Below are 115,343 nucleotides of genomic sequence, written 5' to 3' on the forward strand. Positions count from 1 at the left end.
CGCCCTACATCGCCGGCCTGCTGGACAGCATCGCCGGACCGGTCGTGCTGGTCGCCCACTCCATGGGCGGAACGGTCATCACCAACGCCGCCGCCGGGAAGGCGAACGTCAAGGCCCTGGTGTACGTCGCCGCGTTCGTGCCCGACGTGGGTGAGACGCAGGGCGAACTCATCGGGAAGTTCCCGGGGAGCGAGGTCCTCCCGGTGAGCGTACCGGTGCCGTACACCAAGGCCGACGGCACGAGGGGGACCGAGTTCTACCTGGGCAAGGACGGTCAGGCGGCCTTCGCCGCGGACCTCTCCAAGGCCGACTTCCGGATCCTCCAGGCCACCCAACGGCCGTTCGACGCCGACTCGTTCACCTACCCGACGACGGCCGCGGCCTGGCGGACGATCCCGGTCTGGGGCCTGGTCGCCGGCCGGGACAAGGCGATCCCGCCGGCGTGTGAGCGCTGGATGTACGCCCGCGCCAACGCCCGCAAGGTCGTCGAAGCGCCGACCTCCTCGCACGTCGTGATGCTCAGCCACCCCGGCGTTGTGGCCGACCTCATCCACGACGCCGCCAGGTCGGTCGGCTGACACGGCCACGGCCCGGGTCCGTCCCCTCATCGGCGGCCCCGGGCCTCCGGGGGTCCGTTCGGCCCACCGTCCCGGGGGCGTTCCCGAGAGCCGCTCGGCAAGTGCGCGCGCCGGCCTGCGGTCGACCTTGCCGTTCTTCCCCCGTGAGGGGCTGCGCGAAATGACGGTGGAGCGCTGACGGCGGCGTAGCCCGCCAGGTGGACGAGGCCGGGCAGTCCTCATGCCCACACCCCGGCAGCTGCGGGGAACAGCGCGCTCGCCCCCGGAACGGCCGCGTCGGCCGACTCGGCGGGCGCGGCCCACTGCGATGAGTCATAGTGTCGATACGCAGTGAAGTCATGCCGTCATGGCTTGATGTCCACGAAGGAGGAAGATCATGGCCGGCAGGGCCAGCATCGTTTTCGCCCACGGACTCTGGGCCGACGGGTCGTGCTTCAACAAGCTCATCCCCGCGCTCCAGGCCGAGGGCCACCAGGTGTCCGCTTCGCAGCACGGACTCGACTCCCTCGAGGGCGACGTCGCATGCGTGACCCGCTCCATCGATCACGTCCCCGGTCCGGTCGTGCTCGTCGGCCACTCCTACGGCGGCACCCTGATCACCAAGGCCGGCACCCACGACCGGGTGGGTGCCCTGGTCTACATCGCCGCGCTCGCCCCCAGCGAGGAGGAGACCTCGCAGGACCAGCAGGACAAGTTCGCCCGCACACCCGTCTTCGATCACATCGACGTCGCCGACGGCCGCATCTGGCTGCTGGAGTCGGGCATCGGCGACTTCTGCGGCGATCTGCCGGAAGCCGAGCAGAAGCTCGTCCTCGCGACGGGTGCCGTGCCGGTCCCCGACCTGTTCGACCAGCAGGTCCCCGGCACCGCTTGGCGCACGAAGCCGAGTTGGTACATCGTCGCGAACAACGACCGCACCGTGAACCCGGAGCTGGAGCGGGCCGCCGCCGAGCGCATGGGCGCCAAGACCTACGCCGTCGACAGCAGCCACGTGCCGATGCTCTCGCACCCCGACTTCGTCCTCGACGTCATCCGCGACGCCGCGAAGACCCTTGAGGCGTAGCGCCCTCGCCGAAGCGGTGTGAGGTTCCCGCGCCGCGAGTGCCGCTCTCTCACCCACGGTTTCGTTCCCGGGCGGCGGCGACGGCGGGGACCGTCCAGGACGGGTGGGTGTTGACCTCGGTCACGGTGGCTCCGGCCAGCCGCTTGTAGCGGGTCGCGATCCTCTCGGCCTCCCCGGCGGGCAGCGCCCCGCTGTTCTCCTCGGCCAGCGCGATGGTCTTCTCCGGTCCCAGGTCCCGGTTGGCCAGCACGATCGCGTTGACAGTCGGCCGGCGCATCCGGTCGTAGCGGCGGAGCGCGGCCTCGGCGTCGTCGTCCCGGGCGAGGCACCAGGCCAGCACCCGGCTGTCGACGACGGACTGCGAGCCGCCGTTCATGCCCATGGGGAACATCGGGTGTGCGGCGTCGCCGAGGAGGGTGACCCGCCCGAAGCTCCAGCGCGGCAGCGGGTCGCGGTCGGTCATCGGGTACTCGAAGACCGCCGAGGAGCGTTCGGCGAGCGCGGCGAGGTCGATCCACGGCAGGTTCCACGACGCCAGCCCGGCGCGGGCCTCGTCCGCGCCGACGCGGCGGCCGGGGCCGCCGGGAGGCGGGGCGGCCGGCCCGTGCCGGACCTCCAGCACCCAGTTCACCAGGGCGTCGGCGCCCGCGGTCGCGGGGTCCTCGATGGGGTAGGCGACGAACTTCGCGCCGGGGGTTCCTCCGGCCACCACGATCGACCGGCCGTCGAGGACGTGCGGGTGCGGTGCGACTCCACGCCACATGTGGACGCCGTTCCCGCGTGGGGAGCTCTCGTGCGGGTACAGGCGCCTGCGGACCACGGAGTCGATGCCGTCCGCGCCGACCAGCACCTCGGCGTCGTCGGCCACGGGCAGACCGCTCGACCGGTCCAGGAAGTGGGCGCGCACGCCGTCCGCGCTCTGCTCGAAGCGCTGGAACAGCAGGCCGGTACGGACCGAGTCCGGTCCCAGCCGCTCGCGCACCGCCGCCAGCAGCAGCAACTGCAGCCGGCCGCGGTGCACGGAGTACTGCGGCCACCGGTACCCGGCCGCGCGGCCCAGCGGTTCCTCCCAGACGGTCCGGCCCGCCCGGTCGCGGTAGCTGAGCCGGTGCGCGGGCAGGGCGACGGAGGCCAGTTCGCCCCCCAGGCCGAGTTCGGAGAGTTCCCGCACGGCGTGCGGCAGCAGGTTGATGCCGACGCCGACCGCCTCGACCTTCCGCGCCGCCTCGTACACCCGTGGCGCGAAGCCGGCGGCGTGCAGGCTCAGGGCGCAGGTCAGCCCGGCGATGCCGCCGCCGACGACGGTCACTCTCATCTGTCTGTCCTCGCCCTTTCGTCGGGCCGCGGGTCCGGCTGGCACCCTGTCACCAGGCTCGGCGCCCCGGCCGCGCGCGTCCAATACGCAGTGGTGATGGCAGCCGTCACGATCGCTGATCGCACAAGGCGCGTACCGGCGCCCGGAAAGTCGGATGCGGTCGCAATATGATTTCTCAGCTGGGCAGTTGGTAGTTTGTCGGCCATGGAGCTCCGTACCCTTGAGTACTTCGTCGCGGTAGCGGAGGAGCGGTCGTTCACGAAGGCGGCGGCCCGCTGCCATGTCGTGCAGCCCGCGATCAGCCAGCAGATCCAGGCCCTGGAGAGGGAACTGGGGGAGCCCCTGTTCGAACGGCTGCCCCGGCAGGTGGTCCTCACGTCCGGCGGCGCCGCCCTGCTGCCGCACGCCCGCGCCTGCCTGGCGGCGGCCGCGTCGGCCGTCCTGGAGTTCGCGGACCGGTCCGGTCTGCTCGGCGGCTCGTTCGCGCTGGGGACCGTCGGCGGCCTGGAAGGGACCGTCGTTCCCCGGCTGCTGGGGGAGTACCACCGCCGGTATCCGCGGGTCGCGGTGAGCCTCGCCGGGGCGTCCAGCCCCTCGCTGCTGACGAAGGTTCGCGACGGGGAGATCGACGCGGCTGTGGTCGCGGGGCCACCGGACGGCGAACCCGCCGCCGTCGCCTCGCGCGTGCTGCTGGAGGACCGGATCGTCGCGGTCCTCCCGGCCGGAAGCCGGTCCGCGAACCGTCCGATGACCCTCGACGAGGCGGTCCGGAGTCCGGTCATCAGCTACGGTCCCGACAGCGGGGTGCACGCGTTCATCCGCCGGGCCTTCGCCGCGCAGGGGCTTCGGCTGGACATCGCCTACGCGACGAACGACGTCGCCCTCCAACTCGCCCTGGTCGCCGAGCGGATCGGTGTCGCCCTGACCTCCCGCGCGAGTCCGGCCCTCGCGGCCGACCGGCGTTTCACCGTCGTGCCGCTGGAGCCCGCCATCCGCCTGCGGAAGGTGTTCGTCTGGCGGGCGGGCACCCGGCCGGGTGCGCCGCTGCGGGCCTTCCTCGACCTGTGGACGGAGCTGTCCGACCGCCCGTCACGCGACGGCGGTCCGGCGGTTCACGCGGAGCGGACCGTCTCCCGGTAGCGGCGGGGGGACAGGCCGGTGGTGCGTTTGAACGCATTGCTGAAGGCGCTCTCGGAGCCGTATCCGAGAGAGGTGGCGATGGCCGCCAGCGGTGTGTCCGCGCGGCGCAGTGCGTGCTCGGCCCGGTGCATCCGCCAGCGGCGCAGGTAGGCCAGCGGTGGGACACCCGCCACGTCCTTGAAGCGCTTGGCGAAGCTGGTGCGGGACATCGCCGCGGCCCGGGCCAGTTCGGCGAGGGTCCAGGGGCGGGCGGGGTCACTGTGCATCAGGCGCAGGGCGGGCGCGATGCGCTCGTCGGCGAGGGCGCGCATCCGGCCCGGCGGGCAGGGGCCGGCGTCCGCATCGCTGAGGAAGGCGCGCAGGACCTGGAGAAGGAGCAAGGGGGCGAAGTGGCCGGCGGCGAAGGACGCGCCGGGGCGGTCGGAGGACAGCTCGCGCAAGGTCTGTTCCATGAGCCAGCAGGCGGTGGCGGCGTCGGCCGTTGCGGCGCCGACGTGCAGCACGGGTGGAAGCGCGCCGAGCAGCAGGTCCTTCGCGGCCGTGTCGAGTTCCAGCTCGCCGCCGATGGTGACGGTGTCCCGGCCGCTCTCCCCGGCGTGGAGGAAGGGCGCGGTCGAGGCCCTGAGCAGGGGAAGCGCGTCAATCGCGGGCACCGCCGGGTCGCTCGCGAGAGCATACGCGCGGTCGCCGGCCAGGACGGCCAGTTCGCCGGCTTCGAGACGGACGGGTTGACCGGCGCCCTGCACCGTCAGCCAGACGGCGCCCCGCAGCACGGCCTGGATCCTGAGTCGGCCCGGCGCCGGGAAGGCCAGGGACCAGGTGCCGGCGGCCGTGAGGCCGCGCGACAGGGCGCAGCGGACGTCGGTGAGTTCGAGGGTCTCGCTGACGGGATCGCCCGGGGCGGCGCCGAAAGCGGGTGCGGACGGTGGTGCATCCATGTGCGGGACTCTCGCGCAAGTTGCGCGGACGGGCAAGCATTCACACGACGCTGTCGACTGGTCACGATGAGTGGCGGGTCGTGTGCGCACCGGACGCCGTGCGGCCCGTGCCCGGCCGCCGCCCGGTGGCCGGCCGACGAGTTCCAGGAGGTAGTTCCCATGGGCGGATTCCAGGACCGCGACAAGTTCCACCCGGACGAGGTGGTCCTCTCGGCGGCCGAGCGGCGCGTCATCGCCGAGCTCCTGACGGACGGTGGCCAGGCCGAGCCGGGCGAGTCCACCGACGAGGGCTGACGCAGCCTCGAGCCAGCAGGCCCAGGGGTGCCGGTCCGCGACCGGCCGTAGGCCGGCCGTCGCGGACCGCGCCCCGCTCAGCAGACGGGATGCCCGTGACCACCACCACCCACACCGCGCCTCCCCAGTGCGGGGAACGCGGCCTCACCCCGCAACAGGCGTTCACGAGGGCCGCGTCCGCGATCGCCGCCCTGGGGCTGGAGGCCGATCTGGCGCCGGTCCTCGACGGCAGCCCCGGGACGTGGCGATGCGTCCTGCGGCGCGGCGGCGAACCGCTGCGCACCGGGCTCGGGCTGGGCAAGGGCAGCCGGGCCGAGGCCCGTGCCGGGGCGCTGTTCGAGGCTCTGGAACACCAGCTCAGCGGGGTGGACGGACTCGCCGCCTCCGAGATTCGGTTGGCCTCCGCCCACCGCGTCGCCGGCGGCCCGCTCGGGCGGGACGTCGCCGCCGCACTGCTCGCCCAGGGGCCGGACCGGCCGCTGGGGTGCCTGCCCTACCGCTCGGTCGACGGCGGCCCGGACATCGACGTCCCGCTCTTCCTCTCCATGCCCGAGTACCTGCGACCGGCGGGGGAGGACCTGCGCCGCCAGGCCGGCGACACCTACGACTACCGGTCGGTGGGCCGCTACTCGGTCAACAACGGCTGGGCCGCCGGCGCCGATCCGGTCGAGGCCGCGGTGCACGCGATCAACGAACTGATCGAGCGGGACGCGCTGTCCATGCTGCTGATCGGCAGCTTCCTGCGCCAGCCCGCGCGCCGGCTCGTCGTGGTCGAGCCGGAGACGCTGCCCCCGGGCCCGGCCGCGCTCCTCGGTTTCGCCACCGCCCGCACCGGCCGCCCGGTGCACCTGATCGACATGACCACCGACCTGGGGGTGCCCGCGTACACGGCCTACCAGAGCGCACCCCCGGGGCAGCCCGCGCGGATCTGCGGCTGGGGGGCGTCGCTGTCCCGCGAGTACGCGATCTCCCGCGCGGTGAGCGAACTCGTCCAGCTGCACAGCACCGTGGGTCTGCGCGAGCAGTACGCGCACTTCCTTCCCGAGCAGCGCGACGACACCGGACCCTATCCGGCGCTGCACGCCTGCTACCTGTCCGACTTCACCGCTGCCCTGGCCACCGCCGAGGTCCGGCCGTTCGAGCCAACGGCGGTGCCCGACACCCCGGCAGGACACCTCGACCAGCTTCTCGCGTTGCTGGCGGACCACGGCTTCTCCGTCTACCAGCGCAATCACCACGTCACACCGGACCTCGCCGTGGTCAACGTGCTGGTGCCCGGCCTGGAGCGGTTCATGCTGGTCACCGACGGGCAGGTCGTGGTGCCCGGCGAGCGCGGACTCGCGGCGGCCCGCGGTGAGTGAGCTGCTCTGGCGCCCGCTCGCCGAGGGTGACGCCGCGCGGGTGGCCGGGCTGCTGGCGGCCTGCGAGCAGGCCGACCGCACCGACGACCGGCGCGACGCGCGGGACCTGCTCGACGACTGGGCGGCTCCGGGCATCGACCTGGCCGCCGGCACCGCGTCGGCCTGGGCCGGACCGGAGCCGGTGGCGTACGCGGTCACCCGGACGCGTGAACACGCGGACCCCGTCCACGAGATGACCCTGGACCTCGCGGTGCACCCCGCCCACCGGATGGCCGCCACCATGACGGACCTGCTCTCCCGGTGCCACCGCGCCGCGGTTCGCCGACACCGGGAGAGCTTCGGAAGCACCCCGCTGGAACTCCACGTCCGGACGCACGGCCACCGGCGCTGGCTCGCCGAGGCGCTCGACACCGCGGGCTACCGGCGGGTGCGGACCTACCGGGGCATGCGGCTCGACCTGGCGGAGCACGGGCCGGCGGCCGGGCCGGTGCGGCCGCCGGGGACCGTGCTGGTGCCGTTCGAGGACCACTACGACGCGCTGCTGCTGGCGGCCCGCAACGAGATCTTCGCCCACAACCCGGGCAGCGTCCCGATGACGCCCGAGGCATGGCGCCATTCCGTGACCGGAAGCCCGTACTTCCGTCCCGAGTCCTCCTTCCTGCTGCTCTCCGCCGACGGCCGGGAACTCCTCTGCTACCTGCTGTCCACCGAACTTGCCGAAGCGGGGCGGGAACGCGAGCTGTACCTCGCCAACGCCGGGACCCGCCCCGACCTGCACGGGCGGGGCCTGTACCGGGCCGTGTTCACCCACACGCTCGCCCGGGCGAAGGAGCGCGGCTACCGGTGGGCCGTCATGGACGTCGACTCCACCAACGCCATGGCGACCGGCGGCTTCTACGAACGCCTCGGCGCCCGCACCTTCCGCACCTGGACCGGACACGCGCTGGACCTCACCGGCGGCACCGACCGCGGGGGTGCCGCCTTCCGGCCCGACACCGGTCCGCCGCCCTGACCGGGCCGCGGGCCGGGCCCGGTGCCGGAGGTGAAGGCCTCATCCGTCGCAGGAGTCCCACCGGCGTTGCGATCGCCACCGTGCACCGCCCCCGTCGGGTGGGCCTACTGCCGCCAGGCCGCGACGAGGTTCTGGACCGGGTCGCCGCCCTCGCGGGCGAGGTGGAGGGCGCGGGCGCCGACCCACAGGACGGTGGGGCCGAGGTGGTCGGGGTACTGGCGGAGCATCGCGTGGAAGTAGGCGGTCGGGGTGTCGTGGGCGGCGAGGGTGGCCTCGGCGGTGTCGAGGTAGCGGCGGGTCTCGGCGATGAGGCGCTGGGCGTCGTCGTCGAGGTGCTTGTTCTGGTGGCTCGCGACGATGTGGCGCGGTCGTAGTGCGGCGACGGTGTCGATGGCCTTGCGCCAGGGGGCGAGGTCGCCGTCGGGGGACTCGGCGAGGTACATGTGCACGCCGTTGTAGAGGACGTCGCCGGCCACCACCAGGTCGAGGTCCGGTACGTGCAGGACGGCGCTGTCGGCGCTGTCCGCGTGGCCCACCTCGATGAGGTGGAGGTCGTGTCCTTCGAGGGTGAGGCGGTTGCCGGGCGCGGTGACGGCGGTGACGGGGGCGGGCGGGATCCGGCCGGGCCAGATCGCGTCCCAGAGCACCTCGCGGGCGTGGACGTTGGTGTGCATCTGGGGGATGGCGCCGGTGGTGGTGACCACCTGGGCGCCGAAGCGTTCGGCGAGCAGGCCGGCGGTGAACCAGTGGTCGCCGTGTCCGTGGGTGGCGACGATGTGGGTGAGGTGCTTCCCGCTCGCCTCGACCCAGTCGCCGACGTCCTGGGCCTGCTCGCGGGTCAGCGGCGGGTCGACGAGCACGGCGTCGTGCCGGCCGTGGACGAGGGTGACCGCGAGGGGCTGGAAGGCACGGGGCCGTCCGTCGGGCAGCGGCCCGGGGCCGTGCATCGGCAGCGGGTCGGCGACGTACACGTCGTAGCCGAGGTCGGTGGCGGTGGTGGAGGACATGGCTTCTCCCGTCAACGAGGGCGATGGGGCGGGGTTCACGTGCGGTCGAGGAAGTGGGTGACGTCGGTGGCGAACTCCTCGTGGTGCTGGAAGAGGAAGCCGTGTGCCGCGTCCGGGTAGATCCTGATCCGGGCATCCGGGAAGAGTCCGGCCAGCAGGTGGGAGTAGCGCGGGAGGATCATCGGGTCGCTGTCGCCGTTGGCGACGAACACGGGCGCCTGGATGGCGGTGACCCGCTCCAGGAGCGCGAGGCCCGGGGTGCCCCACGCGGTGACGGCGTCGTACTGGGCCTGGCGGGTCTGCCAGGTGGTGGGCGTGTCCAGCTCGGCCCGGGAGAACATCCGCCCCAAGGCCTTCTCGCCGGCGGACCGGCTCTCGGGCGATCGGGTGTAGAAGACGTCGAGCACTTTCGCGGGATCGATCTCGGGGGTGCCGACGGCATCGATGACCCAGGGCGCCCAGCCGTGCATGCCGGGCGCGCCCTGGGGCGCGGCCGAGGCGAGCACGAGGCGCCGGACCGCTGAGGGTCGGATCAGCGCGATCTCCTGGGCCACGAAGGAGCCCAGGGAGAAGCCGAGGAGGTCGACCCGGGTCAGCTCCAGGGCGTCGAGGAAGGCGAGGGCGTCCACGGCCATCTGCGCGACGGTGCCCGGCGTGGTGCCGGTGCTGCCACCGACGCCGGCGTTGTCGAAGGCGATGACGCGCCGGCCCCGGGCCAGGGCGTCGACCAGCGCCGGGTCCCAGTTGTCGAGGTTGCCCCGGAAGCGCATGAGCAGGACCAACGGCACCCCGCCCTCGCTGACCTCGCGGTAGGCGTACCGGATGCCGTTGGCGGCGGACAGCGTCGTGACAGGGGCGTGTGCGTAGGACTGGGTCATAAGGGTGTCCGGCTGCGACAAATCCCCTACGAGCTACCTCGCGGGCCTCCACCCTCGCGGCGCGATGATCTGGATCAAGGACCTCACCAGCGCCATCCATTGATCACAACCAAATACGCGCCCTAGTCGGACAGGCGTCCGAGCAAGGCGCCGTGGCCGGATTGGAGGATGTGTGCGGCCTCCAGCGGGATCCAGAAGCACTCGAAGCGGGTGGGCTCCTGCTCGCCGTCGTGGTCCTCCCGGCTCGTCCACCGCTCCGGGGTGGGCTCGGTGAGCTCCAGGTGGAAGATGTGGCGGTGCTGGATCTCGAACCGGTACGGGCTGATGTCGTACTCGGTCTCGCCGAGCTTGCGCACGATCGTGAAGTCCGTGAGCCCGGTCTCCTCCCGGGCCTCCCGTAGGGCGGCGGCCTCCGGGGTCTCGCCCGGCCGGATGCTGCCGGCCGGGACCTGGATGCCGACCTCCTCGTAGGTGTAGTCGGTGTGCCGGAACACCAGCAGCCGCCCGTCGCGCACGATGTAGACGAGCACCTTCTCTTTGGTGACCTTCTCGGGCATCGGAAAACCTTAGGGAGTAGTGGGCGGTGACACGAGTACTACGTGCGGTGCCCGGCTGGTCAAGCGGGCTGATCAGCAGGTGAAGTCAGGGATGTGCCTCGGGTGCCGGGACCGGCCGGCTGTGGTGGCGATCAAGCGGATCACTGTCGGGCGACCTGGAGTCGAAGGGGGATCTTTCGATCGCTTCCCGGGCTAGATCCAGACCGGTCTCAAGCCGGTCCTTTATGGGCCTGGGGAGGATGGCGGAGCCCAGGCCGCAGGTGGCGAGGATTCGATTGAGTGTGGTGGCCCGGTCGGGGGCGAGACGGTTGACGAGGCCCTCGTGGGCGAGGAGGTCGCGCAGTGCGTAGCCGTCGCCGGATTCACTCGTTCGGCTGGTCAGCTGATTGAGTAGATGCTGGGCTGCCGGTGAGTCGGGGCCTGTGGCATCGAGTGCGGTCAGGGCGAGGCGGGTGGAGAACACGGCCAGGCCCTGGTCCGGTTCGTAGGTGAGGCATTGAGCTACGGCGACTTCGGCGGCTTCCTGGTTTCCGGGGCGGCACAGCGCGGTGAGTACCGAGGTGACGGCGTCTTCCCAGGGCGCGCCCGGTTCGGTGCCGTCCAGGAGCGCGAGGGCGCCGGGCAGGTTGCCGGTGGTAGCGGCGGCGAGGACGGCGGTCTGGCGGCCGTCAAGGATGCGCCGGCCGATGCCCTGGTGCTCTTCGATGTGGCGCAGGGCGTCTGTCCAGCGGCCGGCGGAGGTGAGGGCGCGGGTGCCGTCGGCGATGACGACGCGCCACAGCCACGTGCGGACCTCGCCGCGCTGCTGGTCGGTCTCGGTGAGGCGTGCGGGGACGGTGATGCCGTCGAGGACGGTGCCGGTGGCGGTGATGACGGCGCTGTAGAGGTCGAGGAGGAGCTGGTGGCCGCGCTGGTGGCGGCCGGCGCGGATGTGGAGGCGCGCGAGGTTGACGATCGGCTCCAGGCCGCGGATGGCGCTCATCGCGGGGAGCGGTCCACGGGCGAGGTAGAGGGCGGCGTGGCGGTGGCAGAGTTCGCGGGCGTAGTCGGGCAGGTCGAGGTCGGAGGCGAGGAGGGCGGCCTGGTTGAAGGCGGTGGATGCGAGGCCCGGGTCGGCCTGCCGGGAGGCCGTGTCGGCCAGCTCGCAGAGCCGGCCGACACGGGCGTTCAGGGGCAGGCACGCGGGCCGGTGGCGTGCGACCAGCGGGAAGCGCCGGGCGACGGGACCGGTCGGGTGCACGGGGGCTACTCCCAGGTGACGGTGATCGGGTGGTGCGGGCGGGCCAGGACGAAGCGGCCGGCGGTCGGGTCCGCGGGGGCGGGGGAGTCGGGGAGTTCGATACGCGGGGTGCGGTCGCGGAAGCCGGCGTTCCAGGTGCGGATCTGCCCGGTGACGAGGTCGGCCAGGGTGGCGCCCGCCGGGCCGTGCCCGATCACGCCGGTCTCGTAGGTCTTGCGGCCGTCGGCGGCGGGCGTGCCCGGGCGCAGGGTGAGGTAGGCGAGGGAGCCGGCGTCCACGGTGGCCATGGCGCCCCAGCCGAACATCGGGTTCACGCCGCGTTCGCGGGCGTTGCCGGTGACGCTCATCCGCATGATCGAGTTCGGGAGGGTGAGGGCCAGCCACAGGTCCTGGTACTCGTAGGTGGTGCCGGCCGGGATCGTCACGCCGGTCCACGTCTCGTGGCGCTCGCTGTCGAGGACGCCGGCCAGGAGTTCGGCGTCGACGGCGGCGTGCTGGTCCTTGTGGACCTGGAGGGTGACGTCGCCCTCGCGGGTGAGGGTGACGGTGCGGCGGGCGTCGTCCATGCTGCCGCGCAGCGGCATGAAGACGGCGAGCCGGTCGTCGACCGACACCCAGCCGCCCTCGCCGCGCTCGAAGGCGATGGTCCGGGAGGCGGTGCCACGCAGGCGCATCGGGAGGACGATCCGGCCGGTGGGTTTGACCTGCTGGAGCCAGGCCGTGGGCATCTCGCTGGTGCTCACCGTGGCGATCACGCGGTCGTACGGGCCGCCGTCCGGGTGCCCGAGCGCGCCGTCGCGGAGGACGACGTCGACGTTGGTGATGCCGGCCTCGGCCAGGTGCTTGCGGGCGCCGTCGACGAGGTCTTCGTCGACGTCCACGGTCACCACGTGCCCGCCGGGTCCGACGATGTGGCCCAGGTAGGCGGCGTTGACGCCGGTTCCGGCCCCGGCTTCGAAGACCTTCTCACCGGGCCGCGCGCCGAGCTGTTCGAGCATCAGGGCGACGATCGCGGGCTGGGACGCGGCGCTGATCCGGGTGCCGGAGCCGTCGGCCTTGGTGTAGGTGGGGTTGTCCGCGTAGGCGGCGTCCAGCGGGAAGCCGGGCAGAAACGACTCGCGGGGCACCGCGCGGAAGGCGGCCTCGACCGCCCCGGTGCGGATGGCTCCTTGGTCGAGCAGACGGGTGGCGAGCCCGCTGCGGAGTTGTTCGGCCGATCCGGCTTCGTTGCTGAGAGTAGTCATGTCGGTGACCCTAGTGGTTGTGCGGATGGTGGAATCCGAGGGCTTGGAGCCCGCGGTGGAGTGGAAGACGGCGTCCAACGCCCGGGCGGCCAAAGCGGATTGGTGTTCGACCGGCAGGCTGGCGCGGTTGGCGTGGAAGACGATGTGGTGGGTGAGGACAGCGCGCAGGCCGCGGGTGAGAACGCCGTCGCGGGCGAGGCGGGCGAGGTCCTGGCCGGTCTGCTGGAAGGCGTGGACCCAGGTGGCGTGGTGGGCGAGCGGGGCGGTCTCGCGGGTGAGTGCCCAGGTGTCGAGGCGCATCAGGTGCTGCATGGAGGCGGTCAGGGCGGTAGCCCGCTCGGAGGTCACGGGCGCGGGGGCATCGCGTAGCTGGGCGAACCGGGCCCAGACGTCGCCCTGCTCGTCGCGGCGCCGGCGATGCTGCGCGAGCAGGCCGCCGGCCTCAACCGGGCGGCACTGATACGCACGTTCGTCCGCCTGCGGCCCGGTGACGGCCTCTCGACGCCGCTGGCCGCGACCCGGGCGTCACTGCGACGCCTGGCCCGACGCCACCAGGCGCTGGACGAGGAGATCACCGAACTCGACGCCGGGATCGGCCCACTGGTGAGGCGGGCCGCCCCGGCGCTGCTGGAACCGTCCGGCGCCGAATCCCGCGGCTCGCTCCGCGCGAACCGGTGAGAAGACCGCTCATGCGGGCTGGCCAGCCCGTCCGACCGACGACGAGCATCAACCTCGGATGTGTCCCCACCCGTGAGCAGTTCAACGAGAGAACCCGATAGCCGTCACGGTAGGCACCGTTGCGGTACTAGTGTCTCCGTACCTTGATTCTCGACTCTTCGAACGAATTCAAGAGCCCGGCCATTCACACGGAGGACACCTTGACGGCAAGCGCACCCACTTGGAGTTCGGACGCTGTGCTGCGGCGGCTGCGCGGCACGGGCGAGGGGCTGACCGGCTCGGCCGGTCCCGGCGCAGCCGCCGACCGCGCGATGGGGCGGGCCCTGACCGGCTTCCTGGACCGGATCGCCGGGCGTGGCTCGGGGCCGGCCGTGGACGGAATCGTCGCGCTGCCGTTCCTGGTGCACGGGACACACTCCGGAGACCCGGCGCCGGCCGAGCCCGCGGCGGTGGCGCACGTGCTGTGGTGGGTCACGGCACGCTACCTGGACGACCTGTCCGACGCCGGGCCCCGGCCGTCCGCCGCAGCCGACACGGACAGTACGGACCAGGATCTGCTCGCCGTGATCGGCATCGCCTGCCACCTGGCGACCGAGGCGCTCGACGAGGCGTGCCGCGACGACCCGGAGCGGGCGCTGCGGCTGCGCCAGGAGCTGTCGCGCACCTGGCACCGGGCGATAGCCGGGCAGCTCGCGGACCTCACGGCGACCGCGGCGACGGCGACGGCCGAGGAGGTCATGGCCGGCTACCTGGGGAAGACCGGTGCCCCGTACGCCATGGCCGCAGCGATGGGCGCGGTGCTGGCCGGGTGCGATGAGGCGCGCGTGGACGCGTGGCGTGACCTCGGCGCGCGTTTCGGCGTGCTGCGGCAATTGGTCAACGACCAGCGGGACATCTCCTCGGGACGATACGAGGACCTTCGCAACGGGACGGCCACCTTCATGGTGGTGCAGTATCTGCAGTCGCTGTCCGAGCCGGAGCGCGCGGTGGCGGAGAAGCTGCTGGCCGGGTGCGCGGACTCCGCGGCGGCCCGGGAGGAGTTCGCGGCGCAGCTGACCGAGCCGAGCCGGCTGCGGGCGTTCGCAGCGGTTGCCAGGCCGCTGGTCGACGGGCTGCACGCGAGTATCGACGAGGCCGGCGGGGTGGGCGAGTACGTCGCGGGGCTGCACGGGCTGGTCGATCAGACGGTGAACCTGTACCCGGAGTTCCTGCTGGGCGTCCGGGACTGAGAGCCGGGACCGGGGCGGTCCTCAAACTCGTTCCGGACGGTGGAGACGTTCACGGGTCTGCGGAGGCGGCAGTTCGAGGGCCTGGTGCGGGTGGTGCGGGGCCGTGGCCGACCATGCCGTCGGGGATGCCGACGAGGCTGCTTCACCGCGCCGTGGGTGGATCGCCGCGGGCCGGGAACGGAGTTCACTCCGCTCCCGCGCCGGTGATCGTGATCAGCCGTGGTGGTCCGCCCGCTCCTTCCGGTGGCGGGGGAGCCGGGTGGACTCCACCGGCCGTCCGCCGGCGAGGTGCTCGGTGACGATGCGGTGCGCGGCGGCCGGGTCGACCTTCCCGTACCAGACGTCGTCGGGCTGCACACTGACGACGGGGGCCTGGTTGCAGGGGAACTGGCACCCCGTCTGGGTCACGAGCACGTCGTCGTCGCCGAGGCCCTGCTCGGTCAGCCCCTGTACCAGGGCGCGCAGTCCCTCCTCCGCGCCCATGGCCGCGCAACGCGGGCCGCGGCACACCAGGACCTGGTGCCGGTGGCCGGGGACGTCCTCCCAGGCCGTGGACGTGAGGCCGGGTTCCCCGCCGGTGACGGCCTTCGTCACCCCGGCCACCGTGGCGACCGCGTCCGGCGAGTCGGCGAGGCGGGTCGCGACGAGGAGTTCGGGGCGGTGGCCCGCGCGCTCGCGCCACCAGTGCGCGGCGATCCGCCGCAGCCAGGAATGGGCCGGGCCGGAGGCCGCGAGTCGGACGCCGATCACGACCACGGTCCCGGTGCCCGCGTCGGCCAGCCTGGTCAGCTCGGCCGACAGCGAGGGGTCCGCCTGCTGCAGGAACGCGATCGAGGCCCGGTGCGAGGCCGCCGCCCGGAGGAGTTCGTCACGGCGGACGGCTTCCGCGACCGACATGCCGACCAGGAGCACGGCACTGCGGCGGGCGAGGGCTTCCGGGACCGGGGAGGTCATGGCGTTGTCCTTTCGTGGAGCAGTCCGTTCCACCGGATGTGCGGTCGGTCGTGCTGGGGGTGCCGTTCCACGGTGGCGTCGACGCCGTAGACGTGCGCGATCATGGGCGAGGTGAGCACGTCGGAGCCGGGCCCGTGGGCGACCAGTCGGCCGTCGAGCAGGACGGCGACCTCGTCGCAGTAGGCAGCGGCGAGTTCGAGGTCGTGCAGCGCCGCCACCGTGGTGATGCCCAGCCCGCGCACGGTGCCGAGGAAGCCGAGTTGGTGGCGCAGGTCGAGGTGGTTGGTGGGCTCGTCGAGCAGCAGCACTCCCGGCTCCTGCACCAGCGCCCGCGCGAGCTGGACCCGTTGGCGCTCGCCGCCCGACAGCGTCGGCCAGGACCGGTCGAGCAGGTGGCCGACATCGGCCGCCGCGACGGCACCGGCGAACACCGCCCGCTCGTGGGCGTCGTCGGCGGCGTCCGCCGGGACGGGCCAGCGGCCGCGGTGCGGGGTGCGTCCGAGGTCGATGACCTGACGGGCCGACAGCGACAGCCGGGTGTCCGCCTGCTGCTCCATGAAGGCCACCTGGCGTGCTCGTCGGCGGGCCGTGAGCGCGTGGAGATCCTCACCGTCCAGGAGTACCCGTCCCGCGCTCGGCCGGGTCAGCCCGGCGACCGCGCGCAGCAGGGTGGTCTTCCCGGCGCCGTTGGGTCCGAGCAGGCCGGTGACCCGGCCGGGGGCGAACGCGAGCGAGACTTCGTCCAGCAGCGTGGCTCTGCCGATGCGCACACGAAGGCCCTCCGCACGCAGCCCGGCGGGCGTCGCCGTCACTGCCCGCTCCCGTCGGCCCGCCCCTGGCGCCACAGCAGCCAGGCGAAGAAGGGCGCTCCGAGCCCGGCCGTGATGACGCCGACGGGGATCTCCCGGTCGGGGAGGAGCGAGCGCGCCACGATGTCGCCGCCCACCAGGAGGGACGCGCCCACCAGCGCCGACACGGGCAGCAGGAGGGCGTGGCGCGGGCCGCAGACGAGCCGGACCACGTGCGGTACGACCAGGCCGAGGAACCCGATGACGCCGGTGTTGGCGACCAGGCACGCGGTCACCAGCGCCGCGGTGGCGACGAGGACCCAGCGGGTGCGCTCGACGTGGACGCCGAGGGAGCGGGCGGCGGTCTCGCCGAAGGCGAAGGCGTCCAGGTCGCGGGCCGATGAGGCCAGGACCGTGACACCGGCCAGCGCGACCGCCGTCAGGAAGACGGCGGTGGGCCACCGCACGCCGGCGACCGAGCCCAGCGTCCACTCCATGACACCGCGCGCCGCGTCGCGGTCCCCGAGGACCAGCACGACGAACGAGGTGTAGGCCCCGCACATCTGTCCCACGGCGATGCCCGCGAGCACGGTCCGGGTGGTCGGCAGCGACCGGGTGCGCGCGCCGGCCAGGGCCAGGACGACGACGGCGGCGATCAGGGCACCGGCGAAGGCCGCCGTCGCCACCGCGCCCGTGCCCAGGGCGCCGGACACGCCGACGCCGAGCACGATCACGGTGACCGCGCCGGCCGCGGCTCCGTCCGAGATCCCGAGCAGGAAGGGATCGGCCAGGTCGTTCCCGGTCAGCGTCTGCAGCACCGCACCGCAGACCGCGAGGCCGGCGCCGGTGGCGGCCGCTCCCAGGACCCGCGGCAGCCGGAGCTGCCAGACGATCTGGTCGTCGAGCAGCGTCACGTGCGGGTCGCCCAGCCCGAGACGGCGCGCCACGACATCGATCACCGTCCGGACCGGCTCGTGGTGCGAGCCCACGGCCAGACCGAGGAGCACCGTGGTCAGCAGCAGGGCCGCACCGACGGCCAGGGCCGCCGCCGCGCGGCCCGGACCAGCGGGCCGCACGGCGGGGCGGGTTGCGGTGGTCATGAACCCGGGCGCAGCTTGCCCAGCCCCTCGGACACCCGGGCGGCGCCGTCGGCGAGCCGCACGCCGGGCGTCGACTCCGAGAACGGCACCACCACGAAAGCCTTGCGCTGCACGGCGGTGAGCCTGCTCAGCACCGGGTCGTTCTCCAGGTAGTCGATCTTGGACTGGGCCGTGTCCCAGTCGGCGTCCGCGAGCACGACGGCGTCCGGGTCCGCGGCGACGACCTTCTCCCAGCTCACGTTCTGCCAGGAACCGGGCAGGTCCGCGAAGACGTTGCGGGCGCCGACGGCGTCGAGCACCAGCTGGGGCCCGCCGTGGCCGGCGCCGATGTACGGCGCCTTGGTGTCCGAGTCGAACCACAGGACCTTCAGGCCTTTGCCGGCGGCTGTCGCCGTGAACCGGGCCAGCTGCTGCTCCTGCTGCCGCTGGATCGCGGTGGCCCGCTCCGTGACACCGAAGACCTCGGCGACGTCGTTCAGTTCGCCCCACATCGCCTGCCAGGTCGTCGGCGGCACCTGGCTCCTGTCCGAGCAGCCGAACGGGGACAGGTACGACGGGATCCCCTGGCCGCGCAGTTCCTCCCGGCTTCCCGCGACCTTGTCGGTGAACGCGCTGGAGTAGGAGGCGTACAGGAAGCCGGGACGGGCCGCGAGGAGCTTCTCCTTCGTCGGGTACTCCTTGGAGAGCACCGGAACGGAGTCGTAGGCCGCCTTCCACTTCTCCGGGACGGAATCGTCGAGATAGGCGGTACCGGCCATGCGGGACTGCAGGCCGAGGGCCAGGGCGACCTCGGTGGCACCCTGGTTGAGCGTCACCAGCCGGTCGGGCGGCGCGCCGACGGTCACGGTGGTCCCGCAGTTGTCCACACGGACGGGCTCGGCACTTCCGGTCGTCGCGCTGGACGCGACGGGCGCGGGGGCGCCCGCGCAGGCGCCGAGTACGCCGGCGAACAGGACGGCCGCGACCGCCCGGCCGGCACGGACCGGACCTGCGGGGCGTGCGGAACGCATGGATCGGAACGGACGCGGAAGACCGCTGGGCACGTGTTCTCCAAAACCCTCGTGGAACATGTCGCGCCGTGGCCGGTCTCCTGGCTCCCGCATCGACACACCGAGGCCGACCTTCCCGGGCGGCTCATCCAGCCCGCCCAGTGGCCCTGACCGCTGGGGAAGCCGGTCAGCGAGGGCCGCGGCACTCCGCGGCAACAGTGGCGAGGGCCGCACCGGACTCAGACCGGTTTCCCGAACACCACGGCGATTGCAAGGTATCAGGCACGGTCGGGTCGGTGCCGCCCGGCACCTGGGACGGTCGTTTGGACAGTTCGGGCTCGGATAGCCCGGGCACGCGACTGATGCGCGAACTCCCGGGGACGTACGCCGTGCCGAAGACTCACCTTTCGCCGTTCCACGACCGCCACAGATCCGAGTACGGTCCGCCCGCGCCGACCAGCTCGTCGTGGGTGCCCAGTTCGACGATGCGGCCGGACTCCATGACGGCGATGCGATCGGCGTCGTGTGCGGTCTGCAGCCGGTGGGCGATGGCGATGACGGTGCGGCCCGACCGGACGGCGGCCACTGCCCGCTCCGCCTGCCGGGCCGTCGTCGGGTCGAGCAGTGACGTGGCCTCGTCCAGGATCAGGGTGTGCGGGTCCGCCAGATGCACCCTGGCCAGGGTGAGCTGCTGCGCCTGGGCGGCCTCCAGTTCGACTCCGCCCGAGCCCAGCGGGGTGTCCAGGCCCTCCGGCAGTTCGGCCACCCAGTCCGCTTCCACGGACCGCAGGGCCGCGAGGACGGCCTCGTCGTCGGCTTCGGGGGCGGCCATGGTCATGTTGTCGCGGAGGGTGCCCATGAACACGTGGTGCTGTTGCGTGATGAGGACGATGCGGTTGCCCAGTTCGCCCGCCGCGGCCTGGTCGGCGACGGGCACGCCGCCGACCAGGACGTGGCCGGCGTCAGGGACGTCCGCACCGGACAGCAGCTTGCCGAGGGTGGACTTGCCGGCTCCCGACCGGCCGACCACCGCCAGCCGTTCACCGGGACGGACCAGCAGGTCCACGTCCTTGAGGATCTCGTGCCCGGGGACGTAGGAATACCCCACGCCCTTGACCTCGATGAGGTCGTCCACAGGGGCCGACACGGGAGCGTCAGCTGTGTGCGACACCAGCCCGACACCCTTGATGCGGGCGAACGAGGCGCCGCTGCGCTGCAGTTGTTCGACCCAGACGAGCATCTGGTTGAGCGGGTCGACCAGCTGCCACATGTACAGGCTGCCCGCCACCACGACTCCCAGGGAGATCGTGCCGTTGAGGTAGCCGAACCCGCCCACGAGCAGGATGAGCGCCATGGGCAGCGTGTGCGCGAACTCGGTGACCGGGAACAGCACCGTCCGCAGGGAGAGGGTGCGCATGCCGGCGCGGTAGGTGGTGTCGATGGCCTCGTCGAGGGTGCTGTTCCGCAGTTCGCCCAGCCCGTAGGCCTCGACGGTACGGGCGCCGTGGGCGGTGGAGTTGAGGATCTCGGAGACATCGCCGGCGGCCGCTCCCTCGGCGAGGTAGGCGTCGCGGGAGCGCGCGAGGTACCAGCGGCTCACCCCCCACACGAGCGGCAGTCCCACGACCGAGCAGAGACCGAGCAGCGGGTCGAGGAGGAAGACCGCGGCGAAGATGAACACGACCTGGATGCCGGAGATGAACATGTCCGGAGCCGCATTGCGCAGCGTGGCCGCGACGGTCGAGACGTCCAGGGTGGTACGGGTGACCAGATCACCGGTGCTCACCTCGTCCGCGACACGCCCCGGCAGCGAGAGGGTGTGGTCGACGACCTCCTCGCGGAGCCTGGCGAGCGCGCGCTCGCCGAAGCGATGGGAGAGACCTCGCGCGTAGCGCGACAACACCAATCGGGCCGCCGAGAAGCCCAGAACCGCCGCGGCCAGTCCGTCGACCGCGGAGACGGACAGGTCACCGGACTCGGCCCTGGTCACGATGCGGCCGAGGAGCCAGGGACCGGCCGCGCCGGCGAGCGCGGCGAGGCACGTCAGCAGCAGCATCGCGCAGACGGCGCCCGCGTCGTCCCTCATCAGCTGCCAGCCGGCCCGGCGAACCGTCCTGGCATCGGCGATCGGCAGGCGGGGCGTCCTGTCGGACCTGCTCATCGGGACTGTCCTTCCAGGGGCTGTGCCACGGCGGCTTCGCCGGGGATCCCGGCGCTGCCGCGGAACACCAGTGCCGCGTATCCCGGCTGGTCGGCGAGGAGCTCTCCGTGCGTACCGGTCGCCTGCACCTTTCCGTTCACGAGGTAGGCGACTTCGTCGGCCTGGCCGAGCACGAGCGGCGAAGTGCTGACGACGAGGGTGGTCCGCCCGTGCCGGTGCGCTGCCACCCGGGCGGCGACGGTTGCCTCCGTGTGCGCGTCCAGGGCCGACGTCGGTTCCACGAGCAGGAGCACGGCCGGATCCGCGAGCAGGGCCCGCGTCAGCTGCAGCCGCTGGCGCTGTCCTCCCGAGACGTTGCGGGCCTGGTTCTCCAGGCGGGTGTCGAGCCCGTCGGGGAGCGCGTCGATGATGTCCTCCGCCGCGGCGGCGTGCAGCGCCCGCCGGATGTCCTCGTCACAGCGGCCGGTGCTGCCGGTGCTGCCGGAGACGACGGAACGCAGGGGGCCCGGGAACATGTAGGCCTCGTTGTCCGTGAGCAGGATGTGCCGCCTGAGCGCCGTGCGGTCCCAGTCGGACAGCTTGAGGTCCCCCCAGGAGGCCTCGGAGTCCGTGTAGCCGGCCAGCCGGTCCACCACGGCGCGCGGCTCGTCGGGACGGGCACCGACCAGAGCCGTCACCTTCCCCGGGGCCACCACCAGGCCCGATACGGGGTCGCGCAGCAGGCCGGGAGCGGCTGGGGGGTCGAGCCGGGTCCGGTGCTCCTCGGGGGCCGGCGCGAGCGCCAGGATGTCGACCACCCTCCGTGCGGAGACGAGCCCGCGCGGCAGGTCGTCCGCCCCTTCGATCAAGGACGAGACGGGTACCAGCAGCGCGGCAACATAGCCGTAGACCGCCACCAGCTCACCTACGGTGATGGCCCCGCTGGCCGCCATCCGCGCGCTGATCCACGTCACCACGGCGAGGAAGACCATGGGCAGGCACGCGGTGAGTGCCTGGACCCAGCTGGTGATGGCAGCGACGCGGTATCCGAGGGGGACCAGAGCCCGGGAGCGTTCCCGGTACCGCCCGGCGAACAGGGGCTTGCCGCCGATCCCGTTGAGGACGCTCAGGCCGGCCACCATGTCGCCGGCGAGAGAGGTCAGAGCACCCTGGTCCTCCCGGTAGCGGCTTTCGGCGCCGTGCAGCTTTCCCAGCAAGGGGCCGACGGTCAGGGCCAGGGCCGGGACGCCGAGAAGGACCACCACGGCGATGACGGCCGAGATCCGGACCAGCAGGACGGCGGTTGCGGCATACGCGATGACCGCGCCCACGCCGGGTCCGGTGATGGTCAGAGTCTGGGCGATCCTGCCGATGTCGCCGACCTGGAGGTGTGTGAGCTCACCCGCGGACACCTGGCGGGGCAGCGCCGACCCCAGCCGGGTGACGTGGCGCGTGACGACCTGGACCGTCCGGTAGGCCGCGTCCACACGGATGCGCGTCATGGTGCGGTGCCGCAGGATGCCGAGGATCGCCGTCCCGGCCCCGGTGACGACCACGGCGCCGATCCAGAGGAGCAGCATCCCGGTGTCCCGCGCCTTGAGCCCCTCGTCGATCGTCTTCGACAACAGGTACGGCGGAAGCATGAGCGCACACATCCACGTACTGCCCCAGAGGGCACCGAGCAGTACCCGCCTGTACTGACTCGTCGTCAGCCACCACAGGAACCGCAGCGGGCTCCGGTGATCCGGCAGGCCCGGGGACTCGTAAGGAACCCGGCGCGCGCCTTCGGGCAGGTCTGATCCAGGTATCAACTCGGCCGTCCTTGCGTGGGATCGAGGGTCGTCGGCGAATGATCCGGCTGTGGCACCGCATGCGCCGTACTCAAGAAAATGCCATACGGCCGAACGGCCGGACGGCGTGAGGTCGCCATGCGCCAACGAAGGTGACGGGCCTTTGCCCCGATAGACGGACATCCCGGACACCGGATCTCGTGGGTCCGGAGGAAGAGGTGGCACCCGTGGTGCACAGGCACTGCTCGGAGGAGTTCCGGGCGGACGCGGTACGGCGGGCAACGCCGTCGTCCCAAAGCCCGACACCCAGGCCGCGCTCACCGCGCCCACCGGGCTCCGGTCGCTCGACCTGATGTACGAGGCGGGGCTGCCGGCCGATGTGTGGCGGATCGCGGTCGGCCGGGGCGGGTCGATCGGCGGCGCGCCGATGGACAGCGCCGACTGCATGAGCCGAAGGCAGGGGCTCGGCCGCCACGAGATCACCGACCGCTGGCGGGAGTGGTGATCGGGGCGCGGCGGCTCGGGGTGGCCGGCCGGTAGCGCAGCACGGAGACCCTTCCGGGGGCGGCTCCGCGGGTGGCCGCGACATCGGTCGTGGTACCCGGAAGCGCGTGCCGCCACGATCGGGTGCGGTCGCAGCCCGCTGCTTCGTGGTCGGAGTGTCGCGGCCGGACGGGGGGCGTGGGTCAGTACGTTGAGGCCTCGGGTCCTGCGGCCGGGTCACCGACGTGCACAGCCGTGAGGAGCCCGACCGGTGCGTGGCCGGCCGTTCGGTTCACCGAGCCGGTGAAGGACCGTCCGAGCACCGTTCCTTCATGACGTGACGTCACCGACAGGGCCGGGCGGCGCCCCGGCCCTCGTACGAGGAGAATCCGTGATCTCGAAGACCAAGCGAGCCGTCTGTTCCATGGCCGTGGCGCTCGCCGCGGCCGCCACGTTCACCGTCGGCCTGCCGGGCGGCGAGGCCTTCGCCATCGACCACGTCGAGTGTGACGGGGGCCGCAACGACTTCCTGAAGATCTGGTCGCACCTCGACGGCCGCGACAGCGTCGACTGCTACGCGAACGGGGGGAGGACCGACTTCGGCGGGTGGTGGGTCGACCGGATCTCCACCGGCAACAACGACCTGACCTACTTCGACGTGAACGGTGACTCGGTGAGGATCCCGCGCTGGACCGACATCACCTTCCCGAACAACCCGCCGAGGGTCGCCGCCATCCGGATCGGGTGACACGGCGGCACCCGGTCGGCTCCCCGCGCCGGGACGGGAGTCGCGGCTCCCGCGCCCGCGCGGGAGGTGCCGACGAACGGTGCACCGCACGCGGGGCCTCCGCGGCTGCGGACGCGTGTGCGGTGCACCGAACGGCGGAGCTCGATCAGATCCCGCGCGACCACGCAGAGCGCCGCCGACGCCCGCCGCGCCCCGCCCGCCCCCGGCTCGCCGCTCCGCCGGAAGGCGCAGCCCCGCAGGCCCGCGGGCCGCGACCGCGTGACGATCGGTGGGACAGCACGACCTGTACGCCGACCGCCGCCTGCCGTGCGTCGTACGCACACGGCAGGCGGTCGCCGGGAGAAGGGCGCAGCACCCATGACCATCGACCGCCGACGCTTCCTCACCACCCTCGGCGCCGCCACGGCGACGGCCGTCGTCGGCACCCCCGCCCGCGCGCTCACCGCCTTCCCGGCACGCCCCCGCAGCTGGGCGGCGGTGGCGCCCCCCGACTGGCAGGCGCTGCGCGATCGCCTGGGCAGCCGGCTGGTGCTCCCGGCCGATCCCGGCTACGGGACCGCCCGCCTCGGGTACAACGAGCTGAACGACGGCCAGTTCCCCGCCGCCGTGGCCCAGTGCGTATCGGCCGACGACGTGCGGGCCTGCCTGGACGTGGCGCGCGGGCACGGGCTCCCGATCGCGGCCCGCGGCGGCGGCCACGGCTACCTGGGCTACAGCGTCCCCGACCGGGGCCTGGTGATCGACCTGCGAGGGATGGCCGACGTCGTGGTGCACCCCGACGGCACCGCGGAGGTCGGCGCCGGCGCCCGCCTGATCGAGGTGTACGCGGCGCTCGCCCAGGCCGGGCGGCTGCTCCCGGCCGGAAGCTGCCCCACCGTCGGGGTCGCCGGGCTGACCCTCGGCGGCGGCATCGGCGTGCTGGCCCGCAAGTACGGGCTCACCTGCGACCGGCTGGGCGCCGCCGAGGTGGTGACCGCCGACTCGTCGCTGCTCACCGCCTCGCCCGTCGAGGAGCCCGACCTGTACTGGGCGCTGCGCGGCGGAGGCGGGGGCAACTTCGGCGTGGTCACGCGGTTCAGCTTCGACACCGCCCCCGCGCCCGACCTGACCGTCTTCGTGCTCCGCTTCGCGGCCGGCTCGGTGACCGAGGTGCTCGGGGCCTGGCAGGAGTGGGTGGACGGGGCGCCGGACGAGCTGTGGGCCAGCTGCCAGATATCGGCCGGCACCCCGCCCCGCTGCCGGGTCGTCGGCTGCTACGTGGGCGGTCCGGGCGGCGCCGACCCCCTGCTCGACGAGCTGGTGGAGGCCGCCGGTACCGCTCCGACCTCGCGCACCGTCTCCCCGAGGGACTATCTCGGCGCCATGAAGTTCATGGCCGGCTGCTCGAACGACACCATCGCCCAGTGCCACCCCGTCTCGGAGGGCGGCAGGCTCCCTCGGGCCGGCTTCGTCGCGGTCTCCCGGATGCTGGGCCCGGTGCCGCTGGACCCGGCGGGGGTCACGGAACTGATGACCGGTCACACCGGGGTCGACCTGCTGCTCGACTCGCTGGGCGGCGCGATCGGCGAGCTCGCCCCCAGCGCCACCGCCTTCCCGCACCGCGAGTCGCTCGCCAGTGCCCAGGTCTACGCCGGCGCCACCCCGGCGACCGAGGACCAGGCCCGCGCCACCGTGGAAGCGATCCGGGACGGGCTGGCCGACCTCGGCGCGCTCGGCGCCTACGTCAACTACATCGACGCCACGCTGCCCCGCTGGGGCCGCGCCTACTACGGCCGGAACCTGCCCCGGCTGAAGGCCGTGGCCCGCCGCTACGACCCTGACGGCGTCTTCGCCTTCCCCCGGTCCGTGGCGGCCGCCTGAGAAGGTGCCGGGCCATCGACCGACTGCGCGCCGGGAGGTGTCTGGCGGCGGTCCCGGGTGCGGTCGGCACCTCCTGACGGCTGCTCCGACGCACCCCTCACACCGGAGCGGATGTGAGGAATGCCACACGCCGACATGGTCCCCCACGTCCGCTAGGGTCGACTCAGATCCGCCCTGAGCAGGGATTTTGCGTCGGCCACAGCGATGTGACCGGCGCGGGTCTGGCCTTTCCTGGAGATTTGCATGACCGATCTGGCATTTCGCTCCGCAGGTCAGCTCGCCGCCGCAGTCGCGGCGAAGGAGGTATCGAGCGTCGAGCTTCTCGACCACTACCTCGACCGGGTCGAGCGGCTCGATCCGAAGGTGAACGCCGTCGTCGCCCGGGACGAGGAGGGTGCGAGGGCCGCGGCACTGGCGGCGGACCGCGCGGTCTCCCGCGGCGAGCCGCTCGGCCGCCTGCACGGCGTCCCGGTGACGATCAAGGACAGTCTTGAGGTTGCGGGCATGCGGACCACCGGGGGGTCGGCCCGCTGGGGACATCATGTCTCGACGAGCGACGCCGAGGCGGTCACGCGGCTCAAGAACGCGGGAGCGATCGTGTTCGGCAAGTCCAACATGCCGCCCGACGCCCGGGACTGGCAGACCTACAACGAGGTCTACGGGACCACGAACAACCCGTGGGACCCGACCCGCGGACCGGGCGGTTCGTCCGGCGGGTCCGCCGCGGCACTCGCCGCGGGGCTGACCGGCCTGGAGCTCGGCGGCGATTCGGCAGGCTCGATACGGGTGCCCGCCCACTTCTGCGGTGTCTACGGGCTGCGCACGTCGTTCGGGATCGTGCCGAGGTACGGGAGCGTCTCGGGACATGCTCCCGGGACGCTGGCGGATTTCGACATGGCGGTACTCGGCCCGCTCGGCAGGCACGCCGATGACCTCGACCTGGGCCTCGACGTCCTCGCGGGAGCGGACCACGACCGCGCTCCGGCGTGGCGGCTGGAGCTGCCCCCCGCCAGGTCGGGCACCCTGCGGGGGTTCCGGGTCGCGGCATGGCTCGACGACCCGTTCTGCCCCGTCGACGGCGAGCTGGTCGCGATCATGAAGACGACGCTGGAGGCGGTGCGGGCCGAGGGCGCCGTCGTGGTCGAGGGCGAGGGACCGGTCGGGCTCGAAGAGACGATGGCCCTGTACCGGCCGTTGCTGATGGCGCAGAGCGGGCTGGTCGAGCCGGACGAATCGTATGCCGGGCTCGTGGAGCGCGCCGCGGCGGAAGGGACGGCGGGCGGGCTCGCGTCGGACCTGACGATCCGCTTCCGTGACTGGCACGCGCTCGACGAACGCCGGCAGCACTCCCGCCGCCGCTGGGCCGAGTTCTTCCGCGACGTCGACGTGCTCATCTGCCCGGTGAGCCCGACGGCCGCCTTCCCGCACGACCACCGACCCGACCCCGGCTGGTCGGTCCGAACCCTGCGGGTCAACGGCGCCGACCGGCCGTACCACGAGATGCTCACGTGGATGGCGCCGTCGGCGGTCAACCACCTGCCCGCGGCGGTGGCGCCGGTCGGGGCGACCCGGGACGGGCTTCCTGTCGGCATCCAGGTGATCGCTCCCTACCTGCACGACCGCACCGCGGTCCAGTTCGTGCGGTGCCTGTCGAAGGTGATCGGCGGGTTCCGGCGTCCGCCGGGGTTCTGAGTGCCGCATCGCTCGTCACCGACCGGGTCGAGCCACCTGACGGTCGCCGCGCCGACCTGTCCGGGCCTGGTGCTCGTCCTCGGCTGGCAGGCGCTCCGCGCCCAGCCGGTGACCGCTCTCGCCGCGCCGACCGGCGCCGCGCTCCTCGCACTGGTCGCCGCGGCGGGCGCGGCCGCGGTCCTGGTCCTGCGGCACGCCCGCGCCGCGAGCGGCTGATCCGGCTCTCCGACCGTCCCGGCCACAGCCACACCGCCGTTCGGCGGGCGGATCGCCGCTGGGCACGCCGCAGCCGCTCATCAGGTCGGTGACGAGCCGGACGGCGTCGTCGCCGGCGTCTGTCCTGGACCTGTGGGGCGGAGGGGACGACGGCGCGCCGGGCGGCATCTGTCGCTCCGTCGGGCCACCGCCCCGGCCGCCTCGCCGGCGCCGGACCGGCAAGCGATCGGCAACTCCCGGGCGGCCGGAGGCTTCCGGCCGGCGGGTCCGCCGACGGGTTCCGGCAGCCCAGGACCCCGGCGTTCGCCGCGCACACCGGAACTATTGCCGATCCGCCTTCCTGGTCGCCCCGCCAGCCCCCGGCTTCACTGGCACCGCACGAGGCCCGGAACCACCGGGCCCGGAGTCGCCGGGGAGGCAAGCGGCATGGCACGGCGGAGGCTGTTGTCGAAGATCGGTTTCTCGGGACTCTCCGCGCGCAGCGGTCCACTGGCCTTCGGCCTCACCAACCTGCTGCGCGCGGTCATCGTGGACGACGACCCGTCCCACCTGAACCTCACCACGGTGCTGCCGGTCCCGGACGGCACCGGGCTCGCCGCGGTGGAGCGGGCGATCGGCGTGCTGCTGGAGAGGCACGAGTCGCTGCGTACGACCTACCGGATCGCGCCGGGCATCGGCCCGGACACCGTCCAGGTGGTGGCCGGCGAGGGAGCGATCGACCTGCTGTGCGTGGAGGCCGACGGCGACCCGGCCGAGGCCGCCGTCGAGCTGGCCGGGGAGCTGCGGCGCGGGGGCTTCGACCTGGCGGCCGACCTTCCGCTGCGTCTGGCGGTGGTGCTCCGCGACGGCGCACCGTCGGCACTGGTCTGCGTGGTCTGCCACACGGCGATGGACGCCACCAGCTGGGAGATCCTGGTCGAGGAGTGGTCCGCTCTGATGGACGGCCGCGAGCTGCCGGCCCCGGCCGCGCTGCAACCCGTCGACCTGGTGGAGCTGGAGGCGCGGCCGAGCGTGCGGCGGATCACCGAGTCCGCGCTCGGCTACTGGGACGCCCGGATGCGCGCCGTGCCGCAGGCGACGTTCGCCGTGCCCGGCCTGGCCGACCCGGCGCGCAAGGACTGGCACCACACGGGCCTGCGGATCGTCTCGGGCCGCGCCGCCGAGCACCTCGACCGGATCGCCGAGCGCACCGGCGTCTCCCGTTCGGTCGTCACGCTCGCCGCGTTCGGCGCGCTGGTCGCACGGCGGGTGGACGAGCCGCGTTGCGCGATCACCTCGCTCTCCGCGAACCGGGTGGTCAGAGAGCTGCGCGGCTACTTCGGCACCCTCGCCCAGGACGCCCTGCTGCTGCTCGACGTCGAGGCCGCCGCGACCTTCGACGAACTGGTCCGGGCCTGCCGGGCCGAGGCGATGCGGGCCTACCGGGCCAGCTGGTTCGACCCCATCCGGGCCTGGGAGGTGATCAACGGCGTGGGCGCGCAGCGCGGCGTCTCCTTCGCCCGCGACCTGGTCTTCAACGACATGAGCGCGCTCGGCCCCGGCCCGGCCGGCCCGGCCGGACGGCGCTTTCCGGCGGTGCGCACCCCGGCCGAGGACAAGCCGCTCGGCCGCTCCGACGAGGCCCTCGACCTGCGCCTGGAACCGCTGGCGGCGGAACTCGTGCCGAGCCGACTGGTGCTGATCGCCCATCGGCTGGAGGGGTGCCTGGACCTCGGACTCTGGGCCGACCCGCAGGTCCTGCCCGCCGGGGAGGCGGAGGAGTTCGGCCGTTCGCTGGTGGCGCTGCTGGCCGCGGCGGCCGAAGGTGACGTGCCGCTGGAGCGGCTGCCGGAGCTGACCGGCGTCACCCCGGTGCCGCGCGGCGACGGCTGGGTGCGCAGCGACGGCTGCCGGGTCGAGCTCGCGGCGGTGCGCCGACTGGCCGCCGAGGTGCTGGGCGACCGGCTGCACCTGGTCGTCGCGGAGCCGGACGACCGGCTCGGCCACCGGCTGGTCTGCCACCTCGCCGCCCCGGTGGGTGATCCGGCGGGTGATCCGGCGGACGCGGCGGCGGGCCTCGCCGCCGTGCACCGGCGGATGCTCGACCTCCTGCCGGGCCGGCCGACCGCGATGGCGCCGCAGTGGTACGTCGCGCACGCCGCGCCCGCGCCCTGCGGCCCGGGGGTCGGGGCGTACGCCGATGCCGTCGCCTGGCGGGCGCTGCCCGTGCTGGCCGAGGGGTCGGGCCGGTGAGCAGCGTGGAGGAGGTCCCGGCCACCGCCTCCGCGGACCGGACGAGGGAGCGTGTCGCCGGCCCTGTCCCCGTGGACCGTGTGCCGGCGGACCGTGCCGCCGGGGCGGCTGCGCTCTGGAGCCGCGACTTCCGGCTCTTCTTCACCGCCCGCACCGTGGCCATGCTCGGCGACGCGATGCTGCCGGTCGCCCTGTCGGTCGGCATCCTGGACGCGGGCTACGGCCCGAGCGGGGTCGGCTACGCGCTCGGCGCCTGGACCGCCGCGCTCGCCCTGTGCATGCTCTTCGGCGGCGCGCTCGCGGACCGCCTGACCCCGCGCCGGCTGATGGTGTGGGCGGACGGCGTGCGCCTGGTGGTGCAGTCCGTGGTGGCGCTGGGCTTCCTGCTCGGCACGCCCTCGCTCTGGCAGATCGTCGCCGCGCAGGTGGTCAGCGGCGTGGCGACGGCGATGTTCCAGCCGGGCGTGGCCTCGATGGTCCCGGCGGTCGCCCCGGACGTCCAGCGGGCGAACGGGTCGCTGCGCGTCGCCGAGGCGCTGGCGGCCCTGTGCGGACCGGCCCTGGCCGGCGCCATGGTCGCCGGGCTCTCGCCCGGCTCCGTCTTCGCGGTGTACGCGGCCACCTACGGCATCAGCGGCTGGTGCCTGCTGCGGCTGCGCGTGAAGCTCGTGCCACAGGCCGCCGGGGACGGTTCGCTCCTGCGCCAACTGGCGGACGGCTGGCGGGAGTTCCGCGCCAGAACGTGGCTCTGGGCGGTGATCGCGCTGTTCACCGTCTACGGGTTCACGGTGGCCGGGGTGTCGCTGGCGCTCGGCGGCGTGCTGATCATCGAGGAGCACGGGGCGACGGCCTACGGCACCGCGATGGCGGCCTTCGGCGGTGGCTGCGCCCTGGGCGGGGTGCTGGCGATGAAGGTCCGCCCGCGGCGGCCGCTGCTGGCCGGGGCCGCGGCGCTGACCGTCTTCACGCTCTACCCGCTGGCCCCGGCGCTCGGCCTGCCGCCGTGGGCGCTGGCCACCGGGTGGGGGGTGGCCGGGGTGGGCTGCGCCTTCTGGGGCGTGGTCTGGGCGACGACCGTCCAGACGCGGGTCCCGACCGGACTGCTCAACCGGATGTATGCCTACGACGTCACCGGGTCGCTCGCCGCGATGGCCCTCGGCCGTACCTTCGCCGGGCCGCTGGCCGACCGGTTCGGCGGGCAGCAGGTGCTCGTCGGGGCCACCGTGCTGGCGCTGGCCTGCTGCGCCGCGCTGCCCGCGGTACCCGCGATCCGCGGGCTGCGCGCCGTCGCCCCCGGGGGCGACGCACCCCACAGCGACCCGTCCGCCGACCGAGCCGCCGACGCAGCGGGCGACCGAGCCACCGACCGAGCCGCCGAGGGGACCCACCGATGACCACCGGGGAGACGACCTTCCAGGGGATCGCCGTCACGGAGCTGGCCGAGCGCTTCGGCACGCCGCTCTTCGTCTACGACGGCGAGGTCCTCGAACGCACCTACCGCGACCTGCGGGCCGTCCTGCCGCCCGCCGTCGACGTGTTCTACTCGCTCAAGGCCAATCCGAACATCAGCGTCTACGCCCTGCTGCGCTCGCTCGGCGCGGGGGCCGAGGTCTCCTCGCACGCCGAACTGGTCACCGCGCTGCGCGCGGGAGCCGCGCCGCAGGACGTCATCTTCCTGGGCCCCGGCAAGGACACCGCCGAACTGGCCGCCTGCGTCGAGGCCGGGATCCACGCGGTGGTCTGCGAATCGGTGGAGGAACTGCTGCGGCTCGACGAGCTGGCCGCGTCGGCCGGCCGGGGCCGGTGCCGGGCGATGCTGCGGATCAACCCGGACTTCGCGACCAAGGGCTCCGGCCTCGCGATGGGCGGCAAGCCGCGCCAGTTCGGCATCGACCTGGAGGTGCTGCGCTCGGCCCGGGCGGTGCTCGCGGGCCTGCGGCACGTCGAGGTCACCGGCCTGCACGCCTACATGGGCACCCGCTTCCTCGACCACGCCGACGTGGTGCACAACACCCGGGAGATCCTGGCCGCCGCAGAGCGGCTCTCGGTGGAACTCGGCGTCCCCTTGAGGACGGTGGACTTCGGCGGCGGCCTCGGGGTGCCGTACTTCGAGAACGAGAAGGCCCTCGACACGGCGGCACTCGGCGTGGGGATGCACGAGGCGGTGGCCCCGTTCGCGGCCCGCCACCCCGACTGCCGGCTGATCATGGAACTCGGCCGCTACCTCACCGCCTGGGCCGGCACCTACGTCGTGCGGGCGCGCTATGTGAAGCAGTCCAGGGGGGAGTGGTTCGTGGTGGCCGACGGCGGCACCAACCACCACATGGCGGCGGTCGGCGTCGGCAGCTTCGTCAAGCGCAACTTCCCCCTCCGCCACCTGGGGCGGCCCGCCGCACCGGCCGTGCGCGCCTATTCGGTCACCGGGCCGCTGTGCACGCCGAACGACGTGGTCGCGAAGAAGGTCGAGCTGCCCGAGGTGGCCCCCGGCGACCTGCTCGGCGTCGAGCTCTCCGGCGCCTACGGGCCGACGGCCTCGCCCGGTCTGTTCCTCGGCCACGGCTATCCGGCCGAGGTGCTGGTGCACCGGGGGGAGGCCCATCTGGTCCGGGAGCGGGACACCCTGGACGACCTGCTGGGCAAGCAGCGGCTGGTCGGCCTCGTGCCCGTGAGCGCCGTGACCGCCGTGAGTGCCGTGAGTGCCGCGACCGACCTGCCGAGCCCGACCCCGACCCCGACCGCCGGAGCCGCGCGGTGACCGGTGCCCCGGCGGTCGGCATCGACGTCCTGGAGCTGGGGGAGCTCGACCGGCTCTGCGAGCGGCCGTGGTTCCTGCGGCACTGCTTCGCGGCGGAGGAGCTGGCGCGCGCGGAGCGGCTCGGACCGGGCCGGCGCCGGGAGTACCTGGCCGGCCGGTTCGCCGCCAAGGAGGCCGTGCTCAAGATGCTCGGCACGGGGCTGTTGCGCGGCATCGCGCCGCGCGAGATCGCCGTCGGCCAGGACCGGGCCGGGCGTCCGCTGCTCCACCTGCACGGCCGCGCCGCCGCCCGGGCCGCCGATCTGGGGCTCCGCGCCACCGCCGTGTCCATCGCCCACAAGCGCCGGACGGTGGCCGCCGTGGCCGTCGGCCGCCTCGACCCCCGCCCCCGGGACCCCAGCCCCCTCGACCCGCCCCCCTTCGACCCCCGCCCCACCCTCCGGAAGGAGCCCCGCATGGACCGACCGCCCGCCACCCTGCCGCGCGAGGAGCGGCCCGCCGCCCCGTCCGGGCCGGCCGGAGCCGAGGGCGACACGCCGCTCGTCGCCCGGCTGCGGCTGCGTCTGGGTCAGGAGGACGCCCACTACGGCGGCGGCCTGGTCCCCGGCGCCCGTCTGCTGGGGCTGTTCGGCGACCTCATCACCGAGATCACCGTCCGCACCGACGGTGACGAGGGCCTGCTCGCCGAATACTCGGCGGTGCGCTTCACCGCGCCCTGCCGGCCCGGCGACTACCTGGAGCTGACCGCCCGGCTGGTGCACCGCACCCGGCTGCGCCGGAAGGTCGAGTTCGAGGCGTACAAGGTCATCGCGGCCCGGCCCGACCGCTCGCCCTCGGCCGCCGAGGTGCTCGCCGAACCCCTGCTCGTGTGCACCGCCACCGCGACCGCGGTGGTTCCGCCGCCGCCCCGGCCGGCTCGGCGCGCCGGTACCGGTCAGACCGCCACCACCCGCCCGACCACCGACGACGGGAGCATCCGATGACCGCCCCCGGGACGCCGCCGGCGCCCGCCCTGCTGCACGAGATCCTCGACCGCGCCGCCGAGCTCCGGCCCGACCGGCCCGCCCTTTCCCAGGGCGAACTGACGCTGAACTACCGGGAGTTCGCGACATCAGCCCGGCGCCTGGCGGGCCGCCTGCGCGCCGCCGGGGTCGGCCGCGGCGACCGCGTGGTGGCCGCCGCGCCGTCCGGACCGGCCCTCGCCGTGCTCGTCTACGCGGCCTCCCGGCTCGGCGCCGCCTACACCCTGCTGCACGAACAGGTCCACGGCGCGCCGCTGCTCCACGTCCTGGACGACTGCGAGCCGCGGCTGCTGATCACCGAGGACGCGGCGGACCGGGCCGCCGCCGGCGAACGCGCGATCGCCGTGCTGCCCCTGTCGGAGCTCGTCGAGGCCGCCTTCCCGCCGCCCGGAAGCGGGCCGGCCGATCCGGCGGACCCGGCCGACCTGGCCGACCCGTCCGGCGAACCGCCGGCGTCCGGCGTCCTCGCGGTGGACCCGGTGAGCCTCATCTACACCTCCGGCACCACCGCCCTGCCCAAGGCCGTGGTCAGCACCCACCAGCAGGTGCTGTTCGCCGCCCGCGCCATCCAGTCGGTGCTCGGCTACCGCGCCGACGACGTCGTCTACTGCCCGCTGCCGCTCTCCTTCGACTACGGCCTCTACCAGGTCCACCTCTCGGTGCTGAGCGGCGCCCACCTCTGGCTCGGCCTGCCGAACGAGGCCGGCCCGCTGCTCCTGCGCCGCCTGGCGGCGACCGGGGCGACCGTGCTGCCCGGCGTCCCCTCGGCCACCGAGGGCCTCGCCTGGCTGCTGCGCCGCTCGGCCAACAAGCTGCCCGCCCTGCGGCTGCTCACCAACACCGGGGCGGCGCTCTCCACGGAGACCATCGCCGCCCTGCGCGCGAGCCTGCCGAACCTCAGGGTGCAGGTCATGTACGGCCTGACCGAGTGCAAGCGTGCCACCGTCATGCCGCCGGACGGCGACCTCGCCCGGCCGGGCTCCTGCGGCCTGCCGCTGCCCGGCACGGAGGTCCTCGCCGTCGACGAGGACGGCGCCGCGGTGCCGCCCGGGGAGATCGGCCAACTGGTGGTCCGCGGCCCGCACGTGATGGCCGGCTACTGGCGGCGCCCGGAGCTCGACGCCGAGCGGTTCCGGCGCCGGGACGGCCTCTTCCCCGAGCTGTGGACCGGGGACTACGGCTGGCTCGACGAGGACGGCTTCGTCTACTTCAGCGGCCGCCGGGACGATCTCTACAAGGAGAACGGCTTCCGGCTCAGCGCCACCGAGGTGGAGGCCGCCGCCCACCGGGTGCCGGGCGTCGTGTCGGCCGCCGTCCTTCCGCCGGAGGGACGCCGGCCGTCCGTGCTCGCCGTGGTCGGGCGGATCGAGGCCGCCGAGGCCCTGGAGCTGATGCGCGAGCAGATCGAGGTGTACAAGATCCCGCGCCGGTGCGTGGTGCTCGACGCGCTGCCGCTCAGCGCCAACGGCAAGGTGGACCGCCGCCGGCTGGCGGTCCTGGTCGCCGAGGTCGCCGCCTGACGGGCGGGGCCGCCGGCCCACCGCAGTGAACCCCGTCCCATCCATCGCAGTGGCACAGTGTCACAGTGCCACGGAGGAGAAACATCATGACCGACCGTCAATTCATCGTCCAGGCCCTGGAGTCCGCCCTGAGCGACGTCCTGGAGCGCGACATCGCCGGGCTCGCCGACGACGTGCGCCTCTTCGACGACCTCCACCTGGACTCCACCACCATGCTGGAGCTGCTGATGGCCCTGGAGGACACGATCGACCTGGTGGTCGACCCGGAGACGCTGGACATCGAGGACTTCGCCTCGGTGGGAACGTTCACCGACTTCGTCCTGGCCACGCGCGGCGGCATCGCGGCCACGGCCTAAAGCTGCAAGCTGGACAAGCTGGTCTAGACCTGCGTTCGCGTCGCTCGATATCTTCACCACGCGGGGGCCGAACACTGTGGGGGTGACCGGGTGTATGCCGACGGTGCGGCGTCAACCAGAGTCGGGCAGTCCGGCCGGCTCCTGCGCACGTTCCGCGAGGCCCGTGGGTGGACGCAGGAGCGGCTGGCGGACGCGTCCGGGGTCAGCGTCCGCACCATCGGCAACCTGGAGAACGAACGGGTCGGCCGGCCCCGGCAGAGTTCGGTGCTCGCCCTCTGCCGGGCGCTGCAACTGCCGCGCGCCGAGGCGGACCGGATCGTCCGCGAGCTGAGCCGCCGCCCGCGCCCCGTCGTCGTGCTCGCCGAGCGCCCGTGGACGGCGCCGTACGGCGGGGCGCCGCCGCACGACCCGGCCTGCTTCGCGCCGCCCGTCCACGGTGCCGAACTGGTCGGCCGCTACGAGGAACTGCGCCGGCTGGGCCGGGCCCTGGAACACCACCGCGTCGCCACGCTCACCGGACCGCCGGGCATCGGCAAGTCCCGGCTGGCCGCCGCGTACGCGCTGCGCGCACCGGGCCCGGTCTGGTTCGTCGACCTCGCCCAGGAGGAGAGCCGGGCCACCCTGTCCGCCCTGGCCGCCACCCTGCGCGACCCCGGCGTGCGGCCGCCCGCCCTGCTGGTGCTGGACAACGCGGACGACGCCCTCGACGCGGCCGCCCGGCTCGCGGGCGTCCTGCTGCGCCCGTCCGGCGGCGCGACCAGACTGCTCACCACCGGCCGCGAACCGCTCGGCCTCACCCCGGAAGCCGGCTGGCCGCTCGGCCCGCTCCCCGTCCCCCTGGAGCCGACCAGACGCGGCGTCCTCGCCTCCCCGGCCGGGCGCCTGTTCGTCCAGAGGGCCGCCGAGGCCGCACCGTTCTGGCAGCTCTCCGAGGCGAACTGCGCCGCCGTCGCCCGCCTCTGCACCGTTCTCGAAGGGCACCCGCTCGCCCTGGAACTCGCGGCCGGCCAGCTCAGCGCGATCTCCCTGGAGGACCTCCTCTCCCGGATGTCCCACCAGCTGGACCTGCTGGAGCGCCGGCGGGCCCCGCAGCAGGGCCACCACCAGTCGCTGCGCCAGGCGCTCCAGCGCAGCTGGATCCGGCTTCGCCCGATCGAGCAGCGGGTCTTCGCCGCCGTCTCGGTCTTCAGCGGGGACTTCTCCCTGGAGGCGGCCGAGTACCTGGTCGGCGGCGTCGAGCGCGGTGGCGGGCGCCGTGGTGGTGACGGCGGCGGGCGCGGCGGCGACCGTGCCCCGCTCCCCGGAAGTTCCCTCGACACCGCGCGGGCGCTGCGTGACCTGGTCACCCAGTCCCTGGTCAGCGTGCACCGTTACGGCGACCGGCTGCGCTACCGGCTGATCGGCCCCGTGCGGGCCTTCGCGGCCGAACGCGGCATCGAGACGGGCGACTACGCGGGCCTGCGCCGCCGGCACGCCCACTACTTCTGCGGGCTCGCCGAGCGGCACGCCCGGCTCGCCGCGGCCGGCGAGGCCGCCCGGCTGCTCCCGTGCGACGAGGACAACGTCCGCGCGGCCGCCCACTACGCCCGCACGCTCGGCGACTTCGTCCTGTGGACCAGGATCATGCGGAGCCGGCTCTGCCTGCCCGAGCGGTGGGCCGGGCCGTCAGGCGGTCCCCGGTCCGAGCCGTCGCCCGGGCCGCCGGCGGATCCGGCGCCGCTCGGCACCGCGCGCCGGGAGTGACGAGGGCGCGGGCGTCCGGCCCCGGGTCCGGTCCTTCGGCGGTTCGGCGTACCACGACCGGAGGATGTGGAGCAGCAGAGGACTTCGTGACGATGAGGCCGGATTCCGTCCCGGTCCTCGCAACCGGGGGAGGGGAGCCGGCCCACCCGCGCCGCTCGCGCCCGGGTGTCACAGATCCGCCGGGTCGGCGGTCAACACTGTCGACGGGGCGGGGCGAGGGGCTCCGCCCGATCACCCGGACACGGACGACGGAAGGTGCACCAGGATGTCGGACCACCACGCAGGACACGTGCACGGACCCGGCGGCGGCCCGTCGGCTCGGGCGGGCTGGATGACCGCGGCGCGGATGCTGCAGGACGCCGGACCGCTCGCGATCCCCGAGGGCGCCTCCGCGATGACCGTCCACATCGAGTGGGCGCCGGGCGACCCGGGCACCCCGCCGCACCGCCATTCCGGGCCCGCCTTCGGGTACGTCGTCGAGGGCGCGGTCCGCTTCGAGCTGGAGGGCGAGCCGGAGCGGGTGGTGGAGGCCGGCGGCACGTTCTGGGAGCCGGGCGGCGACGCGATCCACTACCAGGACGGCAACGCACTCGCCGACGCGCGGACCCGGTTCGTGGTGACCATGCTGTGCGCCCCGGGGAGGCCCATGCTCGAACTCGTCCCCGAGGACGAGCTCGCCCGGCGCGCCCACCTGCGGGCCCCGCGCCCCGCCGGGTGAGCGCACCGTTCCCCGGCCGCCGACCCCCGCCGGACGGCCCCGCACCGGCCGTCGGGCACCCGATCCGCACGACGGAGGACCCAGCCGCATGCCCGCCATCCTCGTTCACGGCGTTCCCGACACCCACCGGGTGTGGGACGGCGTGCGCCGCCACCTGACCCGGACCGACGTGGAGGCCTGGGACCTGCCCGGCTTCGGCGCCCCGCGCCCGGACGGTTTCCGCTCCACCAAGGAGGAGTACGTCGACTGGCTGATCGCCCGGCTGGAGCGCGTCGGTGAACCGGTCGACCTGGTCGGCCACGACTGGGGCTGCATCCTCACCGCGCGCGTCGCCTCCCTGCGGCCCGACCTCGTCCGCACCTGGGCCGGCGGCAACGGCCCGGTCGACGCGGCGTACACGTGGCATCCGCTCGCCGAGGTCTGGCAGCACCCCGCCGACGGCGACCGCTTCATGCGCGAGCTGCGGCCGGACGCCTTCGCCGCCGACCTCGCGGCCGGCTTCGAGGTGCCGGCCGACCTGGCCGGGGAGATGGTCAGCCGGGTGGACGAGGCCATGAAGGACAGCATCCTGAGGCTCTACCGCTCCGCCGTGACCGTGGGAGCCGAATGGGAGCCGGGCCTCGTCCGGGTCACCGCGCCCTGTCTGGTGTTCTGGGGCGCGCGCGATCCCGCCTGCCCGATCGCGTCCGGCGAGCGGCTCGCCGCCGCCCTGCGCGCTGACGGCGTCGTGGCGCTCGACTGCAACCACTGGCCGCCGCTCCAGCGGCCGGCCGAGCTCGCCGCGGCCGTCGAGGCGCACTGGAGGGCGGGCCCGGGCCGGGCCCGGTGACCAGGGCCCGGACCTCGAACCGCAGGGCGGGGGCGTTCGCCGGACCGCACCGGCTCCGCGTGCCCGCCCGCGCGGACCGGGCCCTCGGCGCGCCGGCCCGCCCGCGCTCGCCCTGCCGGACGCCGACCCCGGTGAGCGGCTCGGCCTGCGGGTCGCCGTCGTGGGAGACGCCGATCTGCGGGCCGGAGCACGTCACAGGTCCCCCCGTGCGCCGGGACGGATCCGCGCCTACCGGCCACGGACGGACCGCGGGCCCGACCCGGTGTTCCTGAGCGGCGGTCCGGCGAGGCTGCGGTGCGATGCCCGTTGACACCCGATCGAGTGATTGCGGGACGTGGCCGCCCTCCGTAGCGTCAGGAGGTCGTTGGTCCATCGGTGTTCAGGAGCACGCGATGGCGACCGCCCCGTTGACAGGAGGACAAGTGACTTCGCCGTCCGAGCAGATAGCCGGTGTCCGGGTCCGTGACCTGGTGCGGGATGTGGTCGCCGCCTGCGCGCCCGAGGAGGTCGTGGTGGTCGACGGCCTGCTGCGGCAGAGCGACGCCGAGGTGCTCGCCCGGCTGCGGCGGCGCCGCGGCGACCGGGATCCGCTCGGGTTCGGTCTCGCCGACATCGTGCCGCTGGTGGCCCCGGTGCTGTGGCTGACCCTGGAGCGGGCCCGCGAGAGGATCGCCCAGAACCTGGTGGAGGGCGCGTCGCGCGGCTCGTCGACGCTCTGGCGCCGGATGCTGCGCCGTCGGTCGGCCCCCGAGGTCATCCCACCGCTGTCCCGTGATCAGCAGCGGCTGGTCCACGGGATGGTGCTCGACGCGGGAGGGGAGGCCGGACTCTCCCCGGACCTCGCGCGACGGATCGCCGACGGCGTGGTGGCCGGCCTCGTCCTGGCCGACCCGGACGAGGAACCGGGCGAACCCCGCGAGGGGGCGGAGGCCGTCCCGGGCGACGCTCCGGGAGAGCGGTGACGACCACGGCCGGGCGGAGTTCGGACGGCCTCGACGAACGGGTGCTGGGCGCGGGCACGAACGCCCGCTTCGCCCTCCTGCTGGTCCTGCTCGTGGCAGCCAGCGGCTCGATGCTGCTGCCGGTCCTGACCTCCTTCCGCGCGGGCAGTTCGACCGGCTGCCTGCTGGCGGCGGGAGCCGACCTCGACCGGCTCGGCACACTGGGCTCCACGCTCCGTACGACCGGGCAGAGCCTCGCCTACCTGCCGTGCATCGCCCGCGACGATCCGCCGCTGCCGTGGTGGCAGATCCTGCTCGGACCGGCCGCCGTCCTGCTGCTCGCGACGGCCGTCGCGGCCGTGCTGCCGCGCTGGAAGCAGCGCGGCGGACGCTGCGTCGAACTGGCCCTGGTCGACCGCACCGGCGCCGTGGAAGCCAGGGTCCGGGACCTGGCCGCCGGCCGGGTCGACCAGGTGCCGGCCCTGTTCGTGGCGCCCGTCGTGTTCACCCGCAGCGGTACGGTGTTCGGCGGCAACCGCCGTCCCCGGCTGCGGCTGAACGCGGGCCTGGTCGCCTGCCGCGACACCGACCCGGACGCGTTCGACGCCATCGTGCTGCACGAGCTCGCCCACGTCGCCAACCGCGACCTGACGGTCACCGGCGCCACCGTCGCGCTGTGGCGGTCCTTCCTCACCCTCGTCCTGTGCCCGTACGTGCTGATCACGTTCTGGAAGGGTGCCCGCCTGGTGGCGCGGGGCGGCTCGCTGTTCACCGCGGACTACTCCCGGCAGGTGGTCCTGCCGATGGTGACCGTCCTCGTGATCTCCGTCGTCCGCGCGGAGGTGCTGCGCAGCCGTGAGCTGCACGCCGACCTGACGGCCCGGCGCTGGCGCGCGCCACTGGAGCACGTGTGGGCCACCATGCCCGCGCGGGACGACCTGCGCGGGGTACGGCGGCGGGTGGACGGCGCGCTGGAGCTGGTGCGGACCCACCCGCGCTGGGAGGTCCGCCGCGACGCGCTCGCCGATCCGGCGCCGCTGTTCGAGGTCAGGGCGCTGCTGATGTTCCTGATCGGCGTGATCGCCGCGCTGACGAACTATCACCTGATGTGGCACTTCGTGCCGCACATGGCGATGATGAACGGCTGGCTCTACCAGACGGTCGGGGCCGCCCCGGCGGCGGTGGTGGCGGCGTCGACCGCGCTGCTGCTGTGGCGGGCGGTGGTCCGGGCCACGGTCCTCGGCCTGCGCCCGCCCACCGGCGTGCGCAGCGGGCTCTGGCTGGGCGCGGGCCTGGTCGCCGGGTCGGTGCTGAACGGGCACACCACCGGCGGCCTGTGGCTCCCGGCCAGGTGGGGGGCGCTGGGCCTGGTGATGGCCGCCGCCGTCGGCTTCACCTGCTGGACCACCCAGTGCGCCCGGCTGGCGGCCACCGTCCGACCGGGCCGGTCGCTGCGCCTCCCGCTCGCGCTCGTCCTGGTGGCGGGCTGGCTCGTCCTGTCGGCCTGGTTCACCTGGTGGGACTACTACGGTGCGCTCTTCGTCCACGGCGTCCGGTACGACGGCGTGGCCGCCCGGCAGGCCGTCGTCCACTGGTTCCCCGGCGCCGGGACCGTCCGCCCGGACACCAGCGCCCTGATGGCACAGGTCCTCCCCGTGCTCCGCGAGGCCGTCCGGGTGCCACTGGTACCGCTCGCCGCCGTCGCGTCGTGGGCCGTCCTGCTCCCCGTGTGGGCGGCCGGGCCGCCCGCCGGCCGGGTCCCACCGTCCCTGCGCCGGGCCCTCGGCGCCGCGCTCGGCGGCGGGGCGCTCGCCGTCCTGTGCGTCGGCGCCGTCCAGGCCTGGTTGCACCACCTGGACGTGGGCGCGGACCGGCGCGGAGGCCTGTACGCCTTCAGCTACGCGATCTGGTGCCTGGCGGCGATCGTCCTCGGCGCGGCCGTCGCAGCCGCGGTCGCGGCCCGCGCACCCGCCCTCCGGCTGCCCGCGGCCCTGGTCGCCGCCGGGACCGCCACGCTGCTCGGCATCGGCGGCACAGTGCTGCTGATCTCCGCCGACGGCTGCCTCGGGCCGCTCTCGGTGCTGAACGACAGCTGCGCCTGGCGGCCCGCCTGGCGGCAGCTGCAGGGTGGCCTGACGTTCCATCTGGTCATCCACGCGGCGCTGCTGCTGGCACCGGTCACCGCCCTGCTGATCACCGCCCTCGCCGCGCTCGCCCGCAGGACGGCCGGCCGGCGGGGACCGCACCACGTCGGATCCGGCCCGGTCACCGGGCTCCCGTCCACGCGGCGGCCCCGCCTCCTGTCGGCGTTCGGCCACGGAACGTGTGCCGTGGCGCTGGCCACCGCGGCCGTCCTTCTCGTCGCCGACGCCCACGACCAACTCCGCTCCCACGCACAGGCGGTGACGCCCACCACCCAGGCCCAGTTCCAGCGGTCCATGGGCCTGCCGACGCTCCCGGTGTCGCCGGGCATGCGCTGGCGCCAGGTCCACGCCTGGTACCGGGTCGGTGGCCGGTACCTGATCGAACACGCGCTGGCGGACGGCACCGCGCTGGTGAAGGCCCTGACCGAGGCCCGGCGCGACGAGCGGATCGAGGTCACCCCCGCCCTGATGGCCAAGGTGCGCCCACTCTGCACAAGTCTGGGGAACGCCGCCGGCTGGGAGCCCTACTACTTCCAGGTCCCGGACCCGGCCGCGCAGGCGCTCTGGCACCGGTTCGGGGTGACCGCCCTGGCCGCCGGCCCGCGCTGCGCCGAGGCCGTCGACCGCTCCGACAGCGCCGCCTTCCTCACCTCCCTGGCCGACCTCCTGAAGGCCGTCCGGGCGGTGCGTGACGTCTCCGGCCGCGTCGGGCAGATCCTCGACAACCCGAAGGACCGCGTCTTCACCGGCCCGCCCCTCGCCCCGCCGCAACCCCGCCTCTGACATCGCGCATCCCGTTCACGGGCGGTGGCGCCGAGGCGGGGCCGGGCCCGGCGACGCGGGGCGCCGCCGGGCCCGGCCGGTCGGCCGGGGGCTGCTCAGCGCAGGCCGGCGAAGAGGTCGTTCTCGGGGAGCGCCGCGTCGGTGGTGTCCTGGACCCGCACGAAGGTCTCCACGCCCATCAGCTGGGTGAACTTCTCCTTGCCCATCTTCAGGAAGAAGATGTTCTCGCCCTGGCTGGCGTGCGCGGCCAGCGCGTCGAACTTCTGGCCGCCGAACCCGGTGGTGTCCACCCAGGTGGTGATCTCCTCGTCGGGGAGGCCGATCTCGGGTATCTCCGACTCCTCGGAGCCCGGCTCGTCCCACGCCGCGCCGAACTCGCGCATGACCTCCCCGAACCGCGCCATCATCGAGCGCGGGGCCGTCGTCCAGTACACCTTCGGCGAGATGCCGGCCAGCTCCAGCGCCCTCGTGGTGATGCGGTTGGCCTGGATGTGGTCGGGGTGGCCGTAGAAGCCGTTCTCGTCGTAGGTCACGACGACGTCGGGCCGGTACTGCCGCATCAGGTCGGCGAGGCGGGCGGCCGCCTCGTCCACCGGCGTCGTCCAGAACGAGCCGGGCGCGTCGTTGGCGGCCCAGCCCATCATCCCGGAGTCCCCGTAGCCGAGCATTTCGAGGTGCCCGACCTTGAGATGCTCGCAGCTGGCCTCCAGCTCCCGGCGGCGCATCGCGGCGACCGCCGCCGGGTCGTGTCCGGCCTCGCCGGGTTTGACTCCTTGCGGGCCGTCTCCGCAGGCGCCGTCGGTACAGGTGACGAGCACCGTCCGGATGCCCTCGGCCGCGTAGCGGGCGAGCACACCCCCCGTACCGGTGGCCTCGTCGTCGGGGTGGGCGTGCACGGCCATCAGGGTCAAGGGCCGGTCGGTCATGGGGCTCATCCTTCGGTCTGCCGGGTGTTCGGCCTCAGTCTGCGGCACGGGGCCGTCAGAGAGCGGTCCGCGGTGCTTCTGATCGACTGTTGGGAACGACGGAGCCGCCGCCCCCTATTCCGGGGAGCCGGGCCCGTTCGCCTCGTCCGACGCCTCCCGGGCGGTGACCTCGGCCAGCTGGTCGAACGTGCGGTTCAGCACCGACCGGCGTTCCTCCTTGTAGCGCGGCGAGGGCTCCAGGCCGTCGATGCTCCGCTCCCAGACGGCCATGAACGTCGCCTTCCACTGCGTGATCACGCGGGCCTCCGGCAGGTCGTGGGCGCCGTGGCCGGCCAGGGCGAGGGTGTACAGCAGTTCCAGGTTGCACGGCACGGCGACGCCCCAGTACTCGTCGGGTTCGAGCTCGACGGGATCGCCCGCCATCGCCTGGGAGACCTCGTCGACGAGCCGGTCGACGACCACCGACAGGTGGTCCAGGGCCGTGTCGCTCTCGAAGTTCCCGCTGCCCCACGTGCCCACAAGGTGCTCCTCAGAAGGTTGCCGCTGTCCGTCCCGGTCAGCTGTCCCGGTCATCGAAGCAGACCGCACTGACAACGCCGGGGCGAGGGGCCGGCCGGACGAAGCGCTACGGGCGGTTGTGGTGGACGATCTGGATGAGGTTGCCGCAGGTGTCGTCGAACACGGCCGTGGTGACCGGGCCCATGGCGGCCGGCTCCTGCGTGAAGACGACACCCCGCTCGCGGAGCCGGGCGGCCTCCTCGTGGACGTCCTCGACCTCGAAGGAGGTGGCCGGGATGCCGTCCTTGACCAGCGCCTCCTTGTACGGGGGGACCGCGGGGTGGCCGGAGGGCTCCAGCAGCAGCTCGGCGCCCTCGGGGTTCTCGGGCGAGACCACGGTCAGCCACCGGGCACCGCCGCCGAGCGGGATGTCGTTCTTCTTCACGAAGCCCAGCACCTCGGTGTAGAAGCGCTCGGCCTTGGTCTGGTCGTCGACGAACACGTGGGCGACGTAGATCTTCATGCTCCGGTCTCCGGTTCCTGCTTCCTGTGGCCTGAGCCAGCGCGAGACGATCTGCTCAAGCGGTCGGGTGGTGAGGTCGTGGAACTTGTAGCGGCCCTCGCGCCGCGTCGCTATCAGCCCGGCGCCCTCCAGCACGGCGAGGTGCTGGCTGACCGCCTGACGTGACAGGCCCAGCCCGTGCTTCGTGGAAAGCCGGGCACAGATCTCGAAAAGGGTCTGGCCGCTGCGCTCCGTCAGTTCGTCGAGGATCGTTCTGCGGGTCGGGTCGGACAGCGCCTTGAAAACATCGTCCGGCACACCCCCAGCATAGGCAAGTCGCCACTTGCCTATCCAGTCGGGGGAGCGCGGCCGAGACCGGGATGCCGTGGCCGGCGAAGGGCGGCGGAGATCCGCCGGGCGTTCGGCGGCCGTACAGTGTCGGGCGTCGCTCCCGGGGCGCGGGCGGCGGACGCGGGGCATCCCGTACATCGAGGGTGGGGCATGGACAGCAGCGAGTACGACGAGTACGAGGCCACGGTCAGAGTCCGGAAGGGCGCGCGTTTCGCGCGGTCGAGCAAGAGCCCGGACGGCTATCGCGCGGTGACACGGGACCCCGGCACCCATGAGGTGGGTCAGGCCGAGATCTTCTTCACGAAGGAGAGCCGGCCGGATCCGGTGGCGGCCGACCCGCAGGACTGGCCCGACCCCGACCCGTACGAGTCGGAGGCCCGAGCGCGCGAGCGCCGGGAGGAGGCGGAGTTCGTCGCCGAGGTGCTTGTCCACATCGGCCTCAGGCTGGCGGAGGTGGCCGCGCCGCACGTCAGGAGGTGGTGGCACGAACAAGCGCTTCCGGCGGTGAGGGCGACGTGGAACGACCGGGCACTCCCGTCCGTGAAGGCGAAGTGGAGCAGCGCCCGAAGTCGCCTCGGTGGAAGCCGGGGTGAGGCCGGGGAGGACCCGCAGGAGGTGGCCGTCACCGCTTCGGACGATCAGCGGACGACGATGAGCGGCGCGGAGGCGCGGAAGCGGTTCGCCGCGGCCGTGATGGCCAGGATCTACAGCGACGGGCAGCTCCGGCTCCTGCGCAACGCCCGGATCGTGGACGAGGGGGAGGGCGGTCCGGTGGAGCTGGGGGCGACGGACGATCTCACGCCCCGGCGCATCGGGGAACAGGTCGCGTTGCTGCTGGAGGCGGACCCTTCGCTGCTCGGTGAGGACACCCTGGCCGAACTCGCGAAGCTTGTCGCGCGGATTCGGGCCGACGGCGGCTACGCGCCCGCCCCGGGAGCGGTAGGGGCGCTGCCGCGCGACGGACGGAACGGCTGACGGCGCAGGCGAGGGGGCGACCGCGGTGGGCCGGGTCGTCGGACCCGTCGATCCGCAGGGGCGCCGCCTGCCGTCGGATGGGCGGCCCCGTGCCGCGTGGCCGTCGCCGGCCGCGGGCCGGGCGGAGCGCTCCGCCAGCCCCGCGGCCGCATGCCGAGGGAGGATCAGCAGGAGATGCCGGAGCCCGTCGGGACGCCGAGGATCTGCGTGAACGCCTTGTACCGGTTGATCCGGCTCTCCACCTGGCGCGGGTTCTTGCCGTCGCACTCCAGCGCGCCGTTGATCGAGCGGATCGACTGCCCGAAGCCCGCGCCGCTGATCATGGCGTCGTGCCCGGTGATCGGGCCCGGGCCGTCCTGGGTGTTCCAGTACCACAGGGCCGTCATCATGGCGACGGCCGGATCGGTCTCCACCAGCCAGGGGTTGTTCAGCAGGTCGATGCCGAGGAAGTCGCCCACCCGCTTGTAGTTGTAGTTCCAGCTCAGCTGGATCGGGCCGCGCCCGTAGTACGCCGACTGGCCGGCCGGGCAGCCGTAGGGCTGGTCGGCGTCGCAGTAGTGCGGGTAGTTCGCCTCGTTGACCTCCTTGATGTAGTACAGCCCGGCGGTCTCGTGGCTGATGTTCGCGAGGAAGGCCGCGGCCTCCTGCTTGCGCATCGTGCTGTCACCGGTGTGCGCGAACGCCGGGAAGGCGTCCATGGCGTCCACCAGGCCCTGGTACGTGTAGGCGGGATTCCGGTTCGGGAACATCACGTCGAACTGGGCCTCGCTCACCACGAAGCTGTTGGGGTACGGATTGCCGCCGGTGCCGCAGGTGTACGGCGCCCAGTAGTACGTGCTCACCGTGGGGTTGTAGCCGGGATTGTCGCGCTGGGCGACGTAGACCTGGCCGTCGGTGTACCTGACGATGTCGCGGGCCTGGTAGTTGGCGCCCTGCGACCAGCCGGGTGCGATCGCGCAATCGTCCGCCGCGGTGGGGGTGGCGGCGGATGCCGTCGCGGGCATGAAGGCCGCGGCGGCCAGGGAGCCTGTCGCGAGCAGGCCGGCCAGCAGCGCCTTCATACGGGTTCTGAGCACGAGCTTCCCTTTCGTGCACCACGGCACGCCGGACGGACCCGGTGGGGGCCGGGTCGGCCGACAGGCGCCGTGAGGAAGGATGTTGGCGCACACTGAACCGTTCCGCGTTCATCCGAGTCAAGATCCGGCAAAGTACGTTTTGCAGGCTGCAACGACCTTTGAATTCAATTGAGTTGACGATGGCTCATCGGTAGCCTCGCCGGCCCGGCCCCGATGCCGCCGGATCGGCCGGAGGACGCGGGCGGAGGAGGCGTCGGAGGAACCCGGGGCGAGCGGCGGCGGGATCCACTGCATCACCCCGCAGCAGCCCGCCGGGTGCGACGAGCCGTCCGCGCCGAGGCCCTTTACCCCCGCGGGGCCGCCGTACGCAACGGCCACTTCCTGACGATCACAGCCCTGGACCCCACCGGAGACGGCCAAGTACGGTGGGCGCGCCGCCGGAAGCCCTCCCCGGACGCCTTCGAGCCGACGTTCCCGGGTCGCCCGACCGTGCGCAGCAGCGACGACAGCAACCGACCAGCACTCGACACACGCCTGCGCCGGAGTACCCCACAGGGCTGATTCCGGTGTCATGGCGAGCTCAGGAAGGGGGACCGGCAGTGACGTCGGCGAGCACGTTCAGGACCGGCCAGGTGCACCACGCGATCGGGGAAAGGGCCGGACGGGCTCCGCACGACGTCGCCGTGGTGGCGGGGACGGTCCGGACCACCTACGCGGAACTCGACCGCCGGGCCGCCGCCGTGGCCCGCGAGCTGCGCCGCCGGGGGGCCGGGCGGGGTTCGCTGGTGGGCGTCTGCCTGGACCGCGACGAGTGGCTGATCCCCGCCCTGCTGGGGGTCTGGAAGGCCGGTGCGGCCTACGTGCCGCTGGATCCGGCCTACCCGGCGGACCGCCTGGAGTTCATCGCCACCGACGCCGGGATCTCCCACCTGGTCTCCTCGGCGGCCGTCCTCCGGCGCCGCGGCGACGTCCTCCGGGCCACCGGCGCCGACCCGCTGCTCGTCGACGCGGTGGGCCCGGACGCCGGCGAGGGCGCCGACCCCGGCACCGCCGGCGAGCCGACCGACGCCGCGTACGTGATGTACACCTCGGGCTCGACCGGCCGGCCCAAGGGCGTGGTGGTCGAGCACCGCAACGTGGCGGCCCTGCTGCGGTGGGAGTCCTCCGTGTACTCGGCCGCCGAACTGCGCGGGATGCTGGCCGCGACGTCGGTCTGCTTCGACCCGTCGGTGACCCAGCTGTTCCTCCCGCTGCTCTGCGGCGGGACGGTGATCCTGGCCGAGAACCTGCTCGCGCTGCCCGCCCTTCCCGCCCGCGACGAGGTCACGTTGGTCTACGGGACGCCGTCGGTGCTGGCCGCGCTGGTCCGTGAGCCGCTGCCACCGGGCGTGCGCACCGTCCGCGCGGGCGGCGAGCCGCTCACCCGGGCCCTGGCGGACCGGATCCACGCGAACGCCGGCGTCCGCCGGGTCGTCCAGAGCTACGGCCCGACCGAGTGCACCGTGAGCTGCGTGACGCACGAGGTGCCCGCCGAGGGGCGGGCGGAGCCGCCGATCGGGCTGCCGTACGCGCGGAGCGGGCTCTCGGTCCGCGACCGCGCCGGAAACCCGCTGGGCGACGGCGAGACCGGGGAACTCTGGGTGTCCGGTCCGCTGGTCGCCCGGGGCTATCTGGCCGGACCGGAGCTGACGGCCGAACGGTTCGTCACGGACGCCGCCGGAGTGCGGCACTACCGGACGGGCGACCTGGTGCGGCGGGTGGACGGGCTCCTCCACTTCGCCGGGCGGATCGACGACCAGGTGAAGGTCCGCGGCTTCCGGATCGAGCCGGGCGAGGTCGAGGCGGCGCTCGCGGGGCATCCGGCCGTCCGGCACGCCGTGGTGCTCGCGCCGGCCGACGAGGACGGCACCCGGCTCCTGGTGGGCTATGCGGAGTCGTCCGACCGGACGCTCACCGGCGCGCGGCTGCGGGCCTGGCTGCGGGACCGGCTGCCGGACCACCTGGTCCCCTCCCGGATCGCCGTCCTCGACCGCCTGCCCGTCGGACCGACCGGCAAGGCCGACCGCGCCGCGCTGGCCGGGGTGGAGTTCGGCCGCGCGGTCGACACCGAGTACGCCGCCCCGCGCACCGACACCGAGCGGCGGATCGCGCGGACCGTCGCCGGTGTCCTCGGCCTGGCCGAGGTCGGCGTCCACGACGACTTCGGGGCGCTCGGCGGGCATTCGCTGGCGGCCGCCCGCGTCTGCGCCGTCCTGGGCCGCGACTTCGGGACGGCCGTCCCGCTGACGGCCTTCCTCGCCGCGCCCACCGTCGCCGGACTCGCGTCGCTGCTGCGGGCCGGGGCGGAGAAGCGCCCGGGCGGCGCGCCGGAGCCCGCGCTGGTCCGTCATGCCGGGCGGGACAGCTACCCGCTGACGTCCGCGCAGCAGGGGATGTGGCTGCTGCGGCAGGTCGGTTCCGGCGAGCGCGCCACCACCATCGCCTTCCGGCTGCGCCTGCGCGGACGGCCGGGCACGGCGCGGCTGCGGGCCGCGTTGGACGCGGTGGCCGAGCGGCACGAGGTGCTGCGCAGCGTCGTGCGGGCCGCCGGCGTCGGGGTGGACGCCACCGGCCGGGCGGTCGACGAGGAACCGGTCGCGCTGGTCCGCCCGCCGGCCCCGGTGCCGTTCGAGGAGCACGATCTTCGCGGAGTGCCCGGGGCGGAGCGGGCGAGCCGGGCGGCCGAGCTGACCCGCGCGGCCGCGAGCCACGCCTTCGACCTGGCCACCGAGACACCGCTGCTCAGGGCCACGCTGCTCCGGCTCGACGAGGACGACGCGGAACTGGTCGTCGTGACCGACCATGTGGCGTTCGACGGCTGGTCGATCGGCGTCCTGATGGCGGAGCTGGTCGCCGGCCCGGGCGGCGGGCCGCAGCGCCCGGAGCATGCGGACCACGCCGACCGCCGGGCCGGCCACGGCCCGGACATCACGCCGCCGCCGGTCCAGGTCGGCGACCTCGCGCTGCACGAGCGCGCGCTGGCCGCCCGGCCCGACCGGGTGGCGCGGCTGCGGGCCTTCTGGGCCCGGGAGCTGGCGGACGCCGTCCCGCCGCAGGACGTCCTCGCCGCCGCGCCCGCGGGCCCCGGCCGGCTGGTCGGCGAACGGCTGTCCCGTCCCCTCGACGCCGGGACGGCCGCCCTGCTGCGCGAGCTCGCGGCCGACTGCGGATCCACTCCGTTCGCGGTGCTGCTGACCGCGCTCGGTCTGCTGGTCGCCGGCCTCACCGGCCGGTCCGACGTCGTGCTGGGCGCGGCCGTGGCGGACCGGGCGCACCCCGAGCTGGAGACGGTCGTCGGACCCCTGGTCGGCATCAGACCGATCAGGCTGGGACTGGCGCAGGGGGAGCCCTTCCGGAGCGCCGTCGGCCGCGCCGCCGCCACGACGGCCCGCGTGATGGACCATCCGGGCTTCACCGTGCAGGACGCCTTCGAGGTGGCCGGCATCGAACACCCCCGGGGCTCGCTGGGCACCCCGGTGGTGCTCTCGGTCCAGCCCGCCGGTCTCCCGGTCGCGGTGGAGCGGGACGGCGTCCGTCTGGAACTGCTCGGTGAGGTGACCAGCGGCGGGACGCAGGCGGCGCTGACCGTGTTCCTCAACGAGACGGTGCGGGGCCCCGATCTCCAGATCGAGTACGACGTGGACAGGTTCGGCCCGGCCGAGGCCGAGGCGTTCGCCGATCGGCTGCTCCGGATCCTGCGCGCCGCGGCGGCCGATCCGGACCTCCCGCTGTCGGCCTTCGCCCTGGTGAGCGGGGCGGAGAAGGCCGCGCTGCTCGCCGCCGGCACCGGGCTCCCGCTTCCGGCCGGCGGTCCGCGGACCGTGGTGGCGGCCGTCCTCGAACAGGCCGCCCGGCGGCCGAACGCGGTGGCCACCTCCGACGCGGCCGGCGAACTCGGCTACGCGGAACTGGCCGAACGCTCCCGGAGGGTGGCCGCGGCCCTGCTCGCGACGAGAGCGTCCGTGCCCGCGGCCGGACCGGCGGCGTTCACCGTCGGGGTCTGCCTGCCCCGCGACCGGTACCTGCCCGCGGCCCTGCTGGGCGTCCTGCGCGCCGGTGCGGCCTACGTTCCCCTGGAGCCGGACCAGCCCGTCGAACGGCTGCGCGGCCGGCTCGCCGACTCCGGGGCGAGCGTGGTCATCGCCGCCGGGGAGACCCTCGCGTTCGCCGGTGAGCTGGCCGGAGCGGTCGGCGCCGGGGTCCTCGACGTGGGCGGTCCGACCGACCCGGGACCCACGAGCCTGCCCGAGCCGGCGCCCGACGGGCTCGCCTACGTGCTGTACACCTCCGGTTCGACCGGCCTGCCCAAGGGCGTGGAGGTCACGCACGCGAACCTGGCGGCCTTCGTCGCCGCGATGCGGATCACGCCGGGCGTCCGGCCCGACGACGTGATGCTGGGTCTCACGTCACCGGCCTTCGACGTGTTCGGGTTCGAACTCTGGGTCAGCCTGGGCTGCGGGCTGCGGCTGGCGGTCCTGGACCGCGCGGCCGCGGTGGACGGGCATGCCGTCGCGCGGTTCGTCGAGCGGGCCGGGGTGACGCTGATGACCGCCACGCCGACCACGCTCCGGATGCTGGTCGCCGCCCGGTGGTCGGGACCGGGGGTGCGCGTCATCAGCGTCGGCGAGCCGCTGGACCCCGGGCTGGCGGGTGAACTCCTGGCGCGGACGGGCGAATTGTGGAACGCCTACGGGCCCACCGAGAGCACGGTCTACTCGACCATGGCGCGGGTGGAGGCTCCTGTCGGCGAGGCGGTGCCGATCGGCCGCCCGCTGGCCGGGGAGACGGCCTACGTGCTGGACGCCATGGGCCGGCTGGTGCCGCCGGGAGTGGCCGGGGAGCTGTGGATCGGCGGCGCGGGCGTCGCCCGGGGCTACCGGAACCGGCCCGACGCGACCGGGGCGGCGTTCACCGCGGATCCGTTCGCACCGGGCGCACGGCGCTACCGGACCGGTGATCTGGCCCGCTGGCGGCCATGGGGGTCCCTCCGGCCGGAGGCCGGGGGAGGAGGCACCCTCGACTTCCTGGGCCGCCGTGACCAGCAGGTGAAGCTGCGCGGCCACCGGATCGAGCTCGGCGAGATCGAGACCGCCCTGCGCGCGGAACCGGCGGTCCTGGACGCGGCCGTCGTGGTCCTCGGCGACGGCGCGGACGCCCACCTGGTCGGCTACCTCGCGGTGGGTCCCTCGGCGGCGACCGAGGACCTCCTCGACACGTCCGCGGTGGAGGAGCGCCTGCGCAGCCGCGTCCCCGACCACATGGTGCCCCGGCGGTGGGTCGTGCTCGACGCCCTGCCCCTGACGGCCTCGGGCAAGGTGGACCGGGGCGCCCTCCCGGCGCCCGGCCGAGAATCCGGCGGCGGCCGGATCGCCCCGCGCACCGAGGCCGAGCTGCTGGTGGCCGAGGTGTGGGAGGCCGTGCTCGGGGTCGCCGAGGTCGGCGCCCACGACGACTTCTTCGCGCTCGGCGGGCACTCGCTGGCGGCCACCCGGGTCACGGGCCGGCTGACGGCGGCACTGGAACTCGATCTGCCGGTGCGGCTGCTGTTCGAGCACCCGCGCCTGGCCGACTTCGCCGCCGGGCTGGAGGCTCTGCTGCTGGCCGAGCTCACCGAAGCCGGTGATCTCGCCGATCCCGCCGATCCCGCCGAAGCCGCCGAATCCGCCGACCAGGCCGGACTCGCCGCCCCGGCCGCCCACACCGCCGGCGGTGCCGCATGACCGAGGTGTCCGCCGGGCGACACGATCCCCGGCTCGCCGACGCGCTGCGCGCCCGGCTGGCCTCGGCCCGCCGCACCGCCGCCCGCGGCACCCCGGCGATACCCGCCCGGCCCGACGGGGACGCCCCGGCCCCGCTGTCGGCCGCGCAGGCACGGCTGTGGTTCCTCACCCAGCTGGATCCGGAGAGCACCGCCTACCACATCCCGGTCGCACTGCACCTGCACGGACCGCTGGACGCCGCGGCGCTGCTGGGTGCGGTGCGGGATCTCGCCGAGCGGCACCAGGTCCTCCGGAGCCTGGTCGCCGAGACCGACGGCGAGCCGCTGGCGGTGGCGGGCCCGGCGGAGGCGGTGCCGCTGGCCGAGGCCGATCTGACCGGTCCGGGCGGGCGGGAGTCGCTGGAGCGCCGCCTGCTGGAGGAACTGCGCAGGCCCTTCGACCTGGCCGTCGAACCGCCCCTGCGGGCGACGCTGCTGCGGCTCGGCCCCGATGAGCACGTCCTGGCGCTGACGGTCCATCATCTCGCCTTCGACGCCTGGTCGAGGGCCGTGGCGGTGCGGGAACTGGCGGCGCTCTACGCGGCGCGGCTCGGGCTGGCCGAGGCTCCCGCACCGCCACCGGTCCAGTACGCGGACTACGCGCACTGGCTCGCCCGGCGGCCTGAGGAAGCGGGGCGCGCGGAGGCCGACCTGGCCTGGTGGGTCCGTACGCTGTCCGGCCTGGAGCCGGTCCTGGACCTGCCCACGGACCTGCCCCGCCCGGCGGTCGCGGACCGGACCGGCGCGGAACTGCCGGTGATCCTGCCGGCCGCCCTGACCGCCAAGGTGCGCGGGCGGGCCGCCGAGGCCGGCTGCACGCCGTTCATGGTGCTGCTCGCGGTCTGGCAGGAGCTGCTGGCCCGGCTGTCGGGCGTCGACGACGTGCCGGTCGGCGTGCCCGAGGCGGGACGACGGCACCCCGACACCGAGCACACGATCGGCTTCTTCATCAACACCCTGACCATGCGCACCGACCTGTCGGGCGGGCCGAGCGGCCGCGAACTGCTGGCCCGGGTACGCGCCGTGGCGCTGGAGGCGTTCGCCCGCACCGACGTCCCGTTCGAGCGGATCGTGGACCGGCTGCGCCCGGCCCGCGACCTCTCGACCACGCCGGTCTTCCAGGTCCTCCTCAACGTGATCGACACCCCGGCGGTCGCGCCGCGCTTCCCGGGCCTGGCGGCGAGGGTCTTCGCACCGCCGGCGACGACGGCCAAGTTCGACCTGAACCTGGCGTTCACGGCCACCTCCTCGATCGGCACGTCGTCGAGCGACACCTCCTCGATCGGCACCGGCGACACCTACGAGGGGTCGCTGATCTACCGCACCGACCTCTTCGAGCGGCACACCGCGCAGCGGATCACCGAGTGGTACGCGGCCCTGCTGGACGGCGTGCTGTCCGATCTCGACCGCCCCGTGCGCGAGGTGGCGCTGGAGCCGGTGGCCGGACCGCTGCTCGCTGGGCCGCGCCGGGAGTTCGACCTCACCCGGCCGCTGCACGCCCTGGTCGAGCGCTGGGCGGCCGAACGGCCCGGCGCGACGGCGGTCGTGGGCCCGGACGGTGAACTCACCTACGGACAGCTGGACCGGCGGGCGAACCGGCTCGCGCACCGGCTGCTCGCGGCCGGGGTCGGACCTCAGGACCCGGTCGCCGTCCTCGCCGACCGCCGGACACCCCTGGTGGTCGCCCTGCTCGCCACCCTCAAGGCCGGCGCGGTCTACCTGCCGCTCGACCCGGCGTACCCGGACGACCGGCTGGCCGACATCCTGTCGACGGCGGGCGCGCGAGTCGTCCTCACGGAGCGGGAGTTCGCGCAGCGCCTCCCGGCGTCCGGTCCGGACACCGCGGGCACCGGCCCGGAGCCGCTGGTCCTCGACGACCCGTCCGCTCCCGGTCCGGCACCGGAACAGCCCCGCGGAGCACCGGGCGTGGCCGCCGATCCGGCCGCACCGGCCTACCTGATCTTCACCTCGGGCTCGACCGGCCGCCCCAAGGGCGTCACCGTCGAACACCGGCAGATCGTCCACTACCTGCACGCGGTGACGGAGCGACTGGCCGACCGCGGTGTCGCGGGGGGCTCGTTCGCCCTGGTGTCGACCCATGCGGCGGACCTCGGCCTGACCAACCTGTTCGGGGCGCTGGCCACCGGCGGCACGGTCCACCTGGTGGACCGTGAGGTGGCGACCGACCCGGAGGCGTACGGGGAGTACCTGGAGGCGCACCCGGTCGACGCGGTCAAGATGGTGCCGAGCCACCTGGAACTGCTCGCCGCCCACGGGGATCTCCGCCGCGTGCTGCCCCGCAGGCTGCTCGTCCTCGCGGGAGAGGCGTGCTCCTGGGACCTGGTGGCCCGGATCCGGACCGCGCGGCCCGAGCTGGCCGTGCAGGTGCACTACGGCCCCACCGAGACCACGGTGTCCGTGCTCGGCTGCGCCGTGGAGGAGATCCCGCCGGCCCGGCGTGCGGGGACGGTGCCGATCGGCCGGCCGCTGGCCGGCGTGGACTGCTACGTGGTCGACTCCGAGGGCCGGCCGCTGCCCGCAGGGGTGCCCGGCGAGCTGTGGATCGGCGGGCCGAGCGTGGCGCGCGGCTACTACGGCAGGCCCGACCTGACCGACGAGCGCTTCGTCCCCGATCCGGTGACCGGCACCGCGCGGTGCTACCGCTCCGGGGACCGGGTCCGGCTGACCGCGGACGGCCTGTTCGGGTTCCTCGGCCGGATCGACGACCAGGTCAAGATCCGCGGCTACCGGGTGGAGCCGGGCGAGGTGGCCGCCGCGCTGCGTGACCTGCCCGAGCTCGCCGAGGCGGTGGTGCTGCCGGTCGGCGAGGCCCACGCCCGGAGGCTCGCCGCCTGGGTGACTCCCGCGGCGCCCGCGTCCGCCGTCGACGTCGCCCGCGTGCGCACGGCCCTGCGCGGGCGGCTGCCCGACCACATGGTGCCCTCGGCGATCGTCGTGCTCCCCGCGCTGCCGCTCAACCCCAACGGCAAGGTGGACCGGTCGGCCCTGCCCGTACCCGAGCCGGCGGCGGGCCCCGGGCACGTCGCCCCGGGCACGCCGACCGAGCTGCGCGTCGCCCGGGCCTGGGCACAGGTCCTCGAACCGGGCGCGGCCGACGGCATCGGCATCGACGACGACTTCTTCGCCCTGGGCGGCGACTCCTTCCGGGCGGTGCGCGCGGTCCGGGCGATCGACCCGGCGCTCCGGGTGATCGACCTGTTCACCCGGCCGACCGTCCGCGAGCTGGCCGCGTTCCTCGACGCGGCCGGGGCGGCCGGGCCCGACGGCGAGCGCCGCCTGCTGCACCGGCTGGCGGGTCCCCCGCCCGGCCGGCTCCCGACCGTCACCGTGGTCTGCCTCCCCTACGGCGGCGGTTCCGCGGCCTCCTACGGCCCGCTCGCCACCGAACTGGCCACCGCGATCCCCGGCGCGGCCGTACTGGCCGTGGAACTGCCGGGACACGATCCGGCCCGGCCGGACGAGCCGCTGCTCCCGCTGACCGTGCTGATCGACCGGGTCGTCGCCGAACTGGCCGAGGTGGCCGCCGCGCTCCCCGGTCCGGGGGGCCGGCCAGGCCCGGTGGCGGTGTACGGCCACTGTGTCGGCTCCGCCGCCGCCACCGAACTGGCGCTGCGTCTGGAGGCCGGGGGCGTCCCGGTGACCGGCCTGCTGGTCGGCGGGAGCCTTCCCGGCGCGCGGCTGCCGGGGCGTCTGTCGACCTGGCTGCGCCGCAGGTTCCCGGCCACCCGCTGGACGTCGGACCGGGCCTACCGGGACTTCCTGCGCACCCTCGGCGGCATGGACGACGGCGAGGGCGACGGGGAAGCGGCCGAGGCGGCACGGCGGACCATGCTGCGCGCCCTGCGGCACGACGTGGACCAGGCGCAGGGCTGGTTCACCGGTGAACTGACCCGGCCGGACACCCGCCGGCTACGGGCCCCGGTGCTCTGCGTGATCGGCGAAGGCGACCGGTCCACGGAGCTCTACGAGGAGCGGTTCGCGGAGTGGGGAGCCTTCGCCGACCGGGTGGAGCTGGCCACCCTCCCCAGAGCGGGCCACTACTTCCTCAAGCACCAGGCCGGCCAGCTCGCGGCGCTGGTCGGCGAGCGGCTCGGAGCCTGGGCCGGCGGCCGGCCGCCGGAGCCGCTTGCCGAGGTCACGGTGGTCGGCCGGGGGGCGCGGCGTGACCTCAGGGACTTCTACCTCCTCGCCGCGGGCCAGACGGTCTCCCTGATCGGCAGTGCGCTGACCTCCTTCGCCCTCGGCGTCTGGGCCTACCAGCGCAGCGGGCGGGTCTTCGACTACGCGCTGATCAGCATGCTCGCCATGCTCCCGGCGATCGTCGCGGGGCCGCTGGGCGGCGCCGTGGCGGACCGGATCGACCGCCGCCGGGTCATGCTCACCTGTGACGCCGTCTCCGCGGCCGCCACGGTGTCCCTGGTGGCCGCGCTGTGGAGCGGCGGCCTGGCGCTGCGGCAGGTCGGTCTGATCGTGGGCGTCATGTCGCTGGTGACCGCGTTCCGGCGACCGGCCTACCTGGCGGCCGTCGCCCAGTTGGTCCCCAAGCCCTACCTGGTGCAGGCCAACGGGCTGGCCAATCTCGGTGCCGGCCTGGGGACGCTGATCGCCCCGCTGGCCGGCGGCGCGCTGATCGGGCTGGTCGGCCTGCCCTGGGTGGTGGCGGCGGACGTCGCGTCGTTCCTCGTCGGCCTGGCCGCGCTGCTGTGGGTGCGCCTGCCCGACCGGCTCTTCCGCCGGCAGGAGGAGTCCTTCGCCCGGACCGTCGTCGGCGGCTGGCGGTTCCTGGCCCGGCGGCGCCCGCTGCTGGTCATGATCGTGTTCTTCATGGTGGAGAACTACCTGGGCACGCTCGCGGTGACGCTGACGGTCCCGGGCCTGCTCGCCTTCAGCGGCACCACGGCGGTGGGCGTGGTCACCGCGGTCGGTGGCGCGGGGGCGGTGGCGGGCAGCCTGATCGTGGCGCTCTGGGGCGGCACCGCGCGGCGGGCGACCGGCATGACCGGGTTCGTGAGCGGCGTCGGCCTGGGCGTCGTCCTGGTCGGCCTGCGTCCGTCGGTGACGCTGGCGGCCGTGGGCGCACTCGTCTGGTGGGCGTCCATGAGCATCCTCAACGCGCACTGGCTGGCCATCATCCAGCTCAAGGTCGGCCCGGACCTCCAGGGCCGGGTGCTCGCCACCAACCAGATGCTCGCCGTCGCGATGACCCCGCTGGCCTTCCTCAGCGCCCCACCCCTCGCCGAGTACTTCGCGGGCCTGCTGAACCCGGGTGGGGTGCTGGCGGGAACCGCGGGACGCGTGGTCGGCCTCGGGCCCGGCCGGGGCACCGGCCTGCTCCTCGTCACCTGTGGGGTGCTGCTGGTCGTCTGGGGCGTCCTGGGCCTGCGCTACCGCCCCCTGCGGTACATGGAGGACGAGCTGCCGGACGCCGTCGCCGGGGCCGAGATCCCCGAGGACCTCGACACCGTGCAGGCCGCGGCCGACCGCGCCCTGCCCGGCCGGGGGGTGAGGGCCGGAGCGGCCGCGACGCGGTCCTGACCGGCACGGGGCCGCGGACCGCGGTCCCGCCCCGTGTCCCGATCGACGCCCTGGGGTATTTTTCTGCCATGCATCGTGTGGCGGCTCTCGTCCACGCGCCGCAGTCGACCTTCGAACTCGCCTGCGCGGCTGAGGTGTTCGGGATCGAGCGGCGCGGGCTTCCGGTCCGGTACGAGTTCGGCGTGTGCGCCGAGCACCCGGGCCCGGTCGCCACCCGCGCCGGATACGCGATGCTCGTCACCGCGGGCCTGGAGGCTCTCGAACGGGCGGACACCGTGGTCGTCCCGGGGTGGCTGCCCGTCGGCGAGGCCCCTTCGCCCGCCGTCGCGGGCGCGCTGCGCCGTGCGCACCGGCGCGGAGCGCGCGTGATCAGCATCTGCTCCGGAGCCTTCGCCCTGGCCCACGCGGGCCTGCTGGACGGCCGCTCGGCGACCACGCACTGGGCGCTCGCGGGCGACTTCGCCGCGCGGTTCCCGGCCGTGCGCCTCGATCCGGACGTGCTGTACGTGGACCACGGCGACGTGGCCACCAGCGCGGGCGCCGGGGCCGGGATCGACCTGTGCCTGCACCTGGTGCGCGCCGACCAGGGGGCCGGGTACGCCGCGCACGTGGCCCGGAACATGGTCATGCCGCCGCACCGCGAGGGCGGGCAGCTCCAGTACTCCGCGCCGCCCCGCCCCGCGCAGATCGAGGGCTCGCTCGCACCGCTCCTGGAGTGGGCGGGCGGGCGGCTCGCCGAACCCCTGGCCGTCGAGGACCTCGCCGCCCGCGCCGGCTGCTCCACCCGTACCCTGGCCCGCCGTTTCGCCGAACAGGTCGGCACCAGCCCGGGACGGTGGCTGCTCGCCCGGCGGATCACCGCCGCCCGGGAGCTGCTGGAGTCCTCGGACCTCCCGGTGGACGCCGTCGCCCGCCGGGTCGGCCTGTCCTCGGCCACCAATCTCCGCCGGCGCTTCCTGGACACCGTGGGCACCACACCGGGCGCCTACCGCCGGGCCTTCCGCTCCGAGCCGCGCTGACACCCCGCCGCCCGGCACCTCCTCTCGGTCATCGCGGTGGGGTGGTCGTCCGTCCCGCCGGGTGGGGGCCGGACCCGGCGGGACGGGCCGCGCGGTCAGCAGCAGCCGTGCCACTGGTAGTCGGTGGGCACTTCGAGCCCGGCGGAGCCGGGGTCGTCGGCGTTCGCACCGGTGGCGGAGTGGATGGTGGTTCCCTTCTTGATGGTCTCGGCGACCTTGATGTCCTTGATCTCCTCCGGCGGGACCGTCAGCGGGTTCGCGGAGAGGATCACCAGATCGGCGAGCTTGCCGACCTCGATGCTGCCCTTGCGGTCCTGCTCGAAGTACTGGTGGGCGGCGTGGATGGTGATGGACTTGACCGCGTCGAGGGCCGACACGCGCTGCTCGGGGCCGAGCACGACCCGGTCGGTGCGGGTGCGGCGGGTGACCTGGCTGGAGAGGATGGCGATCGAGTTGGGCAGGGCCACCGGGGCGTCGTGGTGGGAGGTGTAGATCATCTGCCGGTCGACGGCCCAGCGGGCGGGGGAGATGGTGGCGGCCCGCTCCTCGCCGAGGACGGTCTTGCGGTACCAGTCCCCCCAGTAGAAGGTGTGCATGGAGAAGAACGACGGGATGACGCCCAGGCGGGCGAAGGCGTCGATCTGGTCCTCGCGGGCGGTCTGGGCGTGGATCGCCACCGTCCGCCGGTCGACGGGGCCGGCCTCCTCGTCCTCGGCGGCGGCGGCCTGGACCGCCTCGGTGAACTGGTCGATCGCGGCGTCCCCGTTGACGTGGGCGAGCACCTGCCAGCCCCTGGCGTACGCGGTGCGCACCTGGTCGAGCACGACCTTGGGGTCCTCGATGGCGGGGTAGCCGCGGTAGCCCTCGGGCGTGCCCTCCGGCCGCTCCTCGTAGGGCTTGGTGAGCCAGGCGGTCCGGCCCTGGGGGGAGCCGTCCAGGTACATCTTCACCCCGGCCGCCCGCACGCCCCGCTTGTACTCCCGGCTCGCGCCGACCGGGTCCGGCTCCGGTGAGGCGGTCGCCTCGTCGGCCCGGGCGTAGGCCACGACGTCGATCTTGAACGGCACGAGCGCGGCGGCGTCCCGCAGGGCCTTCAGGTTCTTCAGCGTGGCGCCGCCCTCCTGGACGGTCGTGAAGCCGAAGCTCGCGGCCGAGGCGACGCCCTTGCTGAAGAGGGCGGCCAGCGCGGTCAACGGCAGGCCCGCGGTGGCCTTCTCGGAGGCCGGACCGAAGGCCGTCTCCTCCAGCACGCCGTTCGGCTCGCCGAACGGCCGGGCCACGGGGCCGGGCTGGCGGCGGATGACACCGCCGTCCGGGTCCGCGGTGGCCCTGGTGTAGCCCAGCTCCTTCAGGCCGCGGCTGTTCACCGCCCCGAGGTGGAAGGACTGGTGGATGGCCAGCACCGGGCGGGTGGTGGACACCTTGTCCAGGTCCTCGCGGGTGGGGTGGCGGCCCTCGGCGAGCATCGCGTCGTCGTAGCCGAAGCCGATGATCCACTGGGAGAACGCGCCGACCGGGCTCCTCGCCCACGCGCGCAGCTTCTCCTGGAGCGAGGCGATGTCGGTGACGTCGCCGTCGGGATCGGCCAGCAGATTGGCGAGGGTGGCCTGCAGCCCGATCCCGCCCAGGTGGCCGTGGGCGTCGATGAACCCGGGCAGCAGCGCGCGGCCGGCGAGGTCGCGCACCTGTGTCCGCGGCCCCTGCCAGCGCTCGACGGCCTCCCGGTGGTCACCGACGTGGACGATGACACCGTCCTTGACGGCCACCGCCTCGGGGCGCGGGTCGGACTCCTGGGAGTCGGCGGCCGCCGTCACGATCTCCCCGCCGTGGAAGATGACATCGGCCTCCTCGTACGGGGGCGCGGACTGCGCGCCGCCGTCGTCCGCCGTCCCTGCCGACCGACCGCTCATACCTGTTCCTCCTGCCACCGCCGACTACGCATGGTGCTCACCCGCCTACCCGCGGAAACCGGATCGTGAACCCGGATTCCGGACCGGATGCCCGGCCCCGGCCGTCCCGACAGCCTCATCACCCGGAACGGCCCGGCCCGCGGCTCCCGGCTCCGCCGCCCCGTGCGCCGCCCCAGCGCCGGGCCCGGAATGCCTGAACCGGCGACGCGGGCCGGGAGTTGGCTGATTTGATGGGAACAGACGGTCGGCGGTTCCTGGGGGGCGCGATGGTGCGGGCGGGTGTCGGGGAGAACGGGCAGGTTCGGCTACGGCCGTCGCGGCAGTACCGCCGCCGGCGGGCGGCGGCCGCGGTGTTCGCCGCCGCCGCGCTGGTCGGGTGCGTGCCGGCGCTGTTCGGCGAGTCGGCGACGCGACCGCTGACGGCGGTGGTCGACGGCGTGGCGGCCGTGGTGTGGGCGGTGGTCCTGGTCCGGCAGGCGGCTCTGGCCTGGGCACCCGCCACGGTGGTGGTCGATCCCGCCTACCTCGAACTCCGGGCCGGCCGGCGGAAGGTCCGGCTGCCGTGGGACGCGGTCGCCGGCCTGTGTGTGCTGCCGGCGCGGGGATCCGCCGCCTACGCGGCTCCGTACTACCGGGGTTCGCTGCTGGTGCGCACGTCGGAGGACGGCCCGTCGGCGTTGCCGAAGCACGGCTCGCCGCGCTGGTCGGCGCCGTGGCAGGGCGTCCTCGTCGACCTGGCCCCGCTGGCGGTGCCCCTGGAACGCCTCGACGAGGCGTTCGCACCACGGGCGGCGGAGCGGTGGGGCGGCACGTCCCGGCTGCCGGGCGGCCCCGGCGGGGCCCCGGTGTTCGCGTCCGGCGCGCTGCTGTCCTGGCCCGCCCGCGTGCTGGTGCGACTGCAGGGCGTCCTGCTGCTGGTGGCCGTGGTCGCCGCCTTCCTGGCCCTGCGCTCCTCCGGAGCGCCCGTCCTGGGGCAGCCGGCCCTGGCGGCCGTCGCGCTGGTCCTGCTCGGGTCGGTGGGTACCAGATGGCTGGTGCTCGGCCTGTCCCGGTCCTGCCAGCTGCGGGTGGAGACCCGGGGCGTCGTGGTGGGTGTCGGCGGCCGGGAGCGGACCGTGCCGTGGTCCGGGATCGCCGCCCTGGAGACGGCGGAGCGGAGCGTCTCCCACGCCGGTCAGACGGTTCGGGTGACCTCGGTACGCGCCCGGCTCAACGCGGGGACGGACCGCCCGGCGCCGCTGCCGCACTGGCCGCTGCGCGCCGACGGGCTGTCCGTCGACCTACTGCCGCTGCACTCGCCCGTGCTCGGGTACCTGCACGGACTCACGGTGTTCCCCGCGCAGTTGGCGGACGCGCTGGCCCCGTACGAGGCCAACCCGCTGGCCGACCACACCGGGCGGGGCGGCGCCGTCACCGGCGAGGCCGTCACGGTCCGCGTCGGACCGGGCCGCGGGGCGGCCCACCGGACCCTGGCCTCGGCGCTGCGCTCCGCGCCGGGGGACCGGCCGCTGCGCCTGCTGATCGAACCGGGCCGCTACCGGGAGGCGGGCCCGCTGGTGCTGTCCGGCACCGTCGAACTGGCCGGGGTGCCGGGCCAGGAGCCGGTGGTCGTCGAGACGCCCGAGCAGTCCGCCCTGCAGTGCGAGGGTCACGTCACGCTCGACTCCCTCACCGTCCAGGGCCGCGGCGCGACCACCATCGCCACCACCGGCCGTCTCGAACTGCGCGGCTGCCGGATCGACGGGCCGGGCGAGTACGCGCTGCTCGCCTCCCAGGGCTCCGAACTGATCGTGCGGGACTGCGAGATCAACGCGGGCCGGACCGAACTCGTCGGCGCGACCGGCACCTTGGAGCGCACCCGGTTCAACTCGGCCCGGGACCACGCGCTGGTGCTGAAGGACCGCGCCAAGGCCGAGATCACCGACTGCACGGTGACCGACAGCCGGGGCCGCGGCATCGAGGTGACCGGTTCCACGGCGGAGATCCGCGGCTGCGAGTTCCGCGGCACCGGCGACACCGCCGTCGCCGCCGGTGACCACTCCGCCGTACAGGTCCTGGGTTCCCGGATCGACGAGGTCCACGCCTGCGGCATCACCTACGACCGCCAGGCGCACGGCACCGTCCAGGACACCACGGTCAGCGGTGCCACGACCGGCCTGTACGTCGCGCGGGGCGCCGACCCCAAGGTCCGGGACTGCCTGTTCGCCCACTGCCGGGCCGACGGGGTGCTGGTCGAGGACCAGGGGCGGGGAAGGCTGGAGAAGTGCCGGATCGAGAACGCCGGCCAGCACGGCATCCGGGTCGCGTCCGGCGGCGTCCCGGTCGTCGACGACTGCGCCGTGGCCTTCGGCGGCACCGGGGTCGCGGTGCACAAGGCGCGCGGCGACTTCACCCGGCTGCGGGTCCACGACCAGTCCGAGAGCGCGGTCGACGTCCAGGAGGGCTCGGTGGTGGAGCTGGCCGAACTGCGCCTGGAGCGCTGCCAGTACGGGGTGCGCGGGCGCGGCACCGGCGTGACGGTCCGGCTGGTCGGCGCCGTCATCGCCGACGTCACGTCCTCCGGGCTGGTGCTGCAGGACGCCGCACGCCTCACCGCCGAGCACGTCACGGTGGAGCGGGCCGGCCTGTACGGCCTGAACTGCCGGGACGACAGCCGGCTGACGGCCCTGGACTGCACGCTGTCGAAGCCGGGCGAGACCGGGCTGCTGGCCATCTCCAACACCAGCGTGGAGATCGACCGGCTGGAGGTCTCCGGCAGCCGGAGCAACGGCGTCTGGGCGCGCAACGCCAGCCGGGTGATCCTCACCGGGGTGCGGGTGCACGGCGCCGGCGGCGACGGCCTGCGCCTGGACGACGACGTGTACGGCAGCGTGACGGACTGCGAGGTCACCGGCTGCGCGGGCGAGGCGGTGGCGGTCAACACCCGGGTGCTGGTGGAGAACGTCCGCACCGGGGCCACCGCGGCGGACATCCTGGAGCCCGAGGCGGGACCGATCACCGAACTGCAGCGCATGATCGGGCTGGCGGAGGCCAAACGCCAGGTCACCGTCCAGGTCGACCTGCTCCGGCTGGCCCGCTGGCGCTCCGACGCCGACCTCCCCCCGCCGCCCAGGGCCCACCACCTGGTCTTCTCCGGCCCGCCGGGCACGGGGAAGACCACGGTGGCCCGCCTGTACGGCCAGATCCTCGCCGCGCTCGGGGCCTTGAAGAAGGGCCACCTGGTGGAGGTCGCGCGCGGCGATCTCGTCGGCGAGTACCTCGGGCACACCGCGCAGAAGACCCGCCGGGCGTTCGAACGGGCGGACGGCGGCGTGCTGTTCATCGACGAGGCGTACAGCCTGGCGCGGCGGTTCGGCGCGAACAGTGACTTCGGCCAGGAGGCCATCGACGTCCTCACCAAGCTGATGGAGGACCACCGGGACGACGTCGTGGTCATCGCGGCGGGCTACACCGAGGAGATGCGGGCCTTCCTGGACTCCAATCCCGGTCTGCGCTCGCGCTTCTCCCGCATCCTGGAGTTCGATCCCTACGACCCCGCCGAGCTCACCGAGATCGTGGCCCGCGAGGCCGAGCGCCACGCCTATCGCCTCGCCCCGGGCGTCACGGACCGGCTCACCGAGCGCTTCACCCTCCGGGAGCTGCGGGGCGACCCCGCGAACGCCCGGGACGCGCGGACGCTGCTGGAGAAGATGGTCGAACGGCAGGCCACCCGCCTCGCCGGGCAGGGGACGCCGAGCCGGGAGGACCTGGTGGTGCTGCTGGCGGAGGACATCCCCGACGAGGGCGGTCGGCTGTGAACCCGGACGAGGCCTGCGACCTGCTCTCCGCCCGGCTCGGTTCGGCGACGGCCGACCCGGCGGCGGGGGCGTGGTTCGCGACGACCGAGGCACGCGCGGCGACGGCCGTGCTGCGGGCCGCCTGGGTGCCACCCGCCGAGGACACCCCGATCGAGCACGTCTTCGTGCTCGGCTACAGCGACCTGTTCGCCTTCGAGGCCGGCGGCCGGGGCGACCCGGCGGTGCTGGGCGAGGGCCTGTGGTGCCTGCTCCTGGTCCGACGCCACCTGCCGGACCCGGACCTGATCCCGCCCGCGCTCGCGCCCCTGCTGGCCCTGGCCGACGGGGAGACCGAGGACGCCCGCGAGGTGGGTGTCGAGCACGCGCACGCCGCGGCGGCGGCCATGGTGACGGCGTTCCAGCGCTGGCGGCACCCCGGCGCGCCCGCCCAGGCGGCCGTGCTGCTCCGCCACGCGGCGGCCGCGTGCCCGCCGGACGGCCCGCTGCTCGGCTCGGTCCTGTCGGGCCTCGGCATCGCCCTGCTGCACGACCACTTCGACCGTGCCGACGCCGCGTCGCTCGCCGAAGCCGTGGACGCCAGCCGCGCCGCGGTCGCGGCGGCGCCGGGCACGGCCGGCGAACAGGCCCGCCGACACTCCAACCTGGGCACGGTGCTGCGGTTCTGGTCCCGCGTCACGACGGCCGACGGGGTGATCGGGGAAGCCGTGTCCGAGGTGCGCGCCGGGCTGGCCCTGTGCCCGCCGGACGACCCCAACCTGGCGGCGTTCCGCGTCGAGCTGGGGGTGTCGCTGGCCGATGCCGCGGTGCTGGCCGGCGAGCATGCCGTCCTGCCGGAGGCGGCGGCGCTGCTGCGCGAGGCCGTGCTCGCCGCGGACCGCCCCTCCGCGGAGTTCACCGACCGCGCCGGGCACGCGGAGCGGCTCTCCTGCCTGGGCATGGTGCTGATCGCCCAGGGCGCGGTGGAGGAGCGGCCCGGGTTGCGGGCCGAAGGCGTCGCCCTGAGCCGGCAGGCCGTCCGGGCCGCGCCCGACGCGGCCCTGCGGCTCCAGTACCTCTGCAACCTGAGCCTCGTCCTGTCCAGGTTCCCCGACGCGGACGACGCCGCCGGATCCGCCGCCCTGGCAGTCGCCGCGGCCCGGGAGGCGGCCGAACTGGCCCCGGCCGGGACACCACGGTTCGCCGACACCCGGATGCTGCTCTCCGGCGCCCTGACCGGGCGCTACCTGGCCGGCCAGCGCCCGGAGGACCTGGCGGAGGCCGTCACCCGGGCCACCGAGGGTTTCGAGGCCACCCCCTCGGACCCGCCGTCGCTCCGCCAGGAACGGGGCACCGTCCTCGTGGAACTGCTGGGCCTGCGAGCCGGGGCCGAGAACGCCGCGGACCCGTCGGCCGAGCCGATCGCGCTGCTGCGCCGGCTCCTGCGGGAGCTGCCGCAGCCCTCGGCCGACCGCGCGCAGGCGCTGCGCCGGCTGGGCGACCGCCTCCTCGACTCCGCGGAGACGGACGGACGGAGCGACCGCGCGGCCGAGGCGCTGGACCACTACCGGGCGTGCCTCGGCCTGCCGTCCCCCGGGCGCGCGTTCGAGGCGCACGTGCGCTTCGCCGCGGGAAGAGCGCTCGTCGTCCGGGCCGGCCCGGACGACGAGGCGGCCCGGCAGCAGGGCGTCGGGTTCATGAACCACGCGCTCACGCTGCTGCCCCCGGAAGACCCCCAGCGGCTCGATCTCATGCTCCGGCTCGGCCTCCACTGGGTCGGGCGCGCGACCGACACCGGTGACCCGGCCGGCTACCGGGAGGGTGTGAAGGTGCTGAGCGCGGTCACCGCGGCCGACGGGGGCCTCGCCGCCGCCGACCGCGCGGACCACCGGTTCCAGCTCGGCGCCGCCCTGATGGGTCTCTTCGGCCTCGGCGGCGAGGAGGACGCGCTCGACCAGGCGGTGGACCGGCTCGGCCAGGCACTGGCCACGGCTCCCGCGGACCACCCCCGGCGACTGGCCATGGTCAGCAGTCTTGCGGACGCGCTCGACACGTCCGCCTGGCTGCGTTCGGACACCGCCGCACTCGACCGGGCCCAGGGCCTGCTGCGCGAGGCCCTGGCCGGATCCGGAGGGAGCCGGTCGGACCGGGCCGAGTGCCTGGTCAGCCTCGGCCACAACCTGCGCCTGCGCTTCCACCTCGTCGGGGACCCGGAACACCTGGAGCGCGCCGTCGACCGTCATCGCGAGGCCATCGCCCTGGTGGCCCCCGAACCCCACCCGCACGCCCTCATCGGGCTCTCCACCTGCCTCGGCAACCTGTACGGCTTCCGGCCGGACGGGCAGCTGCGCACCGAGGCGATCGACACCTGCCGTGCCGCGCTGGAGCACCTGCCCGAGCACCACCCGGAACGCGCCTCCGTCCAAGCCGGTCTGGGCTACCTCGAATGGACCCTGGCCGCGGATTCCGGCTCGGACGAGCAGATGGACGCCGCACTCGACACCCTCAAGACCGCGCTCGCCACCGCTCCGGCGGGATACGGGGACCGGGGCCTGGTCCTCACCAACCTCGGGGCCGCCCTCCTCGACCGGGCGGGGCGAACGGGCGATCGCAGCTGGGAGGTCCAGGCCGCGGCCGTGTTCCGCGCCGCCCTGGAGCACACCGGCCCGGCCTCGGCGCAGCGCCCGCTGGCGCTGAACAACCTCGGCATGGCGCTGTTCACCCTGTCGACGACCACCGGGGAGACCGCGCTGCGCGACCAGGCGCTCGCCCTGCTGAGCGAGGCCGCCGACCAGCGCCTGGGCATGTCGGCGGCCCGGGAACGCGCCGCGCTCAACCTGGCCATGATGCAGTTCCAGCAGGCCCGGGTGGCCTCGGACGCAGTGGCCTCGGCCGCGGCCTGCCGCCGGTTGGAGGAACTGGTCGGGGAACTCGCCTCCCCCCACCCGCTGCGGACCCTGGCGCTGGCACGCCTGGCCTACGCCGGCCTCGGCACCTCGGAACTGCTCCCCGAGAGCGACGCGCGGACGATGCTGCGCCGGGCCGCCGCAGCCGCCCGCGAGGCCCTCGCCGGCGACCAGCAGGACGCCGACCCGACCCGTGCCCTGGCCCGCCGCGTGCTGGCGACGGCGCAGCTGCGGCGCGCCGCGCTCGGGGAGCGGGTCGACCTGGCCGAAGCGGTCCGGCTGATCCGGCTCACCGCCGAGGACCCGGCCTTCCCGCCGCACACCCGCCTCCAGGCGGCACGTCTGTGGGGCGACATCGCCGCGCGCACCGGCCGGGAGGCGCAGGCCCTGGAGGGCTTCGCCTACGCGGTCGGCCTGCTGCCCCGCGTGGCCCCGCGCCACCTGGACCGGCTCGACCAGGAGGACCGGCTGAGTTCCGGCCGGGGGCTGGCCAGCTCCGCCGCGGCCCTCGCGATCCGGGCCGGCGATCCCGAACGGGCCCTCGCCCTGCTCGAACAGGGCCGGGGCGTGCTGCTCGCCCAGGGGCTGGAGAACCAGGGCGACCTGTCCCGCCTGCGGGCGCTCGACCCGGCCCGCGCCGAGGAGTTCGAGCGGATCCGGGACCGGCTGAGCCGGGACCACGCGGCCGAACTGCATCTCACGGGCACCGAGGCGCCCGACGCCTTCTTCGTCCAGGGGGCCGCCGGCGCGGCCGGAACCGCGGCCGCGCTGCGCGACATCGAGGAGCGCCACGCCCTGTCCCGTCGCTGGGACCACCTCCTGGAGGAGATCCGCGCCCTGCCCGATCTCGACGACTTCCTGCGTCCGCCGACCACCCGTCAGCTGCTCGCGGTGGCGGAGCGGGGCCCGGTGGTGGTGGTCAACGTCAGCGAGTACGGCTCGCACGCCCTCCTCCTGGCCGCGCCGGCCGGCGGCGGGCCGCGCATCGACGTCCTGCCGCTGCCGGACCTCACCCCGGCCGAAGTGGCGGCCGCCGCGCAGGCGTTCACCGAGCGGTGGATCGACGTCTCCTACGGGGACGAGGGCGTGGCGCGGGCCAAGGAGATGATGAACCTGCACAGCACCGTCCTGGAATGGCTGTGGGACAGCGTGGCCGGGCCCGTCCTGGAACGGCTCCGGCTGCGCGGGACCCCGCTCGACGGGGAGACCTGGCCGAGGCTGTGGTGGTGCCCGACGGGCCGGCTGGCGTTCCTGCCGCTGCACGCCGCCGGGAAGGGCCGGAGAATCCCCGGCACCTGGGTCATGGACCGCGTCGTGTCCTCCTACACGCCGACGGTGCGGTCCCTGCTGCGGGCCGGCCGCCGGGCCGCCGGCCCGCCCCGGCACCGCCCGGCCCCGCTGGTGGTCTCACTCGCGCGGACGCCCGGCGGCCCCCCGCTTCCCGGCGCCGAACCCGAGGCCGCCCTGGTGGCCGAGCTGTTCCCCGGCGGCCTGCGGCTGGACGGCGAGCACGCCTCGGTGGAGGCGGTGCACCGCGAGCTGTACCGCCACTCCTGGGTGCACTTCACCTGCCACGGCGTCAGCGCCCCGGACAGCCCGTCGAACAGCGGCCTGATCCTGCACGACGGCAGGCTCAGCGCCCTCGACATCTCCGCACGGCGCCCGGTCGACGCCGAACTCGCCTTCCTCTCGGCCTGCTCGACCTCCCAGGGCGGGCTCGCCCTGCCGGACGAGGCGGTGCACCTGGCGCCGTCCTTCCAGCTGGCCGGCTTCACCCACGTCATCGGCACGCTGTGGACCGTCTCCGACAAGATCGCACGTCAGCTCACCGGGGACTTCTACGCCGCGCTGCGCGAGGACACCGCGAGCGAGGGGCCGTTCGATCCGGCGGCCGCCCTGCACCACGCCGTCCGGTCGCTGCGCGAACGCCTGCTGCCCGCACCGCACCTCTGGGCGGCGCACGTCCACGTCGGGCCCTGAGACCGTCCGAGCCGTGCGGGACGTGCGGGGCGTGCGGGGCGTGCGGGGCGGGCCGGCGGTGCGCTCCGTCAGGACGCCTCCGGACCACCGGCCTCGGGCGCCGCGGACGGCTCGGCCTCGCTCTGCGCCGTGCCCGAGGCGCCCTCGGGGCCCTGCTCGGGCTCGGCCGAGCCCTTGCCGATCCGCAGGATCCGCCGGTCGCGGTACTCCTCGATCAGGCTCTCCACCGACTGGTCGTCACCGCCGCGCTCGCGCGGACCGCTCCGGCCGTCCCGTGCCGCTGCCATCACCCTGCTCCCTCCGCGTCACCGGTACCGGTGCCCGCTCCGTGTCGGGCGGTGCCAGCAGTTCCAGCACCTCCACCTCACTGCCCTTGACGTAGACCCCGGCGGTACCTGCCACCCGGCCGAGGAAGGTCCCGTCGCTGCCGAGCCGCCACTGCGATTCCAGGTAGATGTCCTGCTGCTGCGGGAATGCGGACACCGCCGACCGTGAACCCAGCCAGCCGCCCACCCACAGACCGCCCTTGAGCCGGATCCGCACGAAGCAGGGATCGCGGTCGACGAACAGGAAGTCCCAGGCCGTCGGAGTCGGCTCGTAGTGCGCCCGTTCGCGCCGGCGGCGCACCGCCGCCGCGCCCCAGGCCAGGCCGGACGGCACCACGACGACCAGCAGCAGCACCACGAACCCGGCCTGCCGCGGATGCCGCAGCACCCCGGCGAGCGGCCCACCGTCGCCCCTGCTCAGCAGCCGGGCCAGCCAGGGCCCCGCGACCACCGCGTAGACGGCGTCGAGGAGCCCGCTGATGGCGATCGCCCGCAGGGCCCGGTTCTGCGGCTCCTGCTCGGAGGCCTGCGGCCCGCGCAGCCGGTCGGCGACGGCCTGGTAGAAGATCCCGGGCAGTACCAGAGCCAGAAGGATGGCCAACTGCTGAACCGTGTTCGGAAGCACCCCGCCCCCTTCCCCGTCCGTGACGGCCGCGTCCACCACAGCACCGAAGCGCAGCCACACCCTAACCGAGCCACTCACCGATCTGGGCCGGATTCACCGGAGTTGACGGCCCGCCACGGGCGGCACGGTGATCCACATCCGTTCCGCCCGGCCCGCCGCCTCCGCGGGATCGCGAAGAGCGGGTACGGGTGGTCCTTCCGTGGGTTCCGTCGGGTGGTTCCCGGCCGCGTCCCGCCCGGTACGCGCGCCGCCGCCCCGCCCTGTGGCGCACGCTGCTTCCGTGACCGCGCCGGCACGGGCGCGGCGCGACCGGGAGGACGAACATGACACGCACCCGCGGACCGCGACCGGCCTCGGCAGCCTCCTGGTCTGCCTCGACTGGCCGCGCCGACCGGTCCCGCCGACGCCGCCGGACCACCTCAAGCTGCCCGACGTGCCGGTCCTGCTGCTCGGCGGCGACCGCGACCTCGCCACACCGTACGAACTGATGGACGAGTACAACGAGTTCGCGCACCACCCGCGGACCGTGATCGTCCCCGGGGCCGCCCACTCGGTGCAGAACCGGGCCGAGAACCCGGCCGGACGCCAGGCGGTCTTCGACTTCCTGCTGCGGTAGAGCAGGCCGGCGCTCTCGATGCCATGGCGCCGAGGGCCTGGTGCCCGTCGGAAGCAGCCCCGCGCCGGCCTGCTCGTGACGATCACCGGCCTGCTCGAAGCCGCCGCCACCCTCGTCCGGACCCCTCGGCACCACGAAACCGCCGGCCGTCCCGCATGACACGGCTTGCCACCGGCGGCCGGAACCGGAGCCGGTCCAGGCTCCCGTAGGACGTCCGGTCGATTGGTATAGACATATCCGATTGATCGGCCCATGATGGAGGCCACCTCCCGAGGACGCGGACACCCCCGTCGCAGTCCTCACCCGATGCCACCGCGTGACATCCGGCCGTGGTCGATCCCGCCCCCGGACGAATTCGCGGCCACGGCGCGCAGCCGCCGACGGCACCGCCCGGAGTCTGTGCCACCCCCCGCGCGCTCGGCAAGGAGCGACGATGACCATCAGCCACGACCACCCCGTCCGGACCCGGAGCGCCGCGGTCTACCTGCGCTGTTACCCGTACGACCACTGGAACATGGACGCGCACCGATGGGCTCTGGAGGACTACGCCCACCGCCTCGCCCTCGGAGTCCCCGAGCTCTACCTGGACAACGGCGCCTCCTCCAACGAGCTGCGTCCCCGGCTGCGCCTCCTGCTCGCCCGGGCCTCCAAGGGGCAGGTCGGCACCGTCCTGGTACCCGGTCCCTGGGTCTTCTCCCTGGACCGCACCACCGCCGGCGCCGTCGTGCAGTTCCTCCACGCGGCAGGCACCCAGGTCGTGGAGCTCCCCGGGCGCGGCCCCCGCGCCGGCGCCCTCCGCTGACAGCGGGCCCGCGCGGGGCGCGTCTTCCCGCCCGGCGCGGGCGGCGTCGAGCCGTCCGGGACCGGACGGTGCTCGCGGGGGTGGTCAGCATCCGCCGCCGGCGGGGGAGCACGAGGAACCGGGCGCGGTGGTGCCCAGGGCGATCAGCTGCGGCCCGGCCGGCGCCGTCGAGCAGCAGCCTCCGCCGCCCTGGGCGGCGTCCGGCTCGTCGAAGAGGCCGGCGCCGCCGCACACCCCGGTCTCGGGGAGGGTGAGTTCGACCCGGGCGGCGGCCTCGTGGTCCCCGGCGAGGGCGGCGGCGACGGAGCGGACCTGCTCGTAGCCGGTCATGGCGAGGAACGTCGGGGCGCGGCCGTAGCTCTTCATGCCGACGAGGTAGACGTCCTTCTCCGGGTGGGCGAGCTCGTTCGCGCCGTGCGGGTAGACGGTGCCGCAGGAGTGCTGGTTGGGGTCGATCAGCGGGGCGAGGGCGGTCGGGGCCTGGAGGCGCTCGTCGAGGCCGAGGCGGACCTCGGAGAGGAAGGAGAGGTCGGGGCGCAGGCCGGTGAGGACGACGACCCGGTCGACGGGCTCGCTGCGGCGTCCGTCCTCGGCGACCAGCACCAGCTGCTCGCGCCGCGCCTCGACGGCGGCGGTGCGGAAGCCGGTGAGCGCGGTGGCGTGGCCGTTCTCGACGGCGGCCCTGGCGCGCAGGCCGAGCGCGCCGCGGGCGGGGAGCTCGTCGGCCTCGCCGCCGCCGTACGTGCTGCCGGTGATGCCGCGCCGGAGCACCCACACGGCGTGCGTGCCGTCCGCCTCCTCGGCCAGGTCCGCCAGCTGGGCGAGGGCGGTGAAGGCGGAGGCGCCGGTGCCGACGACCGCGGTGCGCCCGCCCGCGAACCGGGCGCGGACGGCCGGGTCCCGGAGGTCCGGGATGCGGTAGGAGATCCGGTCGCCGGCCGCGCGCTCGCCGAGGGCGGGCAGGCCGTTCGCGCCCAGCGGGTTCGGGGTGGACCAGGTGCCCGAGGCGTCCACCACCGCGCGGGCCAGGACACGCTCCTCCCGGCCGTCCGTGAACTCGACGTGGACGGTGAAGGGCTGCTCCTCGCGACCGGAGTCGACGATCCGGTCCCGTCCGGCACGCGCGATCCCGGTCACCGCCGCTCCGTACCGGACGCGCTCACCGAGGGTGTCGGCGAGCGGCTGGAGGTAGCGCTCCACCCAGTCGCCGCCGGACGGGTAGGCGGCGCCCTCGGGGCGGATCCAGCCGGTCGGGGCGAGCAGCTTCTCGGCGGCCGGGTCGACGACCTCCGCCCACGGCGAGAAGAGCCGCACGTGCGCCCACCCGCGCACCGCCGTGCCGGCCGACGGGCCCGCCTCCAGGACCAGCGGCTCGATGCCGCGCTCCAGCAGGCGGGCGGCGGCGGCCAGACCGATCGGCCCGGCGCCGACCACGACGACGGGGAGGGGCTGCCCGGTGGCGGAGGCGTTCACGGGGATCTCCTTTGCTTCGATATGGGTCGATGAGGTGCTGCGGCTCCAGCATCGCAGCTGCTTCGATGAATATCAACATAGACATTCATCGAATCAATGGCCGTGGGGATCGGCGCTTGATTTGACGTATGTCAACATAGATGCATGTCGAACACGAAGGCGCTGCCCGTCCTTGAGCCCGAGGCCGTCGTGCCGTGCTGCCCGCCGCTGACCGACGCGTCGCTGTCCGAGGAGGACGCGGTGCGGATGGCGGCGATGTTCAAGGCGCTCGGCGACCCGGTGCGGCTGCGGCTGTTCTCCCGGGTCGCCTCGCACGAGGGCGGGGAGGCGTGCGTGTGCGACATCCAGGACGTCGGTGTCTCCCAGCCCACGGTCTCCCACCACCTCAAGAAGCTGCGCGAGGCCGGCCTGCTCACCTCCGAGCGGCGCGGGACCTGGGTCTACTACCGCGTCGAGCCCTCCGTGCTGGCCGCCATGGCCGGCATGCTGAGCGGCGTCGCCCGCTGACCCGGCCACCCCCCGATCCCCAGGAGCAGTCGCACATGTCCACTCCCGCCGTCACCGTCGCGCCGATGGCCGCGGTCCACGCGGAGCAGGTCCTCGGGATCTACCAGGCCGGCATCGACGGCGGGAACGCCACGTTCGAGACCAGGGCACCCAGCTGGGAGCACTTCGACGGGGCCAGGCTGACGGATCACCGCTTCGTCGCCCTCGACGGGGCCGGCCGGGTGCTCGGCTGGGTGGCGGTCGGTGCGGTCTCCGACCGCTGCGCGTACGCCGGGGTGGTCGAGCACTCCGTCTACGTCCACCCCGACGCCCGGGGGCGCGGTGTCGCCCGCATGCTCCTGGAGGCGCTGATCGCTTCGACGGAGGCGGCCGGGATATGGACGATCCAGTCCGGTGTCTTCCCCGAGAACGCGGCCAGCCTCGCCGTCCACGCCAGGGCGGGCTTCCGGGTGATCGGTACCCGCGAGCGCATCGCCCGCCACCACGGCACCTGGCGCGACACCGTCCTGATCGAGCGCCGCAGCCCGGCCGTCGTCTGACTGCACGGGGGTCGCGGGGCGGTTCCCTCGACCGCGTCCTTCCGGCGCCCGCCGCCCCGGCGTCCGGTCAGTTCAGGAGGCCGGTGATCTCCGCGACGGCCTGGCGGGCGGTGCGTCCGACGCCGATGAGGGTGGCGGACGCGGGGCCGGTCCAGTCGCCGTAGCCGAGGAGGTGGATGCGCGGGTCGGAGACGGCCCGGGTGCCGGTGGTGGCGATCCGGCCGCGTGCCCCGGTGCGCAGGGCCAGTGGGGCGAGGTGGGCGAGGGCGGGGCGGAAGCCGGTGCACCAGACGATGGCGTCGGCCGGCCACGGTTCGCCGTCCGCCCAGCGCGGGCCGGCGGGGGTGAGGGCGGTGAACATGCGGTGGTCGGTGAGGAGTCCGGCGCGGCGGGCGGCGCGGACCGGTTCGGTGGCGACGATGTCGCCGAGGTCGGAGATGCGCGGGCCGCCGTCCTGGACGCGGCGGGTGGCGATCTCGAACAGGGCGCGGCCGTCGATCTCGTCGGGCAGCAGGCGGGCGGGGCGGCGGGTGACCCAGCGGACGGCGGCCGCGTGTCCGACGAGATCGGCGGCGATCTGGGCGCCGGAGTTGCCGCCGCCCACGACGACGACCCTCCGCCCGGTGAAGTCGGTGGCCCGGTGGTAGCCGGTGGTGTGGAGTTGGCGCCCGGTGAACAGTTCCCGGCCCGGGACGGCGGGGACGAAGGGGCGGGTCCACGAGCCGGTGGCGCTGACCAGCGCGCGGGCGTGCCAATCGCCCTCGTCGGTGCGGACGAGCAGGCCGCCGTCGCCGGCGTTCGTCACCGAGGCGACGCCGACCGGGCGGTGGACGGGGAGTTCGTAGCGCTTCTCGTACTCCGCCAGGTACTCGGCGACGTGCTCGGCGTCCGGCCACTCGGTGCCGGCCTGACCCGGCATCGGGCGGCCGGGGAGTGAGGAATAGGCGGCGGGGGAGAACAGCCGGAGGCTTTCCCAGTAGTGCTGCCACGCGCCACCGGGCGCCGGGGCGGCGTCCAGGATCGCGAAGTCGAGCCTGGCGCGCCGCAGGTGGTAGCCGGCGGCGAGCCCCGCCTGGCCGCCGCCGATCACGAGGACCTGGACGCGGTGTTCGGCGGCCGTCACCGGTCGGCTCCCGCCGGGAGCGGGCGGCCGGGTCGGCAGCGGGCGGGGCGGTCCATCAGGACTGCTCCGCCGGGCCGGTGCCGGGGGCGGTGAACCTCTCGCGCCGGGCGAGCGAGACGTGGACGAGGCCGATGAGGACGGGGACCTCGATGAGGGGGCCGACGACGCCGGACAGGGCCTGGCCGGAGGTGACGCCGAAGGTGGCGATGGCGACGGCGATGGCGAGCTCGAAGTTGTTGCCGGCGGCCGTGAACGCCAGGGTGGCGGTGCGGTCGTAGGCGAGGCCGATGGCCCTGCCGAGGGCGAAGGTGCCGAACCACATGATCGCGAAGTAGGCGAGCAGCGGAAGGGCGATGCGGGCGACGTCGCCGGGCCGGTCGGTGATGGTCCTGCCCTGGAGGGCGAAGAGGATCACGATCGTGAACAGCAGCCCGTACAGCGCCCAGGGGCCGATCCCCGGCAGGAACCTCTGCTCGTAGGTCTCGCGGCCGAGCCTCTTCTCGCCGAGGCGGCGGGTGAGGAAGCCGGCGACGAGCGGGATGCCGAGGAAGATCAGCACGTTGACGACGATCTTCGTGACGGAGAAGTGCAGGTCGTCCTGGGCGAGGCCGAGCCAGCCGGGCAGGATGTCGAGGTAGAACCAGCCGAGCAGGCCGAACGCGACGACCTGGAACACGGAGTTGAGGGCGACCAGGACGGCGGCGGCCTCGCGGTCGCCGCAGGCGAGGTCGTTCCAGATGATGACCATGGCGATGCAGCGGGCGAGTCCGACGATGATCAGGCCGGTGCGGTACTCGGGAAGGTCGGGCAGGAAGATCCACGCCAGTGCGAACATCACGGCGGGGCCGAGCACCCAGTTGATCACCAGGGACGAGGCCATCAGCTTCCGGTCGCCGGTGACGGTGTGCAGCCGGTCGTAGCGGACCTTCGCGAGCACCGGGTACATCATGATCAGCAGGCCGACGGCGATGGGCAGGGACACGCCCCCGACCTCGACCTCGGCGAGGGTGTCGTTCAGGCCGGGGACCAGGCGGCCGAGGCCGATGCCCAGGGCCATGGCGATCAGGATCCACACCGCGAGGAACCGGTCCAGGAAGGAGAGCCTGCCGACCGGTCCGGACTCGGGCGGTCCGGGGGGTGCGGTGGTCTCGGCCGAGGTCACGGGCAGGCCCTTTTCGTGTCGGCGCACGCGGTGGCGCGGGCGGTGGAGGCGAGGTCGCCGAGGAAACCGGCAAGGCTGTCCAGGGCGTCGGGGCGGAGCTTGTAGTAGGTGAACCGGCCGCAGGGCTCGGTGTCGACCAGTCCGGCCTCACGCAGGATCTTGAGGTGGTTGGACAGGTTGGTCTGCCGGGCGCCGGTCTCCTCGACCAGGTGGGTCGTGCACAGCGCCTCGCGGGCGAGCAGCGTGAGGATGCGCATCCTCAGCGGGTCGGCCACGGCTTTCAGCACGTCCACCGCGCTGGTCGCATCACTCTCTGCTGACATCACCATGCGGTGATACGCTAGTCGATGTCGACGGCGGTTCCAAGCCCGCCGGCCGGACGGCCGGGTCGACCGGGAGTCGGTGGCGGATCACCGGGGCCGGCGGCACCCGCGGGGCGTACCCCGTCTGGGCGGCCAGCTGGAAGGCGAGGATCTGGACCGAGCCGACGAAGAGCAGCGGCCGCATCGGGAGCAGCAGCAGCACGAGGACCCAGGCCACCACGCACATCGGCATGCACCTGCCGACGGCATCGGCCAGGTGGAGCGTGATCCGCACCTGGCGAATCACCTTCATGGCCCGGGCTGTCGACTGTGCCCGAGGGTCCGTCACTCCGGTGGTGCGACCGGATCGGATGCCCGACTGCCGCGCACGGCCGGCGCGACGTCCGGTGGCGCCGCGCACCGAACGGGGGCGGAACGGGGATGCTCCGGCGGTCGCGGCCGCGCTCCGGATTCCGCTTCCGGCGCGCCCCCAGGGCACAAGCGGACGAGCACGCTCGGCCACGGCGGCCACTTGCCCGCCCCGTCTGACCGGATTGCGGCACAAGCCGTCGCGCCTTCCGAACGGCCGCATTCCGCGCCCGATGTGACTGTGTGTATCCATTGCCGGCTCTCGGCATGGGCCCCCGACCGGCATGGGTCCCTAGTGATCCGACCACATGCGTTCGCCGGGTTGCTGGGCGGCCACGGTGTTCGCGGTGCCCTTGCGTGGGCGGTTGATGTCCCACAGGGTGTCGTCGCCGACCGGGCGGCAGCCGTGGAAGTAGGTGGCGCCATGGGTGCGGTGGTAGGTCGCCGGCAGCCGAAGGACTCAGGAGGCGGACGGCTCGATCTCCCCCGCGAAGACGATGACCTGGTCGATGAGGTTCCGCCGCAGATGGACGACGTCCGTTCCCGACAGGCGGGGGCCTCCATCCGGCGTCGTGAAGATCCACTGGTACCGGGCCCACTCGTCCGGCATGTCCACCGCCGAACAGCGCGCCATCGTGCCGGTCCCCGCGGGATGGCGCCGGATGTCCAGCACGAACCGCTCGACCGCCTCGATCCCCTCGGTGCGGCCCAACGGCCCCCAGAAGACCACGTCCGAGGTGAGGGCCTGGGAGAGCAGCGCAGTGACATAGCTGTCGTCCGAGGCGTTGAACGCCGAGATGAACGTGTCGATCGCGGACTGCGCGGTCTCTTCCTGCATGCACCATTCATACCAGTTGCCTCGCGGACCGCGCTCGTCCCGTGAACCGTCGCCCGACCGTGGTGAACCATCCCGGTCGCAGCACCAGGGGCCGTCTTCAAGCCCCGTCGTCCGCCCGGCAGGCCGGGGTTGAAGACCTCCTAGGCGCGGCTCAGGATCCAGACGCCGTAGGCGTCGTTCGCGGGGTGCAGCTGGTAGGTGCCCGCCCGCAGGTCGACGCGCAGGCCGGCGGCGGTCAGGTCCGCCTCGAACTCCGCCGGGGTGCAGGTCCGGGCGTGCGGCGGCGGGTCCTGCAGGTGGAAGCCGACCAGGATCCGACCGTTCTCGCCGAGCACGTCGCGCATCGCGCCCAGTGCCCTGCGCTCCGTGCCCTCGGCCAGGTAGACGATCACGTTGCCCACGCAGACGACCAGGTCGAACGGGCCGTCGTCGGGGCCGAGGTCGAGGATGTCCCGTTCCTCGATCGGCAGCCCGGGGTAGGTCTGCCGGGCCTGCCGGACCAGGGCCCCGTCGGGCTCGATCGCGACCACGTCGTGCCCTCGCCGCAGGAGTGCCGCGGTGACCCGGCCCATGCCGGCGCCGGCGTCCAGCACCCGGGCGCCGCGCGGCAGGAGCGTGTCGGCGAGGCGGGCCTCGCCGTCGACGTCCTCGCCGGCGGAGATGAGTTCCGCGAACCGCTTGCCGAAGCTCCCGCTCTGCCCGGCCTCCTGCCAGCGGGTTCGCCGCGTCGTCACCGGTATGGGTTCTGCGTGCGGCAGCGTGATCCTGTCCATGTCCTGAATCCTATGGCGACGACGTCGGCGCCGGTCGTGGCCGCTGCGCCCGCCCATTGCCCGCTTTACATATCACTGTCGACTGACATCATCGTGTGGTGATACGTTTGCCGATGTCGTCGGCCGCTCCGGGCCGACCGCCGAATCCAGGTCGTGCGGCACCCCGTCTCCGAGGAAGAGCGAGATGACCACCTCCCCCGTAGCCTCCGTGCTGTTCGTCTGCGTCCACAACGCCGGCCGCTCCCAGATGGCCGCCGGCTTCCTCGGCCACCTCGCGGGCGGCCGCGTCGAGGTCCGCTCCGCCGGCTCCATGCCCGGCGACCAGGTCAACCCGTCCGCCGTCGCCGCCATGGCCGAGATCGGCATCGACATCTCGGAGCAGAAGCCGAAGATCCTCACCGCCGAGGCCGTCCAGGCGTCCGACTACGTCATCACCATGGGCTGTGGCGACGCCTGCCCGTACTTCCCCGGCACGACGTACCTCGACTGGACGCTGGAGGACCCGGCCGGCCAGGGCGTCGAGGCCGTCCGCCCGATCCGCGACGAGATCAAGACCCTCGTCGAGAACCTGATCGCCGAGATCGACGCCAAGGCCGCCGCGCGGCGGGAGAGCTGACGGCCGGGGTGGCCGATCCGAGGGCCTGGGGTCCAGGCTAGCCCTCGGGGTAGAAGACGAAGAGGGTGCAGCCCGCCGTCGTCTGCGGGATGTGGGAGGAGCCGGCGGGGGCGTGGATGAACGATCCCGCGGGGTAGTCGCGTTCGCCGTCGTTGAAGACGCCGGAGACCACGAAGACCTCCTCCGGGCCCGGATCGTGGACGTCGACGCCCTCCCAGCGCGTGTGCGGATCCATTTCCAGCACGTGCGCCTTCGCTCCGTCCGGGCCGCTCCACAGCGGTCGCAGCCGGATGCCGGGGAAGAGTTCGCGTGTGGGCGCGTCGTGTACGGCGCACCACACGTAGCCGGGCGGCTGTCCGCTCGTGCGCCCGGTCGTGTCCGCTGCCTGCGCCGTCCGTGAGTGCTCGGTCGTCATGGGGCAAGCCTCGTCGTCCGCGCGGTCCCGTCCCAGTGTCCCGATTGACGTTCCGGGGTACTTTTCTGCCAGCCATCGGGTGGCGGGGATCCCGGGCGACGGCGACGGCGGCAGGACCCCGGCCGTGCCGGGGTCCCGCCGTGTCTACCGGGCGCGGCGGCGGCGGGGTGGTGGGGGGTGGGCGGAACGGTCGGCCTTGCCGTGGGCGGTGGTGGGGATCTCGGCGAGCGGGACGACGCGGGCGGGCACCATGTGCTCGGGCAGGTGGTCGGCGAGGTGGCCGCGCAGGCTGGCCTCGTCGAGCTTGTCGGGCGCGCCGTCGGCGGGGACGGCGTAGGCGATCAGGGTCCGGCCGTCGCGCAGGACCGCGACGGCGTTGCGGACCCGGGGGTGGCGGCGCAGGGTGGCCTCGATCTCGCCGAGCTCGACGCGCTGGCCGCGGATCTTGACCTGGGTGTCGATCCGGCCGAGGTAGTCGAGGTGGCCGCCGGGCGACCAGCGGGCGAGGTCCCCGGTGCGGTAGACCCGCTCGGTGCGGCCGGCGATCGTCAGTTCGACGAAGCGCTCGGTGGTGAGGTCCGGGCGGCCCGCGTAGCCGCGGGCGAGCGAGGGACCGGCGAGCAGGAGTTCACCGGGGACGCCGACGGGGGCGAGGCCGCCGGACTCGTCGACGACGTAGGCGCGGACGTTGGAGAGCGGGCGGCCGATCGGCACCAGGTCCCCGTCCTCGTGCGGGCGGCAGTGCCAGCCGGTGACGTCGACGGTGGCCTCGGCCGGTCCGTACATGTTGTGCACGGCGGCCTTCGGCAGGGCGGCGGTCAGGGTGTTGGCGAGCTGGGGCGGAAGGGCCTCGCCGCCGCACAGCACCGTGTGGAGGGTGGTGCAGCGCTCTGCCCCCGGCTCGGTGACGAACAGCGCGAGCATCGACGGCACGAAGTGGACCATGGTGACCCCGTGCCGCCGGATCAGCTCGACCAGGGCCTGCGGGTCGCGGTGGGCGTCCGGTGGCGCGACCGCCAGGCTGCCGCCCGCCAGGAAGGCGAGCAGGAGTTCCCAGATGGAGACGTCGAAGGTGTACGGGGTCTTCTGCAGGAGGACGTCGGCGGGCCCTAGCCGGTGCCGGTCGAGCATCCCGGCGAGCCGGTTGGCGAGGGCGGCGTGGGTCAGTTCGACGCCCTTGGGCTCGCCGGTGGAGCCGGAGGTGAAGATGACGCAGCACAGGCCGTCGACGACGGCGGGCTCCGCGCGGTAGTGCCGCCAGTCGAGCGGGACCGGTGCGGTGGCGGCCGGTGCGCCGGTGAGCGGGAGGACCGGGACCGGGTGCCCGTCCGGCAGCGGCGGCGCGTCGGCGTCGGTGAGCAGCAGGGCCGCCCGGGTGGAGTCCAGCATGGCGCGGAGCCGGACCGGCGGGTGCCGCGGGTCCAGCGGGACGTACGCGGCGCCGGCGAGCAGGATGCCGAGGACGGCGGTGACCAGCGCGGGGCCGCGGCGGGCGGACAGGCCGACCACCGCGCCGGGGCCGATGCCCCGGGCGGTGAGGCGGTCGGCCAGCGCGGCGGCGTCGTCGAGGAGCCGGCGGTAGGTGAGGGTGTCGTCCCCGTACCGCAGGGCGATCGCGTCGGGTGTCCGGGCGGCCTGACGGCAGATCGTCTCGTGGACGGGGGTGCGCGGGGCGGGGGTCGGGTCGGGGTTGAAGCCGAGCAGGGTCGGCAGGTCGGCGCGCCCGCTCATCCGGCCACCGCCTGGTCGGCCACCGCCTGGTCGGCGATCGCGCGCGGGGTCGGGGACTCGGCGAGGGCGGCGATGTCGATCGGGGCGTCGAGTGCGCGCTGGACCTGGGAGATCATCCGGATGAAGAGCAGGGACTCGCCGCCGAGGGCGAAGAAGTCGGAGTCGGCGCCGATGTCGGGGACGCCCAGCAGGGTCCGCCAGATGGCGAGGACCCGTCCGAGCGGCGTGTCCGCGGCACCGTCCGCGGCGCCGTCCGCGTCCGCGACGGCGTCGGCGACCTGGACGGCGGCGGGGACGGCGGGTGCGGTGGCGTCGAGCCAGTGCCGGGTGGCGGCGAAGGGGTGGGTGGGCAGGACGGTCCGGGCGGCGGGGGCGCCGGCCCGGACGGCGGGCCAGTCCAGCTCGACGCCGTGCGCCCAGAGCTGTCCGAGGCCGCCCAGCAGGTCGGCGCGCCGGGGTTGCAGGGCGACCATGGCGGCGTGCCGGGCGGCGGGGATCTGCCGGGCGCTGCCGATCAGTCCGCTGCCGGGGCCGACCTCGACCAGGACCAGCCGGGAGCGGTCCGCGACGGCCTCCACCGCGTCCTGGTAGCGGACCGGACGGCGCAGCTGCTCGGCCCAGTAGCCGGCCGGGCGGACGCCGCCCGCGGGCAGCAGGCTGCCGTCGACGCTGCTGACCACCGGGACGGTGACGGGGCGGGCCGGGACGCCCGCGGCCGCGGCGCCGAGGGCGGAGGCGGCGTCGGCCATCATCCGGGAGTGGAAGGCGCGCCGGGCGGGCAGTGGCCGGTGCTGCACGCCCTCGGCCCGGAGCCGTTCGCGCCGCCGGTCGCCCGGCGCGGCCGGGCCGGAGACCACCACGACCTCGGGGGCGTTGAGCGAGGCCACGTCCAGGTCGCCGAGGTCCGCGAGGAGACGGCGGACCTCGGGTTCGGCGGCGAGGACGACGACCATCCGGCCCTCGGGGGCGCGCTGCATCAGCGCCCCGCGTTCGACCACCAGCCGCAGCATCTCGTCGGGGGTGAGTTCCCCGGCGAGCGCGGCGGCGGCGAACTCGCCGACCGAGTGGCCGATCAGCGCGGCGGGCTTCACCCCGAGGGACAGCAGCAGCCGGCCGAGCGCGTACTCGTGCAGGACCAGTGCGGGCTGGGTGAGGTCCGTGCGGTGGACCAGCCCGTGCGGGTCGTCGCCGAGCAGCAGTTCGCGCAGGTCGACGCCGAGGAGGGCGTGGACGTGGTCGGCGCCCCGGTCGAGGTCGGCGGCGAATCCCGGGAAGCGGTGGTACGGCCAGGCGGCCATGCCGGGGGCCTCGGCGCCCTGCCCGGGGAAGAGCAGGACCACCTCGGGCCGGCGCAGCGCGGTGCGGTGGGGAGCGCGGGTCAGCGCGTGCGCGGCCGCGGCCGGGTCCCCGGCGACCACGGCGAGGCGGTGCGGGAAGTGCCGGCGGTGTTCGCGGGTGGTGGTGGCGGCGTCGCGCAGCGGCAGGCCGGGCCGCTCGGCCAGGTGGGCGGCGAGCCGTTCGGCGGCGGTTCGCAGGGCGTCCTCGGTGCGGGCGGAGACCACCAGCAGCTCGGGGCCCTCGGCCGGCGGCGCCGGTTCGGCGGGCGGCGCCTCGGTGAGGACGAGGTGGACGTTGGTGCCGCCGATGCCGAAGGAGCTGACGGCGGCGCGGCGGGGCTGCCCGGGTGGGGCGGGCCAGTCGCGGGCGACCGTGTCCACGGTGAACGGGCCTGCCGGGTCCAGCAGTTCCTCACGCGGCCGGGTCACTCCGGCGAGCGGCGGGAGCCGCCGGGCGCGCAGCGCGAGCACGGCCTTGATCAGCCCGGCCACACCGGCGGCGGCGGACAGGTGACCGATGTTCGCCTTGACCGAGCCGAGCGAGCAGTGGGCTTCGCCGGGTTTGAACACCTCGTGCAGCGCCGCGAGTTCGATCGCGTCGCCGACCTCGGTGGCGGTGCCGTGCGCCTCCAGGTAGCCGACGGTCGCCGGGTCGACGCCGGCCGCGGCGTAGGCGCGGGTCAGCACGTCGACCTGGCCGGCCACGCCCGGCGCGGTGTAGCCGACCTTGGCGGCGCCGTCGTTGTTGATCGCGGAGCCGGAGATCAGGGCGTGGATCAGGTCGCCGTCACGGCGGGCGTCCTCGGCGCGTTTGAGCGCGACCACGCCGACGCCGCTGCCGGGCACGGTCCCGTTGGCGGTGGCGTCGAAGGGCCGGCAGGTCCCGTCCGGCGACATGATGCCCTTGGGCTCGTACTGGTAGCCGGACTCCTGGGGCAGGGCGAGGTAGGCGCCGCCGGCCAGGGCCACGTCGCAGTCGCCGGTGCGCAGGCTCTGGCAGGCCAGGTGGACGGCGGTCAGCGAGGTGGAACAGGCGCTCTGGACGGTGATCGCCGGGCCGCCGAGGCCCAGCCGGTACGCGATCCTGGTCGCCAGGTGGTCCTTCTCGTTGGTGAGGACCACGGAGAGCAGCCCGTCCGCCTCCAGCACGGCCGGGTCGGCCAGCACGTGCTGCTGGAGGTAGTAGTTGAAGCCGGCGCCGGCGAACACGCCGACCCGGCCGGGCGGAGCGTCGGTGAGCAGGCCGCCGGACTCCAGGGCCTCCCAGGCGGCCTGCAGCAGCAGCCGGTGCTGCGGGTCCATCAGGTCCGCCTCGCGGGGAGGGATGCCGAAGAAGGCGGCGTCGAACAGCTCCGGGTCGGCGACGGTGCCGCGCACCGGGACGTAGCCGGGGTCGTCCAGCCGCGCGGCGGGGACGCCGGCCGCGAGCAGCTCGGCGCGGCCGAGCCGGCTGACGGTGATCCGGCCGGCCACCAGGTTCGACCAGTAGGCGTCCAGGTCGGCGGCGCCGGGGAACCGGCCGGCCATGCCGACGACGGCGATCTCCTGGCTCATCTCGGTACTCCCGTGGTCGTCGTGCGCAGGTGTGCGGCCAGGGCCTGCACGGTGGGGAAGCGGTAGAGGTCGGTCAGCGGGATCGGGCGGCCGCCCAGCTGCTCCTGGAGCCGGCGGCGGACCAGGGCGACGCCCAGGGAGTCGCCGCCGACGTCGAAGAAGCCCTCGTCGGTGTCGAAGTCGTCGGTGCCGAGGACTCCGGCCCAGATCTCCGAGATCAGCTCCTCCAGGTCGGCGGCGGGCGCGGACGGGGAGGCGGTGGCGGGGGAGGGGGCCGGGGCGGAGGGTGCGGTCAGGGCGCCGAGGGCGCGCAGGTCGACCTTGCCGTTGCGGTCCAGCGGGAAGGCGTCGAGGGCGAGCCAGCGCTGCGGGCGCTCGTACGGGGCGAGCCCGGGTTCGACGGCGGTGCGGATCCCGGCGAGCAGGTCGGCGGGTGCCTTGACGGCCGCGCACAGCCGCTCGGCCGCCACGAACACCACGGCGTCCAGGACGCCGGGCTGCTCGCGGATCCGGCGTTCCACGTCGACCGGTTCGATCCGGTGGCCGGCGATCTTCACCTGGCGGTCGGCGCGGCCGAGGAAGCGCAGCCGTCCGTCGGCGCCCCAGCGGACCAGGTCACCGGTGCGGTACTCGCGCTCGCCGGAGCCTTCGGTGAACGCCGCGGCGGTGCGCTCCGGATCGCCGAGGTAGCCGTCGGCGAGGCCGGCGCCGGTGGTGCGCAGTTCGCCGACGGCGCCGGGCGGCACGAGGCGGCCGGTCTCGTCGGTGATCCGTACGCCGGTGCCGTGCACCGGGGTGCCGATCGGGAACGGGTCGGGCACCTCGTGGGCGCCGTCGGCGTGGCAGACGGTGGTGAAGGTGGTGTTCTCGGTGGGGCCGTAGCCGTTGGTGACGCGCAGCCGGCCGCACTGGCGCAGCACCCGGCGGACGTGGTCGGGCGAGACGACGCCGCCGCCGGTGAACAGCTGGCGCAGGCCCGCGAACGCCTCCGGCCGGTGGTCGGCGACCAGGTGGAACAGGCCGGAGGTGAGCCAGGCGTGGGTGACGCGGCCGGTGGGGAGGAAGGCGGCCAGGCCGCCGGGGGTGGGCTCCTCGGGCGGGTGGACGACCACCGTGCCGCCGGCGGCGAGCGGCACCAGCAGCTCCAGGGTGGAGGCGTCGAACGCCAGCGGGGAGAGCCGCAGCATCCGCGCTCCGGCCGGGCCGGCGAACAACCGCCCGTCGTCGGCCAGCCGCAGCACCGCCCGGTGCGGGACCACGATGCCCTTGGGCTCGCCGGTGGTGCCGGAGGTGAAGGAGACGTACGCGGTCGCGCCGGGCCCGGCCGGTACCGCGGTCCGGACGGGGGAGGGCCCGGTGCCAGCCGTGAGGTCGGGCACCGGGCACCGGGGGACGGCGGCGAGGGCCGGGTCGTCCGCGGCGCCGCCGATGCGGGCGGCCGGGGCGACGGCCTCGGCGATGCGGGTGCGGCGCTCGGCGGGGACGCCGGGGTCGACGGCGACGTAGCCGGCGGGCAGGCTGAGGACACCGAGCACGGCGACGGCCTCGGCGGCCGAACGGGGCACCTCCAGCACCACCCGGTCGCCGGGGCGGACCCCGAGGGCGCGCAGCCGCTCGGCCTGGGCGAGGGCGCGGGAGTGCAGTTGACGGTACGTCAGAACGGTTCCGGTGTACGGGTCGTCGACGGCGACGGCGTCGGGCTGCCGCTCGGCCTGCCGCTCGAACCGGCTCCACAGGTCGTCGCCGCCGGTGAACTCGTCACCCAGGCCGAGCTGTCGGAGCCTGAGCCGCTGTCCGGCCGAGAGCCCGGTGACCTCGCCGAGCGGGGCGGCGGGCCGGGCGGCGAGTTCGGCGAGAACGGTCCGGAAGGACTCGGTGAGCTCGCCGATGTCGGCCGCGTCCTGCGCCGAACTCGCGTACTCCACGGCCAGCCTGGGCCGCCGCGACCAGTCCTGGACGAACAGCAGGGCGTCGAAGACCGAGCCGTGGCAGTGGCCCTCGTGCACCCGCCATTCCCCCGTCGCGGTGCCGAAGCGGTCCGGGACCAGGTCGTGGTGGGCGGCGAAGCCGAGCTGGGCGACCGGGTTCCGGGCCGCGTCGACCTCCCCGGCGAGCGCGTCGACCACCCGGGCGAAGGGCAGGTCGGCGTCGCTGACGGCCTCGGCGAGCGCGGCCGCGGTGGCGCTCACGTAGGCGGCGGCCGTCTGCCCGTCGTCGATCCGGCAGCGGACCGGGACGATCCGGGTGCACAGGCCGACGACGTCGGCCATGCCGGCCTCGAACCGGCCCGAGGCGGCCACGCCGAGCAGCAGGTCCGAGGTGCGGGCGCGCCGGGCGGCGGCCAGGGCCCAGGCGGCGAGCAGGACGGAGGTGACGGTGGTCCGGGCCTGCCGGGCGAGCCCCTCCACGGCCTCGCCGACGGCGGGCTCCAGCTCGAACACCAGCCGTTCGCCGCGCCCGTCGGCCTCCTCCGCGCGGGGGCGGTCGGTGGGCAGGGTGGCGACCAGCGGGGCGCCGGCCAGCCGGGCGGTCACCCGGCCGGTGGCGGCGGCGAGTTCCCCGGCGGCGTCCTTGGCGGCGAGCCGGGTGGCGGTCCACTCGGGGGAGGGCGCGGCGGCGGGCAGCGCGGCGGGCCCGTCCTCGTAGAGGCGGGCGAACTCGCGCCACAGCACGCCGATGCTCCAGCCGTCGGCCAGCGCGTGGTGCACCAGCACGGTGAGCAGGGTCCGTTCGCCCGCGTCGGTGCGGACGAACACCACCGGCGGCTCCTCGAAGGGGCGCAGCAGCTCCGCGGCGCGCCGCCCGTACAGCTCGTGGACGGCCCGGACCGGGTCCGTGCCGGCGGGCAGGCGCTGGTGCAGCAGCCGCGGGGTGCTCCCGGGAGGCAGCACGGTCCGGCGGGCGCCCTGGCCGTGCTCGCCGAACAGGGTGCGCAGCGACTCGTGCCGGGCGGTGAGCGCGCGCAGGGCGGCCTCGGTGCGGGCGGGATCCAGCCCGCCCGGCGGCTGCAGCGTGAACATCAGGTGGTACGACTGGTCGCGGCCGGCCAGATGGGCGGCCAGCATGGCCTTCTGACCGGGCAGCAGCTCCCGGTCGAGTGCCTCGGCGGACACCTCGCGCGGCGCGGGCTCGGTGCGGACGTAGTCCCGCGCCCCGGCCAGGGCCTCGGCCAGCGGGAGCGCGCCGAGCAGCCGGGCGACCTCGACGTCCTTGGCCAGTTCGCGCTGGCCGCCCGCGGTGAGCGCGATCGCCTGCAGCGAGGTGCCGCCCAGCGCGGTGAAGGACTCCCGCGGGGCGCGGGCCCCGACCTCCCCGGCCGCGAGGCCGAGGAGGTCGGAGACCAGCGGGGTCCACTCGGCGAGCGGGCCGGCGGGCAGGGTCATGCCCGGCCGCCCTGGGCGACCCGGTCCGGCCCGGTCTTCGCGGCGACGGCCAGCAGGTCGCCGTAGCGCGGGTTCTCCAGGACGTGGTTGAGCTCGACGGCGAGGCCGAGCTCCTGGCGGACCAGGGTGGACAGCCGAAGGGCGCTGAGCGAGTGCCCGCCGAGGTCGAAGAAGTCGTCGTCCTGGTCGACGGTGTCCACGCCCAGGACCTCCATCCAGACCTGTTCGAACTCCGCGGCCCATGCCATGTCCAGGTGCTCACTCATCACAGGTGCCTCTCCTTGGCCGTGGGGGGAATGTCGAGGTAGTGGCGGGTCGGGGCGAAGGGGTAGCCGGGGGCGGGGACCCGGCGCAGGCCCTCGTCGAGCGCGGGGTCCCAGGGGCCGCCGATGCCCATCTCCCAGAGCAGGCCGACCGAGGCGAGCAGCCGGTCGTAGCCGTTGGACAGCGGCGGTGCCTCGACGTCGACGTGCGGCAGCACCTGGGTGGAGATCTCCAGCCACGCGGCCGGGTCCGGTCCGGCGGCGGGCGGCGCGAAGCTCCGGTCGTGCTCCTCGTGCAGCCGGGCCGCCCAGTAGCCGGGGTCGGTGGCCTGCGCGGTACTGACCGGGGTGCCGTCCGGGGCGTACAGCGGGACGTCCGGCTCGGCGCAGCGCAGGCCGTCGGCGGGCCGGCCGAGGGTCAGGCCGATCGCGTCGCCGAAGCCCAGCACCCCCGCGGCGCAGGCCGCGGCGAGGGCGCCGACGCCCTGGCCGACCAGGGCGGACGGGCGTACGCCGCGCCGCCGGAGCGCGTCGATCCAGGCCTGGGCGAGGGCGAAGCGGCCGGCCAGCTCCCGGGTCTCCAGGTCCGGTTCGCCGCCCGCGGTGCGCAGTTCGGCGTAGCCCCGGTCGACGAGCTGCCGGAAGTGCGGGTCCAGGTTGTACGTGTGCGGGCTTCCGGGCAGGCGTCCGCCGCCGGTGAGGAAGTAGCCGACGCCGCGCTCGGCGTGCTGCGCGGTGGCCCGGCGGACCGGCCGCAGCGGCTTGAACTCCTCGTCGGGCGTGCGGATCAGGCAGCCGCGCCAGGGCAGCTCGGCCCGGCCGGTGCGCAGGGTGAAGCCGAGGTCGGGAAGGTCCGCGGCCGGCACGCCGGCCAGGTGCGCGTTCACCCGGGCGAGGCTCTGGGTGGCGGCCTCCTCGGTCTTGGCGGAGACCAGCAGCAGCTCGCTGCCCTCCCGGCGCTTGCGCCCGGTGTCGCGGACGGGCGGCGCCTCCTCCAGCACGACGTGGGTGTTGGTGCCGCCGATGCCGAACGAGCTGACGCCGGCCCGGCGCACCCCGTCGATGGCCGGCCACTCGTGCGCCTCGGTGGGCACGTACAGCACCGACTTGTCGAGCCCCAGCGCGGGGTTGGCCTCGGTGAACCGGGCGACCGGCGGGATGGTGCGGTTCTTCAGGGCGAGGACGGTCTTGACCACGCCGACCACCCCGGCCGCGGTGTCCAGGTGGCCCATGATCGACTTGAGGGCGCCGAGTGCGACGGGCTGCCGGTCCGGGCGGTCGGTGTCGAAGACGCCGCGCAGCGCGGAGACCTCGATGGGGTCGCCCAGGACGGTGCCGGTGCCGTGCGCCTCGACCAGGCCGATGGCGTCCGGTTCGAGTCCGGCGACGGCCAGCGCGGAGCGGATCGCGGTGGCCTGGCCCTCCGGTCCGGGGGCGGTGAAGCCCGCCTTGCGGGCGCCGTCGTTGACGGCGGCGGTGCCGGCGATCACCGCGTGGACGGTGTCGTTGTCCCGGATCGCGTCCTCCAGGCGCTTGAGCACCAGGATGGCGCCGCCGTCGGCGTCCACCGTGCCCTGGGCCTGGCTGTCGAAGGTCCGGCAGCGTCCGTCGGGGGAGAAGATCCCGCCGGGCTCGTGGAAGTGGCCGCGCCGGGTGGGCGGCGCCACCGAGGCGGCGCCGGCCAGCGCGATGTCGGCCTCGTGGGTGAGCAGGCTCTGCACCGCGAGGTGGACCGCGACCAGCGAGGTGGAGCAGGCGGTCTGCACGGTGAACGCGGTGCCCTGCAGGTTGAGCTTGTAGGCGATCCGGGTGGCGGCGAAGTCCTTGTCGCTGGAGATCAGGATCTGCAGGCCGCCGGCGGACTTCACCGCGCGGGCGTTGGGCCACAGGACGTCCAGCAGGTAGACGTTCAGGCCGGTGCCGACGTGCACGGCGATCCGGTTGCCGTCCGGGGCGATCGGCGGGTAGCCGGCGTGCTCCAGGGCGCTCCAGGCGCACTCCAGCAGCACCCGCTGCTGCGGGTCCATCAGGACGCTGTCCTGCGGCGAGTAGCCGAACAGCCGGCCGTCGAAGCAGTCGTAGTCGTCCAGCACCGAGCGGGCCGGGACGAAGTCGGGGTGGTCGATCACCTCGTCCGGGTAGCCCCAGCTGCTCAGCTGCTCGCGGTCGAAGAAGCTCATCGCCTCCACGCCGTTCTCGATGTTGTGCCAGAAGCGGTCCAGGTCCCGTCCGGCGCCGGGCAGCCGGATCCCCATCCCGATGATGGCGATCCGGTCCTCTCCCAGGTCGTCAGGCATGCTCGTCCCCTCTGCTCAGTCGCCGCCGGCGGGCGAGCTGTTGGCGGCCCTGCCGGCGTTGTGCGAGCCGTTGGTCGGCGGCCGGCGCGGTCGGCGCCGGCCGGAAGTGCGCGGCGCAGGCCGCCGCCGTGCCGAAGCGGAAGAGGTCGGTCACCGAGATCTCCAGGCCGATCTCCGCCATCCGCTGCTGCACCGTGATCAGGGCGAAGCTGTGCCCGCCCACGTCGAAGAAGTTGTCGCCCGGCTCCAGGTCGGGCCGTCGCAGGACCTCGGCCCACAGCGCCCGGATCCGCTCGGTCAGCGAGTCGCCGCCGGGCCGCGCCGGGGCGGGCACGGCCGCCGGGGCGGTGCGCTCGGCGAGCAGCCGGCGGGTGTCGACCTTGCCGTTGGCGTTCAGCGGGATCCGCTCTACCGGGACGATCCGCGAGGGCACCATGTACCCGGGCAGTTCCTCGCGGACCAGGGTGCGCAGCTCGCGCTCGCCGCCGAGGCCGGGGTCGGCGACCACGAAGGCGATCAGTTCGTCGGCCTCGGCGGCGGCCACGCAGGACCGCACCCCGGGTTGGCGCAGGAACGCGGCCTCCACGTCGGCGAGTTCCACCCGGTAGCCGCGGACCTTGACCTGGTCGTCCTCCCGGCCGAGGTAGACCAGCCGGCCGTCGGGTGCCCACTTGGCGAGGTCGCCGGTGCGGTACAGGGTGCCGGGGGCGTACGGGTCGGTGCCGAAGCGCTCCGCGGTCAGCTCGGGCCTGCCGAGGTACCCGGCGGCGACCAGATCGCCGCCGACGTACAGCTCGCCGGGCACGTTGACCCCGGTCGGCCGCTTGCGGGCGTCCAGGACGTAGCAGCGGGCGGAGGGCAGCGGCACCCCGATGTCGCCCTCCCGCACCCCGCCGAGCCCGGCGGCCGGGACCTGGGCGATGGTGACGTGGATGGTGCCCTCGGTGATCCCGTACATGTTGACGAAGACCGCGGGCAGCCGCTGCGGGTCGACCAGCAGGGCCAGCCGGGACCAGCTGAGCGCCTCTCCCGCCAGTACCACGTACCGCACCGGGGAGGTGCCCCGGCCGAGCGTGTCGAAGAACGGCGGCAGCAGCCGGTACAGGGCGCCGGGAGTGAGGCTGAGCACCGTCACCCGCTCGTCGTGCACCAGCCGGGCCAGCCGCGGCGGGTCGACCAGGTCGGCCTGGTCGGCGATGACCAGGCGGGCGCCGGAGGAGAGCGCGCCCCACATCTCCCAGACCGAGACGTCGAAGGAGAAGGAGTGGGCGCCCAGCCAGCGGTCGCCGGGGCCGGTCTCCAGGCCGGCCGGGGTCGGGTCGCAGAGCGCGTTCAGGCCACGGTGACGGACCATCACGCCCTTGGGGACGCCGGTGGATCCGGAGGTGAAGATGAGGTAGGCGAGGTCGTCCGGCTCGGGCCGTGCCGCGGGCGCGGGTCCCGGGCCGTCCAGTGTGCGGGCGTCCAGCAGGGCCCGCTCCCCGGCCAGGCCGCGGGCCAGTTCGAGGGTGTCCGGTTCGACCAGCAGGGTGGCGGGCGTGGCGCCGGCCAGGATCAGTTCCAGTCGCTGCCTCGGGTACTCGGGGTCGAGCGGCACGTACACCCCGCCGGCCTTCCACACACCGAGGATCGCGGCGACCACGGCCGGCGAGCGGCCGAGCAGCAGGCCCACCCGCTCGCCCCGGGCGAGGCCGTTGGCGGCCAGCCCGGCGGCGATCCGGTCGGACCAGCCGTCCAGCTCGCCGTACGTCACCCGGGCGTCCCGGTGCACCAGCGCCACGGCGTCCGGGGTGCGGGCGGCATGGCCGCGGAACGCGTCCAGCACGGAGGGGTGCCCGGCGGGCCGCTCGGGAACCGGCGGGTTCCACCCGGCGGTGAGCCGGTGGTGCTCCTGCGGCGAGACCAGGCCGGGCTCACCGTCACCGACCACCGCCGCCAGCAGGGTGTGGTACTGCTCCAGCAGCCGCTCGGCGGTGGCCCGTTCGAACAGCTCGGTGGAGAACTCGGCGCGCAGGAACGGCGCCCCGGTCGAGACGTCCACGGTCAGCGCGAGGTCGAACTTGGCGGCCTCGATCTCCACGTCCACCTCGGCGGTCCGCAACCCGGCGAACTCCGGCACGGTGAAGGTGAAGTTCTGCACCGTCAGCATGGTCTGGAACAGCGGGGCGTGGCTGAGCTGCCGCTCCTCCCCGACGGCCTGCACGATCTGCTCGAACGGCACGTCCTGGTGGCCGAGCGCGGTCAGCGCGGTGCGCCAGGTGCGGGTGGTCAGCTCGGCGAAGTCCGGGTCGCCGGACAGGTCGACCCGGATCGGCAGGGTGTTGACCAGGCAGCCGACCAGCCGCTCCTCGGCCTCGTCCAGCCGGTTGGCCACCGGAACGCCGATCACCACCTCCTGCTGGCGGGTGTAGCCGGCCAGCAGCTTGGCGTACGCGGTGAGCGCCACACCGAACAGGGTGGTGCCGCGCTCCTTCGCCCAGGCGGTGAGCCGGGCGACCAGATCCGGGTCGAGCGGCCGGCGCAGCACCGCGCCGGCGAAGCTCAGCACGCTCGGCCGGGGGTGATCGGTGTGCAGGGTCAGCTGGGGAGCGCCGGAGAGCAGCCGGCGCCAGTTCTCCAGGCGGCGGGTGTTCTTCGACCAGAGCGCGCGCTGCGCCTCGGCGTAGTCCAGGTAGCTGGGGCCGGCCGGTGCGCCCGCGCCGGTGCCGTACTCCTCGGCCAGGTCGTCCAGCAGCAGGCCGACCGCCCAGCCGTCGCAGGCGATGTGGTGCACCAGCACCACCAGGGCGTGCTGGTCCCGGTCCCAGGAGACGAGGTGGGCGCGCAGCACCCGGCCGCCGGCCAGGTCGAACGGGCGGGCGGCCTCGGCGGCCACCAGCTCGCGCAACTGCGCGTCCTGCCCGGCGCGGTCGGCGGGGCCGCCGTCGTGCAGGGCGATCTCCGGCTCCGTGTCCTCGATCACCCGCTGGACCAGCTCGCCGTCGCGCACCGCGAATCCGGTCCGCAGGACCTCGTGCTTGGCGGCCACCCGGCGCAGCGCGCCGCTCAGCGCCGCGCGGTCGAGGCCGCCCTCCATGCGCAGCGCGAACGCCACCACGTAGGCGGGGTTGCCCGGCTGGAGTTCGTTGAGGAAGTAGAAGCGCTCCTGGGCGAAGGAGGCGCGTGCGGTGCGGGTCATACCGGTTCCTCCGTCTCCACGGGGGTGTCCCGCGCGGCGGCGAGGCCCGCCATCGCCTTGGCGCTGCGCCGGGCGGCCGGCCCGATCAGCAGTGCGGCGCCGGCCACCAGCGCGGCGATCGCCGCCCAGCCCCAGAAGCCCTGGGCGATGACCAGGCCGGAGAAGAGCACCGGGCCGGCCACGTTCTGGGTCGCCACGTGCAGGTCGAAGGCGCCCAGGTACTCGCCCTCGGCGTGTTTGGGGGCGAGGCCGAGGGCCAGGCCCCAGGCGGACGCGGACTGCATCACCTCGGCCACCGACAGGGCCAGCACGGTGGCGACGATCGCGGCCACCGCGAGCGCGGTGTGGTGCCAGACGGCGGTCAGCGACACGGCGAGGCAGCCGGCCGCGATCCACAGGCCGGCCTTGCGGCCGGTGGCGGCGGCGCCGGTCAGCGTCTCGGCGCCCTTGCTGGCCCGGACCTGGAAGAGGATCACGAACCCGGTGTTGATCACCAGCAGCAGCGGGACCAGGAAGGGCCGCACCTCGGTCCGGTTGATCGTCCACAGCGGCAGGACCACCATGAGCAGGCTGATGTGCGAGGCGAGCAGCGCGGAGAGACCGACGACGCTCAGGTAGCGCAGGTCGCGGATCGCGCCGAACGGGCGGGGGCGGCGGGCGGCGGGGCTGGGCGCGCCGGCCGGCAGCCGGGTCGCCAGGGCGGCCGCGGAGCCGAGCAGCACCGCCGAGCCGACCGGGATCAGCACCAGCAGTCGCGAGCTGAGCGCGGCGAGCGCCGCGATCCCGATGCCGACGCTGAAGCCGATGTTGAACATCGACCGCATCATGGCGTTCAGCCGGACCCGCTCCCCGTCGGGGACGAGGGTGGCGACCATGGCGCTCTCGGTGGGGCCGGTGCCGTAGTCGAGGAAGGCGATCAGGACCACCAGGACGTAGAACCCCGCCGCGTCGGAGACCACCGAGTACAGGCCGAACCCGAGCGCGACCGCCGCGAACAGCGCGCACAGCAGGGTCCGTTTGGGCATCCGGTCAGCGATCATGCCGAACAGGACCGAGGAGACCAGCCCCGCGAAGCCCGCGGCGGACAGGCCGATGCCGACCTGGCCGGCGGAGAGCCCGACGTGCAGGGTGAAGTAGACGACGCTGCCGCTGATGAAGACGCCCTTGCCGGTGGCTCCGGCGAAGCGGATGGCCAGCAGGCGGCGGCGCAGCGGGTCGGCGGGGATCAGCCGGGCGAGCCGGCCGGCGGGCACCGTGTCGTTGCCGCTCACGTCAGTACTCACCGCGCCCGAACGCGAGCAGCTCGGAGGCCCGCTCGGGGCTGGGGGAGCGGGACGCGCCGAGCGGGGCCATCGCCCGGCACCAGGCGTCCAGCCGGTCGACGTCCAGCCCCGCCTCGCGGGCGAGTTCGTCGCGCCGCCACACCATGGTGGCCCGGTCCCGGCCCTCCAGGACGTAGTCGGCGGCGTCGAAGCAGCGCTCGCCGGCGCAGGCGATCGGGCTGCGGGCGACCAGGCCCCGGGTGTCGCTGGCCAGGACGTTGCCCAGGTGCAGGTCACCGTGGAGCAGCACCCGGTCGGCCGGGTCGGCGAGCAGTTCGGCGCAGATCCGGCGGGAGGCGGTGCAGTCCAGGCCGCCGCGCTCGGTCCAGCCGTACATCAGCTCCAGCCAGTCGGTGATCCGGCGCGGCGAGGCGTCCGGGTCACCGGCCTCGTGCAGCTCGGTGAGGAAGCGGGCGTAGTCGGCCGGTGCGGGCTGTTCGGGCAGGTCCTCCACCGGAGTCCCGGGGTGCACGGCCTCCAGCAGGGCGGCGCCGCGGGCGGTGGCGAGCACCTCCGGCACCCGCCCGCTGGGCGCGAACTGATGGAGCATCGCGACCTCCTCGGCCAGCGCGTAGGAGTCGGCGGCGAGCTTCAGGCTCGCCGCGCCGCGCGGTCCGGTGCAGGCCAGCACCACGGAGGAGACCCCCGAGGTGAAGTCGGTCTCGACATCGGCGCCGATCTCCAGCTCCCACTCCCGGGCCAGGGTCGCCACCTGGCCGGGCAGGGCGCCCAGCCAGCGGTGGTTGACCCTGCCGGTGCGGGCGTAGTCGGCGATCGCCTGGAATCTCGCGGTTATCTCTTCCAGATCAAGCAACGGGGATCATCACCAATCGGCAAGCGGCGGACGATCTTTGACGCGATCAACGCCGACAGCCTGGCGGAGACCCGTTCAAGCCGGATGGAAGCCGCGTGCAAGTTCCGTTCAAAAGAGGCTCCTGATGCGTCGGTTCTTGACGGGAAGTGTTCAAGATGGCTTCAATCTCAGTCATAACCGTGCAGTTTCTGGGGAGATATGGTGGCTGGAGCGATCTGGTTCGGCCTCCTGGGGCCTCTTGAGATACGCGTCGCGGGAGCCGCGGTCATGGTGCCGTCGCGGGTCCGGATCCTGTTGGCGAGCCTGCTGTGCCGCCCCAACCAGACGGTGGGCGTGACCGAACTGGCCGACGCGGTCTGGAGCAACCAGCCACCGCGCGCCGCCACCACCACCCTGCGCAGCCACGTACTGCGGCTGCGCCGGCTGCTGGGGGAGGCGGCCGAGCGGGTCGAGACCACCGGATCCGGCTACCGGATCGGGGTGGACCCGCAGACCGAGCTGGACGCCACCATCTTCACCGCGCAGAGCGAATCCGCCCGCGGCGCCGCCCGGAGCGAGGACTGGCAGACCGTCTCCCGCTCGGCCACCGCCGCCCTGGAACTGTGGCGCGGAGCGCCGCTGTCCGACGTACCCTCGGATCCGCTGCACCGGGACGAGGTGCCGGGCTGGCTGGAGGCCCGCGTCGAGCTCACTGAACTCGCCGCCTGCGCCGACCTGCGGCTCGGCCGCACCGCCGAGGCGATCCGGGTCCTGCGGCGGCTGGCCGCCGAGGAGCCGCACCGGGAGGGCGTGCACGCGCTGCTGATCGAGGCCCTGGCGGCCGCCGGGCGGCGCGCCGAGGCACTCGAGGTCTACCGCCGGATGCGCGCGGCACTCGCCGCCGATCTCGGCATCGAACCCGGTCCGCAGATCGCCGCCGTGCACCAGCGGGTGCTCGGGTCGGGCGGCGCCACGCCCCCTCCGGGCGCCCGCCGGGCGCCCGCCCCCGCCGCGTCCGCCGAACCGACCCGCCGCTCCCCGCCCGTCCCGGTCACCGTGCTCCGCCAACTCCCCGCCGACCTGGCCACCTTCACCGGGCGGAGCGCCGAACTCGCCGCGCTGCTGGACGCGGCCACCGGGCCGGCCGGGTCCCCCGCCACCGTCCAGGTCACCGCGATCGAGGGGATGGCCGGCGTCGGCAAGACCCGGCTCGCCGTCCGCGCGGCCCACGAACTCGCCCGGGCCGGCCGGTTCAGCCAGCTCCAGCTCTACGTCAACCTGCGCGGCTTCGACCCGGACCACCGCCCGCTCGACCCGTCCGACGTGCTGGACGGGCTGCTGGGCGCCCTCGGCGTGGACGGGTCCCGCGTCCCGGCCGGGCTGGACGCCCGCGCCGCGCTGTTCCGCGACCGCCTGCACGGTCGCGAGGCGCTGCTGCTGCTCGACAACGCCGCCGACGAACCGCAGGTCCGCCCGCTGGTTCCGGCCGGGCCGGGCTGCCTGGTCCTGGTCACCAGCCGCCGCCGGCTGGCCGGCCTGGACGGCGCGAACGCCCTGCCGCTCGACCCGCTCAGCCCGCCGGAGGCCGTCGCCCTGCTGGCCGCCACCGCCGGGCCCGACCGGATCGCCGCCGCCCCGGAGGCTGCGGAGCGCATCGCCGGGCTCTGCGGCCGCCTCCCGCTCGCCCTCGCCCTCGCCGCCTCCCGGCTGCGCGCCCGCCCCGCCTGGGGCCTGTCCGACCTCGCCGAACACCTCGAACACGGCGGCATCCGGGCGATCGTGGCGGGCGACCGCTCGCTCCGCACCGCCTTCGACCTCTCCTACCAGGGCCTGCCGGAAGCGGCCCGGCGGTTCTTCCGGCTGCTCGCCGTCCACCCGGGCCGCGACTACACCGCCCGTTCCGCCGCCGACCTCGCCGCCCTCGATCCGGCCTCCGCGCGCGAGGCACTGGAGGCGCTGGTCGACGAGAACCTGCTGACCCAGGACCGGCCCGAGCACTACCGGCTGCACGACCTCCTGCACGCCTTCGCCGTCGAGACCGCCGCCGGGCACCCGGGAGCGGAGGAAACTTCCGCCGGGGTGTCCCTGAGCTGACCCGAGGCGGTCACCGACCGGGCCCTCGCCGCCCTGCTCCCGGCCCTCCCGCTCGGCCCGGTGCTCGCCCCCATGCAGCAACCGGGCATCCTCACCATGCCCCGGCCCGGCCTCGACCTCGCCCATGGCGCCCGGACCTGGACCTGGCGGGAACACGCCGGCCCCACCACCTGGACGGCCTACGCCACGACCCCTCCCCGACCCACCGACCAGGCCCTCGGCCCCGTCCCCGAAGCCCCCGCCGGCTACCTCCAGCCGGCCCCCGAACCCACCTGAGGCGGCACCGGCGCCCGCCCCGGGACGGTGGCCGGATCACGGGGATCCGGGCCGTCCGGTCCGGGGCGGGCGCCGTCCGTCAGCGGAGCTGGAGGGACCACTCCTGCTTCCAGCCGCCCTCGCAGGTCCACACGCCGAGCTGCTTGTGGTCGGAGTCGAGGGTGAGGCAGTCGTCGTCGGAGATCTGGATCCGGTACCTGCCGTTGCCGACGCCGACGAACTGCCACTTCTGGTTGGAGGTGTTGCCCCAGGCCTGCTGCTCGGCGACGTAGGTCTCGGGGTTCTCGGTGAGGTTGTAGCCGAGGTCGTTGACGATCCGGTAGCGGTCGCCGCCCAGGGGCTTGATCGTCCAGGTGGAGCCCTTGTAGCCGAGGATCCCGCCCAGCACCGGCGCGCCCCAGCTCGCGGTCTCGGTCGGGGCCGTCGCGCCGAGGCCGTTGTCGAGCTTCAGGAACAGCGGCCGCTCGGTCGGGACGGTGGTGCTGCCACCGCCGGTGCCGCCGCCCGTCGGGGGCTTCGTGGGGTCGGTCGGCTTCGTCGGGGTGCCGGGCTCGCCCGGGACGACGACGCCGCCGGAGGCGGATTCGAGCACCCACTCCTGCTGCCATCCGCGCTTGCACGTCCACACGCCGAGCTGCTTGAAGTCGGAGTCGTGGGCGAGGCAGTCGTCGTCGGAGATCCGGATCTGGTAGCGGCCGTTGCCGACCGCGTAGAGCTCCCACTTCTGCTTGGAGGAGTTGCTCCACGGCTGGAGTTCGGCCAGGTAGCCGCCGCTCTCGGTGAGCTCCAGCCCGTAGGAGCTGGTGATCCGGTAGCGGCCGCCGCCCACGGAGGTGAGCTTCCACTTGGACTCGTTGCCGCCCCGGATCCCGGGGACGACGGACGCGCCGGCCGAACCGCCGACCGGGAGGGCGCCGAGCCCGTTGTCGAGCTTGAGGGTGACGTCGGCGCCGTTGCCGGGCGTGCCCGGGTCGGTGGTCGGCGGGGTGCCGCCCCAGGCCCAGTTCTGGTTGGGCGCGTCCCGCTTGTCCTCGGAGCCGCAGGCCCAGGCGGTGACCTTGCTGCCGTTGGCGGTGCGGCCGTCGAAGTCGTCGACGCAGACGTCCCTGGAACGGTCGTCCAGGTCCGTCAGGTGCCGCAGCCCGCCGCTGGGCGACATGTGCCAGCGCTGGCCGGGGATCTCCAGGCAGTCCCAGATCTGGAGCCTGTTCCCGTTCGCGGCCCTGTTGTCCGCGAGGTCGAGGCACTTGCCGTTGGCCGCGCGGAGCTTGTAGCCGTTGTACGTCCACTTCTGGGCGTCGCCGCCGTTGCACTCCCACAGCTGCACGGGGGTGCCGTTCGCGGTGCCGTTGCCGCTGACGTCCAGGCAGGCGTGGTAGCCCGGGGCCGCGGAGTCCGGGGTCAGGCTGCCGGTCCTGCTGCCGTAGCCGGAGCGGGCGGGGAAGTGGATGGTGCGCACGTCGCCGTCGCACTTGTAGGGCCGCGCGGTGCCGGACCGGCAGGTCCACGGCTCCTTCTTGACGCTGTCGCCGTCGTTGCCGACGAACGCCCAGTTCATGTAGCCGCCGTCGCCCCGGTTGCGGAACGTCGACTCGCCCTGGAACACCCAGATCCGGAACTTGTCGTAGCCGGAGGGCTCCTTCTGCTCCTTGTCCATGAAGTGGTTGAGCTTGTAGGTGGTGTCGAGCAGCACGCCCTTCATGTCGGCCTTGTGCTCGTTCGTGAACCACTCGGTGTCGTACAGGTCGGTGCCCACCGTCTTGAACACCATGACGTTGAATCCCGGGAACTTCTCGCTCAGCTTCGACGCCGTGTTCTGGGTGAACTGCGCGTTGTCCAGCTTGTTCGCGTTGGCGGCGCTGCGCATGAGCTTGATCGTGTCGAAGGCCGAGGTGATCAGCGAGGTCATGCAGTTGCCGCCACCGGGCACGGCCGGGGTCCCACAGGTCTTGTCCACGGGCATGCCGGCGGCGGCCGGTGCGGCCTGGGCCTGCACGGCCGGTCCGGACAGCACGGCGACCGCGGCGAGCCCGCAGGCGAAGGCGCGTTTCAGGCGGGACAGCGGTTTCATCTCGGAATCGTCTTCCTTCTCGAATCGGAGACCGGTTTCGTCTCGACGGAGAAGGACGATAGATCGGGGAAATCCGCCGTCCCGTGTGCCCTGACGGCATCCATACGCCGGGGCCCGGCGTTCTGCCCTTTCGTGCACCGACCAGGCCGGACCGGCTTCTCGCGCACCGGGTGGGCACCGCGCCGGTCGTGCCGGACGGCCCTCTGACGCCGCCTCCTCCCGGCCACCCGCACCGCGGGCGGCCGGGAGGAGGGTCACCCGGCGAGGGCGGCGCGGAACTCCAGGGCGAGGGCGAGGAACTCGTCCGCGGAACGCGCGGTGTGGTGCAGGTCGAGCAGCGGCTCGGCGCCCAGCTGCCGCATCGCGTCGGCGAAGTAGTCGGCGATCTGCCCGATCGTGCCGCGCCGCGGGACCTGCTCCGCGGGTACGGGCGTGGCGGTGATCACCGGGTTGGCCCGCAGGATCAGACGCAGCGCCCGCGGGTCCCGCCCGGCGGCGCGGGCGGCGCCGTGGAGGCGATCCCGGATCCCGTGCAGCGCGGGAACCGGCAGGCCGACGCCGAGCCAGCCGTCGGCGCGCCGTCCGACCCGCTCCAGTGCGGCCGCGCTGAACCCGCCGAGCAGGACGGGCGGGCGCGGCCGCTGGACCGGGAGGGCCAGCACCGTCGACGGCGGGACGGTCCACAGCGCGCCGGTGTGCCGGACGTCCTCGCCACCCGCCCAGAGCGCCTCCAGCACGTCCAGGGTCTCCTCCAGCCGGGCCGCCTTGCCCTCCCAGGGGACGCCGACCGCCTGGTACTCGTCCTTGGACCAGCCGAGCCCGATGCCGACGTCCAGCCGGCCGCCGCTGACCCGGTCGACGCTGGTCAGGGTGCGGGCGAGCAGCGCCGGCGGCTGCCAGAGGGCGTTGAGCGTGCTGGTGCCCAGCCGCGCCCGGCGGGTGGCGCCGGCGGCCACCGTCAGCAGGGTCAGGGGGTCGAGGAAGGTGCGGAATCCGTCCGGGACCGTGCCGTCCCCGCCGGGGTAGTGGTTCTGCGGGTCGTTGGGGACCAGGATGCGGTCGCCCGTCCAGAGGTGGTCGTAGCCGGCGGCTTCGGCCTCGGCGGCGACCCGGGCGGTCAGGGCGGGGTCGGCGAAGGCGCCGTACTGGGGGAGGGCGAGTCCGATGGGCATGGGCGTGCACACCTTTCGTCGGGTTTTCCCGGGATTCCGGTGCTCGGGAAGCCGGCGGGCGGCGTCCCGGGCGCGTTCCCCGGGTGACGGCCACCACTATGGCGCGGTGCGGTCGACGAACGGTCCGCGGACGGTCGACGCGGGCGCGACGGCACCGGGCCGCCACGAACGACGTCGCCGAGGTGCTCGGGCGATCCCCGGTGGGGGTCGACCGTGTGCCCGGGAACATTCCCGGTCCGAAGTCGTGGGTCCGATGGGCTCGCGGTCGGCCGGAAAGCCGTTCGGCTTCGATGTCCGGTCGAATGTTCGAGGGTAGGGGAATTCGGGATTCCGGTCGGCTCGGGATTGCCTCGCCGAGTGACGGGAGTGACTGCGGTGAATTGGCACCGAACGAAAGTTCGTTACCGGGATGTTTCCTTCACATCGGAATCGGACGCATGAGTCCGATGTTCGGGGCGGCGGGATCCGGACCGGTGCACTCATCAGGTGATCGCATTTCTGCAGTTCCAGGCCTTGGTGTGGGAGAGCATCGGGTGGCCGGGAGTGACGTCAGTCTCCTTCCACGGCGTCCGGCTGGCCGAAACCAGACGCTTGCGGATCGTCGATGGCCCGATTCAGAGTTCTGCCTGCCCGCGCTCGCCCGCAAATCGACTCTGGACGTGATGGAACGGTATGGCCGATTCGGATGCTGTCGCGATCGTCGGTTTCGCCTGCCGCGTGGCGGGAGCAAGCACCCCGGACCGGTTCTGGGAACTCCTGCGCACCGGCGTCGATTCCGTCCGTGAATTCCCCGACGGCCGGCGCGCCGCGACACCGCCGGAACGCCCCGGTGTCACGGTTGCCGCCGACCGCGCGGAGCGGCCCCGGCGCGGTGGCTACCTGGACGAGGTCAGCGGCTTCGACCCGGAGTTCTTCGGCATCGGTCCGGGCGAGGCGGCGCTCATGGACCCGCAGCAGCGGCTCATGCTCGAACTGTGCTGGGAGGCCCTGGAACACGCGGGCGTCCCGCCGCACGGGCTGAGCGGCGGCCCGGTCGGCGTGTTCGCCGGGGCGATCTGGGACGACTACGCGGTGCTGCTGCGCCGCGCGGGCATCGCGGCCGGTGCGCGCCAGGTGACCGGCCTGCACCGCAGCATGATCGCCAACCGGGTCTCCTACGCGCTCGGCCTGCGCGGCCCCAGCATGACGGTCGACGCGGCCCAGGCGTCCTCGCTGGTCGCGGTGCACACGGCCTGCGAGAGCCTGCGGCGCGGGGAGTCCGAACTCGCCCTGGCCGGCGGCGTCAACCTCGACCTCGTCCCCGACGGCCCGGGCGAGGCGGGCAAACTGGGCGGACTCTCCCCGGACGGCCGGTGCTTCACCTTCGACGCGCGCGCCAACGGCTACGTGCGCGGCGAGGGCGGCGCGGTCGTCGTGCTCAAGCCGCTGGCCCGCGCGCTCGCCGACGGCGACACCGTGTACTGCGTGGTGGCGGGCAGCGCGATGAACCACGACGGCGGCGGCGCGGCGCTCACCTCGCCCGAGGCCGCGGCGCAGGAGCAGGTGATCCGCGCGGCCCACCGCCGGGCCGGATTCCGCCCGGCCGACGTGCAGTACGTCGAACTGCACGGCACCGGAACCCCCGTGGGCGACCCGGTGGAGGCGGCCGCCCTCGGCGCCGCGCTCGGCACCGGCCGCCCGGCCGGCGCGCCGCTGCGGGTCGGCTCGGTGAAGACCAACCTCGGGCACCTGGAGGGCGCGGCCGGAATCGTCGGGCTGGTCAAGACGGTCCTGGCGATCCGCCACCGGGAGCTGCCGCGCAGCCTCAACTACGAGACCCCGAACCCCCGCATCCCGCTGGGGGAGCTCGGCCTGCGTGTCCAGGACACGACGGGTGCCTGGCCGAGGCCCGGGCAGCGGCTGGTCGCCGGGGTGAGCTCCTTCGGCATGGGCGGCACCAACTGCCACGTGGTGCTGGCGGAAGGGCCGGCCGGTGGAAGCGAGCAGGCCTCGGCGGCAGCGGCCGACGGTCCTGCCGAGCCGGCCGCGAACCCCGGGGCCCCTGTCCTCGTCCCGCTCTCCGGGACGACGCCCGAGGCGGTGCGCGCCCAGGCCGACCGCCTGCACGCACACCTGCTGCGGCACCCCGAGGTCGAGCCGGCGCACCTCGGCTGGTCGGCCGCCACCACCCGGAGCCACCTCGCCGCCCGCGCCGTCGTCCTCGCCCCCGACCGCGCGGGGCTGCTGGCCGGCCTCGACGCGCTGCGCACCGCGGGCGCGGCCCCCGGTGTGGTGAGCGGTGAGGTCAGGCCCGGCCGCACCGCCTTCCTGTTCGCCGGCCAGGGCAGCCAGCGCCCCGGTATGGGCAGCGAACCGTACGACCGTTTCCCCGAGTTCGCCGCCGCCTTCGAGGAGGTCTGCCGGCACCTCGACCCGCACCTGCCGCGCCCGCTGCGCGAGGTGCTGTTCGCGCCCGAGGGCAGCCCGGAGGCGGAACTCGTCCACCGCACCGAGTTCACCCAGCCCGCGCTCTTCGCCCTCGGGGTGGCGCTGCACCGGCTGCTGGCGCGCTGGGGCGTCGTCCCCGACCTGCTGCTCGGCCACTCGATCGGTGAACTCACGGCCGCGCACGTGGCCGGCGTCCTCGACCTGCCCGACGCCTGCGCCCTGGTGGCCGCCCGGGGCCGGCTGATGCAGCAACTGCCCGCCGGTGGCGCGATGCTGGCGGTCCGCCTGGCCGAGGCCGAGGTCATCGAGGCGCTCGCGGACCTGGGGGACCGGGTCGCGGTCGCGGCCGTGAACGGGCCGGCGGCCACCGTCGTCTCCGGCGACGAGGAGGCCGTCCTCGCTCTCGGGGAGCGGTGGCGGGCGCAGGGCCACAAGGTCCGGCGGCTGCGGGTCGGCCACGCCTTCCACTCGGCGCGGATGGAGCCGATGCTCGACGCCTTCGCGCGGGTCGCGCGGGGGCTGACCTTCCGTCCGCCGACGACGCCCGTGGTGTCCAACCTGACCGGCCGCACGGCGTCCGAGGAGGAGCTGTGCTCGCCCGACTACTGGGTGCGCCAGGTGCGCGGGGCGGTGCGCTTCGGCGACGGCGTCGACCGGCTGCGCGAGGCCGGCGCGACCGTCCTGGTCGAACTCGGGCCGGACGGCAGCCTGTCCGCGCTGGCCCGGGAGTGCCCGGTGCCCGAGGGCGGCGAGGCCTTCGCGACCGTCGCCACCCTGCGGGCCGGCCGGCCGGAGGCGGACGCCCTGGCCGAGACCGCCGCCCGGCTGCACACCCTGGGCGCCGCGCTCGACTGGACCGCGCTGTTCGAGGCCCGGGCGCGGCGGCGGGTCGAGCTGCCCACCTACGCGTTCCGGCGCACGCCGCACTGGCTGCGCGCCGCCGCGCCCGAGGACGTCGCGCCCGAGGATGCCGCTCCTGAGAACGCCGCTCCCGAGGCGCAGGCAGCGCGGGCACCCCGGGCGCCGCAGGCCTCGCCGCTCGCCCGCCGGATCGCCGGGCTGCCGGAGGCCGACCAGGCGCGCGTGGTGTTGGACCTGGTCCGCTCGCACGCGGCCGCCGTGCTCGGCCACGCCACCAGGGACACCGTCCGCGCGGACCTCGCCTACCGTGAGTCGGGACTCGACTCGCTCGCCACCGTCGAGCTCCTCCAGCGGCTGTCCGCCGCGACCGGCCTCGACCTGCCCGCGAGCGCCGGCTACGACCACCCGACGCCCGCCGACCTCGCCCGCCACCTGCGCTCCCGGGCCCTGGCACTGCCCGCGCCGGAGCGGCGGGCCGAGCGGGCCGAGCCGTCCCCGGCGGCCGACCGGGACGGCGACCCGATCGCCGTCGTCGCCATGGGGTGCCGCTTCCCCGGCGGCGCCCGCACCCCCGAGCAGCTGTGGCGCCTGGCCGCCGAGGGCGTGGACGCCATCGGAGCCTTCCCCCGGGACCGCGGCTGGGACCTCGACCGGCTGCACCGGACCTCCCCGGACGGGCTCGGGAGCACGTATGTGCGCGAGGGCGGATTCCTCGACGGCGCGGGGGAGTTCGACGCCGAGTTCTTCGGCATCAGCCCGCGCGAGGCCCTCGCGATGGACCCGCAGCAGCGCCTGCTGCTGGAGACCTCCTGGGAGACCCTGGAGCGCGCCGGGCTCGACCCCGCCGGGCTGCGCGGCGACCGCGTCGGGGTGTTCGTCGGCGCCACGGCGCAGGACTACGGCCCGCGCATGCACCAGCCCGTCGACGGCCTGGACGGCTACCTGCTCACCGGCACCACCCCGAGCGTCGCCTCCGGCCGGATCGCCTACGAGCTCGGCCTCGAAGGCCCCGCCGTGACCGTGGACACCGCCTGCTCCTCCTCGCTCGTCGCCGTGCACCTGGCCGCCCAGGCCCTGCGCAACGGCGAGTGCACGCTGGCCCTCGCGGGCGGTGCCACCGTGATGGCCGAGCCCGGGATGTTCGTCGAGTTCGCCCGGCAGCGCGGCCTCGCCCCGGACGGCCGCTGCAAGCCGTTCTCCGCCGACGCCGACGGCACGGCGTGGGCCGAGGGCGTCGGCGTCGTCCTGCTGGAGCGGCTGTCGGACGCCCGGCGCCACGGCCACCCGGTGCTCGCCCTGGTGGTCGGCTCGGCCGTCAACCAGGACGGTGCCAGCAACGGCCTCAGCGCCCCCAACGGGTCGGCCCAGCAGCGGGTGATCCGGCAGGCGCTGGGCTCCGCCGGCCTGGTGCCCGCGGACGTCGACGTGGTCGAGGCGCACGGCACCGGCACCGCTCTCGGCGACCCGGTCGAGGCACACGCCCTGCTCGCCGTCTACGGCGCCGACCGCGCTCCCGAACACCCCCTGCTGCTCGGCTCGGTGAAGTCCAACATCGGCCACACCCAGGCCGCGGCCGGGGTCGCCGGGCTGATCAAGACCGTTCTCGCGATGCGGCACGGGCTGGTGCCCGGCGTGCTGCACCTGCGCGAGCCCTCGCCGAAGGTGCGCTGGGCGGACGGCGCGGTCACCGTGCCGGCGACCGCGACCCCGTGGCCCTCGCCCGCCGGTCCCGAACGCCCCCGGCGGGCCGGCGTCTCCTCGTTCGGCATCAGCGGCACCAACGCGCACGTCATCGTCGAGCAGGCGCCGGCGGAAACCGGGCAGGCGCCGGAGACCGAGGGCGGCGGGTACCCGGACCTGCCCGTGCCGCTCACCGTCTCCGGCCGCACCGAGGCCGCGCTGCGCGACCAGGCCGGCCGGCTGGCCCGGCACCTGGCCGCCGCCGAAGCGGGAACGACCGCGCCGGCCGGTGGGGCCGCCCGGAACGCGCTCGCCCACGCCCTGCTGCGCAGCCGGACCAGGTTCGACCACACCGCCGTCGTCCTCGCCCGCACGCGGGCCGACGCGCTGCGCGGGCTGACCGCGCTCGCCCAGGGCGAGCCGGCCGACAACCTCGTCCGGGCCCAGTCCACCGCCCGCGGCGCGACCGCCCTGGTGTTCCCCGGGCAGGGCTCGCAATGGGCCGACATGGCCGTCGAACTCCTCGACGCCTCACCGGTGTTCGCGGCCGAGCTGGACGCCTGCGCGGCGGCGCTGGCCCGCTGGACCGACTGGTCGCTGCACGACGTCCTGCGCGGCCGGCCGGGCGCGCCCGACCTGTCCCGGGTCGACGTCGTCCAGCCCGTGCTGTTCGCCGTCATGGTCGCGCTGGCCGGACTGTGGCGGGCCGCCGGCGTCGAACCGAGCGCCGTCGTCGGCCACTCGCAGGGCGAGATCGCCGCCGCGTACGTCGCGGGCGCGCTCACCCTGGACGACGCGGCCAAGGTGGTCGCCCTGCGCAGCCGCGCCCTGGTCGACCTGGCCGGCACCGGCGGCATGGTCTCCGTGCCGCTGCCCGCCGGGGAGACCGGCGCACTCCTCGCGCCCTGGGACGGCAGGATCGGCATCGCCGCCCGCAACGGCCCCGCCACCACCGTCGTCTCCGGGGACGCCGCCGCCCTCGACGCCCTCCTCGCCCACTGCGAGCGGACCGGCGTGCGCGCCCGCCGGATCCCGGTGGACTACGCCTCGCACTCGGCGCACGTCGAACCGCTGCGCGAACCGCTGCTCGCCGCGCTCGCCGACCTCACGCCCCGCGCCGCGCGGATCGCCTTCTACTCGACCGTCACCGGTGGGCCGCTGACCGACACCACCACGCTCGACGCCGACTACTGGTACCGCAACCTGCGCCAGGAGGTCCGCTTCGAGCCCGCCGTGCGCGCCCTGCACGCGGACGGCCACCGGCTGTTCGTCGAGGCGAGCCCGCACCCCGTCCTCAAGATCGGCACCCAGGAGACGCTGGACGCCTGCGGCACGGAGGGCCCCGGCGGCACGGCCATCGGCACCCTGCGGCGCGACCACGGCGGCCTCGGACAGTTCCTCACCGCCGTCACCGAGGCGATGGTCCACGGGGCGGAGCCCGACCCCGACGCGCTGATCCCCGGCGACCACCGCGGCCGGCACGTCGACCTGCCCACCTACGCCTTCCAGCGCCGCCGCTACTGGCTGACCGCCGGGTCCGCGCAGTCCCGCCCCGCCGACCTCGGCCTCGACGCCGTCGACCACCCGCTGCTCGGCGCCGTCACCACGGCCCCGGACGGCACCACCCTGGTCACCGGCCGGCTCTCCGCGGACACCCTGCCCTGGCTGCCCGACCACGCGGTCACCGGCACGGTCGTGCTGCCCGGCACGGCCTTCCTCGACCTCGTGCTCCGGGCGGGCGCGCTCGCCGGCTGCCCGGGCGTCGAGGAGCTCACCCTGGAGGCCCCGCTGGTCCTGCCCGACACCGGGCGCACGCAGCTGCGGGTGGCCGTCGCCCCCGCCGACCCGGCGGGCCGGCACGCCGTCACCGTGGACTCCCGGCCGTCCGTGCCCGAGGGCGAACCGGGCGAGGAGTCCGCGGAGCGGCCCTGGACGCGGCACGCCTCCGGTGCGCTGACGGCCGCCGGGGATCGCATCGCGGTTGCGGTGGAAGGGAGTTGGCCGCCACCGGGCGGCGAGCCGGTTGACCTCGCCGAGGCCTACGAGCGTCTCGACCGGCTCGGCTACGGCTACGGCCCGTGGTTCCAGGGCCTCACCGCCGCCTGGCACGCGGGAGACCACCTGTACGCCGAGGTCCGCCTGCCCGCCGAAGCCGGCCGGGGCGATGCCGCGCACGGCGTCCATCCCGCCCTGCTCGATGCCGCGCTCCACCCGCTGCTGCTGGCCGACGCCGACGCCGCCGGTGCGGCGGCCGGTGCGGCCCCGCGCATCCCGTTCTCCTTCACCGACGTGCGGCTGCACGCCACCGGCGCGACCGCGCTGCGCGTCCGGCTGTCGCCCGCGCCGGACGGCACCACCGCCCTCGCCGTCGAGGACCCCACCGGGGCGCCCGTGCTCACGGTCGGCGGACTCAGCCTGCGCGAACTGCCCGCCGACCGGCTCGCACCGGCCGGGGCCACCCCGCGCGACGCGCTGTTCGAACTGCGGTGGACGGAACTGTCCGCCCCCGCCGCCACGGAGGGTCCGGACTGCGTGGTCCTCGGCGCCGACGACCTCGGTCTCGACCCGCGCGCCACGTTCCCGGACCTCGCCGGGCTCGACGCCCACACCGCCGCCGGGCATCCGGCGCCCGCCGTGGTGGTCGCCGCCGCGCCCGTCGTCCCGGCCGGGTCCGGCGACGGCACGGCCGAGGCCGCGCACGCCGCCGCCCGCTGGGCCCTGGACACCGTCCGGGCCTGGCTGGCCGGGGACCGCCCGGACGGCGCCCGGCTGGTCGTCGTCACCCGGGGCGCGGTCGCCGTCCGGGGCGGGGACGCCGTACCGGGCCTCGGCCAGTCCCCGGTCTGGGGCCTGCTGCGCACCGCGCAGTCCGAGCACCCGGGCCGCCTCGCCCTGATCGACCTCGACGACCCCGCGCGCTCCGGCCGCGCCCTGCGGGCCGCCCTCGCCGCCGACGAGCCCCAACTGGCCCTGCGCGACGGGATCCCGCACCGCCCCCGGCTCCTCCCGGCCCCGGACGCGGCTCGGCTCGGCGGGCGCCCGCTCGATCCGGACCGCACGGCGCTGATCACCGGCGGCACCGGCACCCTCGGCGCGCTGATCGCCCGCCGGCTGGTCACCGAGCACGGCCTGCGCCACCTGCTACTGGTCAGCCGGGCCGGGCAGCAGGCCGACGGCGCCGAGCCGCTGCGGGCCGAACTCGCCGCGCTCGGCGCGCGGGTGACGATCGCCGCGTGCGACGCCGCCCGCCGCGAGGAACTCGCGGCGCTGATCGCCGGCCTCCCGGCCGCCCACCCGCTGGGCGTCGTCGTGCACGCCGCCGGCGTCCTCGACGACGGCACGGTGGAGACCCTCGCCCCCGAACGCCTGGCCGCCGTCCTGCGCCCCAAGGCGGACGCCGCCTGGCACCTGCACGAGCTGACCCGGGAGCAGGACCTCGACGCGTTCGTCCTCTTCTCCTCCGTCACCTCGGTCACCGGCACCGCCGGCCAGGGCGCCTACACGGCCGCGAACGCCTTCCTCGACGCCCTGGCCGGGCACCGCCGCGCGGCCGGGCTGCCGGCGATCTCCCTCGCCTGGGGCCTGTGGGCCGAGGGCAGCGGGATGACCCGCCACCTCGCCGCCGCCGACCTCGCCCGGCTCGCACGCGGCGGCATCGGCCTGCTGTCCACCGAGGACGGGCTCGCACTGTTCGACGCGGCGCTGCGGAGCGACCTGCCGTACGCCGTCACCGCCCGCCTCGACCGCGCGGCCCTGCGCGACCTCGCGGCGGCCGGCACCGTGCCGCCCGTGCTCCGCGGACTGGTCCGCGCCCCGTTGCAGCGCGTGGCCGGGGCGGCGCCGGGCGCCGCGGAGCCCGGCGGCGCCGGGGAGGCGTCCTCCTGGGCGCGCCGACTGGCCGCACTGCCCGAGGACCGCCGCGCCCGCGCCGCACTCGACCTCGTCCGCAGCCAGACCGCGACCGTGCTCGGCCACGGCGAAGCGGACACCATCGACGTCCAACGCGCCTTCCGCGAACTGGGCTTCGACTCGCTCACCGCGCTGGAACTGCGCAACCGGATCAACACGCTCACCGGCCTGCGGCTGCCCGCCACCGTGGTGTTCGACCACCCCAGCGCCACCGCCCTCGCGGCACGGCTGACCAGGGAGGCGGTGGGCGCCCCGGCGGCGGTCGCTCCGACGGCCGCGGCCGTCCCGGTCGACGACGAGCCGATCGTGATCGTCGGCATGGGCTGCCGCTACCCCGGCGGCGTCGCCGGGCCCGAGGACCTGTGGCGCCTCGTCGCGCAGGAGACCGACGCGGTGGGTGGCTTCCCGGCCGACCGGGGCTGGGACGTCGACGCCCTGTACGACCCGGACCCGTCCCGCCCCGGCACGGTGTACACCCGGCACGGCGCCTTCCTGTACGACTCCGGCGACTTCGACGCCGAGTTCTTCGGGATCTCGCCGCGCGAGGCACGCGCGATGGACCCGCAGCAGCGCCTGCTGCTGGAGACCTCCTGGGAAGCGCTGGAGCACGCGGGCATCGACCCCGCCGGGCTGCGCGGCTCCCGGACCGGCGTCTTCACCGGCGTCATGCACCACGACTACGCCTCCCGGCTGCACCGGGCCCCGGACGGCTACGAGGGTCTGCTGCTCGCGGGCAGCGTCGGGAGCGTCGTCTCGGGCCGGGTCGCCTACTCGCTGGGGCTGGAGGGCCCGGCGGTGAGCATCGACACGGCGTGCTCCTCGTCGCTGGTCGCGCTGCACCTGGCGGCGAACGCGCTGCGGACCGGGGAGTGCGACCTCGCGCTCGCGGGCGGGGTGACGGTCATGTCGACGCCGCACGTGTTCGTGGAGTTCGCCCGTCAGCGCGGGCTGGCGGCGGACGGGCGGTGCAAGCCGTTCGCGGCGGCGGCGGACGGGACCGGCTGGGGCGAGGGCGTCGGCCTGCTCGTTGTCGAGCGGCTGTCGGACGCGCGCCGCCACGGGCACCGGGTGCTGGCGGTGCTGCGGGGTTCGGCGGTGAACCAGGACGGCGCGAGCAACGGGCTGACGGCGCCGAACGGGCCGTCGCAGGAGCGGGTGATCCGGCAGGCGCTCGCCGGCGCGGGCCTGACCACGGCGGATGTCGACGTGGTGGAGGCGCACGGCACGGGGACGACGCTGGGTGACCCGATCGAGGCGCAGGCGCTGCTGGCCACCTACGGTCAGGACCGGTCGGCCGAACGGCCGCTGCGGCTGGGCTCGGTGAAGTCGAACATCGGTCACACCCAGGCGGCTGCGGGTGTGGCGGGTGTGATCAAGATGGTGATGGCGCTGCGGCACGGCGTGCTGCCGAAGTCACTGCACGTGGACGCGCCGTCGCCGCATGTGGACTGGTCGGCGGGCGCGGTCGAGTTGCTGGCGGAGGCGGTGGAGTGGCCGGAGACGGGGCGGCCGCGCCGGGCCGGGGTGTCCTCGTTCGGGATCAGCGGCACCAACGCCCATGTGATCATCGAGCAGCCCGCTTCCGTTGACCGTGCGGGTGTTCCGGCGGAGCCGGTGACGGCCGCAGGGACGGGTGCGGTGGTGCCGTGGGCGCTTTCGGCGCGATCGGCTGAGGCCCTGCGCGGGCAGGTGGAGCGGCTGCGTGGCTGGCTGGCCGATCGTCCGGAGGCCGATCCGGTGGCGGTGGCGCGGACGCTCGCCTCGGGGCGGGCGGCGCTGGAGCACCGGGCGGTGGTGTCGGGGCGGGATCTGGCGGAACTCGTCGACCGCCTTGGTGAGGTGGCCGGGGGTGAGTCGGCTGCGGTAACGGGTTCGGGCGCGGTGTTCGTTTTCCCGGGGCAGGGGTCGCAGTGGGCGGGGATGGCGGCCGAACTGCTGCTCTCCAGCGCGGTGTTCGCGGCCTCGGTGGAGGAGTGTGCGGGGGTGATGGATCCGCTGACGGACTGGTCGTTGCTGGAGGTGTTGCGGGACGGTTCGGGTGCGCTGCTGGAGCGGGTGGACGTGGTGCAGCCGGTGCTGTTCGCGGTGATGGTGGGTCTGGCGCGGTGGTGGGAGTCGTGCGGGGTTCGGCCGGCGGCCGTGATCGGCCATTCGCAGGGTGAGATCGCCGCCGCGCATGTGGCGGGGCTGTTGTCCCTGGAGGACGCGGTCCGGGTGGTGGTGCTGCGTTCGCAGGCGCTGCGTGGGGTGACGGGTGGCGGGATGCTGTCCGTCGGTCTGGGCGCGGAGCGGGCGGCCGAACTTGTCGCTGGGGATGAGCGGTTGTCGCTGGCGGCGGTGAACGGGCCGTCGAGCGTGGTGCTGTCCGGGGATGTCGAGGCGCTGACGGCCGTGGTCGAGGGGTGTGAGCGCGAGGGTGTCCGGACGCGGTGGATTCCGGTCGACTACGCCTCGCATTCGGCGTACATGGACGCGGTCCGCGATGAGGTCGTCGAACTGTCGTCCTCGGTTCGGCCGTTGGCTGGCCGAGTGGCGATGTTCTCGACCGTCACGGGCGAAGTGGTGGACGAACCGGAGCAGTTGGCGGGTTCGTACTGGTTCGACAATCTGCGCGGGACCGTCCGGCTGGACGCGGCGGTGCGCGCGGCCCTCGCGGAGGGACACGCGCTGTTCGTGGAGTGCAGTCCGCACCCGGGGCTGGTCGTCCCGGTCGCGGATCAGCTCGAAGAGGTCCCGGGCGCCGTGGTCCTGGAGACCCTGCGCCGCAACGAGGGTGGTCCCGCGCGTCTGGTGACGGCGCTGTCGGCCGCCTTCGTCGCCGGCCTGCCGGTCGACTGGACCACCCTGCTCCCCACCGGTCCCCAGGCCGACCTGCCGACCTACGCCTTCCAGCACCGCCGCTACTGGCTCGACGCCCCGCCCGTCGCGGGCGCCGCGCACGACCTCGGTCTCGTGGCGGCCGGCCACCCGCTGCTGGGCGCCGCCGTCCGCTCGCCGGAGGACGGCGGGATGTCGTTCACCGGCCGGCTGTCCGTGCCCGCCCACCCCTGGCTCGCCGACCACGCCGTGCACGGCACCGTCCTCGTCCCGGGCACCGCCCTTCTCGACCTCGCGGTCTGGGCCGGAGCCGAGGCCGGCTGCCCGGTGGTCGACGAACTCACCCTGCACGAGCCGCTCGTGCTGGCCGAACAGGCCGCAGTGCGGCTGCACGTGGCACTCGCCGCGCCCGACGCGACCGGTGTCCGGGCCCTTGCCGTCCACTCCCGGCCCGAGGGCGCCCCCGAGGACGAGCCCTGGACCCGGCACGCAACCGGCAGCCTCTCCTCCACCCCGCCTCAGGCGGTCGCCGACGACCTCCTCCCGTGGCCGCCCCCGCAGGCCGAGGCCGTCGACACCGACACCCTCTACGAGCGCCTGGCGGAGTTCGGCTACGACTACGGCCCCGCCTTCCAGGGCCTGCGGGCCGCCTGGCGGCACGGCGACGACCTGTTCGCCGAGGTCGAACTCCCGGGCGGATCGGGCGGATCGGGCGGATCGGGCGAACCGGAAGCACCGGACGCGCACGGCCACCACCTGCACCCCGCGCTCCTGGACGCCGCCCTGCACCTCACCGCGCTGGACGCGGTGGAGGCCTCGGGCAGCACCCTGCTGCCCTTCGCCTGGGCGGGGGTGACCAGGGAGCCGACCGCCGAGCCCGTCACCGCCCTGCGGGTGCGGCTGCGCCGCACCGGCGGCGAGTCGGTGTCGCTGCTGGCCACCGACCGCGGCGGCTCGCCCGTGGTACGCGCGGAGTCGCTCGTGCTGCGGCCACTGGCTCCCGGGCGGCTCGCCGGTCCGGCCGCCGCCGACCCGGCCTGGCTGCACCGGGTGGACTGGACGGAGGTGGCCCTGCCCGAGTCCGGGCCCGACCCGCAGCAGCGCTGGACGCTGCTCGGCACGCCCTCTCCGGACCTGCGGGCCCTCCCGGAGCACGGCCTCGCCGCCCACTCCGACCCGGCCGCGGCCGCCGAGGCCGGGACCGACGTCGCCGTCCTGCCCTGCCCGCCGGCGGACGGCACCGGGCCCGAAGCCGTCCGGGCCGCCGTCCACACCGTCCTCGGCGCCCTCCGCGGCTGGCTCGCCGAGGAACGCCTCACCGCCGCCCGGCTGGTGGTCGTCACCCGGGGCGCGATCGCCTCCGACCCCTCCGAGGACGTCCCCGAGCCGGCGCACGCGGCGGTCTGGGGCCTCGTCCGCAGCGCCCAGACCGAGCACCCGGACCGCTTCGTCCTCGTCGACCTCGACCACGACCCGCACCGGGCCGGCCCCCCGCTCCCCGTGGACCTGCTGCGCGCCGTCCTGGCGTCCGGTGAGGCCCAGGCGATCGTCCGGGACGGCACCGTGCTGACCCCGCGGCTGGTCCGCGCCGGCGCCGACCGGGCGCTCGTGCTGCCGGACGGGCCCGCGCACTGGCGCGTCGAGTCCGGCCCGCGGCACACCATCGACGCCCTCGCCGTCGTCGATCACCCGGCCGTGGCCGAACCGCTCGCCGCCGGGCAGGTCAGGGTCGCGGTGCGCGCGGCCGGCGTGAACTTCCGCGACGCGCTGATCGCGCTCGGCATGTACCCCGGCCGCGCGGTCGTCGGCGCCGAGGCGGCGGGCGTCGTGACCGAGGTCGGACCGGGCGTCACCACGCTCGCGCCGGGCGACCGGGTGATGGGCCTGTTCGACGGCGCCTTCGGCCCGCTGGCCGTCACCGACCACCGCCTGCTGGCCCGCCTGCCCGCCGGCTGGTCGTACGCCCGGGCGGCCTCCGTGCCGGTGGTCTTCCTGACCGCGCTGTACGGGCTGCGCGACCTCGGCGGGCTGCGGCCCGGCGAGACCGTCCTCGTCCACGCGGCGGCGGGCGGCGTCGGCATGGCCG

75 protein-coding genes, 2 pseudogenes and 1 riboswitch (2 of these 78 cut by a window edge) are annotated in these 115,343 nt (G+C 74.7%); of the genes and pseudogenes, 38 read left to right on the top strand and 39 right to left on the bottom strand.

Going from position 1 to position 115,343, the window contains the following annotated elements:
• Together ABT238_RS15180 and ABT238_RS15185 are read left to right on the top strand one after the other, a co-directional pair.
• Positions 1-578: the 3' portion of an alpha/beta fold hydrolase gene (locus ABT238_RS15180; RefSeq protein WP_350568454.1), read on the top strand. It extends 268 nt beyond the left edge of the window; the window shows 578 of its 846 coding nt (coding positions 269-846); its start codon lies off the left edge, out of view; the stop codon is at positions 576-578.
• 376 nt (positions 579-954) lie between these two features.
• The gene (locus ABT238_RS15185) at positions 955-1,641 is read left to right on the top strand and encodes an alpha/beta fold hydrolase (protein WP_350568452.1); all 687 of its coding nucleotides are present in this window, start codon (positions 955-957) and stop codon (positions 1,639-1,641) included.
• Positions 1,642-1,690: 49 nt separating this feature from the next.
• On the opposite strand, the gene ABT238_RS15190 is transcribed toward ABT238_RS15185, so the two are convergent.
• On the bottom strand, positions 1,691-2,956 hold the full coding sequence (locus ABT238_RS15190) for an FAD-dependent monooxygenase (protein WP_350568449.1): 1,266 nt from the start codon (positions 2,954-2,956) through the stop codon (positions 1,691-1,693).
• A gap of 204 nt (positions 2,957-3,160) precedes the next feature.
• Between ABT238_RS15190 and ABT238_RS15195 the strand changes: the two genes are divergently transcribed.
• Positions 3,161-4,096, top strand: coding sequence for a LysR family transcriptional regulator (locus ABT238_RS15195; RefSeq protein ID WP_350757806.1), 936 nt, complete (start codon positions 3,161-3,163; stop codon positions 4,094-4,096).
• On the opposite strand, the gene ABT238_RS15200 is transcribed toward ABT238_RS15195, so the two are convergent.
• Positions 4,069-5,034 (bottom strand): AraC family transcriptional regulator, encoded by a 966-nt coding sequence (locus tag ABT238_RS15200; protein ID WP_350757810.1) that lies wholly within the window; start codon positions 5,032-5,034, stop codon positions 4,069-4,071. The two genes, ABT238_RS15195 and ABT238_RS15200, sit on opposite strands and share 28 nt — an antisense overlap.
• 159 nt (positions 5,035-5,193) lie before the next feature.
• On the opposite strand from ABT238_RS15200, the gene ABT238_RS15205 reads away from it, so the two are divergent.
• From ABT238_RS15205 to ABT238_RS15215, 3 genes are all read left to right on the top strand, one after another.
• On the top strand, positions 5,194-5,328 hold the full coding sequence (locus tag ABT238_RS15205; RefSeq protein WP_350568441.1) for a hypothetical protein: 135 nt from the start codon (positions 5,194-5,196) through the stop codon (positions 5,326-5,328).
• A 95-nt stretch (positions 5,329-5,423) separates the two neighbouring features.
• The gene (locus ABT238_RS15210) at positions 5,424-6,689 is read left to right on the top strand and encodes a YcaO-like family protein (RefSeq protein WP_350568439.1); all 1,266 of its coding nucleotides are present in this window, start codon (positions 5,424-5,426) and stop codon (positions 6,687-6,689) included.
• A complete protein-coding gene (locus ABT238_RS15215) occupies positions 6,682-7,701 on the top strand; it encodes a GNAT family N-acetyltransferase (RefSeq protein WP_350568436.1) in 1,020 nt (339 codons plus the stop codon). Before ABT238_RS15210 ends, ABT238_RS15215 begins: the two co-directional genes overlap by 8 nt.
• Before the next feature lie 104 nt (positions 7,702-7,805).
• Here the strand turns inward: ABT238_RS15215 and ABT238_RS15220 are convergent, their stop codons facing one another.
• From ABT238_RS15220 to fxlM, 5 genes are all read right to left on the bottom strand, one after another.
• Positions 7,806-8,708, bottom strand: coding sequence for an MBL fold metallo-hydrolase (locus ABT238_RS15220; protein WP_350568434.1), 903 nt, complete (start codon positions 8,706-8,708; stop codon positions 7,806-7,808).
• A gap of 35 nt (positions 8,709-8,743) precedes the next feature.
• Positions 8,744-9,586 carry an alpha/beta fold hydrolase gene (locus ABT238_RS15225; protein ID WP_350568432.1) on the bottom strand — a complete coding sequence of 281 codons (843 nt, stop codon included), beginning with the start codon at positions 9,584-9,586 and terminating at the stop codon, positions 8,744-8,746.
• Between the two features lie 122 nt (positions 9,587-9,708).
• Complete coding sequence (locus tag ABT238_RS15230; RefSeq protein ID WP_350568429.1) at positions 9,709-10,143, bottom strand: NUDIX hydrolase; 435 nt, start codon at positions 10,141-10,143, stop codon at positions 9,709-9,711.
• An 85-nt stretch (positions 10,144-10,228) separates the two neighbouring features.
• A complete protein-coding gene (locus tag ABT238_RS15235; RefSeq protein WP_350568427.1) occupies positions 10,229-11,383 on the bottom strand; it encodes a hypothetical protein in 1,155 nt (384 codons plus the stop codon).
• A gap of 5 nt (positions 11,384-11,388) precedes the next feature.
• The gene (gene fxlM, locus ABT238_RS15240) at positions 11,389-12,975 is read right to left on the bottom strand and encodes a methyltransferase, FxLD system (protein WP_350757815.1); all 1,587 of its coding nucleotides are present in this window, start codon (positions 12,973-12,975) and stop codon (positions 11,389-11,391) included.
• Between the two features lie 69 nt (positions 12,976-13,044).
• On the opposite strand from fxlM, the gene ABT238_RS15245 reads away from it, so the two are divergent.
• Positions 13,045-13,305 (top strand): hypothetical protein, encoded by a 261-nt coding sequence (locus ABT238_RS15245; protein ID WP_350757819.1) that lies wholly within the window; start codon positions 13,045-13,047, stop codon positions 13,303-13,305.
• Between the two features lie 200 nt (positions 13,306-13,505).
• Positions 13,506-14,534, top strand: coding sequence for a polyprenyl synthetase family protein (locus tag ABT238_RS15250; protein ID WP_350757823.1), 1,029 nt, complete (start codon positions 13,506-13,508; stop codon positions 14,532-14,534).
• A gap of 213 nt (positions 14,535-14,747) precedes the next feature.
• On the opposite strand, the gene ABT238_RS15255 is transcribed toward ABT238_RS15250, so the two are convergent.
• From ABT238_RS15255 to ABT238_RS15280, 6 genes are all read right to left on the bottom strand, one after another.
• The gene (locus ABT238_RS15255) at positions 14,748-15,488 is read right to left on the bottom strand and encodes a (2Fe-2S) ferredoxin domain-containing protein (RefSeq protein WP_350568419.1); all 741 of its coding nucleotides are present in this window, start codon (positions 15,486-15,488) and stop codon (positions 14,748-14,750) included.
• Positions 15,485-16,258, bottom strand: coding sequence for an ABC transporter ATP-binding protein (locus ABT238_RS15260; protein WP_350757827.1), 774 nt, complete (start codon positions 16,256-16,258; stop codon positions 15,485-15,487). Before ABT238_RS15260 ends, ABT238_RS15255 begins: the two co-directional genes overlap by 4 nt.
• Before the next feature lie 38 nt (positions 16,259-16,296).
• Positions 16,297-17,376 carry a FecCD family ABC transporter permease gene (locus ABT238_RS15265; RefSeq protein WP_350568415.1) on the bottom strand — a complete coding sequence of 360 codons (1,080 nt, stop codon included), beginning with the start codon at positions 17,374-17,376 and terminating at the stop codon, positions 16,297-16,299.
• Positions 17,373-18,386 (bottom strand): ABC transporter substrate-binding protein, encoded by a 1,014-nt coding sequence (locus ABT238_RS15270; protein ID WP_350568414.1) that lies wholly within the window; start codon positions 18,384-18,386, stop codon positions 17,373-17,375. The genes ABT238_RS15265 and ABT238_RS15270 overlap by 4 nt, the downstream gene beginning before the upstream one ends.
• A 53-nt stretch (positions 18,387-18,439) precedes the next feature.
• Positions 18,440-18,644, bottom strand: a riboswitch (cobalamin riboswitch).
• Between the two features lie 121 nt (positions 18,645-18,765).
• Complete coding sequence (locus tag ABT238_RS15275) at positions 18,766-20,526, bottom strand: ABC transporter ATP-binding protein (RefSeq protein WP_350757832.1); 1,761 nt, start codon at positions 20,524-20,526, stop codon at positions 18,766-18,768.
• Entirely contained in the window at positions 20,523-22,148 is a 1,626-nt protein-coding gene (locus tag ABT238_RS15280; protein WP_350758242.1) for an ABC transporter transmembrane domain-containing protein, read from the bottom strand. Before ABT238_RS15280 ends, ABT238_RS15275 begins: the two co-directional genes overlap by 4 nt.
• Positions 22,149-22,569: 421 nt before the next feature.
• Between ABT238_RS15280 and ABT238_RS15285 the strand changes: the two are divergent.
• The 16 genes and pseudogenes from ABT238_RS15285 to ABT238_RS15360 form a co-directional block, all read left to right on the top strand.
• Positions 22,570-22,743: pseudogene (locus ABT238_RS15285) on the top strand (aldehyde dehydrogenase family protein); the annotation flags it as partial.
• Between the two features lie 426 nt (positions 22,744-23,169).
• Positions 23,170-23,526 carry a beta/gamma crystallin domain-containing protein gene (locus ABT238_RS15290; RefSeq protein ID WP_350568410.1) on the top strand — a complete coding sequence of 119 codons (357 nt, stop codon included), beginning with the start codon at positions 23,170-23,172 and terminating at the stop codon, positions 23,524-23,526.
• A 357-nt stretch (positions 23,527-23,883) separates the two neighbouring features.
• Complete coding sequence (locus ABT238_RS15295; protein WP_350757836.1) at positions 23,884-25,386, top strand: FAD-binding oxidoreductase; 1,503 nt, start codon at positions 23,884-23,886, stop codon at positions 25,384-25,386.
• 243 nt (positions 25,387-25,629) lie between these two features.
• Positions 25,630-27,078: an amidase gene (locus ABT238_RS15300; RefSeq protein WP_350757839.1), complete on the top strand. Its 1,449-nt coding sequence runs from the start codon at positions 25,630-25,632 to the stop codon at positions 27,076-27,078.
• Positions 27,079-27,294 (top strand): hypothetical protein, encoded by a 216-nt coding sequence (locus ABT238_RS15305; RefSeq protein ID WP_350568403.1) that lies wholly within the window; start codon positions 27,079-27,081, stop codon positions 27,292-27,294.
• 426 nt (positions 27,295-27,720) lie between these two features.
• Positions 27,721-29,526, top strand: a complete 1,806-nt coding sequence (locus ABT238_RS15310; protein ID WP_350757845.1) for a condensation domain-containing protein — start codon at positions 27,721-27,723, stop codon at positions 29,524-29,526.
• A gap of 71 nt (positions 29,527-29,597) precedes the next feature.
• Positions 29,598-30,920 carry an MFS transporter gene (locus ABT238_RS15315; protein ID WP_350757851.1) on the top strand — a complete coding sequence of 441 codons (1,323 nt, stop codon included), beginning with the start codon at positions 29,598-29,600 and terminating at the stop codon, positions 30,918-30,920.
• A complete protein-coding gene (locus ABT238_RS15320) occupies positions 30,917-32,281 on the top strand; it encodes a type III PLP-dependent enzyme (protein ID WP_350757859.1) in 1,365 nt (454 codons plus the stop codon). The genes ABT238_RS15315 and ABT238_RS15320 overlap by 4 nt, the downstream gene beginning before the upstream one ends.
• A complete protein-coding gene (locus ABT238_RS15325) occupies positions 32,278-33,264 on the top strand; it encodes a 4'-phosphopantetheinyl transferase superfamily protein (RefSeq protein ID WP_350757865.1) in 987 nt (328 codons plus the stop codon). The genes ABT238_RS15320 and ABT238_RS15325 overlap by 4 nt, the downstream gene beginning before the upstream one ends.
• On the top strand, positions 33,261-34,823 hold the full coding sequence (locus ABT238_RS15330; protein WP_350757870.1) for a class I adenylate-forming enzyme family protein: 1,563 nt from the start codon (positions 33,261-33,263) through the stop codon (positions 34,821-34,823). The genes ABT238_RS15325 and ABT238_RS15330 overlap by 4 nt, the downstream gene beginning before the upstream one ends.
• 86 nt (positions 34,824-34,909) lie before the next feature.
• Positions 34,910-35,179, top strand: coding sequence for an acyl carrier protein (locus tag ABT238_RS15335; protein ID WP_350568388.1), 270 nt, complete (start codon positions 34,910-34,912; stop codon positions 35,177-35,179).
• 90 nt (positions 35,180-35,269) lie between these two features.
• Positions 35,270-36,922, top strand: coding sequence for an ATP-binding protein (locus tag ABT238_RS15340; protein WP_350568385.1), 1,653 nt, complete (start codon positions 35,270-35,272; stop codon positions 36,920-36,922).
• Positions 36,923-37,187: 265 nt separating this feature from the next.
• On the top strand, positions 37,188-37,640 hold the full coding sequence (locus ABT238_RS15345; protein ID WP_350757878.1) for a cupin domain-containing protein: 453 nt from the start codon (positions 37,188-37,190) through the stop codon (positions 37,638-37,640).
• Positions 37,641-37,728: 88 nt separating this feature from the next.
• The gene (locus tag ABT238_RS15350) at positions 37,729-38,469 is read left to right on the top strand and encodes an alpha/beta fold hydrolase (RefSeq protein WP_350757886.1); all 741 of its coding nucleotides are present in this window, start codon (positions 37,729-37,731) and stop codon (positions 38,467-38,469) included.
• 422 nt (positions 38,470-38,891) lie between these two features.
• Positions 38,892-39,431 (top strand): hypothetical protein, encoded by a 540-nt coding sequence (locus tag ABT238_RS15355; protein WP_350757890.1) that lies wholly within the window; start codon positions 38,892-38,894, stop codon positions 39,429-39,431.
• The gene (locus tag ABT238_RS15360) at positions 39,428-42,337 is read left to right on the top strand and encodes a hypothetical protein (RefSeq protein ID WP_350757894.1); all 2,910 of its coding nucleotides are present in this window, start codon (positions 39,428-39,430) and stop codon (positions 42,335-42,337) included. The genes ABT238_RS15355 and ABT238_RS15360 overlap by 4 nt, the downstream gene beginning before the upstream one ends.
• A 95-nt stretch (positions 42,338-42,432) precedes the next feature.
• Here the strand turns inward: ABT238_RS15360 and ABT238_RS15365 are convergent, their stop codons facing one another.
• The 4 genes and pseudogenes from ABT238_RS15365 to ABT238_RS15380 all read right to left on the bottom strand — a co-directional run.
• Positions 42,433-43,263, bottom strand: a complete 831-nt coding sequence (locus ABT238_RS15365) for a PIG-L family deacetylase (protein ID WP_350757899.1) — start codon at positions 43,261-43,263, stop codon at positions 42,433-42,435.
• 114 nt (positions 43,264-43,377) lie between these two features.
• A complete protein-coding gene (locus ABT238_RS15370; protein WP_350568371.1) occupies positions 43,378-43,782 on the bottom strand; it encodes a DUF4259 domain-containing protein in 405 nt (134 codons plus the stop codon).
• A 106-nt stretch (positions 43,783-43,888) separates the two neighbouring features.
• The gene (locus ABT238_RS15375; protein ID WP_350568525.1) at positions 43,889-44,284 is read right to left on the bottom strand and encodes a VOC family protein; all 396 of its coding nucleotides are present in this window, start codon (positions 44,282-44,284) and stop codon (positions 43,889-43,891) included.
• 24 nt (positions 44,285-44,308) lie between these two features.
• Positions 44,309-44,581, bottom strand: a pseudogene (locus tag ABT238_RS15380) (ArsR/SmtB family transcription factor); the annotation flags it as partial.
• Between the two features lie 183 nt (positions 44,582-44,764).
• Between ABT238_RS15380 and ABT238_RS15385 the strand changes: the two are divergent.
• Positions 44,765-45,589 carry a hypothetical protein gene (locus tag ABT238_RS15385; RefSeq protein ID WP_350757903.1) on the top strand — a complete coding sequence of 275 codons (825 nt, stop codon included), beginning with the start codon at positions 44,765-44,767 and terminating at the stop codon, positions 45,587-45,589.
• A 164-nt stretch (positions 45,590-45,753) separates the two neighbouring features.
• Here ABT238_RS15385 and ABT238_RS15390 read toward each other — a convergent pair whose 3' ends face one another.
• On the bottom strand, positions 45,754-46,665 hold the full coding sequence (locus ABT238_RS15390; protein WP_350570166.1) for a glycoside hydrolase family 19 protein: 912 nt from the start codon (positions 46,663-46,665) through the stop codon (positions 45,754-45,756).
• 632 nt (positions 46,666-47,297) lie between these two features.
• Here ABT238_RS15390 and ABT238_RS15395 point away from each other — a divergent pair.
• The 3 genes from ABT238_RS15395 to ABT238_RS15405 all read left to right on the top strand — a co-directional run bounded on the left by ABT238_RS15395 (position 47,298) and on the right by ABT238_RS15405 (position 59,037).
• A complete protein-coding gene (locus ABT238_RS15395; protein WP_350757911.1) occupies positions 47,298-52,424 on the top strand; it encodes a non-ribosomal peptide synthetase in 5,127 nt (1,708 codons plus the stop codon).
• Positions 52,421-58,018 carry a non-ribosomal peptide synthetase/MFS transporter gene (locus ABT238_RS15400; protein ID WP_350757985.1) on the top strand — a complete coding sequence of 1,866 codons (5,598 nt, stop codon included), beginning with the start codon at positions 52,421-52,423 and terminating at the stop codon, positions 58,016-58,018. Before ABT238_RS15395 ends, ABT238_RS15400 begins: the two co-directional genes overlap by 4 nt.
• 68 nt (positions 58,019-58,086) lie before the next feature.
• On the top strand, positions 58,087-59,037 hold the full coding sequence (locus tag ABT238_RS15405) for a GlxA family transcriptional regulator (RefSeq protein WP_350758031.1): 951 nt from the start codon (positions 58,087-58,089) through the stop codon (positions 59,035-59,037).
• A gap of 95 nt (positions 59,038-59,132) precedes the next feature.
• Here ABT238_RS15405 and ABT238_RS15410 read toward each other — a convergent pair whose 3' ends face one another.
• Positions 59,133-60,947, bottom strand: coding sequence for an amidohydrolase (locus ABT238_RS15410; RefSeq protein ID WP_350758046.1), 1,815 nt, complete (start codon positions 60,945-60,947; stop codon positions 59,133-59,135).
• A gap of 230 nt (positions 60,948-61,177) precedes the next feature.
• On the opposite strand from ABT238_RS15410, the gene ABT238_RS15415 reads away from it, so the two are divergent.
• A complete protein-coding gene (locus ABT238_RS15415) occupies positions 61,178-64,744 on the top strand; it encodes a right-handed parallel beta-helix repeat-containing protein (RefSeq protein WP_350758054.1) in 3,567 nt (1,188 codons plus the stop codon).
• Positions 64,741-69,606 carry a CHAT domain-containing protein gene (locus ABT238_RS15420; RefSeq protein WP_350758059.1) on the top strand — a complete coding sequence of 1,622 codons (4,866 nt, stop codon included), beginning with the start codon at positions 64,741-64,743 and terminating at the stop codon, positions 69,604-69,606. Before ABT238_RS15415 ends, ABT238_RS15420 begins: the two co-directional genes overlap by 4 nt.
• Positions 69,607-69,674: 68 nt before the next feature.
• On the opposite strand, the gene ABT238_RS15425 is transcribed toward ABT238_RS15420, so the two are convergent.
• Complete coding sequence (locus ABT238_RS15425) at positions 69,675-69,893, bottom strand: hypothetical protein (RefSeq protein WP_350570175.1); 219 nt, start codon at positions 69,891-69,893, stop codon at positions 69,675-69,677.
• Positions 69,844-70,617 (bottom strand): DUF6338 family protein, encoded by a 774-nt coding sequence (locus tag ABT238_RS15430; RefSeq protein WP_350570217.1) that lies wholly within the window; start codon positions 70,615-70,617, stop codon positions 69,844-69,846. Before ABT238_RS15430 ends, ABT238_RS15425 begins: the two co-directional genes overlap by 50 nt.
• Positions 70,618-70,837: 220 nt before the next feature.
• On the opposite strand from ABT238_RS15430, the gene ABT238_RS15435 reads away from it, so the two are divergent.
• Together ABT238_RS15435 and ABT238_RS15440 are read left to right on the top strand one after the other, a co-directional pair.
• On the top strand, positions 70,838-71,173 hold the full coding sequence (locus tag ABT238_RS15435; RefSeq protein ID WP_350570176.1) for an alpha/beta hydrolase: 336 nt from the start codon (positions 70,838-70,840) through the stop codon (positions 71,171-71,173).
• A 433-nt stretch (positions 71,174-71,606) separates the two neighbouring features.
• Positions 71,607-71,975 (top strand): hypothetical protein, encoded by a 369-nt coding sequence (locus tag ABT238_RS15440; protein WP_350758068.1) that lies wholly within the window; start codon positions 71,607-71,609, stop codon positions 71,973-71,975.
• Positions 71,976-72,059: 84 nt separating this feature from the next.
• Here ABT238_RS15440 and ABT238_RS15445 read toward each other — a convergent pair whose 3' ends face one another.
• Positions 72,060-73,448, bottom strand: a complete 1,389-nt coding sequence (locus tag ABT238_RS15445; RefSeq protein ID WP_350758086.1) for an NAD(P)-binding domain-containing protein — start codon at positions 73,446-73,448, stop codon at positions 72,060-72,062.
• A 144-nt stretch (positions 73,449-73,592) separates the two neighbouring features.
• Here ABT238_RS15445 and ABT238_RS15450 point away from each other — a divergent pair, with 144 nt between their 5' ends.
• Positions 73,593-73,955, top strand: a complete 363-nt coding sequence (locus ABT238_RS15450; protein WP_350570181.1) for an ArsR/SmtB family transcription factor — start codon at positions 73,593-73,595, stop codon at positions 73,953-73,955.
• 35 nt (positions 73,956-73,990) lie between these two features.
• Entirely contained in the window at positions 73,991-74,494 is a 504-nt protein-coding gene (locus ABT238_RS15455) for a GNAT family N-acetyltransferase (protein WP_350570182.1), read from the top strand.
• Between the two features lie 67 nt (positions 74,495-74,561).
• On the opposite strand, the gene ABT238_RS15460 is transcribed toward ABT238_RS15455, so the two are convergent.
• The 6 genes from ABT238_RS15460 to ABT238_RS15490 all read right to left on the bottom strand — a co-directional run bounded on the left by ABT238_RS15460 (position 74,562) and on the right by ABT238_RS15490 (position 79,061).
• The gene (locus tag ABT238_RS15460) at positions 74,562-75,617 is read right to left on the bottom strand and encodes an ArsO family NAD(P)H-dependent flavin-containing monooxygenase (RefSeq protein WP_350758102.1); all 1,056 of its coding nucleotides are present in this window, start codon (positions 75,615-75,617) and stop codon (positions 74,562-74,564) included.
• A gap of 55 nt (positions 75,618-75,672) precedes the next feature.
• Positions 75,673-76,779, bottom strand: a complete 1,107-nt coding sequence (arsB, locus tag ABT238_RS15465) for an ACR3 family arsenite efflux transporter (protein ID WP_350758108.1) — start codon at positions 76,777-76,779, stop codon at positions 75,673-75,675.
• Positions 76,776-77,108, bottom strand: coding sequence for an ArsR/SmtB family transcription factor (locus ABT238_RS15470; RefSeq protein WP_350570187.1), 333 nt, complete (start codon positions 77,106-77,108; stop codon positions 76,776-76,778). The genes arsB and ABT238_RS15470 overlap by 4 nt, the downstream gene beginning before the upstream one ends.
• A complete protein-coding gene (locus ABT238_RS15475) occupies positions 77,086-77,394 on the bottom strand; it encodes a hypothetical protein (protein WP_350758123.1) in 309 nt (102 codons plus the stop codon). The genes ABT238_RS15470 and ABT238_RS15475 overlap by 23 nt, the downstream gene beginning before the upstream one ends.
• Before the next feature lie 516 nt (positions 77,395-77,910).
• Positions 77,911-78,288, bottom strand: coding sequence for a nuclear transport factor 2 family protein (locus tag ABT238_RS15485; RefSeq protein ID WP_350570189.1), 378 nt, complete (start codon positions 78,286-78,288; stop codon positions 77,911-77,913).
• A gap of 140 nt (positions 78,289-78,428) precedes the next feature.
• Positions 78,429-79,061 (bottom strand): class I SAM-dependent methyltransferase, encoded by a 633-nt coding sequence (locus ABT238_RS15490; protein ID WP_350758132.1) that lies wholly within the window; start codon positions 79,059-79,061, stop codon positions 78,429-78,431.
• A 184-nt stretch (positions 79,062-79,245) separates the two neighbouring features.
• Between ABT238_RS15490 and ABT238_RS15495 the strand changes: the two genes are divergently transcribed.
• A complete protein-coding gene (locus ABT238_RS15495) occupies positions 79,246-79,677 on the top strand; it encodes an arsenate reductase ArsC (protein WP_350570193.1) in 432 nt (143 codons plus the stop codon).
• 37 nt (positions 79,678-79,714) lie between these two features.
• Here the strand turns inward: ABT238_RS15495 and ABT238_RS15500 are convergent, their stop codons facing one another.
• The 9 genes from ABT238_RS15500 to ABT238_RS15540 all read right to left on the bottom strand — a co-directional run bounded on the left by ABT238_RS15500 (position 79,715) and on the right by ABT238_RS15540 (position 95,971).
• The gene (locus ABT238_RS15500; RefSeq protein ID WP_350570194.1) at positions 79,715-80,092 is read right to left on the bottom strand and encodes a cupin domain-containing protein; all 378 of its coding nucleotides are present in this window, start codon (positions 80,090-80,092) and stop codon (positions 79,715-79,717) included.
• A 144-nt stretch (positions 80,093-80,236) separates the two neighbouring features.
• On the bottom strand, positions 80,237-81,823 hold the full coding sequence (locus ABT238_RS15505) for an amino acid adenylation domain-containing protein (RefSeq protein WP_350758149.1): 1,587 nt from the start codon (positions 81,821-81,823) through the stop codon (positions 80,237-80,239).
• Positions 81,820-84,714, bottom strand: a complete 2,895-nt coding sequence (locus ABT238_RS15510; RefSeq protein WP_350758153.1) for a type I polyketide synthase — start codon at positions 84,712-84,714, stop codon at positions 81,820-81,822. Before ABT238_RS15510 ends, ABT238_RS15505 begins: the two co-directional genes overlap by 4 nt.
• Positions 84,711-88,097, bottom strand: coding sequence for a non-ribosomal peptide synthetase (locus ABT238_RS15515; RefSeq protein WP_350758155.1), 3,387 nt, complete (start codon positions 88,095-88,097; stop codon positions 84,711-84,713). The genes ABT238_RS15510 and ABT238_RS15515 overlap by 4 nt, the downstream gene beginning before the upstream one ends.
• On the bottom strand, positions 88,094-88,363 hold the full coding sequence (locus ABT238_RS15520; protein WP_350758165.1) for a phosphopantetheine-binding protein: 270 nt from the start codon (positions 88,361-88,363) through the stop codon (positions 88,094-88,096). The genes ABT238_RS15515 and ABT238_RS15520 overlap by 4 nt, the downstream gene beginning before the upstream one ends.
• The gene (locus tag ABT238_RS15525) at positions 88,363-90,657 is read right to left on the bottom strand and encodes a beta-ketoacyl synthase N-terminal-like domain-containing protein (RefSeq protein ID WP_350570203.1); all 2,295 of its coding nucleotides are present in this window, start codon (positions 90,655-90,657) and stop codon (positions 88,363-88,365) included. Before ABT238_RS15525 ends, ABT238_RS15520 begins: the two co-directional genes overlap by 1 nt.
• A complete protein-coding gene (locus tag ABT238_RS15530; protein WP_350758177.1) occupies positions 90,650-93,835 on the bottom strand; it encodes a non-ribosomal peptide synthetase in 3,186 nt (1,061 codons plus the stop codon). Before ABT238_RS15530 ends, ABT238_RS15525 begins: the two co-directional genes overlap by 8 nt.
• On the bottom strand, positions 93,832-95,106 hold the full coding sequence (locus tag ABT238_RS15535) for an MFS transporter (RefSeq protein WP_350570207.1): 1,275 nt from the start codon (positions 95,104-95,106) through the stop codon (positions 93,832-93,834). Before ABT238_RS15535 ends, ABT238_RS15530 begins: the two co-directional genes overlap by 4 nt.
• Before the next feature lies 1 nt (position 95,107).
• Positions 95,108-95,971, bottom strand: a complete 864-nt coding sequence (locus tag ABT238_RS15540) for an aminoglycoside phosphotransferase family protein (protein WP_350570209.1) — start codon at positions 95,969-95,971, stop codon at positions 95,108-95,110.
• Positions 95,972-96,238: 267 nt separating this feature from the next.
• Between ABT238_RS15540 and ABT238_RS15545 the strand changes: the two genes are divergently transcribed.
• Together ABT238_RS15545 and ABT238_RS15550 are read left to right on the top strand one after the other, a co-directional pair.
• The gene (locus ABT238_RS15545; protein WP_350570211.1) at positions 96,239-98,044 is read left to right on the top strand and encodes an AfsR/SARP family transcriptional regulator; all 1,806 of its coding nucleotides are present in this window, start codon (positions 96,239-96,241) and stop codon (positions 98,042-98,044) included.
• 72 nt (positions 98,045-98,116) lie between these two features.
• The gene (locus ABT238_RS15550) at positions 98,117-98,320 is read left to right on the top strand and encodes a hypothetical protein (protein WP_350570212.1); all 204 of its coding nucleotides are present in this window, start codon (positions 98,117-98,119) and stop codon (positions 98,318-98,320) included.
• Positions 98,321-98,399: 79 nt separating this feature from the next.
• Here ABT238_RS15550 and ABT238_RS15555 read toward each other — a convergent pair whose 3' ends face one another.
• Both ABT238_RS15555 and ABT238_RS15560 read right to left on the bottom strand, forming a co-directional pair.
• Positions 98,400-100,391: an RICIN domain-containing protein gene (locus tag ABT238_RS15555; protein ID WP_350570213.1), complete on the bottom strand. Its 1,992-nt coding sequence runs from the start codon at positions 100,389-100,391 to the stop codon at positions 98,400-98,402.
• A 254-nt stretch (positions 100,392-100,645) separates the two neighbouring features.
• A complete protein-coding gene (locus tag ABT238_RS15560; protein WP_350758209.1) occupies positions 100,646-101,563 on the bottom strand; it encodes a TIGR03619 family F420-dependent LLM class oxidoreductase in 918 nt (305 codons plus the stop codon).
• Positions 101,564-102,235: 672 nt separating this feature from the next.
• On the opposite strand from ABT238_RS15560, the gene ABT238_RS15565 reads away from it, so the two are divergent.
• The coding region annotated (locus ABT238_RS15565; RefSeq protein WP_350758219.1) for an SDR family NAD(P)-dependent oxidoreductase crosses the window boundary (this coding region is incomplete at its 3' end): on the top strand, positions 102,236-115,343 show 13,108 of its 21,441 nt. 8,333 nt of the annotated region lie beyond the right edge of the window.

Source organism: Kitasatospora sp. NPDC001527, assembly GCF_040298605.1.
Classification (GTDB): domain Bacteria; phylum Actinomycetota; class Actinomycetes; order Streptomycetales; family Streptomycetaceae; genus Kitasatospora.

What these genes read in the sequence shown, in the direction of transcription:
- ABT238_RS15185 (WP_350568452.1), top strand. Translation starts at nt 955, where the DNA reads ATGGCCGGCAGGGCCAGCATCGTTTTCGCCCACGGACTCTGGGCCGAC.
- ABT238_RS15190 (WP_350568449.1), bottom strand. Translation starts at nt 2,956, where the DNA reads ATGAGAGTGACCGTCGTCGGCGGCGGCATCGCCGGGCTGACCTGCGCC.
- ABT238_RS15195 (WP_350757806.1), top strand. Translation starts at nt 3,161, where the DNA reads ATGGAGCTCCGTACCCTTGAGTACTTCGTCGCGGTAGCGGAGGAGCGG.
- ABT238_RS15200 (WP_350757810.1), bottom strand. Translation starts at nt 5,034, where the DNA reads ATGGATGCACCACCGTCCGCACCCGCTTTCGGCGCCGCCCCGGGCGAT.
- ABT238_RS15205 (WP_350568441.1), top strand. Translation starts at nt 5,194, where the DNA reads ATGGGCGGATTCCAGGACCGCGACAAGTTCCACCCGGACGAGGTGGTC.
- ABT238_RS15220 (WP_350568434.1), bottom strand. Translation starts at nt 8,708, where the DNA reads ATGTCCTCCACCACCGCCACCGACCTCGGCTACGACGTGTACGTCGCC.
- ABT238_RS15225 (WP_350568432.1), bottom strand. Translation starts at nt 9,586, where the DNA reads ATGACCCAGTCCTACGCACACGCCCCTGTCACGACGCTGTCCGCCGCC.
- ABT238_RS15230 (WP_350568429.1), bottom strand. Translation starts at nt 10,143, where the DNA reads ATGCCCGAGAAGGTCACCAAAGAGAAGGTGCTCGTCTACATCGTGCGC.
- ABT238_RS15245 (WP_350757819.1), top strand. Translation starts at nt 13,045, where the DNA reads ATGCTGCGCGAGCAGGCCGCCGGCCTCAACCGGGCGGCACTGATACGC.
- ABT238_RS15255 (WP_350568419.1), bottom strand. Translation starts at nt 15,488, where the DNA reads ATGACCTCCCCGGTCCCGGAAGCCCTCGCCCGCCGCAGTGCCGTGCTC.
- ABT238_RS15265 (WP_350568415.1), bottom strand. Translation starts at nt 17,376, where the DNA reads ATGACCACCGCAACCCGCCCCGCCGTGCGGCCCGCTGGTCCGGGCCGC.
- ABT238_RS15270 (WP_350568414.1), bottom strand. Translation starts at nt 18,386, where the DNA reads ATGCGTTCCGCACGCCCCGCAGGTCCGGTCCGTGCCGGCCGGGCGGTC.
- ABT238_RS15275 (WP_350757832.1), bottom strand. Translation starts at nt 20,526, where the DNA reads ATGAGCAGGTCCGACAGGACGCCCCGCCTGCCGATCGCCGATGCCAGG.
- ABT238_RS15280 (WP_350758242.1), bottom strand. Translation starts at nt 22,148, where the DNA reads ATGCTTCCGCCGTACCTGTTGTCGAAGACGATCGACGAGGGGCTCAAG.
- ABT238_RS15295 (WP_350757836.1), top strand. Translation starts at nt 23,884, where the DNA reads ATGACCATCGACCGCCGACGCTTCCTCACCACCCTCGGCGCCGCCACG.
- ABT238_RS15300 (WP_350757839.1), top strand. Translation starts at nt 25,630, where the DNA reads ATGACCGATCTGGCATTTCGCTCCGCAGGTCAGCTCGCCGCCGCAGTC.
- ABT238_RS15310 (WP_350757845.1), top strand. Translation starts at nt 27,721, where the DNA reads ATGGCACGGCGGAGGCTGTTGTCGAAGATCGGTTTCTCGGGACTCTCC.
- ABT238_RS15320 (WP_350757859.1), top strand. Translation starts at nt 30,917, where the DNA reads ATGACCACCGGGGAGACGACCTTCCAGGGGATCGCCGTCACGGAGCTG.
- ABT238_RS15330 (WP_350757870.1), top strand. Translation starts at nt 33,261, where the DNA reads ATGACCGCCCCCGGGACGCCGCCGGCGCCCGCCCTGCTGCACGAGATC.
- ABT238_RS15335 (WP_350568388.1), top strand. Translation starts at nt 34,910, where the DNA reads ATGACCGACCGTCAATTCATCGTCCAGGCCCTGGAGTCCGCCCTGAGC.
- ABT238_RS15345 (WP_350757878.1), top strand. Translation starts at nt 37,188, where the DNA reads ATGTCGGACCACCACGCAGGACACGTGCACGGACCCGGCGGCGGCCCG.
- ABT238_RS15350 (WP_350757886.1), top strand. Translation starts at nt 37,729, where the DNA reads ATGCCCGCCATCCTCGTTCACGGCGTTCCCGACACCCACCGGGTGTGG.
- ABT238_RS15365 (WP_350757899.1), bottom strand. Translation starts at nt 43,263, where the DNA reads ATGACCGACCGGCCCTTGACCCTGATGGCCGTGCACGCCCACCCCGAC.
- ABT238_RS15375 (WP_350568525.1), bottom strand. Translation starts at nt 44,284, where the DNA reads ATGAAGATCTACGTCGCCCACGTGTTCGTCGACGACCAGACCAAGGCC.
- ABT238_RS15385 (WP_350757903.1), top strand. Translation starts at nt 44,765, where the DNA reads ATGGACAGCAGCGAGTACGACGAGTACGAGGCCACGGTCAGAGTCCGG.
- ABT238_RS15400 (WP_350757985.1), top strand. Translation starts at nt 52,421, where the DNA reads ATGACCGAGGTGTCCGCCGGGCGACACGATCCCCGGCTCGCCGACGCG.
- ABT238_RS15405 (WP_350758031.1), top strand. Translation starts at nt 58,087, where the DNA reads ATGCATCGTGTGGCGGCTCTCGTCCACGCGCCGCAGTCGACCTTCGAA.
- ABT238_RS15410 (WP_350758046.1), bottom strand. Translation starts at nt 60,947, where the DNA reads ATGAGCGGTCGGTCGGCAGGGACGGCGGACGACGGCGGCGCGCAGTCC.
- ABT238_RS15415 (WP_350758054.1), top strand. Translation starts at nt 61,178, where the DNA reads ATGGGAACAGACGGTCGGCGGTTCCTGGGGGGCGCGATGGTGCGGGCG.
- ABT238_RS15425 (WP_350570175.1), bottom strand. Translation starts at nt 69,893, where the DNA reads ATGGCAGCGGCACGGGACGGCCGGAGCGGTCCGCGCGAGCGCGGCGGT.
- ABT238_RS15440 (WP_350758068.1), top strand. Translation starts at nt 71,607, where the DNA reads ATGACCATCAGCCACGACCACCCCGTCCGGACCCGGAGCGCCGCGGTC.
- ABT238_RS15450 (WP_350570181.1), top strand. Translation starts at nt 73,593, where the DNA reads ATGTCGAACACGAAGGCGCTGCCCGTCCTTGAGCCCGAGGCCGTCGTG.
- ABT238_RS15455 (WP_350570182.1), top strand. Translation starts at nt 73,991, where the DNA reads ATGTCCACTCCCGCCGTCACCGTCGCGCCGATGGCCGCGGTCCACGCG.
- ABT238_RS15470 (WP_350570187.1), bottom strand. Translation starts at nt 77,108, where the DNA reads ATGGTGATGTCAGCAGAGAGTGATGCGACCAGCGCGGTGGACGTGCTG.
- ABT238_RS15475 (WP_350758123.1), bottom strand. Translation starts at nt 77,394, where the DNA reads ATGAAGGTGATTCGCCAGGTGCGGATCACGCTCCACCTGGCCGATGCC.
- ABT238_RS15485 (WP_350570189.1), bottom strand. Translation starts at nt 78,288, where the DNA reads ATGCAGGAAGAGACCGCGCAGTCCGCGATCGACACGTTCATCTCGGCG.
- ABT238_RS15490 (WP_350758132.1), bottom strand. Translation starts at nt 79,061, where the DNA reads ATGGACAGGATCACGCTGCCGCACGCAGAACCCATACCGGTGACGACG.
- ABT238_RS15495 (WP_350570193.1), top strand. Translation starts at nt 79,246, where the DNA reads ATGACCACCTCCCCCGTAGCCTCCGTGCTGTTCGTCTGCGTCCACAAC.
- ABT238_RS15500 (WP_350570194.1), bottom strand. Translation starts at nt 80,092, where the DNA reads ATGACGACCGAGCACTCACGGACGGCGCAGGCAGCGGACACGACCGGG.
- ABT238_RS15505 (WP_350758149.1), bottom strand. Translation starts at nt 81,823, where the DNA reads ATGAGCGGGCGCGCCGACCTGCCGACCCTGCTCGGCTTCAACCCCGAC.
- ABT238_RS15510 (WP_350758153.1), bottom strand. Translation starts at nt 84,714, where the DNA reads ATGAGCCAGGAGATCGCCGTCGTCGGCATGGCCGGCCGGTTCCCCGGC.
- ABT238_RS15515 (WP_350758155.1), bottom strand. Translation starts at nt 88,097, where the DNA reads ATGACCCTGCCCGCCGGCCCGCTCGCCGAGTGGACCCCGCTGGTCTCC.
- ABT238_RS15520 (WP_350758165.1), bottom strand. Translation starts at nt 88,363, where the DNA reads ATGAGTGAGCACCTGGACATGGCATGGGCCGCGGAGTTCGAACAGGTC.
- ABT238_RS15525 (WP_350570203.1), bottom strand. Translation starts at nt 90,657, where the DNA reads ATGCCTGACGACCTGGGAGAGGACCGGATCGCCATCATCGGGATGGGG.
- ABT238_RS15530 (WP_350758177.1), bottom strand. Translation starts at nt 93,835, where the DNA reads ATGACCCGCACCGCACGCGCCTCCTTCGCCCAGGAGCGCTTCTACTTC.
- ABT238_RS15545 (WP_350570211.1), top strand. Translation starts at nt 96,239, where the DNA reads ATGGTGCCGTCGCGGGTCCGGATCCTGTTGGCGAGCCTGCTGTGCCGC.
- ABT238_RS15550 (WP_350570212.1), top strand. Translation starts at nt 98,117, where the DNA reads ATGCAGCAACCGGGCATCCTCACCATGCCCCGGCCCGGCCTCGACCTC.
- ABT238_RS15555 (WP_350570213.1), bottom strand. Translation starts at nt 100,391, where the DNA reads ATGAAACCGCTGTCCCGCCTGAAACGCGCCTTCGCCTGCGGGCTCGCC.
- ABT238_RS15560 (WP_350758209.1), bottom strand. Translation starts at nt 101,563, where the DNA reads ATGCCCATCGGACTCGCCCTCCCCCAGTACGGCGCCTTCGCCGACCCC.